The 94,131-nt window shown below is 57.3% G+C and carries 83 protein-coding genes, 1 tRNA gene and 1 CRISPR repeat array (1 of these 85 cut by a window edge); of the genes, 59 read left to right on the top strand and 25 right to left on the bottom strand.

Annotated elements, in window-relative coordinates:
* The 19 genes from ACFPLB_RS11850 to ACFPLB_RS11940 all read left to right on the top strand — a co-directional run.
* Positions 1–236, top strand: the 3' portion of a protein-coding gene (locus tag ACFPLB_RS11850; protein WP_378229846.1) for an ATP phosphoribosyltransferase regulatory subunit. Its footprint begins 883 nt before the window's first position; the window shows 236 of its 1,119 coding nt (coding positions 884–1,119); the start codon falls outside the window, past its left edge; it ends in the stop codon at positions 234–236.
* Positions 233–949: an ATP phosphoribosyltransferase gene (gene hisG / locus ACFPLB_RS11855; protein ID WP_378229848.1), complete on the top strand. Its 717-nt coding sequence runs from the start codon at positions 233–235 to the stop codon at positions 947–949. Before ACFPLB_RS11850 ends, hisG begins: the two co-directional genes overlap by 4 nt.
* 150 nt (positions 950–1,099) lie before the next feature.
* On the top strand, positions 1,100–3,556 hold the full coding sequence (locus tag ACFPLB_RS11860) for a DNA translocase FtsK (protein WP_378229850.1): 2,457 nt from the start codon (positions 1,100–1,102) through the stop codon (positions 3,554–3,556).
* A gap of 252 nt (positions 3,557–3,808) precedes the next feature.
* Complete coding sequence (locus ACFPLB_RS11865) at positions 3,809–4,537, top strand: GntR family transcriptional regulator (RefSeq protein WP_378229852.1); 729 nt, start codon at positions 3,809–3,811, stop codon at positions 4,535–4,537.
* A gap of 179 nt (positions 4,538–4,716) precedes the next feature.
* The gene (locus ACFPLB_RS11870) at positions 4,717–5,622 is read left to right on the top strand and encodes a transporter substrate-binding domain-containing protein (protein ID WP_378229853.1); all 906 of its coding nucleotides are present in this window, start codon (positions 4,717–4,719) and stop codon (positions 5,620–5,622) included.
* Positions 5,623–5,920: 298 nt separating this feature from the next.
* Positions 5,921–6,670 (top strand): amino acid ABC transporter permease, encoded by a 750-nt coding sequence (locus ACFPLB_RS11875; protein ID WP_378229855.1) that lies wholly within the window; start codon positions 5,921–5,923, stop codon positions 6,668–6,670.
* 1 nt (position 6,671) lies between these two features.
* Positions 6,672–7,364, top strand: a complete 693-nt coding sequence (locus tag ACFPLB_RS11880; RefSeq protein ID WP_378229857.1) for an amino acid ABC transporter permease — start codon at positions 6,672–6,674, stop codon at positions 7,362–7,364.
* A gap of 13 nt (positions 7,365–7,377) precedes the next feature.
* Entirely contained in the window at positions 7,378–8,106 is a 729-nt protein-coding gene (locus ACFPLB_RS11885) for an amino acid ABC transporter ATP-binding protein (protein ID WP_378229999.1), read from the top strand.
* A gap of 33 nt (positions 8,107–8,139) precedes the next feature.
* Positions 8,140–9,336, top strand: coding sequence for a glycine hydroxymethyltransferase (locus ACFPLB_RS11890; protein ID WP_378229859.1), 1,197 nt, complete (start codon positions 8,140–8,142; stop codon positions 9,334–9,336).
* A gap of 181 nt (positions 9,337–9,517) precedes the next feature.
* Complete coding sequence (locus tag ACFPLB_RS11895; protein WP_378229861.1) at positions 9,518–11,083, top strand: sugar ABC transporter ATP-binding protein; 1,566 nt, start codon at positions 9,518–9,520, stop codon at positions 11,081–11,083.
* Positions 11,084–11,097: 14 nt separating this feature from the next.
* Complete coding sequence (locus ACFPLB_RS11900) at positions 11,098–12,111, top strand: ABC transporter permease (protein WP_378229863.1); 1,014 nt, start codon at positions 11,098–11,100, stop codon at positions 12,109–12,111.
* Complete coding sequence (locus tag ACFPLB_RS11905; protein ID WP_378229865.1) at positions 12,108–13,133, top strand: ABC transporter permease; 1,026 nt, start codon at positions 12,108–12,110, stop codon at positions 13,131–13,133. The genes ACFPLB_RS11900 and ACFPLB_RS11905 overlap by 4 nt, the downstream gene beginning before the upstream one ends.
* Before the next feature lie 53 nt (positions 13,134–13,186).
* Positions 13,187–14,398: a sugar ABC transporter substrate-binding protein gene (locus tag ACFPLB_RS11910; protein ID WP_378229867.1), complete on the top strand. Its 1,212-nt coding sequence runs from the start codon at positions 13,187–13,189 to the stop codon at positions 14,396–14,398.
* A 168-nt stretch (positions 14,399–14,566) separates the two neighbouring features.
* On the top strand, positions 14,567–15,628 hold the full coding sequence (locus tag ACFPLB_RS11915) for a LacI family DNA-binding transcriptional regulator (protein WP_378229869.1): 1,062 nt from the start codon (positions 14,567–14,569) through the stop codon (positions 15,626–15,628).
* A complete protein-coding gene (locus ACFPLB_RS11920) occupies positions 15,621–16,169 on the top strand; it encodes a hypothetical protein (RefSeq protein WP_378229871.1) in 549 nt (182 codons plus the stop codon). Before ACFPLB_RS11915 ends, ACFPLB_RS11920 begins: the two co-directional genes overlap by 8 nt.
* A gap of 41 nt (positions 16,170–16,210) precedes the next feature.
* Complete coding sequence (locus ACFPLB_RS11925; RefSeq protein WP_378229873.1) at positions 16,211–17,101, top strand: N-acyl homoserine lactonase family protein; 891 nt, start codon at positions 16,211–16,213, stop codon at positions 17,099–17,101.
* The gene (locus tag ACFPLB_RS11930; RefSeq protein ID WP_378229875.1) at positions 17,101–18,042 is read left to right on the top strand and encodes a 3-hydroxyacyl-CoA dehydrogenase; all 942 of its coding nucleotides are present in this window, start codon (positions 17,101–17,103) and stop codon (positions 18,040–18,042) included. The genes ACFPLB_RS11925 and ACFPLB_RS11930 overlap by 1 nt, the downstream gene beginning before the upstream one ends.
* Before the next feature lie 54 nt (positions 18,043–18,096).
* On the top strand, positions 18,097–19,428 hold the full coding sequence (gene hisD / locus ACFPLB_RS11935; RefSeq protein WP_378229877.1) for a histidinol dehydrogenase: 1,332 nt from the start codon (positions 18,097–18,099) through the stop codon (positions 19,426–19,428).
* A gap of 216 nt (positions 19,429–19,644) precedes the next feature.
* Positions 19,645–21,084 (top strand): glyceraldehyde-3-phosphate dehydrogenase, encoded by a 1,440-nt coding sequence (locus ACFPLB_RS11940; protein ID WP_378229878.1) that lies wholly within the window; start codon positions 19,645–19,647, stop codon positions 21,082–21,084.
* A gap of 245 nt (positions 21,085–21,329) precedes the next feature.
* Here ACFPLB_RS11940 and rpsA read toward each other — a convergent pair whose 3' ends face one another.
* The 3 genes from rpsA to aroA all read right to left on the bottom strand — a co-directional run bounded on the left by rpsA (position 21,330) and on the right by aroA (position 25,248).
* A complete protein-coding gene (rpsA, locus tag ACFPLB_RS11945; RefSeq protein WP_378229880.1) occupies positions 21,330–23,027 on the bottom strand; it encodes a 30S ribosomal protein S1 in 1,698 nt (565 codons plus the stop codon).
* A 209-nt stretch (positions 23,028–23,236) separates the two neighbouring features.
* A complete protein-coding gene (gene cmk / locus ACFPLB_RS11950) occupies positions 23,237–23,890 on the bottom strand; it encodes a (d)CMP kinase (RefSeq protein ID WP_378229882.1) in 654 nt (217 codons plus the stop codon).
* Positions 23,887–25,248 carry a 3-phosphoshikimate 1-carboxyvinyltransferase gene (gene aroA / locus ACFPLB_RS11955; RefSeq protein ID WP_378229884.1) on the bottom strand — a complete coding sequence of 454 codons (1,362 nt, stop codon included), beginning with the start codon at positions 25,246–25,248 and terminating at the stop codon, positions 23,887–23,889. The genes cmk and aroA overlap by 4 nt, the downstream gene beginning before the upstream one ends.
* 193 nt (positions 25,249–25,441) lie before the next feature.
* On the opposite strand from aroA, the gene ACFPLB_RS11960 reads away from it, so the two are divergent.
* Both ACFPLB_RS11960 and ACFPLB_RS11965 read left to right on the top strand, forming a co-directional pair.
* Positions 25,442–25,828, top strand: coding sequence for a TIGR02300 family protein (locus ACFPLB_RS11960; RefSeq protein ID WP_378229886.1), 387 nt, complete (start codon positions 25,442–25,444; stop codon positions 25,826–25,828).
* A 149-nt stretch (positions 25,829–25,977) separates the two neighbouring features.
* Positions 25,978–26,053: transfer RNA gene (locus ACFPLB_RS11965), tRNA-Ala, on the top strand.
* A 154-nt stretch (positions 26,054–26,207) separates the two neighbouring features.
* Here the strand turns inward: ACFPLB_RS11965 and ACFPLB_RS11970 are convergent.
* The 6 genes from ACFPLB_RS11970 to ACFPLB_RS11995 all read right to left on the bottom strand — a co-directional run bounded on the left by ACFPLB_RS11970 (position 26,208) and on the right by ACFPLB_RS11995 (position 30,672).
* A complete protein-coding gene (locus ACFPLB_RS11970) occupies positions 26,208–26,357 on the bottom strand; it encodes a hypothetical protein (protein ID WP_378229888.1) in 150 nt (49 codons plus the stop codon).
* A gap of 5 nt (positions 26,358–26,362) precedes the next feature.
* Positions 26,363–26,698 (bottom strand): cupredoxin domain-containing protein, encoded by a 336-nt coding sequence (locus ACFPLB_RS11975; protein WP_378229890.1) that lies wholly within the window; start codon positions 26,696–26,698, stop codon positions 26,363–26,365.
* A complete protein-coding gene (locus ACFPLB_RS11980) occupies positions 26,695–27,219 on the bottom strand; it encodes a DUF4142 domain-containing protein (protein WP_378229892.1) in 525 nt (174 codons plus the stop codon). Before ACFPLB_RS11980 ends, ACFPLB_RS11975 begins: the two co-directional genes overlap by 4 nt.
* Positions 27,220–27,297: 78 nt before the next feature.
* A complete protein-coding gene (locus ACFPLB_RS11985) occupies positions 27,298–27,990 on the bottom strand; it encodes an RNA polymerase sigma factor (RefSeq protein ID WP_378229894.1) in 693 nt (230 codons plus the stop codon).
* Between the two features lie 688 nt (positions 27,991–28,678).
* The gene (locus tag ACFPLB_RS11990) at positions 28,679–29,896 is read right to left on the bottom strand and encodes an NAD(P)/FAD-dependent oxidoreductase (RefSeq protein ID WP_378229896.1); all 1,218 of its coding nucleotides are present in this window, start codon (positions 29,894–29,896) and stop codon (positions 28,679–28,681) included.
* Between the two features lie 11 nt (positions 29,897–29,907).
* Positions 29,908–30,672 carry an HpcH/HpaI aldolase family protein gene (locus ACFPLB_RS11995; protein ID WP_378229898.1) on the bottom strand — a complete coding sequence of 255 codons (765 nt, stop codon included), beginning with the start codon at positions 30,670–30,672 and terminating at the stop codon, positions 29,908–29,910.
* 89 nt (positions 30,673–30,761) lie between these two features.
* Between ACFPLB_RS11995 and ACFPLB_RS12000 the strand changes: the two genes are divergently transcribed.
* From ACFPLB_RS12000 to ACFPLB_RS12095, 20 genes are all read left to right on the top strand, one after another.
* The gene (locus ACFPLB_RS12000) at positions 30,762–31,673 is read left to right on the top strand and encodes a 2-hydroxy-3-oxopropionate reductase (protein ID WP_378229899.1); all 912 of its coding nucleotides are present in this window, start codon (positions 30,762–30,764) and stop codon (positions 31,671–31,673) included.
* The gene (locus ACFPLB_RS12005; protein ID WP_378229901.1) at positions 31,670–32,485 is read left to right on the top strand and encodes a shikimate dehydrogenase family protein; all 816 of its coding nucleotides are present in this window, start codon (positions 31,670–31,672) and stop codon (positions 32,483–32,485) included. Before ACFPLB_RS12000 ends, ACFPLB_RS12005 begins: the two co-directional genes overlap by 4 nt.
* Positions 32,478–33,278, top strand: coding sequence for an SDR family NAD(P)-dependent oxidoreductase (locus ACFPLB_RS12010; protein WP_378229903.1), 801 nt, complete (start codon positions 32,478–32,480; stop codon positions 33,276–33,278). The genes ACFPLB_RS12005 and ACFPLB_RS12010 overlap by 8 nt, the downstream gene beginning before the upstream one ends.
* 17 nt (positions 33,279–33,295) lie before the next feature.
* Complete coding sequence (locus ACFPLB_RS12015) at positions 33,296–33,643, top strand: RidA family protein (RefSeq protein WP_378229905.1); 348 nt, start codon at positions 33,296–33,298, stop codon at positions 33,641–33,643.
* Between the two features lie 57 nt (positions 33,644–33,700).
* On the top strand, positions 33,701–34,513 hold the full coding sequence (locus ACFPLB_RS12020) for a FadR/GntR family transcriptional regulator (protein WP_378229907.1): 813 nt from the start codon (positions 33,701–33,703) through the stop codon (positions 34,511–34,513).
* Between the two features lie 257 nt (positions 34,514–34,770).
* A complete protein-coding gene (locus ACFPLB_RS12025) occupies positions 34,771–35,484 on the top strand; it encodes an SDR family oxidoreductase (RefSeq protein ID WP_378229909.1) in 714 nt (237 codons plus the stop codon).
* A 9-nt stretch (positions 35,485–35,493) separates the two neighbouring features.
* Positions 35,494–36,243, top strand: a complete 750-nt coding sequence (locus ACFPLB_RS12030) for an SDR family NAD(P)-dependent oxidoreductase (protein WP_378229911.1) — start codon at positions 35,494–35,496, stop codon at positions 36,241–36,243.
* 73 nt (positions 36,244–36,316) lie between these two features.
* Positions 36,317–37,228: a LysR substrate-binding domain-containing protein gene (locus ACFPLB_RS12035; RefSeq protein ID WP_378229912.1), complete on the top strand. Its 912-nt coding sequence runs from the start codon at positions 36,317–36,319 to the stop codon at positions 37,226–37,228.
* 126 nt (positions 37,229–37,354) lie between these two features.
* Positions 37,355–38,386: an amino acid ABC transporter substrate-binding protein gene (locus ACFPLB_RS12040; protein WP_378229914.1), complete on the top strand. Its 1,032-nt coding sequence runs from the start codon at positions 37,355–37,357 to the stop codon at positions 38,384–38,386.
* An 85-nt stretch (positions 38,387–38,471) separates the two neighbouring features.
* Positions 38,472–39,635: an ABC transporter permease subunit gene (locus ACFPLB_RS12045; protein ID WP_378229916.1), complete on the top strand. Its 1,164-nt coding sequence runs from the start codon at positions 38,472–38,474 to the stop codon at positions 39,633–39,635.
* 3 nt (positions 39,636–39,638) lie between these two features.
* A complete protein-coding gene (locus tag ACFPLB_RS12050; RefSeq protein ID WP_378229918.1) occupies positions 39,639–40,715 on the top strand; it encodes an amino acid ABC transporter permease in 1,077 nt (358 codons plus the stop codon).
* 10 nt (positions 40,716–40,725) lie between these two features.
* Positions 40,726–41,484 (top strand): amino acid ABC transporter ATP-binding protein, encoded by a 759-nt coding sequence (locus ACFPLB_RS12055; RefSeq protein WP_378229920.1) that lies wholly within the window; start codon positions 40,726–40,728, stop codon positions 41,482–41,484.
* 42 nt (positions 41,485–41,526) lie between these two features.
* A complete protein-coding gene (locus tag ACFPLB_RS12060; protein ID WP_378229922.1) occupies positions 41,527–42,939 on the top strand; it encodes an FAD-binding oxidoreductase in 1,413 nt (470 codons plus the stop codon).
* Positions 42,940–43,046: 107 nt separating this feature from the next.
* Positions 43,047–44,714, top strand: coding sequence for a thiamine pyrophosphate-binding protein (locus tag ACFPLB_RS12065; protein WP_378230001.1), 1,668 nt, complete (start codon positions 43,047–43,049; stop codon positions 44,712–44,714).
* Complete coding sequence (locus tag ACFPLB_RS12070; protein ID WP_378229924.1) at positions 44,711–46,807, top strand: hydantoinase/oxoprolinase family protein; 2,097 nt, start codon at positions 44,711–44,713, stop codon at positions 46,805–46,807. Before ACFPLB_RS12065 ends, ACFPLB_RS12070 begins: the two co-directional genes overlap by 4 nt.
* A gap of 20 nt (positions 46,808–46,827) precedes the next feature.
* Entirely contained in the window at positions 46,828–48,423 is a 1,596-nt protein-coding gene (locus tag ACFPLB_RS12075; protein WP_378230003.1) for a hydantoinase B/oxoprolinase family protein, read from the top strand.
* Positions 48,420–49,622, top strand: coding sequence for a pyridoxal phosphate-dependent aminotransferase (locus tag ACFPLB_RS12080; protein WP_378229926.1), 1,203 nt, complete (start codon positions 48,420–48,422; stop codon positions 49,620–49,622). The genes ACFPLB_RS12075 and ACFPLB_RS12080 overlap by 4 nt, the downstream gene beginning before the upstream one ends.
* A gap of 5 nt (positions 49,623–49,627) precedes the next feature.
* Positions 49,628–50,437 carry an NAD-dependent epimerase/dehydratase family protein gene (locus ACFPLB_RS12085; protein ID WP_378229928.1) on the top strand — a complete coding sequence of 270 codons (810 nt, stop codon included), beginning with the start codon at positions 49,628–49,630 and terminating at the stop codon, positions 50,435–50,437.
* A 31-nt stretch (positions 50,438–50,468) separates the two neighbouring features.
* Positions 50,469–51,755, top strand: a complete 1,287-nt coding sequence (locus ACFPLB_RS12090; protein WP_378230005.1) for a glycerate kinase type-2 family protein — start codon at positions 50,469–50,471, stop codon at positions 51,753–51,755.
* 335 nt (positions 51,756–52,090) lie between these two features.
* Positions 52,091–53,653, top strand: coding sequence for a D-aminopeptidase (locus tag ACFPLB_RS12095; RefSeq protein WP_378229930.1), 1,563 nt, complete (start codon positions 52,091–52,093; stop codon positions 53,651–53,653).
* Positions 53,654–53,798: 145 nt separating this feature from the next.
* Here ACFPLB_RS12095 and ACFPLB_RS12100 read toward each other — a convergent pair whose 3' ends face one another.
* From ACFPLB_RS12100 to ACFPLB_RS12110, 3 genes are all read right to left on the bottom strand, one after another.
* Complete coding sequence (locus ACFPLB_RS12100) at positions 53,799–54,242, bottom strand: universal stress protein (RefSeq protein WP_378229932.1); 444 nt, start codon at positions 54,240–54,242, stop codon at positions 53,799–53,801.
* A gap of 71 nt (positions 54,243–54,313) precedes the next feature.
* Positions 54,314–54,985 carry an adenosylcobinamide amidohydrolase gene (locus tag ACFPLB_RS12105; protein ID WP_378229934.1) on the bottom strand — a complete coding sequence of 224 codons (672 nt, stop codon included), beginning with the start codon at positions 54,983–54,985 and terminating at the stop codon, positions 54,314–54,316.
* A 43-nt stretch (positions 54,986–55,028) separates the two neighbouring features.
* Positions 55,029–56,615, bottom strand: coding sequence for a peptide chain release factor 3 (locus ACFPLB_RS12110; RefSeq protein ID WP_378229936.1), 1,587 nt, complete (start codon positions 56,613–56,615; stop codon positions 55,029–55,031).
* Between the two features lie 179 nt (positions 56,616–56,794).
* On the opposite strand from ACFPLB_RS12110, the gene dut reads away from it, so the two are divergent.
* Together dut and ACFPLB_RS12120 are read left to right on the top strand one after the other, a co-directional pair.
* Complete coding sequence (gene dut / locus ACFPLB_RS12115) at positions 56,795–57,274, top strand: dUTP diphosphatase (RefSeq protein ID WP_378229938.1); 480 nt, start codon at positions 56,795–56,797, stop codon at positions 57,272–57,274.
* A gap of 40 nt (positions 57,275–57,314) precedes the next feature.
* Complete coding sequence (locus ACFPLB_RS12120) at positions 57,315–58,307, top strand: adenosine kinase (RefSeq protein ID WP_378229940.1); 993 nt, start codon at positions 57,315–57,317, stop codon at positions 58,305–58,307.
* A gap of 3 nt (positions 58,308–58,310) precedes the next feature.
* Here ACFPLB_RS12120 and proC read toward each other — a convergent pair whose 3' ends face one another.
* Both proC and hemA read right to left on the bottom strand, forming a co-directional pair.
* Entirely contained in the window at positions 58,311–59,126 is an 816-nt protein-coding gene (gene proC / locus ACFPLB_RS12125) for a pyrroline-5-carboxylate reductase (protein WP_378229942.1), read from the bottom strand.
* 23 nt (positions 59,127–59,149) lie between these two features.
* A complete protein-coding gene (gene hemA, locus ACFPLB_RS12130) occupies positions 59,150–60,427 on the bottom strand; it encodes a 5-aminolevulinate synthase (RefSeq protein WP_378229944.1) in 1,278 nt (425 codons plus the stop codon).
* A 154-nt stretch (positions 60,428–60,581) separates the two neighbouring features.
* Here hemA and ACFPLB_RS12135 point away from each other — a divergent pair, with 154 nt between their 5' ends.
* From ACFPLB_RS12135 to ACFPLB_RS12145, 3 genes are all read left to right on the top strand, one after another.
* A complete protein-coding gene (locus ACFPLB_RS12135; RefSeq protein ID WP_378229946.1) occupies positions 60,582–61,835 on the top strand; it encodes a D-amino acid dehydrogenase in 1,254 nt (417 codons plus the stop codon).
* Between the two features lie 111 nt (positions 61,836–61,946).
* The gene (gene pncA / locus ACFPLB_RS12140; RefSeq protein ID WP_378229948.1) at positions 61,947–62,546 is read left to right on the top strand and encodes a bifunctional nicotinamidase/pyrazinamidase; all 600 of its coding nucleotides are present in this window, start codon (positions 61,947–61,949) and stop codon (positions 62,544–62,546) included.
* A gap of 57 nt (positions 62,547–62,603) precedes the next feature.
* Positions 62,604–64,016 (top strand): sodium:proton antiporter, encoded by a 1,413-nt coding sequence (locus ACFPLB_RS12145; protein WP_378229950.1) that lies wholly within the window; start codon positions 62,604–62,606, stop codon positions 64,014–64,016.
* A 9-nt stretch (positions 64,017–64,025) separates the two neighbouring features.
* On the opposite strand, the gene ACFPLB_RS12150 is transcribed toward ACFPLB_RS12145, so the two are convergent.
* From ACFPLB_RS12150 to ACFPLB_RS12180, 7 genes are all read right to left on the bottom strand, one after another.
* Positions 64,026–64,733: an ABC transporter ATP-binding protein gene (locus tag ACFPLB_RS12150; RefSeq protein ID WP_378229952.1), complete on the bottom strand. Its 708-nt coding sequence runs from the start codon at positions 64,731–64,733 to the stop codon at positions 64,026–64,028.
* Complete coding sequence (locus ACFPLB_RS12155; RefSeq protein ID WP_378229954.1) at positions 64,730–65,455, bottom strand: ABC transporter ATP-binding protein; 726 nt, start codon at positions 65,453–65,455, stop codon at positions 64,730–64,732. Before ACFPLB_RS12155 ends, ACFPLB_RS12150 begins: the two co-directional genes overlap by 4 nt.
* Positions 65,452–66,414 carry a branched-chain amino acid ABC transporter permease gene (locus tag ACFPLB_RS12160; protein ID WP_378229956.1) on the bottom strand — a complete coding sequence of 321 codons (963 nt, stop codon included), beginning with the start codon at positions 66,412–66,414 and terminating at the stop codon, positions 65,452–65,454. The genes ACFPLB_RS12155 and ACFPLB_RS12160 overlap by 4 nt, the downstream gene beginning before the upstream one ends.
* The gene (locus ACFPLB_RS12165) at positions 66,411–67,292 is read right to left on the bottom strand and encodes a branched-chain amino acid ABC transporter permease (RefSeq protein WP_378229958.1); all 882 of its coding nucleotides are present in this window, start codon (positions 67,290–67,292) and stop codon (positions 66,411–66,413) included. Before ACFPLB_RS12165 ends, ACFPLB_RS12160 begins: the two co-directional genes overlap by 4 nt.
* Positions 67,293–67,324: 32 nt before the next feature.
* Positions 67,325–68,629 carry an ABC transporter substrate-binding protein gene (locus ACFPLB_RS12170; protein ID WP_378229960.1) on the bottom strand — a complete coding sequence of 435 codons (1,305 nt, stop codon included), beginning with the start codon at positions 68,627–68,629 and terminating at the stop codon, positions 67,325–67,327.
* Positions 68,630–68,822: 193 nt separating this feature from the next.
* A complete protein-coding gene (pncB, locus tag ACFPLB_RS12175) occupies positions 68,823–70,127 on the bottom strand; it encodes a nicotinate phosphoribosyltransferase (protein WP_378229962.1) in 1,305 nt (434 codons plus the stop codon).
* 52 nt (positions 70,128–70,179) lie between these two features.
* Positions 70,180–71,580, bottom strand: coding sequence for an MATE family efflux transporter (locus ACFPLB_RS12180; protein ID WP_378229964.1), 1,401 nt, complete (start codon positions 71,578–71,580; stop codon positions 70,180–70,182).
* Between the two features lie 298 nt (positions 71,581–71,878).
* Between ACFPLB_RS12180 and guaA the strand changes: the two genes are divergently transcribed.
* Both guaA and ACFPLB_RS12190 read left to right on the top strand, forming a co-directional pair.
* Positions 71,879–73,441 (top strand): glutamine-hydrolyzing GMP synthase, encoded by a 1,563-nt coding sequence (gene guaA / locus ACFPLB_RS12185; RefSeq protein WP_378229966.1) that lies wholly within the window; start codon positions 71,879–71,881, stop codon positions 73,439–73,441.
* A 58-nt stretch (positions 73,442–73,499) separates the two neighbouring features.
* Positions 73,500–74,210: a phosphoribosylaminoimidazolesuccinocarboxamide synthase gene (locus ACFPLB_RS12190; protein WP_378229968.1), complete on the top strand. Its 711-nt coding sequence runs from the start codon at positions 73,500–73,502 to the stop codon at positions 74,208–74,210.
* A 101-nt stretch (positions 74,211–74,311) separates the two neighbouring features.
* On the opposite strand, the gene ACFPLB_RS12195 is transcribed toward ACFPLB_RS12190, so the two are convergent.
* The 3 genes from ACFPLB_RS12195 to ACFPLB_RS12205 form a co-directional block, all read right to left on the bottom strand.
* Positions 74,312–75,463, bottom strand: a complete 1,152-nt coding sequence (locus tag ACFPLB_RS12195; protein WP_378229970.1) for a M20 aminoacylase family protein — start codon at positions 75,461–75,463, stop codon at positions 74,312–74,314.
* Between the two features lie 51 nt (positions 75,464–75,514).
* Positions 75,515–76,975: an MFS transporter gene (locus ACFPLB_RS12200; RefSeq protein ID WP_378229972.1), complete on the bottom strand. Its 1,461-nt coding sequence runs from the start codon at positions 76,973–76,975 to the stop codon at positions 75,515–75,517.
* A 163-nt stretch (positions 76,976–77,138) separates the two neighbouring features.
* The gene (locus ACFPLB_RS12205) at positions 77,139–77,846 is read right to left on the bottom strand and encodes an SDR family NAD(P)-dependent oxidoreductase (RefSeq protein WP_378229974.1); all 708 of its coding nucleotides are present in this window, start codon (positions 77,844–77,846) and stop codon (positions 77,139–77,141) included.
* A 224-nt stretch (positions 77,847–78,070) separates the two neighbouring features.
* Between ACFPLB_RS12205 and ACFPLB_RS12210 the strand changes: the two genes are divergently transcribed.
* Entirely contained in the window at positions 78,071–79,045 is a 975-nt protein-coding gene (locus tag ACFPLB_RS12210; protein ID WP_378229976.1) for a complex I NDUFA9 subunit family protein, read from the top strand.
* A 110-nt stretch (positions 79,046–79,155) separates the two neighbouring features.
* Here ACFPLB_RS12210 and ACFPLB_RS12215 read toward each other — a convergent pair whose 3' ends face one another.
* On the bottom strand, positions 79,156–80,094 hold the full coding sequence (locus ACFPLB_RS12215) for an undecaprenyl-diphosphate phosphatase (RefSeq protein ID WP_378229978.1): 939 nt from the start codon (positions 80,092–80,094) through the stop codon (positions 79,156–79,158).
* Positions 80,095–80,237: 143 nt separating this feature from the next.
* Here ACFPLB_RS12215 and ACFPLB_RS12220 point away from each other — a divergent pair, with 143 nt between their 5' ends.
* From ACFPLB_RS12220 to cas2, 10 genes are all read left to right on the top strand, one after another.
* Positions 80,238–80,930: a glutathione S-transferase family protein gene (locus ACFPLB_RS12220; protein WP_378229980.1), complete on the top strand. Its 693-nt coding sequence runs from the start codon at positions 80,238–80,240 to the stop codon at positions 80,928–80,930.
* A complete protein-coding gene (queG, locus tag ACFPLB_RS12225) occupies positions 80,911–82,059 on the top strand; it encodes a tRNA epoxyqueuosine(34) reductase QueG (protein WP_378229981.1) in 1,149 nt (382 codons plus the stop codon). Before ACFPLB_RS12220 ends, queG begins: the two co-directional genes overlap by 20 nt.
* Positions 82,056–82,931: an SDR family oxidoreductase gene (locus tag ACFPLB_RS12230; RefSeq protein WP_378229983.1), complete on the top strand. Its 876-nt coding sequence runs from the start codon at positions 82,056–82,058 to the stop codon at positions 82,929–82,931. The genes queG and ACFPLB_RS12230 overlap by 4 nt, the downstream gene beginning before the upstream one ends.
* Positions 82,932–83,008: 77 nt before the next feature.
* On the top strand, positions 83,009–84,070 hold the full coding sequence (gene mepA, locus ACFPLB_RS12235; RefSeq protein ID WP_378229985.1) for a penicillin-insensitive murein endopeptidase: 1,062 nt from the start codon (positions 83,009–83,011) through the stop codon (positions 84,068–84,070).
* 190 nt (positions 84,071–84,260) lie between these two features.
* Positions 84,261–86,093: an ABC transporter ATP-binding protein gene (locus tag ACFPLB_RS12240; protein WP_378229987.1), complete on the top strand. Its 1,833-nt coding sequence runs from the start codon at positions 84,261–84,263 to the stop codon at positions 86,091–86,093.
* Positions 86,086–86,895, top strand: a complete 810-nt coding sequence (gene dapB, locus ACFPLB_RS12245; protein ID WP_378229989.1) for a 4-hydroxy-tetrahydrodipicolinate reductase — start codon at positions 86,086–86,088, stop codon at positions 86,893–86,895. Before ACFPLB_RS12240 ends, dapB begins: the two co-directional genes overlap by 8 nt.
* Before the next feature lie 39 nt (positions 86,896–86,934).
* Complete coding sequence (locus ACFPLB_RS12250; protein WP_378229991.1) at positions 86,935–87,555, top strand: 2,3-bisphosphoglycerate-dependent phosphoglycerate mutase; 621 nt, start codon at positions 86,935–86,937, stop codon at positions 87,553–87,555.
* Between the two features lie 333 nt (positions 87,556–87,888).
* Positions 87,889–91,188, top strand: a complete 3,300-nt coding sequence (gene cas9 / locus ACFPLB_RS12255) for a type II CRISPR RNA-guided endonuclease Cas9 (RefSeq protein WP_378229993.1) — start codon at positions 87,889–87,891, stop codon at positions 91,186–91,188.
* A gap of 54 nt (positions 91,189–91,242) precedes the next feature.
* The gene (gene cas1 / locus ACFPLB_RS12260; RefSeq protein WP_378230007.1) at positions 91,243–92,184 is read left to right on the top strand and encodes a type II CRISPR-associated endonuclease Cas1; all 942 of its coding nucleotides are present in this window, start codon (positions 91,243–91,245) and stop codon (positions 92,182–92,184) included.
* Complete coding sequence (cas2, locus tag ACFPLB_RS12265; RefSeq protein ID WP_378229995.1) at positions 92,181–92,549, top strand: CRISPR-associated endonuclease Cas2; 369 nt, start codon at positions 92,181–92,183, stop codon at positions 92,547–92,549. The genes cas1 and cas2 overlap by 4 nt, the downstream gene beginning before the upstream one ends.
* Before the next feature lie 72 nt (positions 92,550–92,621).
* A CRISPR array of direct repeats spans positions 92,622–94,044; the repeat unit is 36 nt; unit sequence AGCTTAGCAGTTCAGAAAATGCGGTCCAGCCGCAAC.
* The last annotated feature ends 87 nt before the right edge of the window (positions 94,045–94,131 follow it).

Below are 94,131 nucleotides of genomic sequence, written 5' to 3' on the forward strand. Positions count from 1 at the left end.
TTGCCGCCCATGGGCTGGCTTGTGATGCCATTCGTTATGATGCCGCCTTTGGCCGTCCGCTTGATTATTATACGGGACTGGTTTTCGAGATTGGTGTTGGGGGCGCTCTGCCGCTGGCCGGTGGTGGCCGCTATGACAGGCTGCTGACCCTTTTGGGGGCGCAAGACCCCATTCCCGGTGTCGGCTTTTCTGTCTGGCTCGACCGGGTGGAAGCGTTGCGGGAGACACAGCCATGAGCGTGATGCTGGCTATCCCTTCCAAGGGACGCTTGAAGGAAAAAACACTGGACGTGCTGGCGCGCGCTGGTCTTGCCGTCAGCCTGCCCGATGATGAGCGCCGCTATCACGCCCATATTGAGGGGCGTGAGGATATTGAGGTCGTGTTCATGTCGGCTTCCGAAATTTCAGGCGAGATCGGCAGCGGGGGTGTTGATCTTGGTATAACGGGCGAGGATCTGGTGCGTGAAAATCTCGCCGACTGGGATGAGCGCGCTGAAATTCTGGTCCGCCTTGGCTTTGGTCATGCCGATGTGGTGGTGGCGGTGCCTGATATGTGGCTCGATGTCGAGACCATGGCCGATCTGGATGATGTGGCGGCTGATTTTCGCCAGCGCCATGGCAGACGATTGCGTATAGCTACCAAATATTGGCGGCTGACACAGCAGTTCTTTTCCGGCAAACACGGCATTCAGGTCTATCGCATCGTTGAAAGTCTGGGCGCAACGGAAGGCGCGCCCGCCGCTGGTTCTGCTGATATTATTGTCGATATCACCTCGACCGGCTCAACCTTGAACGCCAATCATCTGAAAATTCTGGGCGATGGGGTCATTTTGCGCTCACAGGCCAGTCTGGTGGCCTCGCGCAAGACGCGCACAGCAGAAGATGAGGAACTGATTCGCCAGATTGCGCAGGCCGTTTCTTCAGCACTTGCACAGCCGCTTTCCGCCTGAGTCATTGCGCCGTTCTGATCAAATTAACAGGTCCTGACCCTAAAGACTTGTCGATATTTACGGTATTTTACCCAATCTGGAAGGACCTGTTAACTATCGCTTCCTATTGCTTGGAGAGCAGTCAAACGGCGAGTCTTGAGTATGTCATCCATGCGTCTTTCCAGGGCCAATTTTTCAGATATGGTTTCGCAGGGCGAAACGTCGCAATCGCATGAAGCTGAACCCTGTGTGCCGGGGGCGCAGCCATCCGGGATACAGGCGCTGACCTCACGCAGTTTTTCTTTCTCTGACCCTGAGGGCGAATTTTCCCGCCCGACTTACCAGAATTATTTTTTCCTTGCGCCAAATGTGCGTTTTACCCGGACGCCCGATCGCGAGATCAGGAAAACACGCGGTGAGGAAGAGCAGACGCCGGTGCAAGGCAAAACAGAAGCTGCCCCGACTGCCGATACAACAATTACGACAAGAGCCAGTATCACAAGAGCCAGTATCACAAGAGACAGTACCACAAGTGACAGGGCGACAAGACAGGCTTTTGCTGCCGAGCGCTGCGTGGAGCCTCTTCACATAAATGCGCCTGCCATGCGCGCACCGCAAGCCCGCCCAAGCGGGCGCTGGGCTCATATTTCAGATCATGCCTTTTTTGAATTTCTGGCTGCAAACACACTTGTTTCGCCTGTGCATCCTGTGGTTGTGTCCCGGGTTGCAGCCCCCGCGCCGGCGCCTGTATCAACAGCTTCTTTCACGCAAGCGGCCCCTGCACATCCGGCTCCTGCCGGACAGGGCCATGTCATTCCTTCCGCGTTTCAGGGGGCTGACATCACCACGCTTTATCGGGTGATTGAATGTGCGGTAAGTGCCGGGTCATTTGACCCGCAGCCCGTGGATGCACCAGCCTCGCCACAGGCTGAGATCGCGCAAGCAGACAAGGGTGATGCAGAAAAGCCAGCCAGCCAGCTACAGGCCGCTGTTGCCGATGCTGTTGCCGCTACCGTTCCAAGGCGTTCTGTCGAAATCACCATGCCTGCCCCGCGCACGCCTTGCCTGCCAATGGTGGGCCAGACCAGACAGGCTTCGGTCGGCATGGCCTATGAATTTCCTGCCGCCGAACTGTTGCAGGAGGCCCCGGAAGGGCAGGGCTATTACATGTCGCAGGAGCGGCTGGAACAGAATGCCGACCTGCTGGAAAGCGTTCTGGAGGATTTTGGTGTCAAGGGCGAGATCATCCATGTGCGCCCCGGTCCGGTTGTCACCCTTTATGAGTTTGAGCCCGCACCGGGGGTCAAATCTTCGCGTGTGATCAATCTGGCCGAAGATATTGCCCGCTCCATGTCCGCCATTTCGGCGCGTGTTGCGGTGGTGCCCGGTCGCAATGTCATCGGCGTTGAACTGCCCAATGAAACCCGCGAGACGGTTTATTTCCGCGAAATGATCGAATCGGCTGATTTCCAGAAAAGCAGCGCCAAGCTTGCCGTGTCATTAGGCAAGACCATTGGCGGTGATCCGGTGGTGGCAGACCTTGCCAGAATGCCGCATCTTCTGGTGGCGGGCACCACCGGATCGGGCAAGTCTGTGGCCATCAACACCATGATCCTGTCGCTGCTTTACCGGCTCAAGCCGGAAGAATGCCGCCTCATCATGGTTGACCCCAAAATGCTGGAGCTTTCCGTCTATGACGGCATTCCGCATCTTTTGACCCCGGTGGTGACGGACCCGAAAAAAGCGGTGACGGCGCTGAAATGGGCTGTGCGCGAGATGGAGGACCGCTATCGCAAGATGGCGAAGCTTGGGGTGCGCAACATAGACGGTTACAATCAGCGCGCAGCCGCTGCCCGTGACAAGGGCGAGATCGTCTTGATGCAGGTGCAGACCGGTTTTGAAAAAGGCACCGGCGAGCCACTTTTTGAGGAGCAGGAAATCGATCTTGCGCCGATGCCTTATATCGTCGTCATCGTCGATGAAATGGCCGACCTGATGATGGTGGCGGGCAAGGAAATCGAAGGCGCCATCCAGCGTCTGGCGCAGATGGCGCGTGCAGCCGGTATTCACCTGATCATGGCCACACAGCGCCCTTCGGTGGATGTCATTACCGGCACCATCAAGGCCAATTTCCCGACCCGCATTTCCTTCCAGGTCACCTCCAAGATCGACAGCCGTACCATTTTGGGCGAGCAGGGTGCAGAGCAGCTTCTGGGGCAGGGCGACATGCTGCATATGGCCGGTGGCGGGCGCATCGTGCGCGTGCATGGACCCTTTGTTTCTGATGATGAGGTCGAACAGGTGGTGGCTCATCTCAAGACACAGGGCCGCCCGGATTATCTGGAAACGGTGACTGCCGATGAAGATGATGAAGAGCCGCAAGCCGATGACAGCGCGGTGTTTGACAAAAGCGCGATGGGTTCCGAGGATGGCGACAGCCTTTATGATGAAGCCGTAAAAGTGGTGATGCGTGACAAGAAGTGCTCCACCTCTTATATTCAGCGCCGCCTTGGCATTGGTTACAACCGTGCGGCCTCATTAGTTGAGCGCATGGAGCAGGAAGGGCTGGTCGGGGCTGCCAACCATGTCGGCAAGCGCGAAATTCTTCCCGACCAAAAGGCGCTGTAAAACGCCCTGTCTATGTGTTTGGCCGCATATGGACTTGCGCCAGGTGTAGCCAAGTACTCACAAAATGCTCTGGACGAATCTGAAAGATTGCGACACGCTTGGGGAATGTTCTTCCTGAAGCGTGTTGCTTTTCTTTCAGAGACGCCTGCATGTTTCAGGCCTTTGCTTTTGTGCCTGTCCTATTCTGAAACTTCCTTGTCCTGAAACCGGGGGTCTTGAGTTTGGGAGACAGGCTTTGATCCGGGGACAAATTTGCCACAGACAACAGCCATCCGACGCAAGACACTTCATCTGGAAATAGTTGACCGGCTGCGCGACATGATCGTCAGCGGCGAGCTTGGGCCCGGCCAGAAAATCTCTGAAAAGGAATTATGTGCGCGCTTTGATATTTCACGCACACCCGTCAGGGAAGCCTTGAAGGCGCTTGCGGTCGAGGGGATGGTCGAGCTTCTGCCCCAGCGCGGTGCGCGGGTTATGACGATCACCGACGAAGAGCTTGATGAGTTGTTTCCCATTATCGCCTGTATTGAGGCGCTGGCTGGCGAGCTTGCCTGCGAGATGATGACACCATCGCAACTGGAAGAGATTGTTGCGATTCACGACAGCATGGTGATCGCATATAATCAGGCCGAGCGTTTTGAATATTCGCGCCTGAACAGAGCCATTCATCTGTCCATTTTTCAATCGACCAACAATGCGTCACTTCTGGCGCTGTACCGAAATCTTGAACTGCGTATTCGCAATATACGCCATACAGTGCGCCAGAAACCGGAAGACTGGCATCAGGCTATTGTGGACCATAAGGAAATGATCGAGGCGCTGACGATGCGTGACAAAACCCGTCTGGCATCGATCATGCGCAGGCATGTGATGAACACTGCCGATGCGGTCCGGCGCTCCATTGACGAGCTTGTTGCAAATGGCATTGTCGAAAGCTCGCCAAAATTTTCACGCCAATTGCCGGGACCGCAGCAGCACTGAGCATATGATGTGCTGTCTGGTTATTTTTTAAATATGAAAATGTATTCATTATTCATTTTTATATTGACATGGGCTTCCGGGACCGTAAGCATTGCCAACATGCTACTGGAGGCCTGTTGGCTTGCGTAAAGCAATGGGGTGGCGCCTTGCGCCAGCCAATAAAAAAAGGGGAGGAAACAATGAAGACACTCAAGCTGGCGGCGACGCTTTTTGCCGTTACTTTTGGTTGCGCGGCCGCATATGCGCAAAGTGGCGGAACTCTGGCCAAGATTGCCGAATCGGGAGAGGTTACGGTCGGGCATCGCGATGGCGCGGTGCCTTTTTCATATTATGATGATCAGCAACAGGCGATCGGTTACGCCATGGATTTGTGTGCCCATGTTGTTGATGCGGTGAAGGTGAAGTTGGACAAGCCGGATCTGAAGATCAATTACATGCCCGTGACGGGAACCACCCGCATTCCGCTTCTGGCCAATGGCACCATTGACATGGAGTGCGGCACGACGACGAATAATGTCGAGCGCCAGAAGCAGGTGACGTTTTCAACCACCTATTTTGTCGCCGGTGTGCGGATTTTATCCAAAAAAAGCGCCCCGATTGAAACCATGGCCGATACGGCCGGAAAATCGATCGTGACGCTGGCCGGTACGACCAGTGTCAAGATCATCAATGATGCCGATAATGCCGAAAATCTCGGTTTGACCATTCATGTGGTCAAGGATCTGGCCGAAGGCATGTTGATGCTGGAGACGGATCGCGCTGTTGCTTTGATTTTTGATGATATTTCTATTGCGGGAGCAGCGGCAACTTCAAAGTCACCCGGTGATTATCAGATTTCAAAGCAGGGGCTTTCGGTGGAGCCTTACGGGGTCATGCTGCGTCGTGACGATCCGGAATTCAAGGAACTGGTCAATACCACGCTTGAGCAATTATATGAAAGCGGTGAGATCACTGCGATCTATGACAAGTGGTTTACCCAGCCTATTCCCCCGCGCGACGTCAATATGAACTTCCCGATGTCTGATCAGTTGAAGGCGGCGATCGCCAATCCGACTGATGATCCGAATCCGGAGGTATATCGCTAGCATTTTGCAGCCAGACGGTTTCGTCTGGCGTCGCACAAATGCGGTGGAGGTAAAGCATTTTGCAGCCAGACGATTTCGTCTGGCGTCGCATAAATGCGGTGGAGGTAGAGCATTTTGCAGCCAGACGATTTCGTCTGGCGTCGCATAAATGCGGTGGAGGTAGAGCATTTTGCAGCCAGACGGCTTTGTCTGGCGTCGTATAAATGCGGCTAAGCAAGAAGTTTGGAGCGGGAAGTGTCTTGAGAAAAAGGCAGCCTGCTCCAGGCCGTGAGGGGGCCAGTCGGGTGAGGGGGATGGCGTGAGCTATAATTGGAACTGGTGGATCTTTTTTGAGCCCTCGCTCGATGGACGCAACACCTATCTGGCGACCTTGCTGTGGGGGGCTTGCTGGACGATTGCGACATCGATCTGTGCATTTGCGCTTGCCATGCTGCTCGGTTCGGTGGTTGGTGTGGCGCGCACCACGCCCGTTGCCTGGATGCGAGGCGTAGGGGTTGTCTTTGTTGAGATGTTCAGAAACATCCCTTTGCTGGTTCAGATGTTTCTCTGGTATTTCGTACTGCCGGAATTGCTGCCGCGCGATGCAGGAATGTGGCTCAAGCAGCTTCCAAACGGACAGTTTTATACAGCCGTCGTGGCTTTGGGTCTTTATCATGCCGCGCGCATGGCGGAGGTGGTTCGGGCCGGTCTGGAAAGCCTTCCCAAGGGCCAGCGCATGGCCGGCCAGGCACTTGGTCTGACCTTGCCGCAAACCTATCGTGATGTCTTGCTGCCAATGGCGTATCGCATCATCGTTCCGGCAATAACTTCAGAATTCCTAAGTTGTACGAAGAACACTTCGGTCGCCATTGCAATCGGTCTGGTGGAACTGACCGGAAGTGCGCGCGCCATGCAGGAAAACAGTTTTCAGATTTTTGAGGCTTTTGCTGCGGCGACGACCCTTTATCTGATGATAAATCTTGTCATTGTCTTCGTCATGCGTGGGGTTGAAAGCCTTGCCGTCATCCCCGGTTATGGTGAGGCACAGCGCAAGGAAAGTTTGGTCTGACATGCTTTCTGGCTTCGATTATCAGGTTGTTATCAACGCCTTACCCTATTTGTTCCTGACGGGAATGACATTTACGCTCAAGCTGACGGTGCTGGCCACTATCGGCGGTATCTTGTTGGGCACATTGCTTGCGGTGATGCGGCTGTCACGCCATCGCCTCTTGTCAATGCCTGCCGCCGGCTATGTGAATCTGCTGCGGTCCACGCCGCTTCTTCTCGTTATTTTCTGGTTCTATTTTCTGGTTCCTTTTCTGGCGCAGTGGGTCATGGGCTCTTCCACGCCGGTAAGGGTCGATCCGTTCTGGTCGTCCGTCATCACGTTCACATTGTTTGAAGCCTGTTATTTCTGTGAAATTGTGCGATCCGGCATCCAGTCTCTTCCCCAGGGGCAGAGCAGCGCCTCAAAGGCGCTGGGCATGACGGATGCCCAGACAATGATTTACATCATTCTTCCGCAAGCCATGCGCAACATGATTCCGCTGATTCTGACGCAAACAATCATTCTGTTTCAGGATACATCGCTGGTTTATGTTCTTTCTATTACGGATTTTCTTGGCGCTGCTGCAAAGATTGCCCAGAGAGACGGAAGACTATTGGAAATGTATATATTCGCGGCGCTGGTATACTTTATCATATCGCTTCTGGCATCTCATGCCGTCCGGCTTTTGCAAAAGCGCGTCGCAATAATTCGATGAGGCCATCATGAGCATGATCACGCTGCATAACGTCACCAAAAGCTATGGCAAATTCAAGGTTCTTTCCAATTGCACGACCTCTATCGCCAAGGGCGAAGTCGTTGTTGTGTGCGGACCTTCGGGGTCGGGAAAATCAACCTTGATCAAGACGGTCAATGGTCTGGAGCCGATTGATAGCGGAGAGATTATTGTCAGTGGTATCCGGGTTTCCGATCCGGGCACCAACCTGCCGATGCTGCGTTCAAAAGTCGGCATGGTGTTCCAGCATTTTGAGCTGTTTCCTCATTTGACCATTATTCAAAATCTTGTCCTTGCACAGGTGAAAGTGCTCAAAAGATCAAAGTCCGTCGCCGAAAAGACGGGCATGGCGCTGCTTGATCGCGTCGGGCTGGTCGCGCATGCGGCAAAATTCCCAGGCCAGCTTTCAGGGGGACAACAGCAGCGTGTGGCGATTGCCCGCGCTCTGGCCATGGACCCGATTGCGATGCTTTTTGATGAGCCGACATCTGCACTTGATCCAGAAATGATCAATGAGGTTCTGGACGTTATGGTCGAGCTTGCCCGCGAGGGCATGACGATGATGGTTGTGACACATGAAATGGGCTTCGCCCGAAAAGTTGCAAACCGGGTGATCTTCATGGATCGGGGCGAGATTGTTGAAGACGCTGAAAAAGAGGATTTTTTTGGCACCCCTCGAAGCGAGCGCGCACAGCACTTTCTGTCCAAGATTTTGGTGCAGTGATTTGAAAAGAGCTTGGGCCTGAGGACTTCTGAAATGGATATGCTGAGCAAGCAGGAGCTGTTGAGCCGGGCGGCCGCGCGCACGCAAACACTCACAAACGGGCGTCTTCTTCTTTATGCAGGTGCAAACCTGCCAAGCCCGGAGGCTCAGAACGCCTATGCTCCAGCCTTGAGCGCCTATCCGGCGATGGGTCCAAGTTTTGCAAAAGAGCAGCCCGATACCGATCTGGTGTCGCAATTGGAAGTTGCTGTTCGTTCGGAAATTTGTGCGCTGTTTGAAGCTGCATGGGCAGAGCCGCGCCTGCCGAGCTGTACGATTGCCAATCTGGCTGTCTTTCACGCCTTTTCCCGGCCGGGCGATCTCTTGCTGGCGCCTTCTGCTGCGCATGGTGGACATTTGAGCCAGCGGCGTGGTGGAACACCGGAGCTTGCGGGGCTGGTTGTTGAAGACCTGCCTTTTGACACCCAAAACTGCCAGCTTGATGCGCAGGCTGCTGCGCACCAGATCCGTCAGTTGCGCCCGGTGCTTGTGATGCTTGGGCGCTCGGTGATGATCAAGCCTGACGATGTGGTCCCTGTTGTCGAGGCGGCCAGAGAGGTGGGGGCGCGGACGATTTTTGACGCCTCACATGTCTCCGGCCTGATTGCGGGGGGCACATTTCCCAACCCGCTTTCGCTGGGTGTGGATATCATGACAAGCTCCACTTACAAAACCATACCGGGGCGCCCGCACAGCCTGATTGCCGGCCGGGATCTGCAAGATGGCGTGCATTTGGCAGGTTTTCTTGATCGGATGATGCTGGCCAATTATGACGCCGGAAAACTTCCGGCTTTTCTGGTGACGCTCCAGAACGTCCGGAGAGATGGTGCTGACTATGCGCGCCGTATCTGCCTTAATTCACAGGCGCTGGCGCGAGAACTGCGCCAGCTTGATGTGACGATTATTGCGCCTGCTGATGATGAGGTTTTTACCCATCAGCTTCTTGTTCCCATGGATGGCGAACTTGCCGCCGCGTCCGTTATAGCAAAGCTGGAAAGTGTTGGCATACTGGTTGGAACCTGTGCCGATCCTGGCGTGCCCGGTGCTTATGCGCTCCGTTTGGGAACGCAATTTCTGACGGCGCAAGGTCTTGGCGCTGATGATATGGCTTTGGTGGCCCGACGTCTGGCGTCCAGTCTTTCGCAGGCAAAAAACAAGCGCATGAAGGTAAAACGCCCCGACAGCTTTTGAAAAAGCGCCTATATCTTCATCTGCTATTTTTTAAAAATAGCTTGTATTTACAATCTATTGCCGAAAGCCCCGTCTCAAGGTTTTTAACAGGCTGAAATTAGATCTTGACGAGGGTCGGGTTTTTTGTCCAAAAATGGAAACGTTTTCAGAGAACGTTCTCATCTGAAAAGTGGGCGGAGATATGCAAGACAAGACCGAGGCTGCCGGAGTAAAGCTCCAGGCGGAATTACATGCGCAGGGCCAAGCGGAGTTACATGCGCAGGGGTTGAGCAAATCCTATGGCGCCACGGTGGCGCTGGAACATGCAGATATTGGTCTGCGCGCGGGTGAGGTTCATGCCCTTCTTGGTGAGAATGGTGCAGGAAAATCAACGCTTGTGCGTATTCTGAGCGGCGTGACGACGCCTGATGCCGGGCAGATGCTCCTTGATGGTCAGGCCTATGCGCCGCGCTCGATCATGGAAGCGCGCAAGCGTCAGGTTGCCACCGCATTTCAGGAACTGAGTCTCGTTCCCAATCTGAGTGTTGCGCATAATCTGGTGCTGCCGAACTTTGTCAGATCCCGTTTCGGGCTGGTGTCAAAGGCTGGTGTGCTTGAAAAGGGGCAGCAGATTCTGGCCCGTCACGGGCTGGAGCGTATCGATCCGGCAATGGAAGTTTCCCGGCTGCCACTTTCAGAGCGCCAGCGTATCGAAATCGTCCGGGCGATCGCCAATGCCGGGCGGGTTCTGATCCTTGATGAACCGACCGCATCGCTGACAGAGACTGACTGGCTGTTTGATCAGTTGGAGCAGGCCAAGGCGCGTGGGGTGGCTATCCTTTATATTTCGCATCGGCTTGCTGAGGTTCGCCAGATTTGCACCGCGGCCACCGTGCTGCGCAATGGTCGCTCGATCCGGTCGGTCAGTCTCGATGATACAACCGATGCCGATATTTTTGAGATGATGGTCGGGCATCGCATCGAGCGCAAGCGTCAGCGTCGTGAGGGTGTCGTTGCCGGGCAGACGCCGCGCCTGCAGGTTGGCGGGCTGTCTGGTCATGGTCTTGATGATGTCTCCTTCGAGATCCGCCCTGGTGAGGTGCTTGGAATTGCAGCACTTGAGGGGCAGGGCCAGCAGGCGCTGTTCCGTTCTCTTGCCGGTCTGCTGCCACTTCCTGCCGGGGCCGTGAAAATCGATGGAAAACCGGCCAGCTACCGCGGTCCGCGTCAGGCGTTGCGCTTTGCCAGCGGGGTCAGCTTTCTTCCTGAGGAAAGAAAGACCGAAGGCATTCTTTCCGGTCTGAGTGCTGCGACAAATATTGTTCTGCCTTTCCTGCCGCGCATTGCGACTTTGGGCTTGACCAGTTGGAAAGGTGAGCTGAAATCTGCATCGGCTCCTGCGCGCGAAGTCGAGATGGATGAGCGTTATCTGACGTTCAACATAGAAAATCTGTCGGGTGGCAATCAGCAAAAGGCGCTGATGGGCCGCACGCTGGCGACGGGTGCGCGCACATTGCTGTTGTTTGATCCCACACGCGGTGTTGATGTCGGCACCAAGGAATCGATCTATGCCGCGATCCGCCGTTTTGCCGATGCTGGCGGCTCGGTCCTGTTTTATTCATCCGAATTGCCTGAAATCGTTCAACTCGCAGATCGCTGCGTGGTTTTATATGGCGGCCGGGTTTTTGATACTTTCACCGGCGATCAGATCGATGAGCAGCGTCTTGTCGCTGCAATGATCGGCCATTCTGAAACCCGGGCTGCCTGAGTGGAGTTCTGCTGATGAGTCAATCTTCCACACAGGCCGCATCCAGCCAGACCGGTGGCGTCGGCAATGATCGCCACTTTGCATCGACCTTGAAGCGGTTCGTGCAAGGCGGCAGCCTGATCCTGCTGACCTATCTGGTTCTTTATGCCATCTATGGTGTGCTGGAGCCGCGCGCGCTCGAATCTTACGCCATTGCAGCCTTGATGAATAATACGGCGCCTTTGGCGCTGGCTGCGGCTGGCCTGACATTTGTCATTCTCAGCCGTGGCTTTGACCTGTCGCTCGCCGGTGTCATTTCAATCTGCAATGTCACGCTGGCGGTCTGGCCGATGGAAGGGCCGGGGGGCGCCCTGGCTTCGGTCTTGCTGTGTCTGGCGATAGGCGGCTTTGTCGGGGCGATCAATGGTATTCTGGTCGCCTGGTTCCAGTTGCAATCCATTGCGGCCACCCTTGCAACAATGATCATCTGTCAAGGCGTTGCGCTTGTCATTCTCGATGCGCCGGGCGGCTATGTTGCCGAATGGATCGTCTATGAAATGACCGACCGGCTCTGGGGCGTCATTCCGGTTTCCGGTCTGGTTGTTCTGGCGGTGCTCGGGGTCTGGATGATCCTGCGGCGCACCGGCTTTGGCACGGCTATCTATGCGGTCGGTGCAGATGAGCAGGCGGCGGCCCTCTCGGGCGTGCGGGTGCAGCATGTACGCTTTGGCGCCTATGTCTGTGCCGGTTTGCTTTATGGTCTTGCCGGTTTCATGCTCAGCGCCCAGACGGCAACCGGCATTCCGACCTCCGGCGCGCCGCTTCTGCTGTTGTCTTTTGCCGCTGTTGCGCTGGGCGGCACGTCGCTTGCAGGCGGCAGTGGCGGTCTGTTTGCCTCGGTTATCGGAGCTGCAACGCTGACCTTGCTGCAAAAAGTACTGTTTTCAGCCGGCATATCCTCTTTCTACACCGGAATGTTTCAGGGCGTCGTGCTGATTTTAGCGGTGGTGTTTTCTGTCACCATGTCACGGATCGGAGCAAAACAATGACAGTGGCGGGTGACCAGCAGGATAAGCAGATGTCTCTGAGCCAGACCGGCGATCAGCGCAAATCATCGCGGGTCAGCCGGGAAACGATCAGCGCAATTTCGGTTGCGGTTTTATGCGTCATCCTGTTGCTGGGGGCGCGGTTCGTCAGCCCGTCTTTAGGCTCATGGTCGCAGGTTGAGACCGTTCTTGTTCTGGGTTCATTTCTGATCGTGCTGTCTTTTGGTCAGGGCCTCGTTATTTTGACCGGCGGACTTGATCTTTCGCTTCCCGCCGTCGTCACGCTTGGCGGTATTCTGGCGACAAACTGGGTTGGTGCAACCGACCCGGGGGCCTGGTATCTGCTGATCGTGGTGTTGCTCATCTGTGCGGGTGTGGGGCTGGTGTCGGCTATCGGCATCGTCTGGTTAAGAGTGCCTCCCTTCATCATGACGCTGGCCATGTCGATCATCGTTTCTTCCGCGCTGCTTGGCTATACGCGCGGCACGCCACGCGGAGGCGCACCGGAGGTGGCCCTTGCCCTGATGAAAAGCAAGATGCTTGGCATGCCCACGCCAATCCTGTTTGTCATTGCCTTCATCATCATTGCAGCCTTGTTTCAAAGCCGCTCGGTTCCGGGTCGCTATCTTTACGCCATTGGCACCAATGCTGATGCCGCACGTATTGCCGGAGTGCCTGTCGTGCTGATGCAGATATTGCCCTACGTGATCAGCGCTACTTGCGCCGGTCTTGTTGGCATCATGCTGGTTGGCTATTCCAATGGCGCCACGCTGCGCATGGGTGATGATTATCTGCTGCCATCGATTGCTGCGGTCGTGATTGGCGGCTCATCAATTCTGGGGGGGCGCGGCACGTTTCTTGGCACGGTCGGCGGCGCGCTGTTGCTGACGACGCTGGGCACAATCATCTCGGCTATCGGCCTTCAGATCGGCTTGCGCACCATTATCGAGGGCGCAGTTGTTCTCATCGCATTGCTGTTGCTGCGCGATGAGCTTTTCCAGAAACTCGGCTCATTATGGCGCTAAAGGCCAGCCGGTTTACATGCCACTTCACATTTAACAGGAGGAAGGACAAAATCATGACCAGAACATTCAGATGGGCTGCAATGGCGGCCATGCTGGGCGCAACGGCCCTGACGGCTGTCGCCCCGGCGCAAGCCCAGGACAAGGAGAAGTTCAAGGTTTATCTGAGCCTGAGCTATTCGGGTAATGCCTGGCAGTCAGAAGCAGCCAATATCGTCAAGGCGCTGGCTGCAACCCCGCCCTATAATGAAACGGTCGAATTGATCGAAGTCATTTCCGGCACCGATCCGCAGGCGCAGATCTCGGCCTATGAGAGCATGATTGATGCTGGCGCCGATGGCATTGTCAGCTTCCCGATCTCTTCGACAGCGCTGAACCGCACCATCAAGCGGGGTTGCGATGAGGGCGTCTTGTTCTTCATGTATGACGCGACCGTCACGGAAAGCTGCGCTTATAATGTCAGCTATATATCCTCAGGTTTTGGTGAAAATTCTGCTCAGGCACTGGTCAATGAGCTGGGTGGCAAGGGCAAGATCTTCCTGTCACGCGGCGTGCCGGGCAACTCGGTTGACAAGCGTCACACCGATGGCGCCATGCATATTTTCAACCAGTACCCGGAAATTGAGGTTGTTGCTGAATATTATTCCTATTGGGATGACCGCACCACACAGCAGGAAACGGCCAAGGCGCTGGCTGCGCATCCTGATGTCGATGGCATCTGGGCGCAGGCCGGTGAATATGGCGCTGTTCAGGCCCTGCTTGATGCAGGCGACCGGCTGGTGCCGATGACGGGTGAGAATTCGGCAGGCTTCCGTCTGGCTCTGGCTGATCCTGATATGCAGGCCAAGGGTCTGCGTGGCGTGTCGGCTGGTTCGCCTCCGGCACAGGCAGGTTATGCGTTCAAGCTGATGATGGAAATCCTGACCGGCCAGCGCGAACAGGAAGCGATGAACATTGAATATCCTCTGCCATGGGTTCCTGCCGACACGGTCAAGATCTGTGAAGGCGATATCTATGAAGATGGCTGCAATGTCTTCCCGTCCAGCCGCGTGCCCAGTTCCTTCGTCAGTGAAGTTCTGAGCCAGGAATTGCTGCCGGAAGTGAATATTGAATCCGCTCTGAATGGTACGCCAGTCGAAGGCGCCACCATTCAGCCGCTGCCGGCTGAAATTATCGAAGCCGCCAACGAGCCCGGGATCAATTGCACCCGCTGCGAAGCCCCGGCAGACTTGTACAAGCTGACCAAGGTCGAGCCGACCGTTCAGTAAAAACAATGTCCCCTTGCCCGGCTCATGTGCCGGGCAAGGGGGTGCTTTAGAATACTGCCGATGCTCATTCAAAATGTCAGAGCAGGTTTTGCAACCAGCAGAATGCACGGCGCTTTATGAGGATTATGTTCTCCGGTGGAGAAAAAATAATCTGGAAAGGTTGCGGTTTTGAGGCAGAGACGAAAACAGGATTCGCGTCGCGTCACAGTCAAGGATCTGGCAAAAGATCTTGGGATGTCGGTATCAACTGTTTCGCGCGCCTTTTATCCGGATGCCGTGATTGCCGAACCGACCCGAAAAACCGTGCTGGAGCGGGCGGCAGAGCTTGGCTACCGGCCCAATCCCTTTGCGCAAAGCCTGATCACCAAGCGCACCCAGATTGCGGGCATGGTGGTCTCGGATCTGACCAATCCGTTTTATCCTGAAGTCATGACGCAAATGCTTGCCCGCCTGCAGGCGGTGGGCATGAATGTGATGCTGGCTGCTGCCAATGAGCCCGACCAGACGGACGAGGCTGTCGATCTTTTGCTGTCCTATCAGCCCGACCTGCTGATTGTGCTGGCGGTGACGCTGTCGTCCCATGCCTGGGAAAAATGTGAGCAGGGGGGCACGCCTTGCATCTTCTTCAATCGGCTCTCGGCCAATGGACAGGGTTTTGGCATCAGTTGCGACAATGAGATGGGGGGACGCCAGGTCGCGGATTTTCTGATCGATACCGGCCACCGGAATTTGCTCTATGTTTCGGCCTTTCCTGATGCGTCGACCAATGTTGAACGCTATGCCGGTTTTCGCGCCCGCACGATCGAGCGTGGTCTGGCCGAGCCAGAAGTTCTGGAGGCGGGTCTGTTCACCTATGAGGCCGGTTATCAGGCCGGTCTGAACATGGCGCATCTCAAGGGCAAGATCGATGGCGTCTTTTGCGCCAATGATATTGTTGCAATCGGTTTCATGGAAGGCGCACAGGCCGGATCGGGATTGCGTGTTCCTGACGATCTTTCCGTTGTTGGTTTCGATGACATCACCATGGCAGGCTGGCCATCGCATGAACTGACGACAGTGCCGCAGCCGCTTGAGGACATGATGGAAGCAATTGTCGGCCTGGCGCTTGAATTGTCGAACAGTTCTGCCCGCCCGTCACAGAAAATCCATTGTTTTGCCCCGGGCAAGATGATTATACGCAATTCGACCCGCTCGCGGGTGCAAACGAGCAAGGATCTAAGCTATGCGTGATCGACAGCTCTTCCAGAGGCTGGGCGTGGTCCATCGCCCGGATTGCAGCCTGTTTGCAGATGGCCCGCTCCCGCAACCGGCGCCGGACCCGGATGTGTTGGCGCAGGTTTTAGGCACCGAAGAGGCCGCACTTTATGCAAAGGCCTGCCATCCTGTTTTTGAAGATCTGCGCCGGATTGTTGGTCAGATTGCCGGATTGATGATCCTGGCGCAACTGACGCAGTCGAGCGAAGTGGCCGACCTTGAAGAACTTTCCTCCTGCCAGCGCCGCTGGAAAGACTGTGCCGACCGCTTGCGGGCCTTGCGTGCCCCTTCGGCGCTGGCTGGCCATTTTGAGCAGCTTTCAGCGACCCATGCAGGCTGTGGCAGGGCGCTGTCTGAATTTCAGCTCTTGCGGGCCTCTGGCGACAATGAGGCGATTTTTGACCGGATCGCCGCTCAGGTCAGTCGCGCTTATGCGCATCTGAGTGCGGCGACCTCGCAAAAGGCCGGACTTGAAATGGTTGATCTTACACATGCCTGCTGCTCCTGCGGCCGGTAATTTTTTGCTGAATGTGATTGTTTTTAAAAAAGGAGAACCTCATGGCTGATTATTCGATCTGGGTCTGTGAATATTCCTACGTACCGAATTACCACAAGAGTGGTGTTCTTTATGGCGCGCATAATGAGGGCTATGTAAAGCTGCCCTATTGCTATGTGGTCATTAAGGGCAATGGCCATGTGGCAATGGTCGATGTCGGTTATAATGACAAGGAATATGGCAAGACGCTGGGCGACCGGTTTGGCGTCGAGAACTGGCGCGATCCCAAAACGGTTCTGGCTGAAATCGGCATTACGCCTGAAGAGGTCGATACGGTCTTCATCACCCACGCCCACTTTGACCATTTCGGCAATGTTGAAGACTTTCCCAATGCCCGCTTCTATATTCAGGAGCGTGAAATCGCCAAATGGGTCTGGGCCATGTCGCTGCCGGATCGCCTGCGCTGGATGATGGTTGCTGTCGATCCGGGTGATATTGTGCGTGGTGTCAGCCTGGCTCGTGAGCGTCGCTTGACGACAATCAACGGCGCGCTGACGGATGTCCTGCCCGGAATCGACCTGCATCCAGCCGATGACAGCCATACCTGGGGTTCGATGTGGGTCACCGTGCGCAATGATGGCAAGGCCCAGTCGCAAGACACCTGGGTGCTTGCCGGCGATCTGGTTTATGTTTTTGAAAATATCCGTGGTTCGGGCGCGGCCGTTGACGCTGATGAAGTCTATACGCCGGTCGGCCTTGCTGTCGGCAGTCAGGCCAATCTGGTGCTGGCAACCGAAGAAATGATGAAGCAGGTGGATTATGATTCACACCGCATCATTCCAATCCACGAAGAAAGGCTGCGGGACACGTTCCCGTCACGGATCAGCAAGGAAGGTCTGCGCATTACCGAAATCTGTCTTGGTGATGGTGAAACTTCCAAGGTCAGTGCGTAATGGCCGCGAATCCGGTTACAGCCATTGTTGGCGCAGGCCTGGTCGGTTCCGGCTGGGCGCTGGTCTTTGCCCGCGCTGGCTGCCAGGTGCAGATTTTTGACCCTGATGAGGCGACACGTTCGCGTTTGCTGCCATGGGTCCGGCAAAGTGCAGATGAGCTGCAAACCGTCGGGCTGATTACCGAAGCGGACGCTGTCGTGGCTCGTATCCAGCTTTGCGACACGTTGGAAGAGGCGCTTGACGGGGCGGCTTACGTTCAGGAATCGGTTTTCGAGACTGTGCCCACGAAAACGCAGGCCAGCCTTGCGATTGATGCGGCCATGGGGCCCGACACGATTGTCGGGTCGTCGTCTTCTGGCATTCCGGCTTCGCATTTTACCAGCGATTGCCGCAACCGGGAGCGCTTTTTGATCGCGCACCCGGTCAATCCGCCTCATCTGGTGCCGGTGGTCGAACTGGTTCCGGCGCCATGGACGGATGAGAATGCTGTGACATGGACCCGCGAATTGATGGACCGGGTTGGACAGGTCCCGGTTCAGGTGACGCGCGAGATTGACGGTTTCATTCTCAACCGCTTGCAAGGGGCCCTGCTGAATGAAGCCTGGGCGCTTTATGATGAGGGCTATGCCAGCCTTGCCGATATTGATGCAACCATCTCGCACGGGCTTGGTCTGCGCTGGTCATTCATGGGGCCGTTTGAAACAATCGATCTGAATGCGCCCGAAGGAATAGCTGATTATTCAGCAAGGCTTGGCGGGATGTATCACCAGATGGCCATGCAGCGCACGGCACGTGCCTGGCCGGAAAAAACAGTTGAACGTGCGCAGCAGGAACGGCGTCAGGCTCTTGCCGCAGCCGATCTTGCCGGGCGACGGGCATGGCGCGACGCCATGCTCGCCCGCCTTGCCGCCTTCAAGAAAGCTAACGGGTTGGGTCCCTGATCCAAAAAGGAAATTGGGACCCGTCCGGTATAAAACAAGCAGAGGATAAATATCATGGCGATTAGCTATCTTAAACAAGGCAAGCCGGAGGCTGAACGCCAGACCGATGACGCCAGAACCCGTGAGGCCGTTGAGGCCACTTTGAAGGATATTGAGGCCAGAGGCGATGTCGCAGTGCGCGAATTGTCCGAGAAATTTGACAAATATTCTCCGCCTTCTTTCAAGCTGACGCCAAGTGAGATTGAGGCGATCACCTCGAAAGTGACCGATCGTGAGATGGCCGATATTCGTTTTGCCCATGATCAGGTGCGCAATTTCGCCCAGTTGCAGCGCGCCTCGATGAAGGACATCGAGGTTGAAACCCTGCCGGGTGTGATCCTTGGTCATCGCAACATTCCCGTGCAGTCGGTCGGTTGCTATGTTCCGGGCGGCAAATTCCCGATGGTTGCTTCGGCGCATATGTCTGTGGCGACAGCTTCGGTTGCCGGTGTTCCGCGCATTCTGGCTGCCACCCCGCCTTTCAAGGGTGAACCGAACCCGGGTGTGATTGCAGCCATTCATATGGGCGGCGCCCATGAAATCTACGTGCTTGGTGGTATGCAGGCGGTGGGCGCAATGGCGCTGGGCACCCAGACCATCCGGCCCGTCGACATGCTGATTGGACCCGGCAATGCCTTTGTGGCTGAAGCCAAACGTCAATTGTTCGGGCGGGTTGGCATTGACCTGTTTGCCGGTCCGACCGAAACCATGGTCATTGCCGATGAAACGGCAGCCGATGCCGAGATGTGCGCCACGGATCTGCTTGGGCAGGCCGAGCATGGTTATAATTCGCCAGCCGTTTTGATCACCAATTCGCGCAAGCTGGCTGAAGAGACGCTTGAGGAAATCGAGCGGATGCTGAAGATCCTGCCGACGGCGGAGACGGCCCGTGTCAGCTGGGCCGATTATGGCGAGATTATTCTGTGCGACACCTATGAGGAAATGTTGCAGGCGGCCAATGATATTGCATCCGAGCATGTTCAGGTCATGACGGACCGTGACGACTGGTTCCTGGAGCATATGCATTCTTATGGCGCATTGTTTCTTGGCCCGCGCACCAATGTTGCCTATGGCGACAAGGTGATCGGCACCAACCATACCCTGCCTACACATAAGGCAGGCCGCTATACTGGCGGATTATGGGTCGGCAAGTTCCTCAAGACGCACAGCTATCAGAAAGTGCTGACCGACGAGGCTTCAGCCCGGATTGGCGAGATCGGGTCGCGGCTGTGCATGCTGGAAGGCTTTGTTGGTCATGCCGAACAGTGTAATTTGCGGGTAAGACGCTATGGCGGCGTTAATGTGCCCTTTGGTGAGGGCGCCCCTTACCGTGAGGAGAGCAACTAGCCTGTTGCAGGGTTGGCGAATCTAAAAACGCAACTTACTTTCAAGCGCCGTATGTCCTATTGGATGTGCGGCGCTTTTTTATTTGCTTTCGCCGCATTTGCGCGAGGTCTGGGACAACCGTCTGACTGCAAAATGCTTTAGCTTGTTATTTATACGTATGTCTTGCCCGAAAAGTCAGTCGCTTTTCCAAGATCATGCACCAGGAGGCATTGTTTCGTGACTATACAGGAAGAACACTTCGGACGCTGGAAAAACCGCGAGGAACTTGCAGAATCGATGATCCCGATCATCGGTCACCTGTACCGGGCGCGGAATGTGACGATCACCATCTACAGTCGGTCACTGGTGAACAAGTCCGTGATCCAGATTCTCAAGACGCATCGTTTTGTGCGACAGATCGAGAATGCAGAACTGTCCGTGGTTGATACTTTGCCGATCCTCACCGAAGTTTCAAAACTGGAACTGGGCCCTTGTCAGGTGGACATTGGCAAGCTGACGGTTGCCTATATGGCCGATAATCGTAATCAGTCCGTGGCGGATTATGTGCGTCAGGAGTTGAATGAAGCCATTACCGAAACCCCGGTCAAGCCGACGGCAACAGATGTGGTCTTGTACGGCTTTGGCCGCATCGGTCGCATCCTGGCCCGGCTGCTGATCGAGAAAACAGGCTCTGGGGATGGTTTGCGCCTGCGTGCCATTGTCGTGCGCGAAACCGGCAAGGGTGACTTGCAAAAGCGGGCTTCCCTGTTGCGCCGTGACTCGGTGCATGGTCCCTTTAACGGCACTATCGCCGTGGATGAGAGCCGAAACGCCATCATTGCCAATGGCAATTTCATTCATGTCATCTATTCAAATGACCCGGCCAGCGTGGATTATACGGCCTATGGTATTCGTGATGCCGTCATCATCGACAATACCGGAAAATGGCGCGATCGGGAGGGCCTGTCACAGCATCTCAACAGCAAGGGCGCCAGGCGTGTCATTTTGACGGCTCCGGGCAAGGGCGATCTGAAAAACATCGTGCACGGGGTTAACAGCGATCTGATCGAAGAAAGCGATGCCATCCTGTCTGCGGCCAGTTGCACCACCAATGCCATCGTGCCGCCACTGAAGGCGCTGTTTGACAAGTTCGGGCTGGAATTTGGCCATGTCGAGACGGTGCATTCCTACACCAATGACCAGAATTTGCTGGATAATTTCCATAAAGGACCGCGTCGAGGACGCGCTGCACCTTTGAACATGGTCATTACCGAAACCGGCGCCGCCACGGCTGCCGCCAAGGTTTTGCCCGCGCTTTCCGGCAAACTCACCGGCAACGCCATTCGCGTTCCGACGCCAAATGTATCGCTGGCAATTTTAAATCTGACCCTGCAAAAGGAAACAACGCTGGAGGAACTCAACAGCTATTTGCGCTGGGTGTCGCTGCATTCGCCGCTCCAGCGTCAGATCGGCTTCATCAGTTCACCCGACGCTGTCTCCACCGACTTTGTCGGCACACGCAATGCGGCTGTCATTGATGCGGAGGCGACCATCGTCAATGGTCGGCATTGTGTGCTGTATGTCTGGTACGATAATGAATTTGGGTATAGTTGCCAGGTTCTGCGTATTCTACAGCAGGTGTCGCATGTGGAATATCCGATTTATCCACAAAACTGATCGGAGCTGCTGCTGGCACTTTAAAGCCTGTCTCTCGAGACTTCAGAACCAGTTTCGAGATAAAGACATGCGTAAAAACAAGGACTTAAAGCGGGTCACGTGAATCTGAAAGATTGCGACACGTTTTAAGAAGAAAGCGTAGCTTTTATCATAAGGAAAACGCCGTGCATCCGGGAGGATGCACGGCGTTTTTGATTGTTATGTGAGCACAGATGGAAACATCTGTGCTCACATAAGGCTCTAAATCAGTTGCCCTGCTTCTTCAGCGCAGCGCCAAGAATGTCACCCAGTGAAGCACCGGCATCGGTCGAGCCGTATTGAGCCACGGCTTCCTTTTCCTCGGCAATTTCCAGTGCCTTGATCGACACCTGAACCTTGCGGGTCTTCTTGTCGAAGACGATGACGCGGGCATCGAGCTTCTGGCCAACGGTGAAGCGTTCAGGACGCTGCTCGTCACGGTCACGCGACAGATCGGCGCGCTTGATGAAGCTCTCCAGATCGCTGTCAACCAGACGAACATCAAGACCGCCATCCTTCACAGCGATGACTTCGCAGGTGACTACAGCGTTCTTGCGCAGTTCGCCCGAAGCTGCCGCATCACCGGCTGCATCACGCGAAAGCTGCTTGATGCCGAGCGAGATGCGCTCCTTTTCGATGTCAACATCGAGTACCTGCGCCTTGACCGTGTCGCCGCGATTATACTCTTCGATGACCTGCTCGCCCGGACGGTTCCAGTCGAGATCGGACAGGTGGACCATGCCGTCCACATCGCCTTCCAGACCAATGAACAGGCCGAACTCGGTCTTGTTCTTGACCTCGCCCTCGACCTCGGCGCCAACCGGATGGTTGCGGGCAAAAGCTTCCCACGGGTTTTCAAGGGTCTGCTTGAGACCGAGCGAGATACGACGCTTGGCCGGATCAACCTCGAGCACAACCACATCGACCTCCTGAGTGGTCGACAAGATCTTGCCGGGGTGCACGTTCTTCTTGGTCCACGACATTTCCGAAACGTGGATGAGGCCCTCAATGCCCGGCTCCAGTTCAACAAATGCACCATAATCGGTGATGTTGGTGACAGTACCGGTGATCTTCTTGCCGATCGGGAACTTGGTGCCGATCTCGGACCATGGATCGCTTTCAAGCTGCTTCATGCCCAGCGAGATGCGGTGCGTGTCCTGATTGATGCGGATGATCTGCACCTTGACCGTCTGGCCGATATTGAGGATCTCGGTCGGATGGTTTACGCGACGCCACGCCATGTCGGTGACATGCAGCAGGCCATCAATGCCGCCCAGATCAACAAACGCACCATAATCGGTGATGTTCTTGACCACGCCCTCAACCACCTGACCTTCTTCAAGGTTCTGGACGATCTCGGAGCGCTGCTCGGCACGGCTCTCTTCAAGAACGGTGCGGCGCGAAACGACGATATTGCCACGACGCTTGTCCATCTTGAGGATTTCAAAGGGCTGCGGATTGTGCATCAGCGGGGTCACATCGCGGATCGGGCGAATATCAACCTGGCTGCGCGGCAGGAAGGCGACAGCGCCATCCAGATCGACGGTAAAGCCACCCTTGACCTGATTGAAGATAACGCCTTCAACGCGCTCGCTCTTGGCGAATTTCTCTTCAAGGCGAACCCAGCTTTCTTCACGGCGCGCCTTTTCGCGCGACAGCATGGCCTCGCCCAGCGCGTTTTCGATGCGCTCGACATAAACCTCGACAGTGTCGCCAACCTTGAGCGTGCTGTCCTTGGACTTGGCGCCGAATTCCTTTAGCGGGACACGACCTTCGACCTTCAGGCCGACATCAATAATCGCCATGTCCTTTTCGATGGCGGTCACCAGACCGCGTACGACCTGACCTTCACCGGCATGACCATCGGCAAAGGATTCTTCGAGCATACTCGCAAAATCATCGCGAGTGGGGTTTGAAACTGACATATGTTCTCCTGAAATGCCTCTTTGGTGTGAGGCAGCGCCGTGGGTTTGCGTTGCATTTGCCAGACCGGCATTCCCGGGCCCTGTTCAGGCCCAGCCGCTGTAAAGCGGTTGAAATACGGCGCATGGAGCGCCGGTCAAGCGGTGTTGTCAGGTGCTGAACCGAATTTTCACCGGCAATAAAACCGATAAAACTCTGGATCAGGCCCAGATCAGGTTTTGTCTTTTGCAGCCATTATAGCATCAATGATATTTCTGGCAGCAATAAACGCGGTTTCTATATCCATTTCGCTGGTGTCGAGCAAGTGCGCATTGTCAGCAGGGCGCAAAGGAGAATCGGCGCGCTGCGTATCGCGCTCATCACGGCGCACAATATCAGCCAGAATGGTGTCGAAATCACTGGCGCCGTCGCGGGCCTTTATTTCAGCCAGACGACGGCGTGCGCGCACTTGCGGACTGGCTGTTACATAAAGTTTGACCGGAGCGTCCGGACACACCACCGTGCCGATGTCACGCCCGTCCAGAACCGCACCTGAAGGCTGTCCGGCAAAGGCGCGCTGCTTGTCCACCAGAATGCGCCGCACCTGAGGGATGACGGCGATGCGCGAGGCTGCCTCGCCCACATCATGGGCCGACAGCACCGCATGATCGAGCGCAGCAAGCTCAACCAGATGCGCTGCCTCAATGGCTTTGGGCTCGTCATCCAGTGGCCAGCCCTTTTCCAAAAGCAGACGGGCAACGGCACGATAGGTCAGGCCGGTGTCGAGATGTGGCAGGTGGTAATAATCTGCCAGCCGCCGTGCCAGAGTGCCTTTTCCAGACGCCGCCGGTCCATCAATGGCAATCAGGAGCGGGGCTTTTTTCATGGCATGGCTTCCACAGCTTCAATATGTGCGCCAAGGCCGGTCATCAGGTCCATGAATTCGGGGAAGCTGGTGGCGATCACGGCCTTGTCGTCAATGGTGACGGGATGCTGGCTGGCCAGCCCCATGACAAGAAAACTCATGGCGATGCGGTGGTCGAGATGCGTCTTGACAGCCTCTCCACCGCCCAGCCCCTTGCCGCCGGGCACACCGCGCACGGCAAGGCTTGCCTCGCCTTCGGTGCAGTCGACATGGTTTTGGCGCAAGCCCGCAGCCATTGCTGCCAGCCGGTCGCTTTCCTTGACCCGCAATTCTTCCAGACCGGGCATGCGTGTCTCGCCCTCGGCAAAAGAGGCCGCCACCGCCAGCACCGGATATTCGTCAATCATTGACGGTGCCCGCTCGGCCGGCACTGTCACACCCTTCAACTGCGAGTGGCGCACCCGCAAATCGGCGACATCCTCGCCGCCTTCATTGCGCGGATTAAAAATTTCAATATCTGCGCCCATTTCCTGAAGGGTGAGGATCAGCCCGGTGCGGGTCGGGTTCATCAACACATTGCAGATCGTAATATCGGAGCCGGGCACAATCAGAGCGGCGACCAGCGGAAATGCAGCCGAGGAGGGATCGCCCGGCACATGAATCGTCTGGCCGGTGAGCTTGCCCTGACCTTCGATGAAAATATGGCGCACACCGCGTTCATCAGTCTCGACATCAATTTTTGCGCCAAAACCCTTCAGCATTTTTTCGGTGTGGTCGCGGGTCATGATCGGCTCGATCACCGTGGTGATCCCCGGCGTATTCAAGGCAGCCAGCAGCACGGCAGATTTGACCTGTGCCGAAGCCATCGGCACCTGATAGGTAATGGGGGCTGCATGGGCTGGCCCGCGCAATGTCAGCGGCATCCGGTCGCCGGAGGCGGCGGACAGCACCTGCACCCCCATCTGGCGCAGCGGATCAAGCACCCGGCCCATCGGCCGCGATTGCAGCGAGGCATCGCCAATAAAGGTGGTTTCCATATCATAGGTGCCAACAAGCCCCATGGTCAGGCGTGCGCCAGTTCCGGCATTGCCGAAGTCAAGCGGCGCCTGTGGCTGCAAAAGCGCGCCATTGCCGGTGCCACGAATAATCCATTCCTCACCCTTTTTTTCGATATGTGCACCCATGGCTTTCATGGCCTGGCCTGTGCGCAGCACATCTTCACCCTCCAGAAGGCCGATGATGCGGGTCTCGCCCGCAGCCAGCCCGCCAAACATGAAAGAGCGATGCGAGATCGACTTGTCACCGGGAATGCGCACCTCTCCTGTGAGCGGGCGCGAGTTGCGGGCAATGGCGGGTTGAGAAGCGGCAGAGTGCGACATGATAATTCCTGTTGCAAAGATCCCGCTATGCGGGCAGTTTCAAAGGGTGCGCGGCGGTCTCGTAGCATGACCAGCCGTTACGGTCATCCCCCGTAGGTTTACTGCCGCCACGTTTTCTCAATGCGGCCATTTGGCTTTGACAGGGCTACAATCAGCGGTTAAGGGGACCAAACTTTTTTCGACGAGGCTTGTCGTGGCAAAACCTGAACTTGGTACCAAACGTATTGATCCGGAAACCGGGCAGAAATTTTATGACCTGAACAAGGATCCGATCATCTCGCCCTACACGGGCAAGAGCTATCCGCTTTCCTATTTTGAGGAAAGCAAGTCTTCGATCAGCATTGAAGAAGACGAAGTGGATGAAAAGGAACTGGATAGCGACGATGAGGGCGCAGAACTGGTTTCTCTGGAAGAAGCAGATGGTGATTCGAAAGATGACGATCTGCCCGATCTCGGCGACGATGATGATGTCGATCTCGGCGACGATGATGACGACACCTTCCTTGCCGATGATGAGGAAGAAGATGACGATGTTTCCGACATGATCAGTGTCGGAGGCGATGAGGAAGACGATATTTAAGATCGTCTGCCGCAATTTTTGATGCGGAACCAAAAAAGCGAGCTAAAGAGGCTTGCTATTCGCAACGGGCGGCGCTAGAAGCCGCCCAGATCAAGGATATTCCAACGCCTTGATGCACCGGCCGGAAACGGCGTCCGTTAGACGGATTTGGGGCCATAGCTCAGCTGGGAGAGCGCCTGCATGGCATGCAGGAGGTCAGCGGTTCGATCCCGCTTGGCTCCACCAATCAGTCTTCTATTTCCTGCCGATCTCCATCCTTCTGTGAATAATGCCGTTCTTTTAAAGGCTTGGCTCAGGAGAGACCATGTATAGTGGGATGCCCTGCGCTGGAATTGGCGGGTTGGGCAGCTTTTGGTGCTCGGGTCTCTGTTGAGGCTTTTCAGGGCCCACCATGTTGGACCGGCGATGGAGGCATGATCACGACGATCAAGGGTGTTTCCAGCACAAGCGCCTCAATCTCGGTGGCTGGAATGCGCCAGCCATCCTGATGAGCCGCACTGCCTCTTGCACTCGCGACCGACATAATCATGACGCCTATCCAGCCACCCTTATCCGTCCCGTCATGTTGGGGTGGAAACGGCAATAATATTCCACACTATCACCTGCCTCGACAATTTTGGTTGCCTTTGCACCGGGCGCAATCATGACTTCCCAGCCACCCTTGACGGTGGCGGTATGTGCGAAGGGGTCCTTGTTGTCCCATTCAATCGTTTGACCGACCGCCACTTCAATTTCTGCCGGGGTGAAAACAAGATTTTCAATAACAACATGGACAACGCCATTATGTGCTTTTGCCGGCGCAATTCCGGCAAAGGTTACAGCGGCTCCGGCAAGCAGAAAATGCCGCCGATCGAGAACCAGTTTGGTCATTTCAATCCCTCCAACACATGTTCAGCATGTTGCTGATGGCCCTGGAAGATTTTCAGGCCAGTTTCCAGCAGGCTTTTAAGCTCTGCATTCTGCGCGGATGGGATCAGGAGGGTTCCCAGCGCCTCATTGACTTGCTTGTGAAAAGCAACCTCGTTGCTGATATAGGCCTTTTCAAATTCCGCCCCATCGAGTTTGGCAAGCTCCATGCGCTTTTCTTCGGCTGCCTGGGTCAAAGCCTGGCTGGTGGCATTGTCTTCAGGCGTGACATCAAGCTTTTTGACCAGCTCAAGCGCCTGCTCATTTACCGCCTGATGATCGTCCAGCATCGACTGGGCGAAATCCTTGACGTTTTGGGTCGTCTCCTTTGACAGCGCAAGCTTTGCCGCCTCAATATCGAGCGCGCCTGCCGTATAGGCAATATGCGCAATCTGCGGGTCGGTTGGCTTGTCCTGAGCGATTGCCGCAAATGCTGTACTGAACAGGAAGATGATAGCTACACTGATTGTCTTATACATGGTCATCTCTTTCTCTGTCATCCTGGCCAAGGGGCCGGATCATGTTCGGTTGACAAAGAGTCAGATGCCGTAAATTCAGAAAGGTTACAGAAAATCTAGTTTTTCCATCACGGCGTCGGTCAAACGCTCACACCGCGCGCCTGCAAAAGGAAAAGCATCAAGCAAGAGCGGGCCGATCTGCATTTCAAGATCCTGCCGGATCAGCACCCGTGCCCGGTTTAGCCGTGTCTTTACGGTTGCAGGTTTCAGCTCAAGTGCTGCGGCAGTCTCCTCGACATTAAGACCTTCGATAACACGGGCGACAAACACCACCCGGTAAATCTCGGGAAGATTGTCACTGGCCTGCTCGACAAGACCTAGAATTTGCCGTTGGGCCATAACGCGCTCCGGGTCATCTGATGGATTGGCAGAAGAAAGACGAATGATTTGTGGCTGCTTAGGGTGGCCAAGGTCAATATCAGGCTGCACCCTTCTGCGTTTGCGCCGTATCCAGCCCAAGGCCTCATTCACCGTGATACGTGATAACCAGGTGGCAAGCGTTGCTTCCCCACGAAAGCTGCTAATTGCTGCAAAGGCCTGTAGATAGGCTTCCTGCAATACTTCTTCAGCGTCAGCATCATTGCGCACAATTGCCCGTGCCAACCGATAAAGGCGCTGATTATATTGCTTGATAATGGCTCTGATTGCTTCAGGCTGGCGTGCCTTTGCCGCCAGCACCAGTTCGATTTCGTTCTGATATGGTGCAGATTGCACGACGTGGTTTGCTTTGATCGACACGAGGCGGCTCCGGCACTAGAGCATTTTGCGAGTACAGACGGAATCGTCTGGCGTCGCAGAAATGCGGCTAAAACAAGAGATTAGAGCATTTCACCTGTTTCCATAAAAACAAGAAATGCTCTAAAGCCTGTCTCCCGAGACTTGAGAACCAGTTTCGGGATAAAGACATGCGTAATAATAATAACTTAAAGCGTGTCGCGTGAATCTGAAAGATCCTGATACGCTTCTGGGCACTGATAGTAAAGAATGAGGATTACCGAGTTCCGGCACAGGTAGCGGCAGCATGAGTAACATGCTGCAAATTCTACCAGAGGCCGGATAAAGGGGATGTGAGAAGGCAGCGATCCGGATGGACAAAGTGATCGAATGGATCTGGGTCAGAAAAACCAGTTCAGGGCTCTGAACGATACAACTCGCCAATAAAATTTGGGTCTAGAGCATCGGACCGAAAAGTGGAATCGGTTTTCGGATTATTCCGATGCTCATTCAAAGTGTTAGAGCGTCCTTTGTGCGTCCGTTTGGACGCACGGCGCTCTAATCCGGAGATCACCATACCGGCCAGCCGCGTAAGGATACTGCAAACAATAGCATGGCGCAATGCAAGAGCAAAAACACAGAATTACAATAGCTGCTACCATGCATATCGCATAGATTGACAAACCGACAAGACTTCCCTGCAGTCCCGCGTTCAGATCACCGCATCCTCCATAAAGGGCTCGCCAAGCGGAACTCGTTCGTAGCGGAACGGGGTGAGATCAAGGGTCTGGAATCCGCCATCGACGATCAGTTCGGCCACTGCGCGACCCACAGCCGGGGACTGTTGCAGGCCATGGCCGGAAAAGCCATTGGCAAACATGAAGTTGGTCACCTCAGGATGGAAGCCGACAATGCCGTTATGGTCGAGCATGTTGTACTCATAGTGCCCGGTCCAGCTTTGCATCACCCGCAGCGCATCGAAGGCAGGGATGCGGTGCCACAGAGCCGGCCAGATGCGCTCTTCGAACTCCTCATGGCGGGTTTGGAAGTCCTCGTAGTCGGCAGGACCGTCGTCGAGCGGGGTGTTGCCGGTCAGGAAAAACTCGCCTTCGGGGCGCACGAAAGTTCCCGACAGGTCGATGACGTTTGGCATCCTGCCGGGGATCGGCGTTTCGGAGGCGAAGACGAAGCTGTGGCGTTTGTGCGGCGCGACAGGGATTGACAGGCCGGCCATTGCTGCCACCTGTTGGGCGCGGGGGCCGGCGGCGTTGACAAGAATGCCGCAGGAGATCGTTTCGCCGGTCGATAGTGTCGCGGCGGTGACGCGTCCGTCGGCCAGAGCAAGAGCGGTGACTGCGTTGTCGATATATTCGACGCCTGAGGCGCGCGCCGCACGCCGCAGACCGTTCAGCAGTCCCATTGAGTCGAACCAGCCTTCATCGCGCGAGCCCCATGCGCCACCGGCCAGGTCCTGGACATTGAGCCAGGGGAAGTGATCTTTCAGCGGACCGGGTTCGAGAAAAACAGTGTAGGCGCCAAGGCTACGCTGCAATTCCACACGCTCGCGCGCTGCTTCGACGCCGTCGGGTGAAATGCAATAAAGATAGCCATGCTCCCGGAAGCCAAGATCGGGCGACGGCTCATCCGTATAGAAGGGCGTCATGCGTTCGCTGAAATCGCGGATGAACTCGACGCCGAACTGACTGATCTTGACATTGATCGGGTTGGAATATTGCTGGCGGATGGCGCTGGTCGACAGCGCGGTAGACGAGAATTCGTAGCTGGAGTCGCGTTCGACGACGAGTGCTGAAATGCGCTCGCCCAGCTTCTGGCTCAGCCAATAGGCGATCGAGGAGCCGATGACGCCGCCACCGACGATGACGATGTCATAAGTGTTGCGGGAGGGGGATTTGTAGGGAGGGATGGCCATGGCAACGTCTTTCAGGCAGAAAAGGATGCAACCAAATTGTCGGAGCCGCGCGCCAGCAGCCCGAGATCGGCCCCGACGGCGACCATGGTGAAACCGTCGCGCAGATAGCGATCGGCGTCCGCCTTCACCGGGGCGAGGATGCCGCTGGCTTTGCCGGCGGCGACCGCCGCCTCGTGCACAGCGGCTATGGCCTGCTGGACGTGTCCGGCATTGGGATTGCCCATCGCGTTCATATTGGTCGACATGTCGCCCGGACCGACGAACAGCACATCGACGCCCTCGACCGCGGCAATTTCGCGCGCATTGGCGACACCTGTCTCGCATTCGATCTGCACGGCAAGAAGCTGGTTGGCGCGGGCATTGCGATGATAGTCGGCGATACGGCCGAACTGGTTGGCGCGATGGCCCACAGAAAAGCCGCGGACACCCTCCGGCGCATAACTCATCGCTGAGACGATGGCCCGCGCCTGTTCCGCAGTTTTCACATTGGGAATCATCAGGCTGCGCGCCCCCGCATCCATGAACTGTTTGATCAGGACGGAGTCGTCGGAGGGAAGCCGCACCGCTCCCTCGCACGGAAAAGCCGCGATGACCTGAAGCTGCGCTATGACGCTGCGCAAGTCATTGGGGCTGTGTTCGCCATCGATCAGAAGCCATCCTGCACCGGATCCCGCCATAATTTCGGTGGTCAAAGCCGAGGCGAGCGAGCACCATAATCCGATGCTTGGTCTGCCTTGCTGCAGCGCGGCCTTCAGTGTGTTTGTCCGTTCCTTCACTTTCGTGACCTCCGATGTCTGCTTTCTATTGAAATTTGTATGATGTCATATATCATACCTTAAAATCCCGCAACGGTCGGGAAACAAATTTGGAAAGGAAAATTGCAGTGAAGATCGGTTTTATCGGCCTCGGCGTCATGGGCGCGCCGATGGCACGCAACCTCATCGCCGCAGGGCATGAGATCGTAACCACGCTCAACCGCTCGACCCCGCCGGAGGACCTTGCCGTCACGGTGCTGGACAATCCCGCGGAGGTGGCGCGAGCGAGCGAGGTTGTCATCACCATGCTGCCTGACACGCCGGATGTGGAGCGGGTCCTGCTCGGCGACAGCGGCGTGGTCGCCGGTATCGCATCCGGCGGGCTCGTCATCGACATGAGCTCGATCAGCCCCATCGCCACCGCCGGTTTCGCCGAAGCGGTACGTGCCAGGGGGGCAGGCTATCTCGATGCGCCGGTCTCCGGCGGCGAGGTCGGAGCCAAAGCCGCCAGCCTGACCATCATGGTCGGCGGGCCTGCCGCCGAATTTGAGCGCGCGCTGCCACTGTTTGAGGTGATGGGCAAGAACATCACCCTTGTCGGCAAAGCCAACGGTTCGGGACAGACCTGCAAGATCGCCAACCAGATTATCGTTGCACTGAACATTGCCGCCGTCGGCGAAGCGCTGGTTTTTGCCAGCAAGGCGGGCTGCGATCCGGCCATTGTACGCAAGGCGCTTCTCGGCGGCTTTGCGTCCTCGCGCGTGCTTGAGGTGCATGGCGAGCGGATGATCGAACGCACCTTCGACCCCGGCTTCCGCATCCGGTTGCACCAGAAGGATCTTGGTCTTGCGCTTGAAAGCGCCCGCGCGCTGGGCGTTTCGCTGCCCGGAACCGCCAATGTGCAGGAACTGATGAATGCCTGTGCGGCACGCGGCGCGACCGATGCCGATCATTCGGCGCTGGTGCTGGCACTCGAAGCTCTCGCCAGCCACGCTGTGGCTGAAAAAAAGGATCCCGCATGATGCGTGGAACGGGAAAGGCCGATATCTTTGTCATGCTGGCCTATCCGGTGGGCCACGCAAAGAGCCCCGGAATCTTCAACGAGATATTCGAGCAGCGCGGCCTCGACAGCCTTATGGTGCCGCTGAGCTGTCGGCCGCAGGATTTCGAGGTTTTCTGGGCGGGCCTGACTGCGGCTGAGAATGTCCGAGGTGTCATTATCTCGGTTCCCTACAAGACGCTCGTCTTTGACAAATGCGCGGCCGCCCATGATCGGGCGGCAAGGGTGAAAAGCGCCAATTCTGTGCGCCGTCAGGCCGATGGCAGCTGGTATGCCGATAATTTCGACGGCGTCGGTTTCATCGACGGTTTGAAGGCTGGCGGCCATATGATCGAAGGCCGGCGCATTCTTCAGGTCGGGGCCGGCGGCGCGGGCGCGTCGCTTGCCTATTGTCTGGCTGAAGCGGGTGCGCGGGAAATCCGTCTCTGCGACGTCGATGAGGCCCGTGCAGGCGAACTGGCGCGGCTGGTCAACGCCGCTTTCCCCGCCTGCGCCATCGCGGTCGGTCCCGCCAATCCGCAAGGCATGGACATGGCCATCAACGCCACCCCGATGGGGTTGAAGCCCGACGACCCGCTGCCGCTCGATGTTAGCCGCCTGACGCCCGCGATGACGGTTGTCGACATCATTATGGAGCCGGTGGAAACTCCGCTGCTGAAGGCGGCAAAGGCAATCGGCTGCCCGGTCCAGCCTGGCCGTCCGATGATGGATTTCCAGGTTCAGGCGATGGCGGAGTTCTTCGATATCGACCGCAAGGAGCGCAACCATGGTTGAGGCGCGCACGGCCGTGGTCATTGGCGGCACCTCCGGCATCGGTGAGGCGATCGCGCTTCGCTTTGCGCGCGAGGGTATGAATGTCGTTGTCGCCGGCCGCGACGTCGTCCGTGGCGAGACGGTTGCCGGCGCATGTGGGCAGGCGGGCGCGAAGGCTGCGCGCTTTGTCGCCACCGATGTCGCGAAGGCAGAGGCGGTTGAAGAGCTGGGCCGCGCCGTCGACACGGCTTTCGGCGCACCGCATGCTGTGGTCAATTGCGCTGGCATCCTGCAAAGCGGCAAGCGGGTTCTCGATCAGGATCTTGGCGAAGACGAACGCATGTGGCGTATCAACTATCGCGGCACGCTGCTTGGCTGTCAGGTTTTCGGTCGGCTGATGGCGGCGGCCGGGCGCGGCGCCATCCTGAATGTCGGCTCGCTGGCTTCATTCGCGCCGCTGTCGTTGCCAGCTTACACGCCTGGCAAACATGCGATTGTCGGCTTGACCGGCATTCTGGCGGCCGAGCTTGGCCCCCAGGGCGTGCGCATCAATGCCGTTGCACCCGGCTACACGCTTTCGGACGGGCTGAAGGCGAAGATCGCCGCTGGCGAGCGCGACCCCGATGCCATTCTTGCCACCACGGCTCTGCGCCGTTTCGTCGATCCCGCCGACGTCGCCGAGGCGGCGCTGTTCCTGTGCTCGGACCGCGCGGCCTCCATCACCGGGGTGACACTTCCGGTCGATGCCGGTTGGTTGGTCCAGGCTCCCTATGCCCATTATCTGCGTGGCAATCCCATTCGCCCCGCATCTTGATCTGAAAGGAAAACTGAATGAGCGACATCGCCCGCTTTGACTTCGATACCCGCATCCATCACGGCGTCGTCCATAATGGCACCGTCTATCTTACCGGGCAGGTCGGTACGCCCGGCCGCTCCGCCGCCGACCAGATGCGTGAGGTGCTGGCCAAGATTGACGATCTTCTGGCCAAGGCAGGCACCGACAAGACGCGGATATTGCATGTCCAGATGTGGCTTGACGATGTGCGCGACTTTGACGAGGTCAACTCGGTGTGGGACCAGTGGATGCCGAAGGAGCACGCGCCCGCGCGCTCGTCGGGGCAGGGCCGCATGGCTAAATCCGGCATGCTGGTCGAACTGATCGTGACCGCAGCCATGTAATCCGTCGTCGCCGCGGCGCAGTCTGTGGTGCAAAATGTAACGAGGCAAAGAGTGAGCATGTCCCGACGCAAACCCCTGTCGACGATCGTCGCCGAGAGCCTTTTGCAAAAGGTGCGCTCGGGCGAGCTTGCCCCCGGCGCGCAACTGCCGACCGAGGCCGAACTGGGTGCACAATACGGGGTGAGCCGCACCGTAATCCGCGAGGCGGTGGCGCGGCTGCGCTCGGCGGGGCTCGTCATTCCCCAGCAGGGAAGAGGCGTCTTTGTCAGTGAAGCCCCACGCGTTCAGGGCTTCACCATTCCGCAGGAGGCGCTGCGCACCCTGCCGGAGACGATTGCACTGCTTGAATTGCGGCTGAGTGTCGAGGTTGAGTCGGCGGCGCTGTGCGCCGAGCGGCGCAGCGATGAGGAGGCACACGCCATTCGGCTATCGATGGAGCAGGTCGACGCGCAGCACGAAGACCCGACGCGTATCAATATCCATTACGACTATGATTTTCACTTGAAGATCGCCGAATGCTCACGCAACGAGTTTATTCACGGGTTTCTCGCCTATCTGCGTCCGGTGATTGTGCCGCGCTTCCAGCTTGGTCATATCGTCGCCAGCGAGCACAAGGAAAATTACTACGCCCGTATCCATTCCGAGCACGAGGCCATCGTTGCCGGTATCGAGCGACGCGACCCGCAAGGCGCGCGCGAAGCGATGCGCCGGCATCTGCATAACAGCCTTGAGCGGGTGCGCGCTCTGGCGCTGGCAAGCGGCGTTGGCACCGCCGGAGCAAGGACGGTGGGAACCGCCGACGCACTTTTCGCCGGGCTGGCAGGCTCGTCGGCACAAGGAGCGCCAGAGCGGCAGGACGATGATGGTTGACGAAAGCGCTGGTTTGGGCCGGGAGCGGCGGGGCGTGGCGCAGGGCAGGAGCGGTATTGGCAGAAAAATGCCGGTTTTGGCTGTGGCGCAGCAATTCATAATCGGAAACTCACAGCTGACGCACTGGCTGACGCGGTGATCGGGTCTGGATGTGGAAAATAGATGTGAAAGTTTTTCTTTTGTATTTATCGATTTTCTTGGTTTCCGATTGCGGTGCAAGCCAACAAACTGAATCGATATAAATTCGGGGGGTGGCAGTGAAGACAGTCCTGGTGACGGGCGCGACGAGTGGCATAGGACGGGCGATAGCGCTTGTTCTGGCGAAGGCCGGCCATGAGGTCTATGCGCTCGGACGCAGTCGCGCTGCTCTCAGCGAACTGAGTTCGATGCAGGCCGGTATCGTTCCAATCGCCGCCGACGTGACCGATCGTGAAGCGCTGGAGGCTGCGCTTTCGGGGCTTGCCATTGACGTTCTCGTCAACAATGCCGGGCTGATGCCGCCGCTGGGCGACTTTGCCGACATGAACATTGCTGATATCGATGCGACGCTCGAGGTCAATCTGGGCGCGGCAATCGTGCTTGCCCGCCTTGTCGCGCCGCAGATGCGCGAGCGTGGCAGCGGCCATATCTTCTTCACCGGCTCGACCGCAGGGCACGCCCCTTCTGCCAGTTTTTCCGTCTATTCGGCCGCCAAGGCCGGTATTGCGGGTTTTGCGGCGGCGCTGCGGGCCGAGATGTCGCCGCATGGCGTGCGCGTCACCGAAATCGTACCCGGCCGTGTCGAGACTGCGCTTTACAAGGACATACTCGACGCTGAGGCGCGCAAGATGATGTACAGCGTCACCGCGGTCGTTCAGCCGGACGATATTGCGCAGATGGTCCTGACAGTTCTGAACCTGCCCGACCGGGCAAACGTTTCGCGTTTCGACATTGTGCCGACACGTCCGACTTCCCCCAGTGGCGGCAAATAGGAGAAAAACATGGACGGACTTTCAGTAGTCATCGTTGGCGGCGGCGCCGGGTTGGGTGAGTTGCTTGCCCGCATGGCGGTGGAGGCTGGTGTGACTGGCCTTGGTATCATTGACATTGACGGCAACGCGGCTGCCACCGCGCTGGAGCCAGCGCGGGCAAAAGGCCTGCCCGTCGCTTCGGCCAGCGCCGATATCCAGGCAGGGCCGGAATGCCACGAGGCCTTCGCCGCGATGGTCGCTGGTCTTGGCCGGGTCGACACCCTCATCAACTGCGCGGCCATCTACCCGCGCCGGCCGATCCTGGAAATCACCGACGCTGAATGGGACGCCTCCAACGGCGTCAATATCAAGGGCACCTATCACATGATGGTTGCCGCCATCGGCCATATGAAAGAGCAGGAACCGAAGGATCATGTGCGCGGTCGCATCGTCAACCTGACCTCGGTTGATGCGTTCAAGGCCCATCCGCAGAATGCCCATTATGCTGCGACCAAGGCGGCCGTGGTCAGCCTGACGCGCTCCTTCGCCCATCATGTCGCGGGCGACGGCATTCTGGTCAATTCGGTCGCACCGGCTGGCATGGCGACGGAACGCGCCCGCGCACTCGGCTTCCTCGGCGAACTGGCCAAGGCCAGCCCCCTCGGTCGTGGCGCGCTGCCGACCGAGATCGCTGAATGGGTGCTGATGACCGGCGGCCCGAAGAACACATATATGACCGGCGAGAACGTCATCGTTTCCGGCGGTTACATCTACGCATGATCGCCGTCCGGCGCTTGCCGGACCATCGAAACCGTCACGCATTCAGGGGTGACCGCAACAGGGGATCAACGATATGAGCGGCAGCAGGTTGCGTCTTCCTTCGCTCAACGCGCTGCGGGCCTTCCACGCTGTGGCGCGCCATCACAGCCTGCGCCGTGCGGCTGACGAATTGTTCGTCACACCGCAAGCGGTGGGTCAGCAGATCAAGCTGCTGGAGGATACGCTTCAGGTGACGTTGTTCGAGCGCAAGGGGCGTACGATCGAACCGACGGAATCCGCTATCCTGTTGTCCCACTACGTCGAAGCCGGATTCAACGAATTCGCCGAGGGGGTGCGGCGGGTGACCAAGTCGACCTATCGCGATCGGGTCAACCTCAACGCCAGCCCCTATTTCGCCACTCACTACCTGTTGCCGCGCCTGTCGGACTTCCGCGAAATGCTGCCGGGGGCCGATCTGCGCCTGACAACGATGATCGACATGCCGGACTTCGCCCGTGATGACATCGACATGACCGTGCAGTGGGGCTATGGCGGCTGGGCCGATTATGAGTCCGTGTTGCTGGTGGGTGATCCCAAGGTGATCTGCTGCACACCACAGATTGGCGCGCAGATATCGTCCGCGGCCGACCTTACCCGCTTCACGCTGCTCGACACGATCAAGTCGATGCGCCTGTGGCCCGACATATTGCACTTCCTCGGCGTCGAACTGGTCGATGGCGATCATAATATTGGTTTCGATGACGCTGCTTCAATGCGCCGGGCCACATTGCAGGGCATCGGCGTTGGCCTGGTCTCTGTCCCCAACGCGGAGGAAGATCTGCGCTCGGGAGCGCTGGTTGCGCCGCTTGGCCGTGACGCGCTTTCCGGCATGAACCCGCAAGATGTGCCTGGCTTCTATCTCGTGATCCCGCGTGGACATCTGCGCGTAAAGGGGGTCGCCGCGCTTCACCGCTGGCTGGTCCAGCAGGATTGGAGTGCGTTTTGAATGTCATTTGCTTCCGGCGGGCCGTCCGTCTGGCGGTCCTGTTCCGGAAGCCTATCTGGTCCTGCCACTGAGCGCGGACCCAATAAAAATAATCTTTGAGAGGACGTTTTAACAATGGAGAGTACAATGAAAATACTGAAAACAGGAGTGGCGGCGCTTGCGCTGGCAATGATGCAGTTTGTCCCGGCCAACGCTGCCGGCGGTCCGACTCTTGAAGCCGTCAAGGCGCGCGGATCGCTGCTTTGCACCGGCCATGACGGTTCCTATCTCGGTTTTGCCGAAGTCGACGACAAGGGCGACTGGAAGGGGCTCGACATCGATCTGTGCCGCGCTGTGGCCACCGCTGTACTCGGCGATCCTGAAAAGCTGACGATCATCCCGATCAGCTGGGCGCAGCGTTGGCCAGCACTCCAGTCGGGCGAAGTCGACATTGTCATCAAGGCGTCCGGCGCGACGCTGAGCCGCGATACCGAACTTGGTCTGCAGTTCTCGCTGTCCTATTATCTGGGCACCACCAAGATCATGGCGCACAAGGAACTGAACCTTACCTCACTCAAGGACGCCGATGGCGGCACGATCTGTATTCCGGCTGGCACGACCCAGCAGCAGCAGATCGCGTCCTACACCGCCAAGCTCGGCATCACGCTGGAGCCGGTGCTGATCGAAAAGACCGAGGAACTCGAACAGGCCTATTTCTCCGGCCGCTGCGATCTCTACACCCAGTGGGGGCCGGTGCTGGCGATTGCCCGTGTGGCCAAGGGCAATGTCGACGAGCATGACATCCTGCCCGACGTGCTGGCGCTGGAGCCGGAAGTAATCATCATGCGCCAGGGTGACGACAACTGGGTCGACATTGCCAACTGGACACTCTCGGTGCTGTGGTTTGCCGAGCAGGAAGGCATCACCTCGCAGAATGTCGATGAGTTTAGAGCCGATCCGCCTTCGGTCGAAATCGGCAAGCTGCTGGGCGTCACGCCGGGTATGGGTACCGGCCTCGGTCTGCCCGATGACTGGGCCTATAATGTCATCAAGAAGGTCGGCAACTATGCCGAGATATTCGACCGCACCCTTGGTGACGGTTCGCCTTACAAGATGGACCGTGAGATGACGGCGCTGTGGAACGCCGGCGGTGTGCTCTATCCGTATCTGATCGACTGATGATCTGTCTGGCCCCGCCCTTGTCGGGCGGGGCCGCACTCATGCCGCTGGCCAGCTTTTCTGCGGCCAGGCTGAAGGAGTCTTCATGTCCGCCCTGCTGCGCAGTCAAAAAGTCCGCAACGCGCTTCTCCAGGCCCTGTTCGTGGGGGTGCTCGCCTATATTGTTATTGGCGGCTGGATGAACGCGCAGCAGACAATGCAACAGCAACGCATTGTCTCCGGTTTCGGCTTCCTGTGGAAATCGACGGGGTGGGACGTCAATTTTTCGCTGCTGCCGGCATCGCCTGGTGACCCCTATTGGTGGTTTTTCGTCATCGGCATCATCAACACGCTGTTTCTGGGGATAATCGGCCTGATGCTGGCGACGTTGGTCGGGGGCGCCGTCGGCATCGCCCGCACCTCATCCAATGAAATGCTCCAGCTTCTGGGCCGCTCCTATGTCGATTTCTTCCGAAACATTCCGCTGATCCTGCAGGTGTTCTTCTGGTACGCCTTTGTAACTCATCTGCCTGCTCCGCGCGGTGCCCATGATTTCTGGGGGCTGAAGCTGACAAGTCGTGGCATCTATGCACCGCTGCCCAATGTTGAGGGCTGGTATCTGGCCCTGGCGGCGGCGCTGGCGCTGGTCGCTCTCATTCTGCCGCTTTATATCGGGGCAACGCAGCGCATTTCCCGCCCGCGCGAGGAAAGACGCCCTGCGCGAATTGCTGCCTTTCTCGTTCCGGCGGCGGCTTCCGTGGCGGTATTTCTTGCCGGTCGCATTTCCGGCGAACCGCTTTTGAGCATGCCCCAGCTTCAGGGTCTCAATCTGCGTGGCGGCATGCGCATCTCGCCCGAATTTTCGGCTCTGACCATTGCGATGGCGCTCTATGGCGGGGCCTATATCGGCGAGATCGTGCGCGGCGGCTTCAAGGCGGTCGGGCGCGGCCAGGTTGAGGCGGCGCAGTCACTAGGCCTGACGCCCTGGCAGGCCTTCAGTCGCATCCGCTTGCCGCTGGCCCTGCGCGCCATGCTGCCGATCCTGGCCAACCAGTATATCTGGCTGATCAAGGCGACGACGCTCGGCATCACCATCGGCTTCACCGATTTCTTCATGATCGTCGCCATCACCATCAACCAGTCGGGCCAGACCATGGAGGCGATCGGCATCCTCATGGTCGGCTTCCTCATCATCAACCTGTCGCTCGCCGCCTTGTTTAACCGCTTCAACAAGGCCATTGCCCTCAAGGGCAACCAGTTGCGGAGCTGAAGCATGAGTGCAATCCAGCTGGCCGCAAGGCCCCGCCACCCTTCCAGCCTGCGCCGGCGCTTCTTTGCGACGCCTTCCCAGGCCGTGCTGTCGCTTGCCTCTCTCGCCCTGCTGGCGTGGATCGTGTTCAAAGTGCTCGACTGGGCAATTTTTTCGGCGGTGTTCACCGGCGAGGGCGGTCCGGCTGCCTGCCGCGGCGCCGACGGGGCCTGCTGGTCGGTGATCGCCAATCGCTGGCGCATCATCATGTTCGGCCTCTACCCCTATGAGGAGCAGTGGCGCTCGGCGCTGGCCTGCGTCGTTGTCGTGGTGATGATCGTGCTCAGCTGCCTGCCCTCTTTCTGGACCGGAAAGCGCATCGCCGCCGTCTGGCTGATCGGCATCGGCCTGTTTTACTGGCTGATGAAGGGCGGCATGTTCGGCCTGCGTCACGTCGGCGAGGAGGCGTGGGGCGGGCTTGCGCTGACCCTGTTCATCTTCGTCTCTACCTGCGTCATCGGCTTTCCGCTGGCGATCTGCCTTGCATTGTTGCGCCGCTCGCAACTGCCATGGATTTCGCACGGCACCGGGCTGATTATCGACGCCGTCCGTTCGCTGCCGCTGATCTCGATCCTCTTCGCCTTCGCGGTGGTGGTGCCGTTCATGCTGCCGAACTGGCTGCAGGGCGACAAGCTTTACCGGGTGATCTGCGGCTCGGCGCTGTTTTTCGCCGCCTATCAGGCCGAGATCGTGCGCGGCGGTCTTCAGGGTGTCGCGCGCGGCCAGGAGGAGGCGGCGATGGCGCTGGGCATCGGCTACTGGCACCGCGTCAGCCACATCCTGCTGCCGCAGGCGATGCGCAACGCCCTGCCCGCAACGATCAACCAGTTCGTCATCTCCTTCAAGGAGACGTCGCTGGTCATCGTCGTCGGCTTCTTCGAGATCCTGGCTTCGGGCAACGCCGCCTACGGCACCGGTGAATGGACCTTCGCCTATGTCGAGGTCTACGCCTTCATCGCCCTGATCTATTTCGTCTTTGTCTTCAGCCTGTCCCACTATGGCGCCTTCCTTGAACGGCGCATGGCTATCGGCACACGCTAGGAATCGCATCATGCCCCAGACTTCGCATAACGACACGCCCGCCGTACGCATCGAGGAGATGAGCAAATATTACGGCTCGTTCAAGGCGCTGAACAATATCGACCTGACCGTGCGCAAGGGCGAGAAGGTCGTGGTCTGTGGCCCGTCCGGTTCCGGCAAGTCAACCATGATCCGCTGTATCAATCGGCTTGAGGAGCATGATGAGGGCCGCATCTTTGTCCTTGGCACCGAGCTGAATGACGATGTCGCCGGCATTGATGAAATCCGCCGCGATGTCGGCATGGTGTTCCAGCATTTCAACCTGTTTCCGCATATGACGGTGATGGAGAACTGTGTGCTGGCCCCCATGCTGGTGCGCAAGACGCCGCGCGCCGAAGCTGAGGCGATGGCGCTGCGCTATCTGGAGAAGGTGCGCATCCCCGAGCAGGCGACGAAATATCCGGGCCAGCTTTCCGGCGGCCAGCAGCAGCGCGTCGCTATCGCCCGTTCGCTGTGCATGCAGCCGGAAATCCTTCTCTTCGACGAGCCGACCTCAGCGCTGGACCCCGAGATGATTTCCGAAGTGCTCGATGTGATGGTGACCCTTGCCTCCGAGGGCATGACTATGATCTGCGTCACTCACGAGATGGGTTTCGCCCGCCGCGTCGCTGATCGGGTGATCTTCATGGATGCTGGCGAGATCGTCGAGGAGGGGCCGCCTGAAACCTTTTTCGTCGGGCCGCGCAATGAACGCACGCGCAAATTCCTGTCGCAGGTCCTCGGTGACTGAGCCCAAGCCTGCGTCCGCCCTTTTGGAGGCCTCAAAAATCCGATGAGCGATCCGGCGCAACTCCTGTCGAACTTGCTGGGCCCGCGCGGCTGGCTCGCAGGCGGTGACGCCGCCGCCCATATGCGCGACTGGCTCGACCGCTGCGGCGCGCCACCGCTCGGCGTTGCGCGGCCCGCAACCACGCGGGAGGTGGCTGAAATCGTCCGGCTATGTGCTGCTCACGGCCTCGCCATCGTGCCGCAGGGCGGCAATACCGGCCTGTGCTGCGCCGCAATTGACGGACAGGGCGGCAATGTCATCCTGTCGCTGGCGCGCATGAATCGTATCGGCCAGCCGGACCAGGCGAGCGGGTCGGTCGAGGTTGAAGCCGGTGCCGTTCTTGCGGCGCTGCATGAAAGCCTTGCCTCTCACGGCCTGATCTTTCCGATGCATCTGGGCGCAGAAGGCAGCGCCCAGATCGGCGGCCTGATCGGCACCAATGCCGGCGGTAGCCACGCATTGCGCTATGGCATGATGCAGGACCTGGTGCTGGGGCTTGAGGTGGTGCTGGCCGACGGTACGGTCTGGGACGGAATGCGGGCGGTGCAGAAGGACAATGCCGGCTACCAGCTTCGGCGATTGTTCTGCGGTGCGGAGGGCACGCTCGGCATCGTCACCTGTGCGGTGCTGCGGCTTTACCCCGCGCCCCGAAGGCGGGCGAGCGCGCTTCTGGTCGCCCCCGGCCTCGACGCGCTGGTCGAATTCGGCACCCGGCTGCGTGCGGAAGCGGGCGAATTTCTTTCAGGGCTGGAATTTTTCGGCGATACCGGGCTCGGTTTCGTGCTCGACCATGTCGATGTCGGCGGCTTTCCGCTCAGTGCACGCGGCCCGGCCTATCTTCTCGTCGAACTGGCCTCGGCCAGCGACCATGTCCCGCTCGATGACATCCTGCTGGCGCAGTTTGAACATGGTGTGGAGTGTGGACTCATCCTCGACGGCGTGCTGGCCGCGTCCGATGCGCAGCGGGCGCATTTCTGGAAGCTGCGCGAGGAACTGCCCGAGGGCCAGCGGCTGGAAGGCCCGCAACTCAAGCACGATATTTCCGTGCCGCCCGGCCGCATCGCCGCCTTTGTCAGTGAGGCCGGAGAATTGTGCGGGCGGCTTCTGCCCGGCGTGCGGGCCAATCCGTTCGGCCATCTCGGCGATGGCAATATCCATTACAACCTGTCGCCGCCGCCGGGCGCGCCGGATTTTGGCGAGGTGGCCGGAAAGATCGGAACAGCACTTGCAGCGCTCGCCACCGGCATGAGCGGTAGCTTTGCCGCCGAGCACGGGCTTGGCCGCACCAAGATCGCCCTTGCCGATGCTACGCGCGGCGCGGTCGAACGCCGGCTGATGGCGACGCTGAAACAGGCGCTCGATCCCGCCTTTCTGTTCAATCCCGATGTGATCGTCGCCCGGAATGCGAAAGAATAACTTTGCAATGGGTCGAATTTCTTGATTTCGTCGCGCAGCCGGGACAGGCATCTTCATTGGTGAAACTACAGCCTCCGGCCTCGGCCGGTCGAACGAACGGGGAAACGATGCGCAATGGTGGCCAGCTTCTCGTCGAAAGCCTCATCGCTCTGGGAGCGACGAAAAGCTTTGGCGTTCCGGGCGAAAGCTATCTCGCCGTCCTCGACGCCCTTCATGATGCGCGCGGTCGCCTCGACTATGTTTTGTGCCGCAACGAAGGCGGCGCGTCCTTCATGGCCGCTGCATGGGGCAAGCTGACCGGTACACCCGGCATCTGCTTCGTCACCCGCGGCCCCGGCGCGACCAACGCTTCCATCGGCGTTCACACCGCCATGCAGGACAGTGTGCCAATGCTCCTTTTCATCGGTCAGGTTGCGACCGGCATGAAGGGGCGGGAAGCCTTTCAGGAAATCGACTATCCGGCCGCCTTCGGCCCGATCGCCAAATGGGCGGTCGAGATCGACGATATTGAGCGTCTGCCGGAAATTCTCTCCCGCGCCTGGACGATGGCGGTTTCCGGTCGACCTGGCCCGGTCGTTGTCGCGCTGCCCGAAGATACGCTGGCGGCACACACGAGCGCGCCGCCGCTTGCTGGCCCGGTAGCGGTCACTGAACCTGCGCCCGGCCCGCAGGCGATCGCCGCGCTCCGGCACATGCTTGCCCAAGCGCAGCGGCCGCTGATCCTGTTCGGTGGCGCGAACTGGAGCGATGACGGTCGCGCGGCGCTCAAAGCCTTTGCCGAAAGCTCTGCCATTCCCGTCATCGCCGCCTTCCGGTTTCAGGACCGTTTTGACAATCATTCGCCGGTTTTTGCCGGTGAGGCGGGTGTCGGCATGCCGGGGCATGTGCGCCGCCTGATTGGTGAAGCCGACGTTATCCTCGCTCTCAATGTCCGTTTCGGCGAGATGACGACTGATGGCTACACGCTGTTATCCGTGCCGCAACCGAGTCAGAAGCTGATCCATGTCCACGCCTCCGACCGCGAGCTTGGCAAGATCTATCGCCCGGCGCTCGCCATTCAGGCCGGGCCGAATGCCTTCGCTGCGGCGCTGGAGCCAATTTCCGGCGCATGGGCGCAATGGTGCGAGGCGGCGCGCGCTGACTATGAGGCATCCTTCGATGCGCCAGCCCAACCCAGCCCCGTCGACATGGTCGCAGTTATGAAATGGCTCGGTGAGCGCCTGCCCGACGATGTGATTCTGACGAACGGGGCAGGCAATTTCACCGTCTGGCCGAACAAGTTCTTCCGCTTTAACGAAAAAGCGCGGCTGCTTGCGCCGCAATCAGGCGCAATGGGCTACGGGCTGCCTGCTGCAATCGCCGCAAAGGTCGCGTTTCCGCAACACACCGTGGTCTGCTTTGCCGGTGACGGCGACTTCCAGATGAACTGCCAAGAACTGGGTGCGGCCATGCAGGCCGGGGCGCAACCGATTGTTCTGCTACTGAATAACGGCATTTACGGCACGATCCGGGCGCATCAGGAGCGGCATTTCCCCGCCCGTATTTCCGGCACCACGCTTGCCAATCCCGATTTCGTCGCGCTGGCCAGCGCCTATGGCTTCCACGCTGAAAAGGTTGCGACAACCGGCGATTTCGCTGCCGCATTCGAACGCGCGCTTGCCTCGAAAACCGGTGCGGTGCTTGATCTCGATATCTCTCCCGAGGCGCTTACCCCGCGCCAGACCCTCTCCCAGATGCGCGACGCCGCGCTCATTTCCTCGAAGGCAAAAGCATGACCAGACGGGCAAAAGACATTCGCCTTGGGGCGGATATCGGCGGTACTTTTACCGATATTGCGCTCGATGTGCGCGGAACGATCTACTCGACGAAGGTGCTGACCAACTATGCTGCACCGGAACAGGCGGTTCTCGACGGTATCGAAGCCGTGCTGAAACAGGCTGGTGTGGCTCCCGGTGATCTCGACACCGTCATCCATGGCACGACGCTGGCCACTAATGCGCTGATCGAGCGCCGTGGCGCGAAGACGGCCTTTGTCACCACCCAGGGCTTTCGCGACGTCATCGAGATGCGGACGGAAAATCGCTTTGAGCAATATGACATCAATCTGCGCCTGCCACCGCCGCTGATCCCGCGCGAGCACCGCTTCGCGGTTGCCGGTCGCATCGGCGCGGAAGGGCAGGAACTCCAGCCGCTGGACGAGGCTGCGCTGGAAGTGCTGGCCGGCGAGATTGCCGCCGGTGACTTCGGTGCGGTCGCCATCGGCTTCATCCATTCCTATGTCAACCCGGCCCATGAAAAGCGGGCACGCGAGATACTGGCTGGCAAGCTCGACATCCCGATCTCCATCAGCGCCGAGGTCTCGCCGCAGATGCGTGAATTCGAGCGTTTCAACACCGTCTGCGCCAACGCCTATGTGCGCCCGCAGATCGGCGAATATCTGCTGCGTCTGCAAAGTCGCCTGAAGGAGACCGGCGTCAAATGCCCGGTCTTCATGATCCATTCCGGCGGCGGCCTGATTTCGGTCGAGACGGCGTCGGAATTTCCGGTGCGGCTGGTCGAATCCGGCCCTGCTGGCGGCGCGATTTTTGCCGCCGACATCGCCCGCCGCTTCAATCTGCCTTCCGTCGTCTCCTACGATATGGGCGGTACCACGGCCAAGATCTGCCTGATCGAGGATTTTGCGCCGCGCACCGCTCGCACCTTCGAGGTGGCGCGCACCTATCGCTTCTCCAAGGGGTCGGGCATGCCGATCTCCATTCCGGTTATCGAGATGATCGAGATCGGGGCCGGTGGCGGCTCCATCGCCTGGATCGATGCCATGGGGCGCATCCAGACCGGTCCGGAAAGCGCGGCTTCCGAACCCGGCCCCGCCTGCTACGGGCGCGGCGGCGACCGGCCGGCGATCACCGATGCCGACCTCGTCCTGGGCAAGCTTGATCCCGATAATTTTGCCGGCGGCGCGATCCGGCTCAACGCGGATGCATCAAAAAAGGCCATCATGCGCGATGTCGGCAAGCGGTTATCGCTTGAACCGCTCGCTGCCGCGTTCGGCATCTGCGAAGTGGTGGACGAGAACATGGCCAATGCCGCGCGTGTCCATGCGGTGGAGAATGGCAAGAACATCTCCGACAATGTGATGATCGCCTTTGGCGGCGCGGCTCCACTTCATGCCGCGCGGCTGTGCGAAAAGCTTGGCCTCGACCGCTGCCTTGTCCCGGAGGGTGCTGGCGTCGGCTCGGCCATTGGCTTTCTGAAAGCGCCCTTCGGCTATGAGGCGCTGGCTTCGCGACTGGTGCGGCTGTCGAATTTCGACGCTGGCGAGGTCAACGCACTGCTCAACGGGTTGAAGACGACCGCGGAAGGCTTTGTGCGCGTCGGCACTGATGGTGTGATAAATTGCGAGATCACCGCCTTCATGCGCTATGCCGGGCAGGGATGGGAAATCCCGGTGCCGTTGCCCGACCGGGCCTTCACATCCGCCGATAAGGTCTGGCTGAAGGATGAATTCCGCCGTCAATACGCCATCTTCTTTGGCCGTGCCATCGACGGGCTGGACGGGCTGGAGATCGAGATCGTCACCTGGTCTGTGCGGGCGCAGGACGAGCGCGAAGCCGACGGGGGTCAGGAAATCATTTCTGGAACACGGCTGGTATCGTCTTCGGTCACCCGTGACGTGTTCGACCCGACAATGGCCGCCATGCAGGCATCGGCGATCTTCGAGCGCGCCAATCTTTCCCCCGGGGACCGGATTTCCGGCCCGGCGGTGATCGTTGAGCGCGAGACCTCGACGGTCGTCACCACCCCCTTCGACGCCGTGCTGCAAGGCGACGGCTCCATCCTGCTCGTGCGCAAGGAGAGCGTGACGTGAGCGATATCGACACTATCCGCATGCAGGTGATGTGGAATCGCCTGATTTCCGTGGTCGAGGAACAGGCGCTGACCCTGTTGCGCACCGCCTTCTCAACCTCGGTGCGCGAATCCGGCGATCTTTCGGCCGGCGTCTTCAACCCTGCGGGTGAGATGCTGGCGCAGGCGGTGACCGGTACTCCCGGCCACGTCAACACCATGGCCGAGGCGGTGTCGCATTTCATGGCCGCAATCCCGCGCGAGGAAATGTTTGAGGGCGACACCTATGTCACCAACGATCCCTGGCTCGGGACCGGGCATCTGCACGACATCACCATGGTGTCGCCGTCCTTCCTCGACGGCGAACTGGTCGCCTTCTTTGCCTGCACCGCACATGTGGTCGATGTTGGCGGACGCGGCTTCGGGGCCGATGGCAAGTCGGTCTATGAGGAAGGCATCCAGATCCCGATCATGAAATTCGCCGAGCGCGGCGAGGTCAATCACGATCTGGTGCGCCTGCTGCGCGCCAATGTGCGCGAGCCCAATCAGGTCGTCGGCGATTTTTATTCGCTTGCCGCCTGCAACGAGGTCGGTCACCGCCGACTGGTGGGCATGATGCGTGAGGCGGGGCTGTCCTCGCTCGATGAGCTTGGCAGCTTCATCTTCGCGCGCACCCGCGAGGCAATGTTGGCGCGCATTGCCGATCTGCCAAAGGGCGCTTGGGCGAACGAACTCACCACCGATGGCTACGACCAGCCCGTGAAGCTTGCCGCCACCGTTGCTATCGGTGAGGACAGCCTGCATGTTGACTTCACCGGCACCGACCCGATGAGCAGTTGGGGCATCAATGTGCCGATCATCTACAGCAAGGCCTATGCCTGCTATGCGCTGAAATGCGTGGTCGCGCCTGATATTCCCAACAATGCTGCGTCGCTCGCTATGTTTTCCGTATCGTCGCCGACCAATATTCTCAACGCCGCACGCCCCGCACCTGTGTCGCTGCGCCATGTCATCGGCCATATGGTGCCGGACCTGATTCTTGGCGCACTGGCTGGCGCGCTGCCGGGTCAGATACTGGCGGAAGGGGCGGCAGCACTGTGGAATATCCATATTTCGGTGCGACCGACCAATGGGGCGGAAGGCCGCCGGGCGGAAGTGCTGATGTTCAATTCCGGTGGCATGGGCGCAAGGCCCGCGCTCGACGGCCTGTCGGCGACCGCCTTCCCCTCAGGTGTTCATACCATGCCGATCGAGGCGACGGAGAACACCGGACCAATCGTCATCTGGCGCAAGGAATTGCGCCCCGATTCCGGCGGCGACGGAGAGTTTCGCGGCGGCCTTGGCCAGATCATTGAGATCGAGGCGCTTGCAGATCATGAATTTGATTTCTCGGCCATGTTCGACCGGGTGCGCCATCCGGCGAAAGGCCGGGAGGGCGGGCAGGACGGCTGCGCTGGCGTCGTGCGGCTTGACGATGGCACGCCGATGCGGCCCAAGGGCTGGCAACATGTGCCGGCTGGCCGACGGCTGGTGCTTGAACTGCCGGGCGGCGGTGGCTACGGCCCACCGGACAGACGCAGCGCTGAGGCGCGGCAACTTGACCTGATCAGGGGATATGTTTCGGAGGCTTCGCGATGACCTATATTTCTTCCCGGCTTTCGGCGGTGAAGCCGTCGGCCTCGATGGCGGCGTCAATGGCCGCAAAGGCGCTGCGCGCCACCGGTGTCGACGTGATCGATCTCGGGCTCGGTGAGCCTGATTTCCCGACCCCGCCCCATATCGTCGAGGCCGCGTTCGCTGCCGCACGTGCTGGCGACACGCTCTACACCGCCGCCGCTGGCACGCCCGCTTTGCGCGAGGCGGTGGCGGCCAAGTTCCGGCGCGAAAACGGGCTTGACTACACAGCCGATGACATCGTCGTCGCCAACGGAGCCAAACAGATCATCTTCAACGCGCTGATGGCGACATTGGAGCCGGGCGACGAGGTCATTCTGCCCGCGCCCTATTTCGTCTCCTATCCCGAAATGGTGAAACTGCTCGGCGGTGTGCCGGTGATTGTCGAATGCCCGGAAACGACCGGCTTCCGCCTCACGCCCGACCTGCTTGAGGCGGCGATTACCCCGCGCACCAGATGGCTGTTCCTCAACATGCCCGGCAACCCCTCCGGCGCGGTCTTTTCTGAAGCCGACCTGAAGGCGCTAGGTGAGGTGCTGTCGCGCCATCCCCATGTACTGGTTCTGTCGGACGAGATTTACGAGCACATTATTTTCGATGGCCGCGCGTTCGTCTCGTTCGGTCGTGCCTGTCCGGAGTTGAAGGCGCGCACGCTGATCGTCAATGGCGTTGCCAAATCCTATGCAATGACCGGATGGCGCGTCGGTTACGCTGCCGGTCCCGTCCCGCTGGTCAAGGCGATGTCGACCATCCAGAGCCAGTCCGTCACCTCGGTCTGCTCGATTGCGCAGGCCGCTGCTGTCGCGGCGCTGAACGGGCCGCAGGACGATGTCGCCCGCTTTCGTGTCGCGTTTGAACGCCGACGCGATCTCGTTGTCGAGGGCATATCGAAGGTCGAAGGACTGAGCCTGCCGCCGCCTGAGGGCGCATTCTACGCCTATATCGGCTGCGCCGGACTGTTGGGCCGCAAGACGCCCGACGGGGTGGTGCTGGAAGACGATACCGCTGTGGCGCATTATCTGCTGAACAAGGGCGGGGTTTCTTCCGTGCCTGGTGCGGCCTATGGATTATCGCCTTATTTTCGTATTTCGACCGCCACTGCCGATGCCGTGCTCGTCGATGCCGTGGGGCGGATCGCAGCCGCCATTGGGGAACTTGAGTAAAGATCATGACGCATTATGAACGTATCTTGCTTACAGGCGCGGCAGGCCGGCTCGGAACTGAGTTGCGCAAGAGCCTGGCCCCGCTTGCGCGCACCATTCGGCTTGCCGCGCGCTCCGGCTTCGATGATCTGGCCGCCAATGAGGAGCAGGCAATCTTCGATCTTGCCGACATGGACGCCGCCATTGAGGCGACGCGCGATTGCGACGCTATCGTCCATTTCGGCGGCTCGTCGCTCGAAGCGTCATGGCAGACCATCCTCAACGCCAATATCAGTGGCTCATACAACATCTATGAAGGGGCGCGTAAAAACGGCGTCAGGCGTGTGGTCTATGCCTCGTCGGTGCACGCCATCGGCTATCACGAAGTCGATGCCCATATCGGCGTCGATGCGCCGGTGCGGCCCGACAGCCTTTATGGCGTGTCGAAGAATTTCGTCGAAAGCCTGAGCCGGCTCTACTGGGACAAGTTCGGTATCGAATCGGTATGCCTGCGTATCTTCTCGTCCTTTCCCGAGCCGACCGACCGGCGCATGCTGTGGTCCTACTTGTCCTTCGCCGATTGCTGCCGGCTGGTTGAAGCGTCGCTGACCGCGCCGCGTGTCGGACACACCATCTCCTTTGGCATGTCCGATAACAGGATAAAGACCGTCGACAATAGCGGCGCTAACCATCTGGGTTACACTGCGCGCGACAGTTCCGAACCATTCCGTGCCGCGATCGAGGCCAAAACCGCCGTCCCTGACCCGAATGCGGCGGCCACGAAATATCTCGGCGGATGGTTCTGCGAGCTTGGACATCCGGATGACGCGGAATAACTTGCCAAGTGTCAGCATCCCTTCCGCCGGAATGGTGATCCAGACCGGTGAGCCTGTGATTGATCCACGTCTTCTCTTTACCCGTCTGTTCGATGCAGCGGTGGCCGCCGCAGACCCCGTGGCAACCATTCGTGATTTTTTGCCGCCACGCCCGAAGGGTCGCACCGTCGTCATAGGTGCTGGCAAGGCGGCGGCGGCGATGGCCGCTGCCTTTGACACCGCCTTCGATGGGCCTTTGACTGGCGTGGTCGTTACGAGGCATGGTCAGCATGCAGCCGCCGGACGCATCAGGGTGCTGGAGGCGTCGCATCCGGTACCCGACGCTGCCGGTCTGGAAGCTTCGGCACAGCTTTTTGCTGCGGTGCAGGGCCTGAGCGCCGATGATCTTGTGGTGGCGCTGATTTCGGGTGGTGGCTCGGCGCTGCTACCATCACCGCCAGCGGGCATGAGCCTTGCCGAAGAGATCGCGGTCAATCAGGCCCTGCTTGCCTCCGGTGCGCCGATTGCAGCCATGAATACGGTGCGCAAGCATCTTTCGACGATCAAGGGCGGGCGACTTGCGCTTGCCGCTCATCCGGCAAAGGTGGTCACGCTGGTCATTTCCGACATTCCCGGCGACAATCCGGCCTTTGTCGCATCCGGACCGACCGTTGCCGACCATGCCAGTCGGCATGAAGCTCTGGCGATTGTCCATGATTATGGGTTGGTGTTGCCTTCGGCGGCTCTGCGTCATCTGGGTTCGTCGGCGGCCGATGCGCCCAGGCCCGACGATCCGCGTTTTCAGGACAATGCGGTCCATGTCATTGCCTCGGCCGCGCGTTCGCTTGAGGCAGCCGCGAACGAGGCGGCCCGCCACGGGGTCGAGGCCGTCATTCTATCCGATTCCATAGAAGGCGAGGCGCGCGACGTTGCCGGCGTTCATGCGGCGATTGCGCGTGAGATTGCGCGGCACGGCCGTCCCTTCACCCGGCCGTCCCTATTACTTTCGGGCGGCGAGACCACCGTCACAGTGGGGCAGGGGGGTGGCAAGGGAGGCCGCAATGGTGAATTTTTGCTTGCCTTTGCGCTGGCCGTCGATGGCTGGGCCGATATCCACGCTTTCGCCGCCGATACCGATGGCATTGACGGGGCAGGCGACAATGCCGGTGCGTTCGCCGATGGCAATGCAGCAGCGCGAATGCGCGCAGTCGGCATCGATCCGCGCGCGGCGCTGTCGCGTCATGATTCCTGGACGGCGTTCAATGCGATCGATGCCCTGTTTAGTCCAGGCCCCACGGGCACCAATGTCAACGATCTGCGTGCTATGCTGGTGCGCTGAAATGATGTCTTCTCCTACGCGCCGAAGTAGGGCAAGAAGCAGTATCGCCGACTTTCTCGAGCATTTTGCGAGTACAGACGGAATCGTCTGGCGTCGCACAAATGCGGCTAAAACAAGAGATTAGAGCATTTCATCCGTTTCCATAAAAACAAGAAATGCTCTAGAGTCCCCGATAGAGGATCTGTAAACCCCACGCCTCACATGAGGATGTTTGAGTCAAGCCATCGGGTTATGGGGATATCGGTAAAACCAGGAACAACCTATTGAGGCGCAGGATACGGCTATGTGAAATGCTGTAAGCTCTGGCCTGTCGGCATTTTATGGAGAACCTGACCTTGGCCAGCACAGTCGATCTTTTACCCCTGAAAAAAGCTCTTGCCCTGCTTCCCCAGCGTTTCAAGGGGCCGGGTGGTGTGGTCGGCGTTGTGGCAGACGGCAAGGTGCTGGCAACACAGGCTTGGGGATATGCTGATATGGCCACCGGCAAGGCCATGACTGTGACCACCCGTTTGCCGATCTGCTCCATCAGCAAACAGTTTACCTGCGCAGTTCTGCTCGACATGCTCGGCGATCCGGCCCGGCTTGACGGGCGCGTTGCTGATTTTCTGCCCAATCTGCAAGGCAGGCTGCCCACCGTGGCAAATTTGTGCAACATGCAGTCCGGTCTTCGCGATTACTGGGCGATGACCGTTCTTCACGGTGCGCGCCATGATGGCGTGTTTTCCCGAGAGGACGCGCTTCCGCTTCTGGCGCACATGCGCACCGTTCATTTTGCGCCGGGCCAACGCTATTCCTATTCCAACGGCAATTTCCGTATTCTTGCCGAGTTGCTGGAGGCACATTCAGGGCGCACGCTGGCTGAGCTTTATGCCCGGCGTCTGTTTGAACCTGCAAACATGCACACAGCCGAGCTGACAGCCGATACGTCTGTGCCAGCAGATGGTGTGGTCGGTTATGAAGGCAATGAAAGCGTCGGCTTTTTCCCCGCCAGTAATGGAATTTACTGGATTGGCGATGCGGGCATCTCGGCTTCTATGGAAGACATGCTGGCGTGGGAAAGCTATATTGACGCCACGCGAGACGATCCGCAGGGGCTGTATCGGCGTTTGGCCCAGCCGCAAACCTTCAGCGATGGAAAATCTGCCTCCTATGGCTTTGGCCTGTCATACGGGCAGCTTGGCGATGTAGCATTAACCGGCCATGGCGGGGCGCTGCGCGGTTTTCGCCTGCATCGCCTTCATGCGGCTTCAAAGCGGCTTTCTGTTGTCGTGCTGTTCAATCACGAGGCCGATGCATATGAGGCTGCCTCTATGGTGATGCGCGCAGCACTTGGCCAGCCTGAACCTGTGATCACCAGACAGCTTGTCGCACCAGAGTGGGAGGGCCGGTATCTCGATAGGGAAAATGGTCTTTTGCTGGATATTTCTATCGGTGACGGACAGATCAATGCTCACTATGCCACATCCGGCGAAACGCTGGGTGCCGATATGGGCACTATTGCTTCTTCGCCCATGATGAAGCTGAGGCGCGATGGCGAGGTGATCGAACTGGAGCGCCTACGCGAAAATCTGGTTTCTGTGGCTGGCCGTATAGCGGGTGTGTCTGCATCCGATCTGGCCGGCCGGTATTTTTCACCTGAGCTTGACGGCACGCTTGAAATCAAAGCGGCAGGCAATGCCCTGTCCGGTCGCTTCCATGGGATGCTTGGTGACGGGCTGGTGCACCCTGTTTATCCGGTTGGCGCGGATGTCTTTGTACTTTCGTGTCGGCGCAGCATGGATGCTCCGGCGCCGGGAAACTGGACGATCCAGATCAAGCGCAATGAAGCTGGCGATGTCTGTGGCCTGATGATCGGCTGCTGGCTGGCGCGCAATGTTTCGTATCAAAAGATCGGATGACGACCGGGCCTGCCTTTCTGGTATGGTCACATTTGTGTGCAGCCAGATGTAACCATCTGACGTCGCATAAATGCGGCTAAAACAAGAGATTAGAGCACTTCATCCGTTTCCATGAAAACAAGAAATGCTCTAAAAAAGAAATGTTTTAGCGCACGATCAGGACAGGGATCGGGCTGCTGGCAACGACTTCGGCAGCCTGGCTGCCCAGCAGCAGACGCTTGACCCCGCGGCGTCCATGCGAGGCCATCACGATCAGGTTGCAACCAGCCTTTTGCGCGGTTTCCAAAATAGCTGCGGCAGCCGCAGTATCAGGCACATGAAGCGCTTGCACCTCGATGCCCATTTTTTGCGCTTGCGCCTCTATCGGAGCCAGCATGGCTTCTGCATCTTTTTTGCAGCGCACATTGTAATTTTCGATGTCAGCGGGCGAGACGCGCCAGGCGGCTCCACCCGTTGGTATCGGAAAGGCTGGGGTGGCGGTCACAAGCATAATTTTGCTGCCAAGCGCTTTTGCAAGCGCCAGGCCATGATCAACACCCTTTTGGGCCAGTTCCGATCCATCGGTTGGAATCAGGATATGCGTGTACATAAGCAACAACCTCAGACAGGGTTCAGGATTTTAACTTTCACAAAACTTATAGACAATGCCGTGCGGCAACATCAATACTTTGCGTGTCCTGCTTTTGCTCGCTCTGCAAGCCAGACATGCCCGCCCTGACTGATTGCGTCATAAACAGCGCGCCCAAGTGCTGCCCCGATATCCGTATGCAGACCCGCATAATTTTCTGCTTTTCCCAAAAGAGGGCTTGCCACGACAATGCAGTCGGTGCCGGTTCCGGTAATGATCTCACCGCGTGGCTGCCAGCCAAGGTCCATGATCGCCGCAGTGCGTGCCTCGGCGGCAATGGAGACAGCTTCCACCATTGCTCCTTGCGACAAGGAACAACTTGTCTGCACAAGCAGATTGATCGTGCCCACAACCTCGCCGATCAAAGGCGCGCCGCCAACCCGGACCGCATTGCCCAGACCAACAGTGGCAAGACAGGCAGCTTGTGCGTCCCCGGCTGACGCCTCTGCCAGATGATGATGGCGCACATTTCGCGATGTCATCAGATGCACAGCATCTGCATGACCGGCATCATTCATTTTTTGTTGCAGCAACACAACCGGATCAACACTTAATGGCAAATCTTCATTGCGAACATAAAGCCACGCTACCTTGTGGGCCGTGGTGAAACCGGGCCGGGTCAATGACCAGCTTAACATTGCCTGCGGGGCATCGAATTGCGCAACCAGAAACGGGCTGGAACACCGGATCGTAAAATTTTTCATTCTGCGATCTTTCAGAGTTGCCAGAACCATTCACCCAAACCATTCAGATGTCACGGACCTGATAATCCTTCACCGCTGTGAAGCGGATTTCCTTCCAGCGCTCGGCCTCATAATTCAATGAAAACTCATGCTGGGCCAGAAAGACCGGATCATCATCAAGATCGCGGGCAATGTCGCCGCGATGCGCCTCGATAAAGCGTGTCAGTTCGCCCTGCTCATCGGCATCAATCCAGCGGCAGACAGAAAAACGTGCAATTTCAAAATCTACCGGCAGGCTGTATTCAATGCTCAGGCGCTCCTTCAAAACGTCAAGTTGCAGGGCACCGACCACGCCGATAATGGCGGGTGAACCATCTTCAGGCGTAAACAATTGCACCACGCCTTCTTCTGCCATCTGGTGCAGTGCATCTTTAAGCTTTTTAGCCTTCATGGCATCGCCAAGCCGCACCCTGCGCAGAATTTCAGGTGCGAAATTCGGCACCCCCCGAAACAATATGTCCTCGCCTTCAGTCAGCGTATCGCCGATGCGCAGCGTGCCGTGATTGGGAATGCCCACCACATCGCCCGCATAGGCTTCATCGGCGGTGATGCGCGACCGGGCAAAGAAGAATTGCGGGGCTGAAAGCGGCACGGCCTTGCCGGTGCGCACCAGCTTGGCTTTCATGCCGCGCTGCAAAACCCCGGAGCAGATACGCACAAAGGCGATGCGGTCACGGTGGTTGGGGTCCATATTGGCCTGAATCTTGAAAACAAAGGAGGTCATCTTCTCCTCTGTCGCCTCAACGATGCGGGTATCGGCTTCCTGTGCGCGGGGAGGTGGCCCGAAAGCGCCCAGCGCCTCGATCAGGTCACGCACACCGAAATTGCGCAGTGCCGAGCCGAAATAGACTGGTGTCAGATGGCCTTCCAGAAAGGCTTGATGGTCAAAGGGGCGGCAGGCTTCGCGCGCCAGTTCCGTTTCCTCAATGAAAGCAGCCCGTTCATTGTCCGGCAATAGCCCGGCTGCACGGTTTGAATCCGGCCCCTGAACGGGGGTGCGCTGAATTTCCGCATCGCCGCGCCGCACGGCATTTTGTGCCAGATGGTAGGTGCCGGCAAAGGTCTTGCCCTGTCCGATCGGCCATGTCACCGGCGCGGTGTCGAGCGCCAGTTTTTCTTCGATCTCATCCAGAATCTCGAAGGTGTCGCGGGCCTCGCGGTCCATCTTGTTGACGAAGGTGATGATGGGAATATCGCGCAGGCGGCAGACCTCGAACAGTTTGAGTGTGCGTGGCTCGATACCGCGGGCGGCGTCGATCACCATCACCGCAGCGTCGACCGCTGAAAGCGTGCGGTAGGTGTCGTCAGCAAAGTCTTCATGGCCGGGGGTGTCGAGCAGGTTGAAGACATTATCGCCATATTCAAAGGTCATCACCGAGGTGACAACCGAAATGCCGCGCTCACGCTCGATCTTCATCCAGTCCGAGCGGGTCTGGATTTTGTCTTTCTTGGCCTTCACCTCACCGGCAAGCTGGATTGCGCCGCCAAACAGCAACAGCTTTTCCGTCAACGTCGTCTTACCGGCGTCCGGGTGTGCGATGATTGCAAAGGTGCGGCGGCGTTTTACCGCCTGTTGTAAAGTTTCAGCCATGTCAGATGTCCCGTCTGGTGCCGGCTTCTAGCAATAACAGGCTGGGCTGTCGAACAGAAACGCTGCCCATACAAAGCTTAAGGTTCTGGTTTCTTGATGCGGGCTGCTATAAGCGCAATGATAAGGCGCATGATCCCCCGTTATGCCCACTCAAATCCATTCGCGACAGGAACGCTGCCATGTCCTCTTCTTTTGCTTCCGTCATCGGCCCGACAATTGGCTTTGTGCGCCTTGCCCATGCGGCCAATCTGCCTTTGCCTGCCTATGAAAGTGCAGGTGCATCTGGCATGGATTTGCGCGCTGCCATTCCCGAAGACCGTTCAATCCTCATTCTGCCCAGCAAGAGGGCGCTGGTGCCCACCGGCCTGATCATGGAAATTCCGCAAGGTATAGAGGGTCAGGTGCGGCCTCGTTCCGGCCTGGCGCTGAAACATGGTGTCACCTGCTTAAACACGCCCGGAACCATTGACAGTGACTATCGTGGCGAGGTGCAGGTTTTGCTGATCAATCTTGGCGAGGAGGATTTTTCAGTAAGCCGGGGCATGCGCATTGCCCAGATCGTCTTTGCGCCGGTCACGCAAGCACAAGCCGAAGAACGGCAGCTTGCCGGTGATACGTCACGCGGGGCAAAGGGTTTTGGCTCGACCGGAACGGCCTGATCTGAAGGCAGATACCACATTCGGCTACGGAGAGACTCAAATGTCCAAATATGACGTGCTGTGCATTGGCAATGCCATTGTCGACATCATCGCCCAAAGCGATGAGGGTTTTCTGGCTGAAAACAGCATTGTCAAGGGCGCGATGAACCTGATTGATGCCGGGCGGGCACAAGCACTTTATGAGCGCATGGGCGCAGCAATAGAAGCCTCTGGCGGCTCTGCCGGCAATACGGCTGCCGGTATCGCAAGCTTTGGCGGGCGTGTCGCCTTTTCCGGCAAGGTGGCCGATGATCATCTGGGCAGCGTCTATGCCCATGACATCAGGGCGCTGGGCGTGGCTTTTGATACAAAGCCGCTGATCGGCACGCCGCCCACGGCGCGTTGCCTGATTTTTGTAACCCCCGACGGGGAGCGCTCGATGAACACCTATCTGGGCGCCTGTGTCGAATTCGGGCCACAGGATTTGGAACCGGAAAAACTCGCTACATCAAAACTGGTCTATTTCGAGGGCTATTTGTGGGACCCGCCGCGCGCCAAGGAAGCCATGCGAGAGGCCGCGCATTTGGCGCATGAAGCAGGCCGCGAAGTGGCGATGACGCTTTCCGACAGTTTTTGTGTCGATCGCTATCGCGATGAATTTCTCGATCTGATGCGCAGCCGCACAGTTGATATCATTCTTGCCAATGATCATGAGATCAAGGCGCTTTATCAAACCGCATCCTTTGATGCCGCACTGGAGGCGCTGCGCAAGGATTGCAAGCTGGCCGCCGTCACCTGTTCGGACAAGGGCTCGGTGATTATTCAGGGTGATGAAACGGTTCGGGTTGCCGCGCTGCCGGTAGCCCAATTGGTTGATACCACCGGTGCGGGCGATCTTTATGCCGCCGGCTTCTTGTTTGGCTACACGCAAGGGCGCACGCTGGATGTGTGTGGCAGGCTGGGGTCGCTGGCCGCCAGCCTCGTCATCCAGCAGGTTGGCCCGCGCCCGCGCCAGAACCTGCGTGAAGCAGCACAGCAGGCCGGGTTGCTGTAAGAGCTAGCTCCCCAATTCGATGGAACGCTTGCGGGCGGCCTCAACCGTTTCGGTCAAAAGCCGGGTCAGCCCGTTTTCGCCCATCAAAACATCCAGCCCGGCAGCCGTGGTGCCCTTATAGCTGGTCACCTTCTGGCGCAGCACGCCCGGTTCCTCACCGCTTTCCACCGCCATGACAGCAGAGCCGTAAATGGTCTGCAGCGCCAGCCGCGCCGCCGTTTTATCAGGCAGACCGGCAGCACGGGCCGCAGCGGTCAGCGCTTCAATGAAATGAAACACATAGCCCGGGCCGGAGCCGGAAACAGCGGTAACCGCATCCATCAGCTTTTCATCGTCAATCGTCGCCACTTCGCCACTGGCTGAAAGCAGATCGGCAACAAAAGCCCGGGCCGTTTCAGTGACCCGATCCGTGGCAAAAACCACCATCATCCCCTTGCCGATTGCGGCTGGAATATTGGGCATACAGCGAATGATCGGGGTTTTGTCGCCCAGAATTTTCTCAAAAGTTGCAACTCCGGTGCCTGCTGCAATGCTGACAAAGGCGGTTTTGCCATTGCCAAAGCGCGTATAGTGGGCCAGCACCTCCTCAATTGCCTGTGGCTTGACGGCAATAACAATAATGTCCGGTGCAAGGTCTTGTGGCAAAGTTCCGGCGTCCGGCGCAACGGTGCACCCAAGGGCTGCTGCCCGGTTGCGCAGCACTTCATTGGGCTCAACGACAATGATTTCATGTGCCGCAATCTTGCCTGAAGCAATCCATCCCGCCAGCATGGCGTGGCCCATATGACCGCACCCAACCAGCACCAGCCTTGTACTCATGATGATGTCCTCCCAACCGATGGTCAACCGCCCGATTTGGGCACCAGCAATGGCACGATACGTTCACTGGTGCTGATTTGCAGATTTTCTACCGTGCCGAAAGATATGCCCAATGTTGTCCATGTCTCAACCAGCGCATCCCGCAGTTCAAGAATCAGCCTGTCTGAATGGAAGGGTGTGGGCGTGATGCGCAGTCGCTCTGTGCCCCGCGGCACAGTAGGATAGTTGATCGGCTGAATATAGATGCCATGCACGCCTAACAGGCGGTCCGTGGCCATTTTGCACAATTCAGGATCGCCCACCAGAAGCGGCACGATATGGGTTTGCGAGGCCATGACCGGCAGGTCTGCCTCGGTCAAAATCTGCTTGCTGCGCGCCACCTGAAGCTGCTGGCGGTCACGTTCTTCCTGCGAGGATTTCAGATGGCGGATCGAGGCCGTTGCGGCAGCCGCCAGCGCTGGCGGCAAGGCGGTGGTGAAGATGAAGCCCGGCGCATAGGAACGCACGGCGTCAATGACTGCGCTTGTGCCGGTAATATAGCCGCCCAATGTGCCAAATGCCTTGGCCAGCGTGCCTTCAATCACGTCGATACGATGCGCCAGCCCCTCCCGTTCGGTGATGCCGCCGCCGCGCTTGCCATACATGCCAACCGCGTGAACCTCATCAATATAGGTCATGGCATTGTATTTTTCGGCCAGGTCGGCGATCTGCGCAATCGGCGCAATATCGCCATCCATGGAATAGACGCTTTCAAAGATGATCAGCTTGGCGCGCTCGCGCCCGGCCTGCTGAAGCAGGCTCTCCAGATGCTCGACATCATTATGGCGAAAAATCCGCTTGTCTGCGCCAGAGCGACGCACACCTTCGATCATCGAGGCATGGTTAAGCTCGTCCGATAAAATAAGGCAATTGGGCAAGAGCCGGGCAATGGTGGAGATGGAGGCCTCGTTGGAGATAAAACCGGAGGTAAAGACCAGTCCGGCTTCCTTGCCGTGCAGATCGGCCAGTTCCTTTTCCAGTTCAACCAGCGGGCTGCTGGTGCCGGAAATGTTGCGGGTGCCGCCAGCCCCCGACCCCATTCGCCCCGCCGCACTCTGAAAAGCATTGACGACAACCGGATGCTGGCCCATGCCCAGATAGTCATTCGAGCACCAGACGGTGATTTCACGTGTTTCTTGACCATTGCGCCACAGCGCCCGCGGGAATTTTCCCACCATGCGCTCCAGATCAGCAAATACACGATAGCGGCGCTCGGCGTGCAACTGATCGATGGCGTCTTCAAAAAACCTTTGATAATTCATGTAACGGAGGTCCTGTTGGAACAATTCCGGTTGAAGGAGAACAAGTCGCGGAAATTGAGGCAACCATAATACCGGGGGGGCTTGGCGTCCATAAAAGCTATATGGCCAAAATGCCACGCCTGTCATGCCTGCGCGACTTGAAAAGGTGGGACATATGAAAATACTGGTTCTTGGCGCAGGCGCCGTGGGCACAGCAGCAGCCTATTATCTGGCCCGCGATGGCCATGAGGTGACAATTATCGAGCGCCATGCCGGTCCGGCGGATGGCACCAGCTTTGCCAATGGCGGGCTGGTTTCGCCAGGTGATGCAACCGCCTGGGCCTCGCCGGAGGCTTTAAAAACCTTTATCCACGGTATCTTCAACCATGATCTTGGCATCAAGGTACGGCTTGGCCGTGATCCTTACCTGTTTTTATGGGGCTTGCGGTTCCTGTTTCAATGCACCCCCGCACGCAAGCGCGCCAACACCGTGCCCAAACTTCGGCTGGCGCTTTATTCGCGTGACTGCATCAATGAATTGTCGGAAGAAACCGGCCTTGCCTATGATGATCGGCGCAAGGGCATTTTATACCTGTATCGCAGTCAGCAAAGTCTGGATGCGGCAGTCAAAAACTACCGCTTTCTTGCCGAACATGGCCTGCCCATCGAAATTGTTGATGCAAAACGTGCGGCCCAGATCGATCCGGGGCTGGCTGCCGCCTGGCAGCATTTTGCCGGGGCTGTGTATTCGCCTATTGATCAGACTGGCGATTCACGTCTGTTTGCAACCCGGCTGGCAGAGTTTTCCAGCAAGAATCTGGGCGCAAAATTCCGGTTCAACACCATGGTTGAAGGGCTGGAGATCGAGGGTGATAAAATACGCGCCGTGCGCACCGATGCCGGCGTGTTTTCCGCTGACGCCGTCGTTCTGGCGATGGGGCCTGAAAGCGGTGTGTTTGGCCGCCGTTACGGGCTTGATCTGCCCATCTGTCCGGTCAAGGGGTATGCAGCAACCCTCCCGCTGGAGGAAGAATCGCTTGGCCCCACCATGGGCGGTGCAGATGAAGACCGCTATATTGCCTATTCACGCCTTGGCGACCGGCTGCGCCTTTCTTCTACCGCTGAATTTACCGGCTTTGACCGTTCATTCGGGCCTGAAAATTTTGCGGCCATGTTTCGTACCGCTCATGAGCTTTTCCCCGGCGCATTCGATCAGTCGAAAGCGCAATTATGGGCAGGTCTGCGCCCGATGATGCCACGCTCGGTGCCGGTCATCGGTCAGGCGCGCTATTCCAATCTTTATCTCAATACCGGCCATGGCCATCTTGGCTGGACGCTTGCTGCAGGCTCGGGGCGCTTGCTGGCCGATCTTGTTGCAGGGCGTTCACCTGAAATTGATACGGCTGATCTTCTCTATCGCAACTGGTAATCGGCGCCGTTTCCTATAATAACGGAAAACCACAAGTGATTGCAGTTGACGGGGGTGGTGATCCTTGCATGCTATGCTTTTTATCAATTTCCCCTGTTTGGAGGAGACAACATGGCCGCGACAGCGTTTGTCGTCATTGATCTTCAAAATGATTTCTGCCCCGGAGGGGCGCTGGCTGTTTCGGGCGGCAATGAAATCATCCCGCTGATCAATCAACTGATCAGCGATAGCGATCACGTCATCATGACGCAGGACTGGCACCCTGCCGGACATTCCAGCTTTGCTTCCAGCCATCCGGGGCGTAAAGCCTATCAGAGCCTGACCATGCCATATGGCGAGCAGACATTGTGGCCCGATCATTGCGTTCAGGGCAGCCATGGAGCCGATTTTCATCCCGACCTTGTCTGGGAGAAGGCCGAACTGGTCATCCGCAAGGGCTACCACCGCAACATTGACAGCTATTCCGCCTTTTTTGAAAATGACCGCACAACGCCGACCGGGCTTGCCGGTTATCTGCGCGAGCGCGGCATTTCAAATATTACCCTTGCAGGTCTTGCGACCGATTTTTGTGTCGTCTATTCCGCACTGGATGCCATAAAGCTTGGCTTTGGTGTCAGCGTACGGCTGGACGCCAGCCGTGGTATTGATCTTGACGGCTCGCTCGACGCCATGACCAGCCAGATGCGTGAGGCAGGTGTCATTTTGGGCTGATATTGCAGACCATCAGCGGCCACACATGCACATAGTCAGACAGGAAAACGGGTCAACATGGCACTATTGCGACTAGCCACACTTGCCGTGGCAGGGTTTGGCGCAAGCCCCGCTCTTGCTGCCGAAGCGTTGCCCGGTGCAGACATGTCACTGTGGTGGGCGCTGCCCTTTGTCGGATTGTTATTGTGCATTGCTACCGGGCCGCTGCTGTTTTCCCATGTCTGGGAACATCATTACGGCAAGATCGCTATCCTGTGGTCTGTGCTGGTCATTGCACCACTGGCCGCCTTTTACGGCATTCCCGCCGCAAGCGAGGCGGTGCTGCATGCTTTGCTTTTGGAATATATGTCTTTCATCATCCTGTTGTTTGCGCTGTTTACGATCTCGGGCGGCATTCTGGTTTCCGGTAATATTCAAGGCACGCCGCTGTTTAATTCCAGCCTGCTCCTGGTGGGGGCAATTCTTGCCTCGGTCATCGGCACCACAGGCGCTTCAATGGTTCTGATTCGTCCCATCATCCGCGCCAATGACAACCGGCCCTTCAATGCCCATGTGGTGGTGTTTTTCATCTTTCTTGTTTCCAATATCGGCGGATCGCTGACCCCGCTGGGCGACCCCCCGCTCTTTATTGGCTTCCTGCGAGGCGTTGATTTTTTCTGGACAACGATCCATTTGCTGCCTGACACACTGTTTGTCGGCGGTATCGTGCTGGCCATTTTCTTCATCATGGACACCATTCTCTACCGGCGTGAAAAAACACTTCCCGCAATCAAGGACCCGACACCAGCCTCAAAAGTGCGTGTCCTTGGCCTGATCAACCTTCCATTGCTGGGTGGTGTGATTGGTGCAATTTTGATGTCGGCAGCCTGGAAGCCGGGCGTGGAGTTCACCATTCAAGGGGTGCATATCGAATTGCAAAATCTGGTGCGCGACATCATCATCGCAGCACTTGCTTTCATATCGCTGCTCGTTTCACCGAAAAAGTATCGCTCCGCCAATGGCTTCAACTGGGGACCGATCCTTGAAGTAGCAAAACTGTTTGTGGCAATCTTCATCTGCATTGTGCCGGTGGTCGCTATTCTGCGTGCTGGTATGGATGGTGCGCTGGCTCCGCTTGTTGCGCTGGTGACAAATGCGTCTGGCGGGCCAAACGATCTGGCCTATTTCTGGATGACCGGCCTGTTGACCTCCTTCCTCGACAATGCACCGACCTATCTGGTGTTTTTTGAACTGGCAGGCGGTAATCCGCAGGAATTGATGACCACATTTGCCAGAACGCTGGCGGCGATTTCAGCCGGTGCGGTATTCATGGGAGCCAACACCTATATCGGCAATGCGCCCAATTTCATGGTCTATGCTATTGCCCGCAATCAAGGTGTGCGCATGCCAAGTTTCTTTGGCTATATGCTGTGGTCCGGCATTGTGCTGTTGCCGCTTTTTGTGCTGTCGAGTTTTATCTTCTTTGGCTGATAAAATGCTCTAGCCGATTCCGACATAGCGCCGGAACGGCGATGGGTCCGCCTTCAAATCAGGAACCGTCACCGTTTCGCGGTGGCGGCCATTTTCAATAAAACTGACACGATCGGCCAGCGCCAGAACCGTCTCGGCCCGCTGCTCGACCAGCAAGGTTGAAACCCCGCGCTGGCGCAAGGTCACAATGATCTCGTGAATTTTAGCAATCATTGATGGCATCAACCCTTCGCCGGGTTCATCAAGCAGCAGAATTTCCGGCTCAAGGCAAAGCGCTCTTGCCATGGCCAGCATTTGCTGTTCGCCGCCGGAAAGTGTGCCTGATTGCTGCTTCAATCTTTCACGCAACAGCGGAAAAAGGTCGAGCACATTCTCGACAACCCTTGCTCCGCCAGCCCTGGCATAAAGGCCGATTTCGAGATTTTCGTAAACCGTCATTTCGGCAAACAGATGCCGCCCCTGTGGCACATAGCCGATGCCATATCGGGGCACTTCATGGGCCGCAAGGGCTGTCAGTTCCGTGCCATTCATGCGCACCGAACCGGCACGCGCTCTGACCAGTCCCATGATTGCCTTGAGCGTGGTTGTCTTGCCCGCACCATTGCGCCCCATCAGGCACAAGACCTCTCCCCTGGTAAGGATGAGGTTGAGCCCATGCAGCACCTGTGCCTGCCCGTAAAAGCAATCAAGGCCGGAAATGCTCAACAGGTCACTCATATCCCTGTTCCCAGATAGGCGCGCTGCACAGCCTCATTGGCGCGGATCTCTTCGGGTGAACCTTGCGCCAGCATTTTGCCAGCCTCCAGCACGGTGATGCGGTGGGCAAGCTGCATGACCACATCCATATTATGCTCGATCAGCAGCACGGTGGCGCTTGCAGCAATTTCAGCCATCAGAGTGTTGAAATTGTCGATCTCGCCGTCACTTAATCCTTGTGTCGGCTCATCCAGTATGATGAGGCGCGGCTTGAGCGCCAGCCCCATGGCCACTTCCAGCAGGCGCTGATGGCCATAAGCCAGTTGGCCGGCGGCAACAGAGGCGTGATTTGTCAGCCCGACCCGCTCCAGCACCTCCATCACCCCGGTGCCTATATGGCCTTCCCCCCGGCCGTCAGCCAATGTGCGCTGCACGGCCAGCGCCACATTGTCGAAAACGCTCAGTTGCGCATAGACACTGGTAATCTGGAATGTATAGGCAATGCCCAGCCTTACACGCTTATGGGCGGGCAGGGTGGTGATGTCTTTGCCATCAAAGAAAATGGCCCCCGAAGAGGGCGCAATCCGCCCGCAGACAAGATTGACGAAAGTGCTTTTTCCAGCCCCGTTGGGGCCGATAAGGGCGTGGATTTCACCCGGCATCAGCGAAAAATCAATCTGATCAACGGCTCGCAAGCCACCAAAATTGCGCGTCAGTTTCCGGGTTTCCAAGAGTGGCTTCATGGCAGCCACCGCAGCCAGAGCCAGCGTTCCCGCAGCGTGCCCAAAAGCCCTTTGCGGAAAAACAGCACCAGCAAGATGAGCACGACCCCCACCACCAGCATATAGGCGGCAGTGTAGCCGCTGGCGATATCGACCACATAATACATGAAAACAGTGCCGATGAGCGGCCCAAGCACGGTTGCCGTTCCGCCCAGCAACACCCATAAAAGCGGCAGGATGGAATATTGCACCGAGGCAAAATTGGCCCCCACATAACCAAATAACAGGCCATAGGCAGCACCGGCGCCAGCGCATATTGTGCCCGATAACACCAGTGCCGCCAATCGGTTGGCAAAAGTGTCATAGCCCAGCATTTGGGTGCGTTCTTCATTTTCACGGATTGCCACCAGCACCCGGCCAGAACCGGTGCGCACCCAAAAAAGCAGGGCAAAAAGCACGATGGCAAACAGTGCCAGCGCCAGCAGATAACGCGTTGTCGGGTTGGTCAGGTCGAGCACGCCAAATCCGGTTTCAATACGGCGTTGCTGAGGTTTGAGCGCCAGTCCCTGATCGCCGCCGGTGAAAGCAGAAAAATAGATGATGGCAAGGTGGCAGGCCTGCGCAAACATCAGTGTCACAATCATGAAGGCAACGCCCGTGGTGCGCAGCGCCAGCAGGCCGACACAAAGCGCCAGTGCCGCTCCGCAGCCAAGAGCCAAGAGAAAGGCTTCCGGCACCCCAAAACCCCAATGATGGAGGCTCAAGCCTGCGCCATACAGCCCGGCTGCAAAGAACATGGCATGGCCAAGCGACAAAAGTCCGCCATAGCCGAAGGTGAGATTATAGCCCATGGCAAAAGTGGCCAGCACCAGAATGCGCGCCATCAGCCCGTGATGATAGGCGGGCAGCAGAAAATTCAGCGCAACCAGCACCATAACCACGATGACATGAAGCCCATATGATTTGGCGGCTGTGCTCATCGTGAGACCTTGCCGAACAGGCCTTGCGGGCGAAACACCAGCACCATGGCAACCACCAGAGTGGCGATCAGTCGGGCGAGAGTCGGCGAAAAGAACATGGAAATGACGCCATCTGAACTGCCGATCAGCAGGGCTGCCACCACCGTGCCGCGTAAGGAGCCAAGCCCGCCGATGATGACGACGGCAAATGAAAGCAGCAACGGGTCTTGCCCCATCAGATAATGCGCCTGACTGATCGGCACGATCAATACTGCCGCAATCGCCGCCAGCATCGCCCCAATGGCAAAAACAACACCATAAACACGCCCGACCGGAATGCCGAAAGCCTGCGCGGTTTGGCGATCATATTGGGTGGCGCGCATGATGAGGCCTGCCCGTGTTCGCGTCAAAATCAGCCATGACAGCGTTAATATCAGTGCAGAGATACCAATGATCGATAATTTATAGGCGGAATAGCCAAACCAGGGCAGCGCAATGCGGAAATTATAAGGTGGCGGCACGGGGCGCGCATCTGCCCCATAGAAACTGAGCGCAAGCTGCTGGAGGATATAAAGCAGGCCAATCGTGGCGACGATGGTCGCTTCGGGGTCATAATCCAGCCGCCGCAGCACCAGTCGCTCTGCCAGGAGCGCTACGGCTCCCACAATCAATGGCGCAATGACAAGGGCTGCGGCAAAGCCAAGTGCCGGACTGCCACCAATGGCCGTCGTGATCGCCCATGCCAGCACCGCGCCCAGCATGAACAATTCGCCATGAGCCACATTGACCACACGCATGACCCCGAACACCAGCGACAGGCCAAGCGCTGTCAGGGCCAGCACCGCCGAAGCAACAAGCCCTTCCAGCACCGCCAGCAGCAGATGCGGCCCAAAACTCATGGTGTTCTATCTGCCAGCAAGGTTTTCAGATATCAGAACGACTGCTTTGTATAGTCGGCTTCCGGTTCGTAAAGGCTGTCTTCAATAGCCGTCTTGTGCACCACATCAAGACGGCCATTTTCCAGCTTTGAAATATATTGATGGCTGAACACCTGATGGAGCTTGCCGTCAAACAGCTTGTCGCCTTGCGGATGTTCAGGTCCTTCGGCCATTGTGGTTATGGCTTCAGTTGCCTCGACCAGCTTCTGGCGGTCTTCCGGTCCGCGATAGTTGCAAGCCTCCATGGCCTGTTTGATGACGTAAAGCGTCTCCCAGCAGCCAAACATATGGCCAGCGGTTGAAACATCCTTGGGGTCATCGACCGATGCGCCATTGTCATCAATGCCGACCGCGGCCCGATAGATCTTCATCGCCTCGCTGTCATTGGGTTGCGCATAGCGCGGCGCACCTTCCCAGAAATGGCTGCCTTCCAGAAAATCAAGGCCGGGATTGTTGAAATCGACCGCTTCCAGAGAATCGATGAAGCCAAACTGTTTTGGCCCGCTGGAGCCATAAAACTCGCCCAGTTCCTTGACGAAGGTCAGCACGGAAGGCCCGACCATGACGTGATAGAGCAGGTCAATATTGGAAGGGATCTGCGGGAAATACCGGGTAAAAGAGCTTTCGGTCGGCGGAATGGCAATTTTTGCCACCACCTCGGCTCCGGCTTTTTCCAGCGCCGGTGGCAGATAATCGCGATGATCATAGCCGAAAGCATAATCGGGGTAGATCATGGCGACTTTCTTGCCGGCATTGGCAGCAATCCACGGCGCCATGGCGGTCACCTGGGCGCGCACATCGGCAATGCCGGGTTGCAGGCACCAGCGATTAAGCTGGCCCGATGCCACATGATACCCTTCGCTGACCACATAATAGGGGATTTTCAACTCTCCCGCGGTTGGCGCCGAGCCTGTCACCACATGGGAAAACAAAGTGCCGTAAACAATGTCGGTCTTGTGCTGATTGGCAAATTTGGCCACCACTTCAGCGCCGCGTCCGGCATCTGTGCCATCATCTTCGGTGATGATTTCAACCGGGCGGCCATTGATGCCACCTGCTTCATTGATGCGTTTGACGGCAGCAGTGGTGGTGCGTTCATACCAGCGGCCATAGGCAGCCCCGATGCCGGTGCGGTGACATTGAAAACCGATGCGGATCGGCGCTGAGCTTTGCGCCTGTGCATAGCGCACAAAGCCCGGCGCTGTTATCAGGCCGCCTGCAGCCGCCATGCCTTTCAGGGCGGTGCGGCGGGTGAGCGCGGCCTGTCCGGTGGCGGGAAGGGCTTTCCGATCGGTCATGAGAAACTATCCTGTTCTGGCATGAGGAAAAAGGCGGGCCAAGCTAAATCATCAAAGAAGGAGCGTTGCAAGACAAGGCTTGGCTTGACAGGTTATAATCCGTTTATCGGGCCGTTTATTGGGCGTTACTAAAGTAAGATCCAGAGCATTTTGTCCATTTCCAGAGAAACAGACAAAATGCTCTAAAAAAAGATCACACTTTCACCAATTGCTCGACGCGCTCATCATTGCCGAAAAGCTGGATGTAACGCTGGATTTCATCCTTGTCGCCAGTGGCTTTTGCCGGGTTGTCGGAAAGCTTGACCACAGGGCGACCATTGGCTTGCGTTGGCTTGCACACCAGTGAAATCGGGTTCAGCCGGTCGGTGGGCACTGGCGCGCAGCCTTCAAAATCATTGGTCAGATTGGTGCCCCAGCCAAAGGCCATGCGCACGCGACCATGAAAATGCTGATAGGTCTCACGAATGGTTTCAGCTTCCAGACCATCGGAAAAGATCAACATCTTCTGACGTGGATCATGACCTTTTTGATGCCACCATGAAATGATGCGCTCGCCGCCTTCAATGGGTGGTGCGCTGTCTGGCCGAAAGCCGGTCCAGTCGGCCACCCAGTCGGGCGCATCACGCAAAAAAGCAGCTGTGCCAAAAGCATCGGGCAGCACGATCAAAAGATTGCCGCCATAGTAACGCTGCCAATCGCGCAACACCCGGTAAGGGGCCTGCATCAATTCGCTGTCATTTTCTGCCAGCGCGGCCAGAACCATGGGCAGTTCATGGGCATTGGTGCCCACGGCCTCAAGGTCGGTGTCCATCGCCAGCTTGACATTGGAGGTGCCGGTAAAAGCCTCGCCAATGCCTTCCTTGAGCGCCTCCACGCACCAGCGCTGCCACAAAAAGGAATGGCGGCGGCGGGTGCCGAAGTCGGAAATATTGATGTCGGGAAGCTGCTTGAGCAGCTCGGTCTTGGTCCACATCTTGGCCTTGGCGCGGGCGTAAAGCACATCCAGCGCAAAAGGACCATAGTCGCGCAAGGCGGCGCGCGAGCGCAATTCATTGATGATCGCCAGCGCCGGAATTTCCCACATGGTGGTGTGCATCCAGGGCCCTGGAAAGCTTAACTCATATTGCCCGTCGCGTTTTTCCAGATGGTATTCAGGAAGCTTGAAATCCTCCAGCCAGGCAAGAAATTCCGGCTCGAATATCTGCTTGCGGCCATAAAAAGTGTTGCCGCCCAACCAGATCATTTCCTTTTTGGAAAAGCGCAAGGTTCGCGCATGGTCAAGCTGTTCACGCAGCGCCCCTTCATCAATCTCATCGGCCAGCCGCACCAAGGTGGTCCGGTTGATGAGTGTGAAAGTGGCATCGACCTTTGGGTACATGCCCCAGATCATCTGCAACATCAAAAGCTTGTAGAAATCCGTATCGAGCAGACTGCGCACGATCGGATCAAGTTTCCATGTATGATTATAGACGCGCCGTGCAATATCGGTTTTGGTCATGTTCCTGAAGCTTTTCCCCTGGCTTCCGGTGGAAAGAATATCTCGACATGCTTTAGGGCATGGCACGGAAAGCGGCAAGCCGCTCCCGCCGCAACCAGCGCGCCAGAAGCAGCACCGCTACAGACGCCAACCCTGCTGACAGGCCCATCCAGACGCCGCGCCCATCGAAGCCCAGATGAAAAGCCAGCACAATACCAAGTGGCATTCCAATGCCCCAATAGCCGATTGCTGCATAAATCATCGGCAAGGTCGTATCATGCAGGCCACGTAGTACGCCCGCCATAACCGCCTGTGCGCCATCGACAATCTGGAACAGGGCCGCCACCGCAAGAAAGCCGATCGACAATTGCACCACTTCGGCATTTGCCGGGCTGGTGACATCAATGAAACCACCAAGCAAGGTACGTGGCAACAGCATCATTGCCGAGGCGGAGCAGGCCATAAACCCGACGCCCAAGGCAAATGAGGTCCAGCCGGCCCGCGCAATCGCCTGCCGGTCATGTGCGCCATAGGCGATGCCGACACGTACCGTCGCCGCCTGATTGATTCCCTGCGGCACCATGAAGCTGATGGAGCAGAGCTGGATGACCACCGCATAGGCAGCCAGTGATGAAGCGCCAATCAGGCCCATCATGAAGGCGGCTGCATTAAACAGCGTCACTTCAAATGCCATCATGGTTGCAATCGGCAGGCCAAGCCACAAAAGCTGGCGCAGCCGTTGCCAGTCTGGCCGCCAGAAACGGCCAAACAGGCGATAGCGCCGAAACCGACGATCCAGCATCACCACCAGCACCATGCCGATAAACATGATGAAATTGGCGGTTGAGGTGGCAATTCCTGAGCCGACGATGCCAAATCTGGGAAAACCGAAATAGCCAAAGACCAGCACCAGATTGCCGACAAGATTGATGGCCACAGCAGCAAAAGCCGTCACTGTGGCCCAGCCGGGTCGCTCTAGAGACGCAACAAAGGAACGCAGCACCACATAAAGGAAAAACGGCAGCAACCCCCATTGCAAGGCGCGCAGATAGCGCCCCGCCTCAGCCGCAAGGGCTGGTTCCTGTCCCATGGCCAGCAAGATGCTTTCGCCATTCCACAGCAGAACCCAGATCGGCAGGGCTATCAGGACAGCCACCCATAAGCCCTGTCGCACAGTGCGGCGCAGATCCCGCACCGAATTGCGCCGCCGCCCGACTTCACGCGCCATCATCGGCACTGTGGCCAGCATGAGGCCAAGCCCGAAAACAAGCGGCGCCATATAAAGATTGGCCCCCAATGCGCTGGCAGCCAGTGTGGAAGGCCCGACCCGGCCAAGGACCATGACGTCGGTGGCGGTCATGGCTGTTTGCGCAAGATTGGTCAGTACCAAAGGCCAGGCAAGCGACAGCGTTGCCTTGAATTCCTCACGCCACAGATGCCCGGATGCGCCTGCATCCGCTTTGATGGTGGACATGTATTTCTTCCGATCGCGGCGCATCGGAGACATGTCCGGAAGCCACACAAGGATTGCGGAAAGAATGTTCCCCAATCGCCTTAGTCTTTTGCCTGCAACATGAGCATATGGCAAGGCCTTGACGGGCTGCTTCAAAAAAAGACCCGGTCTTAATGGCTTTGGCAAACACATTTTGCGCAATTGCATGGACGCTCAGGCTTTGCGATAAGCAACGAACTGCCACGACCAGTCGCGGCAATGCCTCCTGCAGGATACGACGCCCATTGCGTCAGCAAACATTCTTCTTTAAAGGCCCGACATGACGAAGATGCAGCACTCCGACACTATCCTCATCATTGATTTCGGCAGCCAGGTCACGCAACTGATTGCAAGGCGGGTTCGCGAGGCTGGCGCCTATTGCGAAATTGCCCCTTTCCAATCGGCAGAGGAAGCCTTTACCCGGATGGCGCCCAAAGGTGTGATTCTTTCCGGCAGCCCCCATTCCGCCATCGAAATTGGCAGCCCGCGCGCCCCGCAGAAAATTTTTGAAGCCGGCATTCCGGTGCTTGGCATCTGTTATGGTGAGCAGACCATGTGCGCGCAGCTTGGCGGTCAGGTCGAGGCCGGGCATGAGCGCGAATTTGGCCGCGCCTTTCTGGAAATCCAAGCTGACTGCGCCCTGTTTGAGGGTGTCTGGGCCAAGGGCACCCGCCATCAGGTGTGGATGAGCCATGGCGACCGGGTGACTGCTTTGCCTGAAGGGTTTCAGGTTGTGGGCACTTCGCGTGGTGCGCCTTTTGCGGCGATCGCTGATGAGAAACGGCATTTTTATGCCGTCCAGTTTCACCCGGAAGTGGTTCACACGCCCGATGGTGCACGCCTGCTTGCCAATTTTGTGCGCAATATTGTCGGCCTGCAAGGTGAGTGGACCATGTCGGCCTATCGCCAGCAGGCGGTGGAGGCAATCCGCCAGCAGGTGGGCGATAAAAAGGTGATCTGTGCGCTTTCGGGCGGTGTCGATTCGTCGGTTGCAGCCTTGCTGGTGCATGAAGCCGTGGGTGAGCAGCTTACCTGCATCCTTGTCGATCATGGGCTGATGCGCAAGAATGAGGCCGATAATGTCGTGGCCATGTTCCACGAGCATTACAATCTGCGGCTGATCCGGGTCGATGCTGCCGACCGATTCATTTCGGCGCTGGAAGGCGAGAGCGACCCTGAAACCAAGCGCAAGACCATTGGCCGTCTGTTCATCGAGGTTTTCGAGGAAGAGGCAAAAAAGCTCGGCGGCGCAGATTTTCTTGCTCAAGGAACGCTCTATCCCGATGTCATTGAAAGCGTCTCCTTTACCGGAGGCCCTTCCGTCACCATCAAGTCGCATCACAATGTTGGCGGCCTGCCAGAGCGCATGAACATGCAGCTCGTCGAGCCGCTGCGTGAATTATTCAAGGACGAGGTGCGTGTGCTTGGCAAGGAACTGGGTCTGCCGGAAAGTTTTATTGGCCGCCATCCTTTCCCGGGGCCGGGCCTTGCCATTCGCTGCCCCGGCGGCGTGACCCGCGAAAAACTGGATATTTTGCGCGAGGCGGACGCCATCTATCTGGATGAAATTCGTAAAGCGGGCCTTTATGATACGATCTGGCAGGCTTTTGCCGTGCTGCTGCCTGTGCAGACGGTGGGTGTGATGGGCGATAACCGCACTTATGAATTTGTCTGTGCGCTACGCGCCGTCACCTCGGTAGATGGCATGACCGCAGATTTTTACCATTACGACATGAGCTTCCTTGGCAACACCGCCACCCGCATCATCAATGAGGTGCGCGGCATCAACCGGGTTGTCTATGATGTCACCTCCAAGCCCCCCGGCACCATCGAGTGGGAATAAGTTGCAAGAGTTCTGACCCTACTGCCTCTGCCTCCGGCAGGCATCAGCGAGCAAGCCAATGAATACCAGTAAAAAGATCTATTCCGGCAAGACAAAAGACCTGTTCGCCCTGCCGAATGGCAATATTTTTCTTGTCTTCAAGGATGACGTTACTGGCGCAGACGGCGTAATCGACCCCGGCGCCAATAGTGTCATCGGCAAGGTTGAAGGCAAGGGCAACAAATCTCTGGCCATGACGGACTATTTCTTCAAATGTCTTCACGCTGCCGGCATCCCCACTCATCTTGTGCATGTCGATCTTGAGAAGGGCGCAATGGAGGTCCGGCGCGCCGAGCCACTGGGCAAGGATGTCAGCGGTTCAGGCGGCTTTGAATTTGTCTGCCGTACCCGTCCATGGGGCAGCTTCATCCGCCGTTACCAGAAATATATTCAAGACACCGGGCAAGACCTTGCCTATCTCGTCGAAGTCACGGTCAAGGACGATGAGCGCGGCGATCCCCTCATCAATGACGATACGATCATTGCCCTTGGCCTTCTCAAGCCGAGCCACCTTGAGCAGGCCAAGACCATTACCCGCCATGTGTGCCGCATTGTTGAAGCCGATCTGCGCAACAAGGGCCTGACACTGATCGACATGAAGATTGAAATCGGACTTGTTGACGGTGAGATCGTGGTCATCGATGAAATCTCCGCCGATGCAATGCGGGTCATGGATGACACGGGCACAGTGCTGGATCATGGAACTGTCTATGCAAGACTGATCCGCTAGAGCGGGTCGCTTTTCTTTCAGATTCATGCGACCCGCTTTCAGCCTTTGTTTTTACGCATGTCTTTATCCCGAAACTGGTTCTTAAGTTCGGGAGACAGGTTTTAGCGCAAATAGCCTTCCGTCAGCGCCACCCAATAGGCTGCTCCGATGGGCAATATGCCCTGATTGAAGATGAATTCGGGGTGGTGGACCATTTTTGTGTCGCCATTGCCGAGGAAGCAGTAGGCTCCCTTTTTCTTCTGGAGCATGAAGGCAAAATCTTCAGAGCCAAGATAGGTCGGGCCGGGATAAATGACCTCATCATCGCCGAAGGTATGACGGGCGATCTCGGCGACTTTTTCGGTTTCAGCAGCGTCATTGACCAGCACGGCCCCCGGCACGCCTTCGCGAATTTTGAAGGTGCATCCAAAAGATTCGGCCTGACTTGAGATCAGACGGCGGACATTGTTGAGCACCATGGCGCGATCTTCGGGTGTGGTGGTGCGGATCGACAGCCGCAGGATCGCGCTATGGGCAATCACATTGCCGGCATTGCCTGCCAGAAAGGCGCCGACAGTGACGACAGCGCGGTTGGCGGGGCTGACATTGCGCGCCACGATGGTCTGCAAGGCCATCACCAGCGATGAACCGGCTACGACCGGGTCAATCGACAATTCCGGCATGGCGCCATGTCCGCCCTTGCCGGTGATTTCCACTTCCCAATTGTCAACGGCGGCCATCACGTCGCCGGGCGTGAAATAAAGCTTGCCAAGCTCCAGTCCCGGCATGTTGTGCATGCCAAATACCGCATCAACCGGAAAGCGTTCAAACAGCCCGTCCTCGATCATGGCCGGGCCGCCCTGCATGGTCTCTTCGCCCGGCTGGAAGATCAGGCGCACAGTGCCGTTGAAGTTCCTGGTTTCGGCCAGATATTTTGCGGCCCCCAGCAGCATGGTGGTGTGGCCATCATGGCCGCAAAGATGCGCAACGCCTGTAACGCCCGATTTATAGGGCAGGGTGTTGATCTCCTCGATCGGCAGAGCGTCGAAATCAGCGCGCAGCCCGATGGCGCCATTGCCATTGCCTGCTTTCAGCGATGCGACAATGCCATGCTTGCCGACGCCTTCCTCAACCTCATAGCCAAGGTCCCTGACGATCCCGGCAATATATTGAGCCGTCTTTTCTTCCTGCATCGACAATTCGGGAGAGCGATGCATATGCTCGAACCATTCCTTCATGCTGGCCCGGTCAAGTTTATTGACGATCGCGTTCATGGAAATATCCTTTCTTCGCAGCCGGTTTTGAAATGATATATGTTTTTGTCTTTATTTGTCGCCGGGCTTTCCTTTGGGCACAGTGACCATGATCGAAACGATAGCGGCCACCACCATCAGCAGATTGACAGCAAGCGCAAAGAACGCAGCCTCACGAACCGCGAGATTGTCCTGGCGTCCGACATAAGAAATGACGCCTTCGATCCAGGCGACCGAACTGTTGTCGTTTGAAAGTGCTGTGAAAACGGCAGCCGAAATGGCAACGCCAAAGGAAGCGCCAAGCGACGAGGCCATCTTGTAGATGCCGGACCCGGAGCCTGCCTGATCGGAGGGCAGGTTGGATAGCGCCGCATCCGTCGAGGGCGTGGCGTAAAAGGCAAGGCCAAGGCCAAACAGCGTATAGGCAAGAATGGCGAGGATCTTGTAGGCGTCCAGCATCATGTGGCTCTGCATCAAAAGCAGGATCGAGACACCCACAATCAGTGAGCCCCAGATCATCGGCTTGCGCGGGCCGAAGCGTTGCAGCAGTTTTTCACCGACGCGGATGAAGGCGACGATGGCGATGGCATAGCCCAGTGTCAGCAATCCAGTCTGCTGGGCGTCCATATTGCCGCCAAGCTGCAACAATGTCATCGACACGATCAGAATACCGGCAACGCCGTTGAGCAGGAAATTTGAGATCGTGGCCCCGGTATAGGTCATGTTGCGGAATAGGCCGAAATTGACGAACGCATTGGAATTGCCGCTTTCGATGCGAAAGAAAATAACGCCAAAGACAATGGCGGCCACCAGCAGGCCAAGCGTCTGCCAGCTACCCCAGCCAAATGAGGCGCCTTGCGTGGCAAAAATCTGCAACGCGACCATGGCGATCATGAAGGTGATGACGCCGTCAAGATCGAATTTGTAGCCAGCCTTGGCTTCGGCGCGACTTTCAGGGGTGCCGCGTACCATCAAAAGGCCAATCAGCGAGATGGCGGCGGCGGCAAAGAAGATCGAACGCCAGCCAAGATTTTGCGCCATCAGGCCGCCAAACAGGGCTGCAAAGCCGGAGCCGCCCCAGGAGCCCATCGACCACAGGGATACCGCGCGCTGTCGGCCTGCTCCATCCCAGTACTCTTTGACCAGCGCCAGCGAGGCGGGCATGATGAAGGCCCCGGAAAGACCCTGACAGATGCGGCCCAGCATCAGGAAGGTCGAACCCATCGACCCTGTGGGCGCCAGCGCGACCAGAAGCGAGCCTGCGATTGAAAACACAAAGCCCCATTGCACGACACGGACCCGGCCAAAGCGGTCGGCCAGCCCGCCCATGACAACGACAAAGATGCCGGAAAACAGCGCGGTAATGGAGACGGCGATGTTCATCAGCGATTGTTCGATGCCCAGATCATGGGCCATCAGCGGTGAAATGTTCAGCGTCGTCTGGGCAAACAGCCAGAAGGCTAAAACGCCCAGGATGATGCCGAAAAGGAGTTTGTCATTGCCTTGGTAAGCTGCCGCAGCTTGTGTATTCATTGGTGCCGCCCTGAGTTGAGTGAGTGACTATGAGCTTAGAGCATTTTGTGAGTACAGATGATTCCATCTGTACTCACAAAATGCTCAAGATTGCGTCTCAAATATAAAAAAGCCCGCAAAAATGCGGGCTTTTTCTTTTTTGTGTGTGGCTATGAAGGAAAGATCAGGACTGCCCGTAAATGGGGATAAGTGCGCCGCTCATGGCTTCATTGGCGGGGGCCACCAGATAGGCGATTGTGGCGGCAACCGTTTCAAGGCTCACCCATTTGCTGAAATCGGCATTGGGCATGGCCGCCCTGTTGGCCGGTGTGTCAAGCGTGGATGGGGCAATTGCATTGACCAGAATATTGCTGGTCTTGATTTCTTCGGCCAGCACAACGGTCATGGCGGCAACAGCCGCCTTGCTGGTGGTATAAGCCACCATGCCCGATCCGCGCCGCGGGTTGAGGCCCGGTTTTGCCGCAACATTAACGATGCGCCCGCCTTTGCCGGAGGCCTTCATGTGGCGCACGGCGGCCCGGCAACAGAAAAAGCTGGTATGCACATTGGTTTCAAGAAGCTCTTCAAAAGAAGCGGCTTCGGTCTTTTCAATGGGAGCGGCGCTAAAGCCGCCAGCAAGGTGAACAGACGCCCATAATTCGGGAAGCTCGGCATAAAAGGCATCCACTGTCTTGGCGTCCGCCAGATAGATATTGTGGCTGAGCTTTACATTGGGGTGCTGGGCATATGGAAAATTGGGTGGTGGTTCTGCATGGGTGTTGGGCACATGGCATATGGCGCCCATATTGATCAGCCTGCCAACGACCACGCTACCCAGCGCACCTGTTCCGCCGGTTACGACGATATGCTTGCCTTCAAATGATCCCGTCATCAATGATCACTCTTTCCCTCGCCCGTTAATACATCCCCTTAGCGTGGCTTGTTTTATGCGATCACTCAAATGCTATTTCGATAATGCAGCCTTGCCTTTTCGCATGGCAGCAATGGATAATGTTCATTGCCGTGTCGAACAGACTTTGCCTTAAGTGTGAAACCGACTATGAAGCGGGTTCAGCCACGCTCTGGAAAAGCCGGAGCAGACAGCCGGAGCCAGTGATGACAGAAATTCTGCAAACCCCCCAACTTGTGGTTGTTTTTGGTGGATCAGGTTTTGTCGGCCGCCATATTGTGCGGGCGCTGGCCAGACGTGGATACCGCATCAAGGTGGCCTGCCGGCGTCCGGGTCTTGCCGGTCATCTTCAGCCGCTTGGCAATGTCGGGCAGATCCAGACTGTGCAGGCCAATCTGCGCTCCCGCAAATCTGTTGATCGTGCGGTGGCAGGTGCCGATCATGTCATCAATCTCGTCGGCATCCTTTCGGAAAGCGGACGTCAGAAATTCGGTTCTGTTCATGAATTCGGGGCGCGCGCCATAGCAGAAGCTGCACGTGCCGCAGGCGCGCGCCTGACCCATATGTCGGCGCTTGGCGTGGATTTGCAGTCGGCTTCCGCCTATTCCCGCTCCAAGGCGCGTGGCGAAAAAGCGGTTCTGGAAACCTTGCCTCAGGCAACGATCTTTCGCCCTTCAATTATTTTCGGGCCTGAGGATGCGTTCTTCAATCGCTTTGCGGCTATGGCCCGTTACGTTCCGGCCCTGCCGCTGATTGGCGGTGGTGAAACAAAATTCCAGCCGGTCTATGTCGATGATGTGGCGGAAGCTGTCGTGCGCACAATTGATAATGCGGCCCTTGCCGGTCGTATTTATGAGCTTGGCGGACCGGTTGTGGCCAGTTTCCGCCAATGTCTTGAAGAAATGCTGGCTATTACGCAGCGCCAGCGCCTGCTTGTGCCGCTGCCATGGTGGGCTTCAAAACTTGCCGCAAGCTTCCTTGGTCTTTTGCCCAAGCCCTTGCTGACCACGGATCAGGTGGTGCAGTTGCGTTCGGATAATGTGGTCTCAAGTGAAGCAGAGGCCGAAGGGCGCACACTTGCCGGTCTGGGGATTGAGGCGCAGTCGATGGCAACCATTCTGCCAAGCTATCTGTGGCGCTTCCGCGCTGCTGGCCAGTTTCAGCGCCGGCAGACGGCCTGAAGCATGATCTTAGAAAAGTTGCAGACTTTTCGGATAAGATCATGCGTATAAACAAAAGCTTAGAGCATTTTGTCCGTTTTCGTAAAAACAAGAAATGCTCTAAAATCTGATCAGCCGAGGATGAAGAGCGCGGCCAGACCAACGCTGCCGACAATCAGTCGCCACCAGCCAAACAGCGCATAGCCGTGGCGGCTGACATAGCCAAGCAGGCTGCGCACAACCACAACGGCGGCGATGAAGGCCGCCACAAAGCCGATTGCAATGATGTGAAGGTCGGAGGCCGACAACGCGCTCCAGTTCTTCAACAGGTCAAGCGTGAAAGCGCCAAGCATGGTCGGCATGGCAAGGAAGAATGAAAATTCGGCCGCTGCCCGCTTGTCGACCCCCATCAAAAGCCCGCCCACAATGGTGGCGCCGGAGCGCGATGTGCCCGGAATCATGGCCAGACACTGGAAAAACCCGATCTTGAGATAAAGCGGCAGGGGAAACTGGCTCACCTCATGATATTTCGGCTTGAGGTCCAGCCGGTCAATCCAGAGCAAGATGAAGCCGCCAAGAATCAACATGATACAGATCAGCTTTGGCGTTTCAAACAGCACGGATTTGATGAAGCCATGCGCCAGAACGCCGATGATGGCGGCAGGTAAAAAGCCGATGGCAAGGCCGACCAGCACCCGTATGGTCGCATCATTGGGAAGCTGTGGCGCAACAAACAGATTTGGCCGCTTGCGGCGGATCATGGCTGACATGAATTCAAAGATACAGCCGCCCATCCAGACCAGTGAGGCGATGACGCCGACAATCACTTCGCTGATGACATGCAGCCTGTCGCGGCGCTTCATGAAGTCGAGAAAACGGCTGGCATAGACCGATAAAACGGCAAGAATTGCGCCAAGCTGGATCAGCACCTCAAAGGCTTTGCCGGTTGATTCAAAGCCGAGGAAATGACCGGCAAGCAGAATATGGCCGGTGGAGGAAACGGGAATAAATTCGGTCAGGCCTTCCAGCAGGCCAAGCAATATGGCCCCGATGATTGTCTGGTTTTCCATGTCGGCTGATTATCCCCGGTTGCTTGTCAGGAAGGCGTTCTGACCCTATAGCTCGCAAATCTTGACAGTTTGTTGGTGCGGGCTGTCAAAAATCCCGGTGCAGGCGTTGACCCGCTATTGTGCTTTTGTAATCCATGGACCCCATGCTGACGCTTTTTCATCATCCATTGTCTGCGGCCTGCCGTTTTGTCCGGATTGTTTTCGGCGAATATGGGGAAGAACTGGCCTTGATTGAGGAGCAGCCCTGGTTACGCCGCAAAGAGTTTTTGACGCTCAATCCGGCTGGCACATTGCCGGTTTTGCTGGCTGAAGGTGATGTGCCGATTGTGGGAGCCACTGTCATTTCCGAATATCTGGACGAGACGCGCGGTGTTCTCAAGCGCGACCGTCGCCTGTTTGCTGAAAACTTGATGGACCGGGCTGAAATCAGGCGGTTGATCGACTGGTATCTGGTCAAGACCGAGAATGAAGTGACCCGTCATCTGGTGCGTGAGCGTGTGTTGAAGCCCCTGATGCCGAATGCAGCCGGTGGCGGCTCGCCTGATTCGACCGCCATTCGAGCCGCTCGCGCCAATATCCGCCAGCATCTGAAATACACCAACTGGCTGGCGGGCACCCGCCATTGGCTGGCCGGTGGGCGCATCACCTATGCCGATCTTGCCGCTGCCGCCAGTTTCTCGGTGCTTGATTATATGGGCGAAATCGACTGGCGCGACAATGCAGCCGCACGCGACTGGTATATGCGTGTCAAATCCCGCCCCTCTTTCCGCCCGCTTCTGGCCGACCGTGTGCGCGGGCTGGCTCCGGTGTCACATTATGCGGACCTTGACTTCTGACCCCGCAAAATTACGGGCGCTGATCGACGCAGAAGCTGTACGCGCCGGGTTTGATCTGGTTGCCATTACCTCACCTCATTCGATCCCCAAGGCACCGGAGCGGCTGGCGCAATTTGTGGCTGACCGTTTTCATGGCTCCATGGGCTGGATGGAGGAAACATTCGAGCGGCGGGCAAAGCCGAGTGTCTTGTGGCCGGATGTCCGTTCCATCATCGTTCTGGCGATGAATTATGGGCCGGATCACGATCCGCGCGACCTGCTTTCCCTTCGCGACCGGGCCGCCATTTCCGTTTATGCTCGCAATCGTGACTATCATGATGTGATGAAGGGGCGGCTGAAGGAAATTGCCGGCAAGATTGTGGCGCGGGCCGGGGGCGATGTAAAAGTGTTTGTTGATACCGCACCGGTGATGGAAAAGCCGCTGGCGCAAGCGGCCGGGCTTGGCTGGCAGGGCAAGCACACCAATCTGGTCAGCCGCAGTCATGGCTCATGGCTGTTTCTTGGCTCGATCTTTACCACCGCCGAGCTGGAGCCGGACACGCCCGAGGTTGATCGTTGCGGCTCTTGCCGGGCCTGTCTCGATGCCTGCCCGACCAATGCTTTTCCTTCCCCCTACAGGCTCGATGCGCGCCGTTGCATTTCCTATCTGACCATCGAAAACAAGGGGCCGATCTCTCAGGAGTTTCGCGCAGCCATCGGCAACCGTATCTATGGCTGTGACGATTGCCTTGCCGCCTGTCCGTGGAACAAATTTGCGCAAACGGCGTCTGAAGCAAAGCTGGCGGCACGTGAGGATTTGCGCGAGCCGAAGCTGGAAGATCTTTTGCAACTGGATGATGCAGGCTTTCGCAGCTTTTTTTCAGGCTCGCCGGTCAAGCGCATTGGCCGGGATCGCTTTATCCGCAATGTGGCGATTGCCGCGGGAAATTCCGGTGAGGCAGCTTTAAGTGTGTCGCTTCGTGGTCTGCTGCAGGATCCTTCTGTGCTGGTGCGCGGCGCCGCCATCTGGGCGCTGTCGAGATTGTTGCCACAGGCTGAGTTTGCCGCATTGGCGCAAATGGCTTTGCCGGAGGAAAAAGATTCGGACATCTGTGCCGAATGGCAACAGGCATTGGAGCCAAATCCATGAGCATGGAGCAGGTTTTCCTGTTTGGTGCAGGCTATAGCGCGCGTGCGTTTGCTGGAATATGTCCGAAAGAGGTGGCTGTTTTCGGCACCACACGCTCTGCTACAAAATTTGATCTGTTGCGCGATGCCGGTATTTTCCCTTTGCTGTTTGAGGGCCATCTAACACCGGAAATTTGGCGGGCACTTGCCACAACCACCCATCTTGTGATCAGCGCGGCCCCGGATGAAATGGGCGATGTGTTTTTGAATGCAGCGCGAGCCGTGATTGCCGGTAAAATGCCGGCCTTGCGCTGGATTGCCTATCTTTCCACCGTGGGTGTTTACGGCGACCATGATGGCGCATGGGTGGATGAGCAAACGCCCTGTCAGCCGCTTTCCGCCCGTTCCAGATGGCGCCTTGCGGCAGAACGGCAATGGCTGGAATGCGGTGAGGCACTGGGCTGTCCGGTTGCTGTGCTGCGGCTGGCCGGGATCTATGGCCCCGGTCGCAACAATCTTGTCAGTCTGCGGGATGGAACGGCCAGACATATTGTCAAGCCGGGACAAGTGTTTAATCGTATTCATGTTGCCGATATTGCCGGAGCGCTGTTGCATCTGGCTGAACGCGGGCAAGGTGGCGTTTTAAATGTCAGCGATGATGAACCGGCGCCATTGCAGGATGTGGTGACCTATGCTGCCCGGTTAATGGGGGTTGAACCGCCACCGCCAATTGCATTTGAAGAGGCCAAAATGTCGGCCATGGCCCGTTCTTTTTATGAGGAAAACAAGCGCGTTGCCAATCTGGCCTTGAAGGAGGCAGGCTATTTTTTGCGTTTTTCCAACTATCGTGCGGGACTTGATGCTCTGTGGGCGCAAGCCAACCGGGAAACATAAAACCTGAATATCTGCCTTGATCATGGCGCAGTTGACGCCATGATGTGATTTGGGGCTTGGTGTGGCCGGAGACTGAAATGCGAAAAATATGGGCAAAAATAGTCAAGGGGGCGGCTGCACTGGCCGCCTTGACTTTGCTGATGACCATAAGCCCGCAGACAGTTAAGGCACAGGAACTGGCTAAAAACCTGTTTGGTTCGCATCAATTGCCAGCCGCCACGCCGCCGCAATCCATCGGCTTTTATTCCAAGGGCTGTTTTTCAGGCGGGGTGGCGATCGCCACTGATGGTCCGACATGGCAGGCCATGCGCCTGTCGCGCAATCGTCGCTGGGGTCATCCCACGATGATTTCACTGATTGAAAAATTTTCCCGTGATGCGGTTGCCGATGGCTGGCCGGGTCTGCTGCTGGGCGATATTTCGCAACCGCGCGGCGGACCGATGCTGACCGGCCATGCCTCGCACCAGATTGGTCTGGATGCCGATATATGGTTCATGCCCATGCCCAACCGCAAGCTGACGATACAAGAGCGCGAAAATATCTCGGCGGTTTCTCTGATCGATCCCAAAACCCGCAAGGTGATTGAAAAGCGCTGGACTCCGGCCCATGCGCAATTGCTGAAACGCGCCGCCAGCTATGGTGAGGTGGAGCGTGTTCTCGTCCATCCCGGTATCAAGAAAAAACTGTGTGATACGGTGACCGGTGACCGCGCATGGCTGCGCAAGATCCGTCCTTTCTGGGGGCATGATTATCATTTCCATATCCGTATCGGTTGCCAGCCGGGTTCGCCGGACTGCAAGCGTCAGGAAAAGGTGGCGGCGGGGGAAGGCTGCGACAAATCACTGGCCTGGTGGTTTACGGAAGAACCCTGGCGGCCCAACCCCAATCCCGATGCGCCCAAGGCGCGTGATGTGATGACCATGGCAGCTTTACCAAATGCCTGTCGGGCAGTGCTTGCTGCCCCCGATCCGGTGTCGCTGGCATCCGTTACCTATCCTTCAGGCGCGCAAGCAAATATTGCGCGCGCTGATCCGATTGCGGCTTTGGTTGCATCGGGCGGGTTGCCGACGGGTGCCAATGCTTTTGCACCGACTCCTGAAATCGGTGCGCCGCTGCCCTTTTCCCGCCCGGTTCATTGAAAAAGCGCGTAATGAAGAGGTTGGGAACCTTTTTTGACCTTGGTGTAGCAGTTTCAGGAGCAGCACTGACCTGCCTGAAAGTTGGACGGTTCCGGCCCTAGGCAAAAAGGTACAAAGGCTCTAAGAGGATGCCGATGCTGATACCGTTCCGGTGTCATGGCATCAGAGCAATGCAGCAACGGAAAAAGTTTTGAGCGCCCGCCCCAAAAACAGCAGGCCTGAGCCTGGCGAAGTTATCGCCGTCTTAAAGCGTATCTTTTCCGAGAATGGGCGCGAATATATCGGCTATTATGCCTTTACCATATTTTGCCTGCTGACTTCGGCGGCCACTGCCGGGTTGGCGGCATGGATCATGAAACCGCTGGTCGATGATATTTTTGTCGCTCAGCGCTATGACCGCGCCATCTGGATTTGCGGAGGCATTATCGCCATTTTCCTGATCCGTGGCATGGTCACCTATGGCTATTCGGTAACCCTTGCCAAGATCGGCAATAATGTCGTGGCGCGCTATCAGAAACGGGTTTTCCAGCATCTGATGTTGCTTGGACTGGACTTTTTCAGTGATACGCGCTCGGGCCGCCTGGCGGCGCGCATCAATGAAAATGTTGCCGGTATCCGCGACCTGATGGGCATGACCCTGCGCTCCGTGGCTGGGGATCTGGTTGCCCTTATCGGGCTGATCGGCGTCATGATCTGGCAGCAGCCATATCTTGCCGCCTCCATCATTGTCATTGGTCCGCCGCTGGTGTGGGCTGTCAATTACATCATGCGCCGTGTGCGCTCGGTGACGCGCGAATCCGTTACCGTTAATTCACATCTGATCGGAGCCATGCAGGAGGCGGTGCAGGGCATTGCCGTGGTCAAGGCTTTTACCATGGAAGAGCAGCTTTCAGCCCGGATCGCCAGGCTGGTTGACCATGCTGAAGGTCGCTATAACAAGATTGCCCGTGTTTCGGAACGGCTGGGGCCCATTACCGAAAGTCTTGCCGGTTTTGCGGTGGCAGGCGTCATTGGCTATGCGTCTTACAAGGCGGCGACGACTAGCCATCCACCCGGCGATGTCATGGCCTTCATCACCGCGCTTTTGCTGGCCTATGATCCGGCCCGCCGTCTGGCGCGCACCCAGGTCAATGTCGAGCGTGCGCTGGTCAATGCGCGCATGATTTATGAAATTCTTGATACAGAACCACAGCAGGGCGATGTGCCCGGCGCGGGTGAACTTGCCGTGAGGCAGGGCGAGGTGCGTTTTGATGAGGTGTCCTTTGCCTATGTGCCGGGTCAGCCCGTGCTGGACAAGGTCAGCTTTGTTGTCCGGCCAGGAAAAACCACGGCCATTGTCGGGGCGTCCGGTTCCGGAAAATCAACATTGGTGGCGCTTTTGCAGCGCTTTTACGATGTGGATGGCGGCACAATCACCATTGATGGGCAGGATATAACAAAGTTCACAAAACATTCGCTGCGCCAGTCTATCGCCTATGTCTCGCAACAGCCCTATCTGTTTGAGGGAACCATTCGCGACAATATCCGCTATGGCCGTCCTGAAGCCAGCGACCGGGAAACCGAACTGGCGGCAAGGCTGGCGGCGGCGGATGAGTTTATTCGTCAGCAGCCTGAAGGCTATGACACGCAGGTGGGTGAAAATGGTGCGACCCTTTCGGGCGGACAGCGCCAGCGTGTTTCGATTGCGCGCGCCATGCTGCGCGATGCGCCGCTGCTGCTGCTTGATGAAGCAACCTCGGCGCTGGACAATGAATCGGAAGCGCGAGTGCAGCAGGCGCTGAACGAGGCCATGCGCGGGCGCACCACCATTGTTATCGCCCACCGGCTTTCCACTGTGGTCAATGCCGACAACATCATTGTGCTGGAACAGGGCAGGGTGGTTGAGCAGGGCACCCATGCGCAATTGATGGCCGATGCAGATGGCGTCTATGCGCGGTTTTACCGCTTTCAGGGCGATAACGGGCCGGGTCTTGTTGATGACAGCGCTGCTGATGAAATTTCAGGGGGAGTAGCCAATGCGTGATATGGGCCTTGTTGTTGTGGGTGCTGCCGGTCGTATGGGGCTGGAACTGGTTCGTGCTGTGCATGAAGCGCAAGGGGCGCGCGTTGTTGGCGCTATAGAGCGTGAAGGCTCACCGGCCATCGGCAAGGATATCGGCGAACTGGCCGGTCTTGGGCCTTCCGGTGTGATGGTCAGTGATGACCCGCTGGCTGCCTTTGCCAGCGCTGACGGGGTGCTTGATTTTACCATGCCTGCCGCCAGCATTGCTTTTGCCGGTTATGCCGCGCAGGCGCGCATTGTCCATGTGCTGGGCACCACGGGGTTGTCTGCAAAGGATGATGCTGCCATTGCGGCTGCCGCCCGCCATGCCACCATCGTCAAATCCGGCAATATGAGCCTTGGTGTCAATTTGCTGGCCTTGTTGGTTGAGCAGGCGGCGCGAGCGCTTTCGGCCAAAGATTTTGATATTGAGGTGCTGGAAATGCACCACCGCAACAAGGTGGATGCGCCTTCGGGCACCGCACTGCTTTTAGGCCAGGCAGCCGCTGCCGGGCGCGGCATTGAACTGGCGGGTAATGATGTGCGGGTGCGTGATGGCTACACCGGGGCGCGTGAAACCGGCAGTATCGGCTTTGCCACGCTGCGCGGTGGTTCAGTGCCGGGGGACCATTCTGTCATTCTGGCCGGTAATGGCGAGACCATTACTCTTTCGCATCACGCGCAGGACCGGGCGATCTTTGCGCGCGGCGCGGTCAAGGCGGCCCTGTGGGCGCGTGGCCGCAAGCCGGGTCTTTTTTCGATGCGCGATGTGCTGGGCCTGTAGGCCGCACCCTTTGCCTGAAGCCTGATATAAGGAGCAAATATGTCTGGAACTCTTGTGCTTGTTCGCCATGGTCAGAGCGAATGGAATTTGAAAAATCTGTTCACCGGCTGGCGGGATGTGGACCTGACCGAGCAGGGCCATGCCGAGGCACGTGCTGCCGGGCAAAAGCTGAAAGAGCGTGGCCTGAAATTTGATATTGCTTTTACGTCCAATCTCCAGCGCGCTCAAAAAACCTGCCAGCATATTCTGGATGCGGTGGGGCAGGGCGATTTGAAGACGATCCGCCAGGAGGCGCTTAATGAGCGCGACTATGGCGACCTTTCCGGTTTGAACAAGGATGATGCGCGCCAGAAATGGGGTGAAGAGCAGGTGCATATCTGGCGCCGTTCCTATCACATTCCCCCGCCCGGCGGCGAAAGCCTGCGCGATACGGGTGCGCGCGTCTGGCCCTATTACATGCATGATTTGCAGCCGCATGTGCTGCGTGGCGAAACGGTGCTGGTGGCCGCCCATGGCAATTCGCTGCGGGCGCTGATCATGGCGCTTGATGGCCTGTCGGGTGAAGAGGTGGTGAAGGTGGAACTGGGCACCGGCGTGCCGATCATCTACCGGCTCAATGCCGATTCAACCGTTGCCTCCAAGGAAATTCTTGCAGGTTGATTTTTTCAACCTGTCTCCTGAAGAACATTTCTCACTTCAGGCAGCAAGGCTTTGCCTTTAAAGCCTGTCTCTCGAACTGGGAACCAGTTTCGAGATAAAGACATGCGTAAAAACAAAGTCTTAAAGCGGGTCGCATGAATCTGAAAGATTGCGACACGCTTTAAGACAAAAAAACCCACGCCGGAGCGTGGGTTTTATTTGGTGCATCTCCACCCGTTAACGAGTGGTTTTACTTGTTAACGACTGGACCGCATTTTCTGAACAACCCAATGTTGCAGATCAATGATGGATTTGCAACATTTGATTTCAGGGAGTGAGGGAGGGGAGAAAAATATGCTGACTTTGGGTCTGGATATGGGGACGAACTCGATCGGCTGGTGTCTGATTAAAACACCGGGCGAGCCGATGGAGAAGGAGGAGGGCTCGATTGTTGCCATTGGCTCACGTATTTTCAAGGATGGACGCGAGCCGAAATCAGGTACGTCACTGGCTGTTGACCGGCGTGAGGCCCGTGCCATGCGGCGCAGGCGCGACCGCTATCTTTCGCGCCGGGCCGCACTTCTTAAAATGCTGACGCAATATGGGCTGATGCCGGAAGATGCTGATGCGCGCCGCCTGCTCGTTCATGCAGCCAATGATCAAAAAAGGCCGCAGGATGGTTCAAAAAAAGCAGGCCGGACGGGCGAATTGTCAAACAGTGTGCATGGGCTGCGGAGACGTGCTCTTGATGAGCAATTGTCACCGCATCAGATCGGTCGGGTTCTATTTAATCTTAACCAGCGGCGCGGCTTCAAGTCCAATCGCAAGACAGACAAGCGTGACAATGATCAGGGCAAGATTGAAACCGGCGTCAATCGTTTAAATACGGCAATGCAGGCCGCCGAGGCCCGGACTTTTGGCGAGTTTTTGCATGGAAGGCGGCTGGAGGGCAAGTCTGTTCGGACGCGGCTGCGGCCTGAAACGGGTGAGACTGCAAAGGGCGATGGCTATGATTTTTATCCTTCGCGGGCTGAACTGGAGCGGGAATTTGACCTGATCTGTGAAGCACAGGCTGCATATTATCCTGATCTTCTGGATGAAGAGCGTGTCGCGCATCTGCGGCGTATTATTTTTTATCAGCGCCCGCTCAAGCCGGTGCTTCCTGGTCGATGCAGCTATAATCCAGATGAGGTGCGGCTGCCCAAGGCCCACCCGCTGTTTCAGACCTTCCGGCTTTACAAGGAGGTGAATGAACTGGCGCTGATTGGGGAAGATCAGCAGCCACGCAAATTAAACGTCGAACAACGTGATGAGCTCATTCATAAACTTCGATCAGCGAAAACATCTTCTTTTGACAGTCTGCGCAAGGTGTTGAAGGTCGGCCCGGAATTTCGCTTCAACAAGCATAGCGAAACCCGCACCGGCCTGGTGGGCGATGAGATTTATGTGGACATGAGCAAGCGTGATTGCTTCGGCAATCGCTGGGCGGAACTGGATATGGCGCGGCAGTGGGAAATCCTGTCACGGCTGCGTGAAGAAGAAGACCCGCTTGCGCTGCTTGGCTGGCTGATGGACACTTGCGGGCTTGATGAGGAACAAGCGCAAGCCGTTGCCAAAGTGAAATTGCCGGAAGGGTTTGGTCGGCTGGGAGCAACAGCGCTTGGCCAGTTAACCGATGCCTTGAAACAGGAAACTTTTGCCGATGGAACGGTGATTACGGAGGCGGAGGCGGCTCTTCGTTGTGGCTACAACCATTCCGACAAGAGCGACCCGAATTTTCAAGGTCATCCAGAATTGCCACCTTATCAGGAGGAACTGGAACGCCATATCCCGCCAGGCACCGGAAATCCGGATGATATTTATGATGTTTTCAAGGGGCGCATCACCAATCCAACGGTTCATATTGCGCTCAACCAGCTTCGGCGCGTTGTCAATCTGCTGATACGCCGTTACGGCAAGCCGGACCGGATTGCTATTGAGCTGGGCAGGGAGTTGAAACTTTCTGATGACCAGAAAAAAGAAGTAAACAAGACGATCGCCAAAAATACCCGTGAGGCTGAGGCGCGGTCTGCTGAACTGAATGAGCTGGGCCAGCCGGACACCGGCTATAACCGGCTGCGGTTGAAATTATGGGAAGAGTTGAACAAGGATCAACCGCTCAATCGTGTCTGCGTCTATTCGGGCGAGATTATTTCTGCTTCCATGGTGTTTACGGCAGAGGTCGATGTCGATCACATCCTGCCCTATTCAAAGACGCTGGATGACAGCCAGGGCAACAAGATCTTGTGTCTGGCCCGCGCCAACCGGCAAAAGCGCAACCGTGCACCTGCCGATGTTGTGGAATGGGCAGATCGCTATGATGAAATCCTTGCCCGGGCGAGTGTCTTGCCACGCAACAAGCAATGGCGCTTTGCTCGCAATGCCATGGACAGGTTTGATGATGAAAAAGAGTTTATCGCCCGCCATTTGACCGATATGCAATATGGTGCGCGCATGGCGCTGACCTATCTGGCTTCGCTCTATCCGACCGAAGAAGCAGATGCGCAAGGGTTGTTGCGTCGGCATAGCCGTGTTCGTGCCATTCCCGGCCGGATGACAGAGATGCTGCGGCGTCGATGGGCGCTCAATGAATTGCTGTCCGATCATAATATTGCCGGTTCTGACCCGGCAAAGGAAAAAAACCGCAAGGACCATCGCCATCATGCGATTGATGCTTTTGTCATCGCCTGCACCAGCCGCGCATTGATCCAGAAAATCTCGACCGCTTCTGCCGCATTGGAAAGTGAAGGGGCTGAACGGGTTGTGGCCAAGATTGGCGACCCCTGGCCGGGCTTTCGGGAAGAACTGCGTGAGCGGTTAAGCAAGGTGGTGGTCAGCCATCGTCCTGATCATGGTTCTGCTTCCAGGACCGGGCAGACTGTGGGCAGACTGCATAATGACACCGCCTATGGGCTGACCGGAGAAAAGGACGACAGGGGCAATGATCTGGTTGTCACCCGCAAGCCATTATCGGCGCTGAAAACAGCAAAGGATTTGATGGGCATTCGCGACAGGCAATTGCGGGAGGCCCTTGAGGTTGCAACCAGCGGGCTTTCAGGCCGTGACTTTGAAGAGGCCGTGCATGAATTTGCCACGCGCAAAAAACTGGACGGAAAAGATAATCCGTTTCGCAATTTGCGCCGGGTGCGCATGATCGAGCCGCTGAAAACCATTCCCATCCATGACAAACAAGGAAAAGCCTATAAGGGCTACAAAGGCGATTCCAATCATCGCTATGATGTGTGGCAATTGCCGGATGGAAGATGGGTATCAGAAGTTGTCACCACCTTCGATGCCCATCAACCGGGCTGGCAATCTGTGATCAGACAGCAAAACCCGACAGCGAAAAAAATGCTTTCGCTCAGACAAGATGATGCTGTAGCCATAGGTGAGGATGAGGACCGTATAATCTATCGGGTGGTTAAATTTAATACAGCAGGACGGCTGACACTGGCTCCACATCATGAGGCAGGCTCACTGAAATCCCGTGATGCCGATCATGCCGATCCGTTCAAATATATGACAAGATCTGCAAGTGGATTGAAAGACCTCAAAGCCCGCCAATTGCGTGTTGATGAAATTGGACAGGTTTTTGATCCGGGTCCCAGAAGTTAACCAAAAGTAAAGATTTATGGGGATTGCACGGAAAACTTGTGCAATCCTCTTTGCATGGAGCGGGTTGTTGATATTTCCACGGATGGTTTGCACTTGGCTGTGCATCGTGGATTTCTTGTTGTCAGTAAAGATCATCAGGAAACAGGGCGTATTGCGCTGGATGATATTGGCGCGGTTATTGCCCACGCACATGGCCTGACCTGGTCAAACAATCTGTTTGTGCAACTTGCCGAGCGCAGCGTGCCGGTGGTTATCTGCTCTTCCAATCATGCGCCTGTAACCTGTCTGTGGCCATTGGCCGGCCATTATATGCAAGGTGCAAGAATGCGCGCGCAGGCCAATGCCGCAAAGCCTTTGAAAAAGCAGCTTTGGCAAAAAATCGTGATGGCCAAGATTACCATGCAGGGGCTGGTGCTGGAATCGACCGGGGCAGAGGCCGGGGCATTTTCTCTACTTGCCCGCAAGGTGCGCTCAGGCGATCCTGATAATGTTGAGGCACAAGCAGCGCGCCGTTATTGGCAGGCGCTGATGGGGCCAGATTTTCGTCGTGACAGTAATAGTGGGGACCTGAACGCCCTGCTGAATTATGGCTACACAGTGCTGCGCGCTGTTATTTCACGTGCCATTTGCTCTGCTGGTCTGCACCCGACACTTGGTATTTTTCATAGCAATCGCGCCAATGCGTTTGCACTGGCTGATGATCTTATGGAGCCTTATCGCCCGCTGGTGGATCGCATGGTGCGCAATATGGCTGATATGGGCAAGGCACATGTGGATGCAGAGGCCAAGCGCCAATTGGCGGGCATTGCCACACTCGATCTTGATACAAATGAGGGGGTAAGCCCGCTTTCTGTTCAGGCGGGGCGCTTTGTCTATTCGGTGGCAAGCGCTTTTGAGACCGGCAATATTACGCTTGATCTGCCGCGAGCGCCTTCAAAAATGGCGCTTGCCATGCTGGGACGAAATGAGGCCGTACTGGAAAAAAATCAGGAATGACGACGCTTTTTACACAAGGAAGGGGAGGCGGGCCAACACATTTATCCGCCTATAGGCTGATGTGGCTTCTGGTGACATTTGACTTGCCCGTGGAAACAAAGAAGCAGCGCAAGGCTGCTCATGATTTCCGTATGTATCTTCTGGATCTTGGCTTTGAAATGAGCCAGTTTTCCAATTATACTCGCTTTTGCAGCGGCAAGGAGCAGTTTGATGCCTATGTGCGCAAGATTGAAAGTAATTTACCTGAACGCGGTGACGTGTTCATCTTTCAGTTCACAGACCGACAATATGAAAATATTGTTCGATTTTCTGACCAGGCACGTCGCAGACGGCAGAAAAACCCGGAACAACTGGTGCTGTTTTGAGCGGATAATGCGGATTATGCAGCCTCTCAGCGTTCAAAATCCCTTTGAAATCAGGATTTTGAACGCTGATCGAGCTTAGCAGTTCAGAAAATGCGGTCCAGCCGCAACCCCGGAGCAGATTGATACCTTATGGGCACAAGCTTAGCAGTTCAGAAAATGCGGTCCAGCCGCAACCCTGAGCTGACGTTCGATAATGCCAAGGCGAGCTTAGCAGTTCAGAAAATGCGGTCCAGCCGCAACATGCAGAGCATTACGCACTGGTTTACGGGCAGCTTAGCAGTTCAGAAAATGCGGTCCAGCCGCAACAAGTTGGCGTTTGAGTTCGGCGATGTAGGCAGCTTAGCAGTTCAGAAAATGCGGTCCAGCCGCAACTAAACGATATGAGAGAAAAATGCCGCGCCCAGCTTAGCAGTTCAGAAAATGCGGTCCAGCCGCAACAGTTTGGAAGGACTTCGACGTCCTCGGTGCAGCTTAGCAGTTCAGAAAATGCGGTCCAGCCGCAACAAGACGACCGACGCCAACATGAAAAAGCTGAGCTTAGCAGTTCAGAAAATGCGGTCCAGCCGCAACCCATGCCGTGCGCGCTCTGCGCCGAAGAGGAGCTTAGCAGTTCAGAAAATGCGGTCCAGCCGCAACCCGAAGCCGAGCAGTGTCATGTTCTCGCGCAGCTTAGCAGTTCAGAAAATGCGGTCCAGCCGCAACATGGTTCATTGTCGAACCGCTCTGGAAGGTAGCTTAGCAGTTCAGAAAATGCGGTCCAGCCGCAACTCTAGGGGTCAGCTACCCGGCAAGAGGTCTAGCTTAGCAGTTCAGAAAATGCGGTCCAGCCGCAACTGCCGGAGGATGGAAGTCTTCGGGAATTGTAGCTTAGCAGTTCAGAAAATGCGGTCCAGCCGCAACCGCGAGGGCTTGCCCGGCAAACCAGTCTCGAGCTTAGCAGTTCAGAAAATGCGGTCCAGCCGCAACACAACGACGTGAGGGCCGCTTTCGAGGAAGAGCTTAGCAGTTCAGAAAATGCGGTCCAGCCGCAACACGGCCGACGACACCGTGACCATCGGCGGGAGCTTAGCAGTTCAGAAAATGCGGTCCAGCCGCAACTCGAAAGCAAGGAGGAAGTAAATGAAAAATAGCTTAGCAGTTCAGAAAATGCGGTCCAGCCGCAACGATATAGCAAGGGTGATTTTGCTGCCGATCAGCTTAGCAGTTCAGAAAATGCGGTCCAGCCGCAACCAACCGAGCCCGCTAGACGAGTTCGGGCGGCAGCTTAGCAGTTCAGAAAATGCGGTCCAGCCGCAACCGGCAACTGGTCCGATGTCCAGAAGAAGCCAGCTTAGCAGTTCAGAAAATGCGGTCCAGCCGCAACCCGAGTGGTTGGCGGTATGGTTTCCCGAATAGCTTAGCAGTTCAGAAAATGCGGTCCAGCCGCAACTATCGGGCCTGAAGGAACTGGATGCCGCTCAGCTTAGCAGTTCAGAAAATGCGGTCCAGCCGCAACCAGCCAAGGCTTTAGGGTCTAGGGTCGAAACCCAATCAGAGTATTGCGTAAATTTTTGAAATCAGATTCTGTGCATGTACAGACATG

It is taken from the genome of Aquamicrobium segne (assembly GCF_042656785.1).
Classification (GTDB): Bacteria; Pseudomonadota; Alphaproteobacteria; order Rhizobiales; family Rhizobiaceae; genus Mesorhizobium; species Mesorhizobium segne.

Bases quoted from the DNA above. Each gene is read 5' to 3' on its own strand.
- queG (WP_378229981.1), top strand. From the start codon at position 80,911: ATGCGGACCTTGACTTCTGACCCCGCAAAATTACGGGCGCTGATCGAC.
- ACFPLB_RS12075 (WP_378230003.1), top strand. From the start codon at position 46,828: ATGCAGGTGATGTGGAATCGCCTGATTTCCGTGGTCGAGGAACAGGCG.
- ACFPLB_RS12015 (WP_378229905.1), top strand. From the start codon at position 33,296: ATGAGCGACATCGCCCGCTTTGACTTCGATACCCGCATCCATCACGGC.
- ACFPLB_RS12065 (WP_378230001.1), top strand. From the start codon at position 43,047: ATGCGCAATGGTGGCCAGCTTCTCGTCGAAAGCCTCATCGCTCTGGGA.
- ACFPLB_RS11880 (WP_378229857.1), top strand. From the start codon at position 6,672: ATGCTTTCTGGCTTCGATTATCAGGTTGTTATCAACGCCTTACCCTAT.
- ACFPLB_RS12060 (WP_378229922.1), top strand. From the start codon at position 41,527: ATGAGCGATCCGGCGCAACTCCTGTCGAACTTGCTGGGCCCGCGCGGC.
- ACFPLB_RS12100 (WP_378229932.1), bottom strand. From the start codon at position 54,242: ATGTACACGCATATCCTGATTCCAACCGATGGATCGGAACTGGCCCAA.
- ACFPLB_RS12040 (WP_378229914.1), top strand. From the start codon at position 37,355: ATGAAAATACTGAAAACAGGAGTGGCGGCGCTTGCGCTGGCAATGATG.
- ACFPLB_RS12160 (WP_378229956.1), bottom strand. From the start codon at position 66,414: ATGAGCACAGCCGCCAAATCATATGGGCTTCATGTCATCGTGGTTATG.
- cmk (WP_378229882.1), bottom strand. From the start codon at position 23,890: ATGAAAAAAGCCCCGCTCCTGATTGCCATTGATGGACCGGCGGCGTCT.
- ACFPLB_RS12195 (WP_378229970.1), bottom strand. From the start codon at position 75,463: ATGAACGCGATCGTCAATAAACTTGACCGGGCCAGCATGAAGGAATGG.
- ACFPLB_RS12145 (WP_378229950.1), top strand. From the start codon at position 62,604: ATGGCACTATTGCGACTAGCCACACTTGCCGTGGCAGGGTTTGGCGCA.
- ACFPLB_RS12250 (WP_378229991.1), top strand. From the start codon at position 86,935: ATGTCTGGAACTCTTGTGCTTGTTCGCCATGGTCAGAGCGAATGGAAT.
- ACFPLB_RS12155 (WP_378229954.1), bottom strand. From the start codon at position 65,455: ATGAAGCCACTCTTGGAAACCCGGAAACTGACGCGCAATTTTGGTGGC.
- ACFPLB_RS12220 (WP_378229980.1), top strand. From the start codon at position 80,238: ATGCTGACGCTTTTTCATCATCCATTGTCTGCGGCCTGCCGTTTTGTC.
- ACFPLB_RS11890 (WP_378229859.1), top strand. From the start codon at position 8,140: ATGGATATGCTGAGCAAGCAGGAGCTGTTGAGCCGGGCGGCCGCGCGC.
- ACFPLB_RS12210 (WP_378229976.1), top strand. From the start codon at position 78,071: ATGACAGAAATTCTGCAAACCCCCCAACTTGTGGTTGTTTTTGGTGGA.
- ACFPLB_RS11900 (WP_378229863.1), top strand. From the start codon at position 11,098: ATGAGTCAATCTTCCACACAGGCCGCATCCAGCCAGACCGGTGGCGTC.
- ACFPLB_RS12205 (WP_378229974.1), bottom strand. From the start codon at position 77,846: ATGACGGGATCATTTGAAGGCAAGCATATCGTCGTAACCGGCGGAACA.
- hisG (WP_378229848.1), top strand. From the start codon at position 233: ATGAGCGTGATGCTGGCTATCCCTTCCAAGGGACGCTTGAAGGAAAAA.
- pncA (WP_378229948.1), top strand. From the start codon at position 61,947: ATGGCCGCGACAGCGTTTGTCGTCATTGATCTTCAAAATGATTTCTGC.
- ACFPLB_RS12090 (WP_378230005.1), top strand. From the start codon at position 50,469: ATGGTGATCCAGACCGGTGAGCCTGTGATTGATCCACGTCTTCTCTTT.
- ACFPLB_RS12165 (WP_378229958.1), bottom strand. From the start codon at position 67,292: ATGAGTTTTGGGCCGCATCTGCTGCTGGCGGTGCTGGAAGGGCTTGTT.
- ACFPLB_RS12180 (WP_378229964.1), bottom strand. From the start codon at position 71,580: ATGTCCACCATCAAAGCGGATGCAGGCGCATCCGGGCATCTGTGGCGT.
- ACFPLB_RS12020 (WP_378229907.1), top strand. From the start codon at position 33,701: ATGTCCCGACGCAAACCCCTGTCGACGATCGTCGCCGAGAGCCTTTTG.
- ACFPLB_RS11980 (WP_378229892.1), bottom strand. From the start codon at position 27,219: ATGACCATGTATAAGACAATCAGTGTAGCTATCATCTTCCTGTTCAGT.
- guaA (WP_378229966.1), top strand. From the start codon at position 71,879: ATGACGAAGATGCAGCACTCCGACACTATCCTCATCATTGATTTCGGC.
- pncB (WP_378229962.1), bottom strand. From the start codon at position 70,127: ATGACCAAAACCGATATTGCACGGCGCGTCTATAATCATACATGGAAA.
- dapB (WP_378229989.1), top strand. From the start codon at position 86,086: ATGCGTGATATGGGCCTTGTTGTTGTGGGTGCTGCCGGTCGTATGGGG.
- ACFPLB_RS11905 (WP_378229865.1), top strand. From the start codon at position 12,108: ATGACAGTGGCGGGTGACCAGCAGGATAAGCAGATGTCTCTGAGCCAG.
- ACFPLB_RS12085 (WP_378229928.1), top strand. From the start codon at position 49,628: ATGACGCATTATGAACGTATCTTGCTTACAGGCGCGGCAGGCCGGCTC.
- dut (WP_378229938.1), top strand. From the start codon at position 56,795: ATGTCCTCTTCTTTTGCTTCCGTCATCGGCCCGACAATTGGCTTTGTG.
- ACFPLB_RS12050 (WP_378229918.1), top strand. From the start codon at position 39,639: ATGAGTGCAATCCAGCTGGCCGCAAGGCCCCGCCACCCTTCCAGCCTG.
- ACFPLB_RS11975 (WP_378229890.1), bottom strand. From the start codon at position 26,698: ATGACCAAACTGGTTCTCGATCGGCGGCATTTTCTGCTTGCCGGAGCC.
- ACFPLB_RS12230 (WP_378229983.1), top strand. From the start codon at position 82,056: ATGAGCATGGAGCAGGTTTTCCTGTTTGGTGCAGGCTATAGCGCGCGT.
- ACFPLB_RS11870 (WP_378229853.1), top strand. From the start codon at position 4,717: ATGAAGACACTCAAGCTGGCGGCGACGCTTTTTGCCGTTACTTTTGGT.
- ACFPLB_RS12005 (WP_378229901.1), top strand. From the start codon at position 31,670: ATGATGCGTGGAACGGGAAAGGCCGATATCTTTGTCATGCTGGCCTAT.
- ACFPLB_RS12055 (WP_378229920.1), top strand. From the start codon at position 40,726: ATGCCCCAGACTTCGCATAACGACACGCCCGCCGTACGCATCGAGGAG.
- ACFPLB_RS12080 (WP_378229926.1), top strand. From the start codon at position 48,420: ATGACCTATATTTCTTCCCGGCTTTCGGCGGTGAAGCCGTCGGCCTCG.
- cas9 (WP_378229993.1), top strand. From the start codon at position 87,889: ATGCTGACTTTGGGTCTGGATATGGGGACGAACTCGATCGGCTGGTGT.
- cas2 (WP_378229995.1), top strand. From the start codon at position 92,181: ATGACGACGCTTTTTACACAAGGAAGGGGAGGCGGGCCAACACATTTA.
- ACFPLB_RS12150 (WP_378229952.1), bottom strand. From the start codon at position 64,733: ATGAGTGACCTGTTGAGCATTTCCGGCCTTGATTGCTTTTACGGGCAG.
- hisD (WP_378229877.1), top strand. From the start codon at position 18,097: ATGGCGATTAGCTATCTTAAACAAGGCAAGCCGGAGGCTGAACGCCAG.
- ACFPLB_RS12170 (WP_378229960.1), bottom strand. From the start codon at position 68,629: ATGACCGATCGGAAAGCCCTTCCCGCCACCGGACAGGCCGCGCTCACC.
- ACFPLB_RS11860 (WP_378229850.1), top strand. From the start codon at position 1,100: ATGCGTCTTTCCAGGGCCAATTTTTCAGATATGGTTTCGCAGGGCGAA.
- ACFPLB_RS12135 (WP_378229946.1), top strand. From the start codon at position 60,582: ATGAAAATACTGGTTCTTGGCGCAGGCGCCGTGGGCACAGCAGCAGCC.
- ACFPLB_RS12030 (WP_378229911.1), top strand. From the start codon at position 35,494: ATGGACGGACTTTCAGTAGTCATCGTTGGCGGCGGCGCCGGGTTGGGT.
- ACFPLB_RS11885 (WP_378229999.1), top strand. From the start codon at position 7,378: ATGATCACGCTGCATAACGTCACCAAAAGCTATGGCAAATTCAAGGTT.
- ACFPLB_RS11925 (WP_378229873.1), top strand. From the start codon at position 16,211: ATGGCTGATTATTCGATCTGGGTCTGTGAATATTCCTACGTACCGAAT.
- aroA (WP_378229884.1), bottom strand. From the start codon at position 25,248: ATGTCGCACTCTGCCGCTTCTCAACCCGCCATTGCCCGCAACTCGCGC.
- ACFPLB_RS11970 (WP_378229888.1), bottom strand. From the start codon at position 26,357: ATGATTATGTCGGTCGCGAGTGCAAGAGGCAGTGCGGCTCATCAGGAT.
- hemA (WP_378229944.1), bottom strand. From the start codon at position 60,427: ATGAATTATCAAAGGTTTTTTGAAGACGCCATCGATCAGTTGCACGCC.
- proC (WP_378229942.1), bottom strand. From the start codon at position 59,126: ATGAGTACAAGGCTGGTGCTGGTTGGGTGCGGTCATATGGGCCACGCC.
- ACFPLB_RS11930 (WP_378229875.1), top strand. From the start codon at position 17,101: ATGGCCGCGAATCCGGTTACAGCCATTGTTGGCGCAGGCCTGGTCGGT.
- ACFPLB_RS11895 (WP_378229861.1), top strand. From the start codon at position 9,518: ATGCAAGACAAGACCGAGGCTGCCGGAGTAAAGCTCCAGGCGGAATTA.
- ACFPLB_RS11920 (WP_378229871.1), top strand. From the start codon at position 15,621: ATGCGTGATCGACAGCTCTTCCAGAGGCTGGGCGTGGTCCATCGCCCG.
- ACFPLB_RS12110 (WP_378229936.1), bottom strand. From the start codon at position 56,615: ATGGCTGAAACTTTACAACAGGCGGTAAAACGCCGCCGCACCTTTGCA.
- ACFPLB_RS12105 (WP_378229934.1), bottom strand. From the start codon at position 54,985: ATGAAAAATTTTACGATCCGGTGTTCCAGCCCGTTTCTGGTTGCGCAA.
- ACFPLB_RS12010 (WP_378229903.1), top strand. From the start codon at position 32,478: ATGGTTGAGGCGCGCACGGCCGTGGTCATTGGCGGCACCTCCGGCATC.
- ACFPLB_RS11910 (WP_378229867.1), top strand. From the start codon at position 13,187: ATGACCAGAACATTCAGATGGGCTGCAATGGCGGCCATGCTGGGCGCA.
- ACFPLB_RS12045 (WP_378229916.1), top strand. From the start codon at position 38,472: ATGTCCGCCCTGCTGCGCAGTCAAAAAGTCCGCAACGCGCTTCTCCAG.
- ACFPLB_RS12200 (WP_378229972.1), bottom strand. From the start codon at position 76,975: ATGAATACACAAGCTGCGGCAGCTTACCAAGGCAATGACAAACTCCTT.
- cas1 (WP_378230007.1), top strand. From the start codon at position 91,243: ATGGAGCGGGTTGTTGATATTTCCACGGATGGTTTGCACTTGGCTGTG.
- mepA (WP_378229985.1), top strand. From the start codon at position 83,009: ATGCGAAAAATATGGGCAAAAATAGTCAAGGGGGCGGCTGCACTGGCC.
- ACFPLB_RS12120 (WP_378229940.1), top strand. From the start codon at position 57,315: ATGTCCAAATATGACGTGCTGTGCATTGGCAATGCCATTGTCGACATC.
- ACFPLB_RS12070 (WP_378229924.1), top strand. From the start codon at position 44,711: ATGACCAGACGGGCAAAAGACATTCGCCTTGGGGCGGATATCGGCGGT.
- ACFPLB_RS12190 (WP_378229968.1), top strand. From the start codon at position 73,500: ATGAATACCAGTAAAAAGATCTATTCCGGCAAGACAAAAGACCTGTTC.
- ACFPLB_RS11990 (WP_378229896.1), bottom strand. From the start codon at position 29,896: ATGGCCATCCCTCCCTACAAATCCCCCTCCCGCAACACTTATGACATC.
- ACFPLB_RS12215 (WP_378229978.1), bottom strand. From the start codon at position 80,094: ATGGAAAACCAGACAATCATCGGGGCCATATTGCTTGGCCTGCTGGAA.
- ACFPLB_RS12035 (WP_378229912.1), top strand. From the start codon at position 36,317: ATGAGCGGCAGCAGGTTGCGTCTTCCTTCGCTCAACGCGCTGCGGGCC.
- rpsA (WP_378229880.1), bottom strand. From the start codon at position 23,027: ATGTCAGTTTCAAACCCCACTCGCGATGATTTTGCGAGTATGCTCGAA.